Origin of the sequence: Methylobacillus glycogenes JCM 2850 (assembly GCF_000617925.1) — a bacterium.
Classification (GTDB): Bacteria; Pseudomonadota; Gammaproteobacteria; order Burkholderiales; family Methylophilaceae; genus Methylobacillus; species Methylobacillus glycogenes.
This window is the reverse complement of record NZ_BAMT01000004.1, coordinates 114,605-205,160: the sequence shown is the minus strand read 5'-3', so window position 1 is coordinate 205,160 and position 90,556 is coordinate 114,605. Positions and strand designations below refer to the sequence as shown.

At 53.2% G+C, this 90,556-nt stretch carries 95 protein-coding genes, 1 tRNA gene and 4 pseudogenes (1 of these 100 only partly in view); 58 read left to right on the top strand and 42 right to left on the bottom strand.

What is annotated here, in order from left to right; translation table 11 throughout:
* Positions 1 to 329 precede the first annotated feature (329 nt).
* Together JCM2850_RS08290 and JCM2850_RS08285 are read right to left on the bottom strand one after the other, a co-directional pair.
* A complete protein-coding gene (locus JCM2850_RS08290) occupies positions 330 to 644 on the bottom strand; it encodes a hypothetical protein (protein WP_025871097.1) in 315 nt (104 codons plus the stop codon).
* Positions 645 to 1,282: 638 nt separating this feature from the next.
* Positions 1,283 to 2,176 carry a hypothetical protein gene (locus tag JCM2850_RS08285; RefSeq protein ID WP_025871095.1) on the bottom strand — a complete coding sequence of 298 codons (894 nt, stop codon included), beginning with the start codon at positions 2,174 to 2,176 and terminating at the stop codon, positions 1,283 to 1,285.
* A gap of 283 nt (positions 2,177 to 2,459) precedes the next feature.
* On the opposite strand from JCM2850_RS08285, the gene JCM2850_RS08280 reads away from it, so the two are divergent.
* Together JCM2850_RS08280 and JCM2850_RS08275 are read left to right on the top strand one after the other, a co-directional pair.
* Positions 2,460 to 3,107 (top strand): response regulator transcription factor, encoded by a 648-nt coding sequence (locus tag JCM2850_RS08280; protein WP_025871093.1) that lies wholly within the window; start codon positions 2,460 to 2,462, stop codon positions 3,105 to 3,107.
* A 193-nt stretch (positions 3,108 to 3,300) separates the two neighbouring features.
* Positions 3,301 to 3,852 carry a GNAT family N-acetyltransferase gene (locus JCM2850_RS08275; RefSeq protein ID WP_051525324.1) on the top strand — a complete coding sequence of 184 codons (552 nt, stop codon included), beginning with the start codon at positions 3,301 to 3,303 and terminating at the stop codon, positions 3,850 to 3,852.
* 415 nt (positions 3,853 to 4,267) lie between these two features.
* Here the strand turns inward: JCM2850_RS08275 and JCM2850_RS24275 are convergent, their stop codons facing one another.
* Positions 4,268 to 4,447, bottom strand: a complete 180-nt coding sequence (locus tag JCM2850_RS24275) for a hypothetical protein (RefSeq protein ID WP_439645854.1) — start codon at positions 4,445 to 4,447, stop codon at positions 4,268 to 4,270.
* Positions 4,448 to 4,675: 228 nt separating this feature from the next.
* A pseudogene (serA, locus tag JCM2850_RS18090) lies at positions 4,676 to 5,499 on the bottom strand (phosphoglycerate dehydrogenase); the annotation flags it as partial.
* A 315-nt stretch (positions 5,500 to 5,814) separates the two neighbouring features.
* Here serA and JCM2850_RS08265 point away from each other — a divergent pair.
* The gene (locus JCM2850_RS08265; protein WP_025871089.1) at positions 5,815 to 7,224 is read left to right on the top strand and encodes a D-2-hydroxyglutarate dehydrogenase; all 1,410 of its coding nucleotides are present in this window, start codon (positions 5,815 to 5,817) and stop codon (positions 7,222 to 7,224) included.
* Between the two features lie 48 nt (positions 7,225 to 7,272).
* Here JCM2850_RS08265 and JCM2850_RS21875 read toward each other — a convergent pair whose 3' ends face one another.
* Complete coding sequence (locus JCM2850_RS21875) at positions 7,273 to 8,088, bottom strand: MFS transporter (protein ID WP_199898286.1); 816 nt, start codon at positions 8,086 to 8,088, stop codon at positions 7,273 to 7,275.
* A 43-nt stretch (positions 8,089 to 8,131) separates the two neighbouring features.
* Positions 8,132 to 8,572 carry an MFS transporter gene (locus tag JCM2850_RS21870; RefSeq protein WP_199898285.1) on the bottom strand — a complete coding sequence of 147 codons (441 nt, stop codon included), beginning with the start codon at positions 8,570 to 8,572 and terminating at the stop codon, positions 8,132 to 8,134.
* Positions 8,573 to 8,668: 96 nt separating this feature from the next.
* Here JCM2850_RS21870 and JCM2850_RS08255 point away from each other — a divergent pair, with 96 nt between their 5' ends.
* From JCM2850_RS08255 to JCM2850_RS08230, 6 genes and pseudogenes are all read left to right on the top strand, one after another.
* Positions 8,669 to 9,106 (top strand): winged helix-turn-helix transcriptional regulator, encoded by a 438-nt coding sequence (locus JCM2850_RS08255; protein WP_025871087.1) that lies wholly within the window; start codon positions 8,669 to 8,671, stop codon positions 9,104 to 9,106.
* A 269-nt stretch (positions 9,107 to 9,375) separates the two neighbouring features.
* Entirely contained in the window at positions 9,376 to 9,846 is a 471-nt protein-coding gene (locus JCM2850_RS08250) for a formate dehydrogenase subunit gamma (protein ID WP_025871085.1), read from the top strand.
* Positions 9,843 to 11,408 carry a formate dehydrogenase beta subunit gene (locus JCM2850_RS08245; protein ID WP_025871083.1) on the top strand — a complete coding sequence of 522 codons (1,566 nt, stop codon included), beginning with the start codon at positions 9,843 to 9,845 and terminating at the stop codon, positions 11,406 to 11,408. The genes JCM2850_RS08250 and JCM2850_RS08245 overlap by 4 nt, the downstream gene beginning before the upstream one ends.
* Positions 11,409 to 11,481: 73 nt before the next feature.
* A pseudogene (fdhF, locus tag JCM2850_RS18080) lies at positions 11,482 to 14,330 on the top strand (formate dehydrogenase subunit alpha).
* 70 nt (positions 14,331 to 14,400) lie between these two features.
* Positions 14,401 to 15,249 carry a formate dehydrogenase accessory sulfurtransferase FdhD gene (gene fdhD / locus JCM2850_RS08235; protein ID WP_025871081.1) on the top strand — a complete coding sequence of 283 codons (849 nt, stop codon included), beginning with the start codon at positions 14,401 to 14,403 and terminating at the stop codon, positions 15,247 to 15,249.
* 2 nt (positions 15,250 to 15,251) lie between these two features.
* On the top strand, positions 15,252 to 15,467 hold the full coding sequence (locus JCM2850_RS08230) for a formate dehydrogenase subunit delta (protein ID WP_025871079.1): 216 nt from the start codon (positions 15,252 to 15,254) through the stop codon (positions 15,465 to 15,467).
* 130 nt (positions 15,468 to 15,597) lie between these two features.
* On the opposite strand, the gene JCM2850_RS20425 is transcribed toward JCM2850_RS08230, so the two are convergent.
* Entirely contained in the window at positions 15,598 to 16,098 is a 501-nt protein-coding gene (locus tag JCM2850_RS20425; protein ID WP_159105142.1) for a Spy/CpxP family protein refolding chaperone, read from the bottom strand.
* Between the two features lie 244 nt (positions 16,099 to 16,342).
* On the opposite strand from JCM2850_RS20425, the gene JCM2850_RS18070 reads away from it, so the two are divergent.
* The 3 genes from JCM2850_RS18070 to JCM2850_RS08215 all read left to right on the top strand — a co-directional run bounded on the left by JCM2850_RS18070 (position 16,343) and on the right by JCM2850_RS08215 (position 18,443).
* Complete coding sequence (locus JCM2850_RS18070) at positions 16,343 to 16,870, top strand: response regulator (RefSeq protein ID WP_369384870.1); 528 nt, start codon at positions 16,343 to 16,345, stop codon at positions 16,868 to 16,870.
* Positions 16,807 to 17,040 carry a winged helix-turn-helix domain-containing protein gene (locus JCM2850_RS23940; RefSeq protein ID WP_369384869.1) on the top strand — a complete coding sequence of 78 codons (234 nt, stop codon included), beginning with the start codon at positions 16,807 to 16,809 and terminating at the stop codon, positions 17,038 to 17,040. The genes JCM2850_RS18070 and JCM2850_RS23940 overlap by 64 nt, the downstream gene beginning before the upstream one ends.
* A 62-nt stretch (positions 17,041 to 17,102) precedes the next feature.
* Positions 17,103 to 18,443 carry a sensor histidine kinase gene (locus JCM2850_RS08215; protein WP_025871075.1) on the top strand — a complete coding sequence of 447 codons (1,341 nt, stop codon included), beginning with the start codon at positions 17,103 to 17,105 and terminating at the stop codon, positions 18,441 to 18,443.
* 124 nt (positions 18,444 to 18,567) lie between these two features.
* Here the strand turns inward: JCM2850_RS08215 and JCM2850_RS21400 are convergent, their stop codons facing one another.
* Together JCM2850_RS21400 and JCM2850_RS21610 are read right to left on the bottom strand one after the other, a co-directional pair.
* The gene (locus tag JCM2850_RS21400) at positions 18,568 to 18,765 is read right to left on the bottom strand and encodes a hypothetical protein (protein WP_148301222.1); all 198 of its coding nucleotides are present in this window, start codon (positions 18,763 to 18,765) and stop codon (positions 18,568 to 18,570) included.
* A 26-nt stretch (positions 18,766 to 18,791) separates the two neighbouring features.
* On the bottom strand, positions 18,792 to 18,968 hold the full coding sequence (locus JCM2850_RS21610) for a hypothetical protein (protein WP_159105141.1): 177 nt from the start codon (positions 18,966 to 18,968) through the stop codon (positions 18,792 to 18,794).
* A gap of 252 nt (positions 18,969 to 19,220) precedes the next feature.
* Here JCM2850_RS21610 and JCM2850_RS08200 point away from each other — a divergent pair, with 252 nt between their 5' ends.
* Together JCM2850_RS08200 and JCM2850_RS08195 are read left to right on the top strand one after the other, a co-directional pair.
* Positions 19,221 to 19,808 (top strand): MarR family winged helix-turn-helix transcriptional regulator, encoded by a 588-nt coding sequence (locus tag JCM2850_RS08200; protein WP_051525323.1) that lies wholly within the window; start codon positions 19,221 to 19,223, stop codon positions 19,806 to 19,808.
* Positions 19,805 to 20,992 (top strand): MFS transporter, encoded by a 1,188-nt coding sequence (locus tag JCM2850_RS08195; RefSeq protein ID WP_025871071.1) that lies wholly within the window; start codon positions 19,805 to 19,807, stop codon positions 20,990 to 20,992. Before JCM2850_RS08200 ends, JCM2850_RS08195 begins: the two co-directional genes overlap by 4 nt.
* 114 nt (positions 20,993 to 21,106) lie before the next feature.
* Here JCM2850_RS08195 and JCM2850_RS08190 read toward each other — a convergent pair whose 3' ends face one another.
* A complete protein-coding gene (locus JCM2850_RS08190) occupies positions 21,107 to 21,436 on the bottom strand; it encodes a cupin domain-containing protein (protein WP_025871069.1) in 330 nt (109 codons plus the stop codon).
* A gap of 181 nt (positions 21,437 to 21,617) precedes the next feature.
* Between JCM2850_RS08190 and JCM2850_RS08185 the strand changes: the two genes are divergently transcribed.
* The 11 genes from JCM2850_RS08185 (at position 21,618) to JCM2850_RS08125 (ending at position 31,101) form a co-directional block, all read left to right on the top strand.
* Positions 21,618 to 21,932: a DUF4144 family protein gene (locus JCM2850_RS08185; protein WP_025871067.1), complete on the top strand. Its 315-nt coding sequence runs from the start codon at positions 21,618 to 21,620 to the stop codon at positions 21,930 to 21,932.
* 39 nt (positions 21,933 to 21,971) lie between these two features.
* Positions 21,972 to 22,187, top strand: a complete 216-nt coding sequence (locus tag JCM2850_RS08180; RefSeq protein WP_025871065.1) for a DUF3820 family protein — start codon at positions 21,972 to 21,974, stop codon at positions 22,185 to 22,187.
* Between the two features lie 343 nt (positions 22,188 to 22,530).
* On the top strand, positions 22,531 to 22,971 hold the full coding sequence (locus tag JCM2850_RS08170) for a LexA family protein (RefSeq protein WP_051525322.1): 441 nt from the start codon (positions 22,531 to 22,533) through the stop codon (positions 22,969 to 22,971).
* A gap of 125 nt (positions 22,972 to 23,096) precedes the next feature.
* Positions 23,097 to 23,168 carry a pyrroloquinoline quinone precursor peptide PqqA gene (pqqA, locus tag JCM2850_RS23405; protein ID WP_081774944.1) on the top strand — a complete coding sequence of 24 codons (72 nt, stop codon included), beginning with the start codon at positions 23,097 to 23,099 and terminating at the stop codon, positions 23,166 to 23,168.
* A gap of 582 nt (positions 23,169 to 23,750) precedes the next feature.
* Entirely contained in the window at positions 23,751 to 24,131 is a 381-nt protein-coding gene (locus JCM2850_RS08155) for a hypothetical protein (RefSeq protein ID WP_025871061.1), read from the top strand.
* A 126-nt stretch (positions 24,132 to 24,257) separates the two neighbouring features.
* On the top strand, positions 24,258 to 24,329 hold the full coding sequence (gene pqqA, locus JCM2850_RS23400; protein ID WP_081774944.1) for a pyrroloquinoline quinone precursor peptide PqqA: 72 nt from the start codon (positions 24,258 to 24,260) through the stop codon (positions 24,327 to 24,329).
* A 452-nt stretch (positions 24,330 to 24,781) separates the two neighbouring features.
* The gene (locus JCM2850_RS08145; RefSeq protein WP_199898284.1) at positions 24,782 to 25,843 is read left to right on the top strand and encodes a type IV toxin-antitoxin system AbiEi family antitoxin; all 1,062 of its coding nucleotides are present in this window, start codon (positions 24,782 to 24,784) and stop codon (positions 25,841 to 25,843) included.
* Positions 25,844 to 25,920: 77 nt separating this feature from the next.
* The gene (locus JCM2850_RS08140; protein ID WP_234406163.1) at positions 25,921 to 26,703 is read left to right on the top strand and encodes a nucleotidyl transferase AbiEii/AbiGii toxin family protein; all 783 of its coding nucleotides are present in this window, start codon (positions 25,921 to 25,923) and stop codon (positions 26,701 to 26,703) included.
* A gap of 175 nt (positions 26,704 to 26,878) precedes the next feature.
* On the top strand, positions 26,879 to 28,171 hold the full coding sequence (locus tag JCM2850_RS08135) for a Y-family DNA polymerase (RefSeq protein WP_025871055.1): 1,293 nt from the start codon (positions 26,879 to 26,881) through the stop codon (positions 28,169 to 28,171).
* A 307-nt stretch (positions 28,172 to 28,478) separates the two neighbouring features.
* Positions 28,479 to 29,894: a TolC family protein gene (locus tag JCM2850_RS08130; RefSeq protein WP_081775003.1), complete on the top strand. Its 1,416-nt coding sequence runs from the start codon at positions 28,479 to 28,481 to the stop codon at positions 29,892 to 29,894.
* A 13-nt stretch (positions 29,895 to 29,907) separates the two neighbouring features.
* Positions 29,908 to 31,101 (top strand): ABC transporter transmembrane domain-containing protein, encoded by a 1,194-nt coding sequence (locus tag JCM2850_RS08125; protein WP_025871051.1) that lies wholly within the window; start codon positions 29,908 to 29,910, stop codon positions 31,099 to 31,101.
* Here the strand turns inward: JCM2850_RS08125 and JCM2850_RS08120 are convergent.
* The 5 genes from JCM2850_RS08120 to JCM2850_RS23390 form a co-directional block, all read right to left on the bottom strand.
* Positions 31,043 to 31,633: an Ig-like domain-containing protein gene (locus JCM2850_RS08120; protein WP_025871049.1), complete on the bottom strand. Its 591-nt coding sequence runs from the start codon at positions 31,631 to 31,633 to the stop codon at positions 31,043 to 31,045. The genes JCM2850_RS08125 and JCM2850_RS08120 overlap by 59 nt on opposite strands.
* 50 nt (positions 31,634 to 31,683) lie before the next feature.
* On the bottom strand, positions 31,684 to 32,799 hold the full coding sequence (locus JCM2850_RS08115; protein WP_148301220.1) for a hypothetical protein: 1,116 nt from the start codon (positions 32,797 to 32,799) through the stop codon (positions 31,684 to 31,686).
* Between the two features lie 481 nt (positions 32,800 to 33,280).
* Entirely contained in the window at positions 33,281 to 34,003 is a 723-nt protein-coding gene (locus tag JCM2850_RS08110; RefSeq protein ID WP_025871046.1) for a phosphatase PAP2 family protein, read from the bottom strand.
* The gene (locus tag JCM2850_RS23395; protein WP_267879254.1) at positions 33,990 to 34,586 is read right to left on the bottom strand and encodes an LTA synthase family protein; all 597 of its coding nucleotides are present in this window, start codon (positions 34,584 to 34,586) and stop codon (positions 33,990 to 33,992) included. The genes JCM2850_RS08110 and JCM2850_RS23395 overlap by 14 nt, the downstream gene beginning before the upstream one ends.
* On the bottom strand, positions 34,561 to 36,000 hold the full coding sequence (locus JCM2850_RS23390) for an LTA synthase family protein (protein ID WP_267879253.1): 1,440 nt from the start codon (positions 35,998 to 36,000) through the stop codon (positions 34,561 to 34,563). The genes JCM2850_RS23395 and JCM2850_RS23390 overlap by 26 nt, the downstream gene beginning before the upstream one ends.
* A gap of 275 nt (positions 36,001 to 36,275) precedes the next feature.
* Between JCM2850_RS23390 and yfcF the strand changes: the two genes are divergently transcribed.
* A complete protein-coding gene (gene yfcF, locus JCM2850_RS21865; RefSeq protein WP_199898282.1) occupies positions 36,276 to 36,734 on the top strand; it encodes a glutathione transferase in 459 nt (152 codons plus the stop codon).
* A complete protein-coding gene (locus tag JCM2850_RS24270; protein ID WP_199898281.1) occupies positions 36,731 to 36,967 on the top strand; it encodes a hypothetical protein in 237 nt (78 codons plus the stop codon). The genes yfcF and JCM2850_RS24270 overlap by 4 nt, the downstream gene beginning before the upstream one ends.
* Positions 36,968 to 37,426: 459 nt before the next feature.
* Here the strand turns inward: JCM2850_RS24270 and JCM2850_RS08090 are convergent, their stop codons facing one another.
* The 4 genes from JCM2850_RS08090 to JCM2850_RS08070 form a co-directional block, all read right to left on the bottom strand.
* On the bottom strand, positions 37,427 to 37,696 hold the full coding sequence (locus tag JCM2850_RS08090) for a hypothetical protein (protein WP_025871044.1): 270 nt from the start codon (positions 37,694 to 37,696) through the stop codon (positions 37,427 to 37,429).
* 364 nt (positions 37,697 to 38,060) lie between these two features.
* Positions 38,061 to 38,813, bottom strand: coding sequence for a ProQ/FinO family protein (locus JCM2850_RS08085; protein ID WP_025871042.1), 753 nt, complete (start codon positions 38,811 to 38,813; stop codon positions 38,061 to 38,063).
* A gap of 124 nt (positions 38,814 to 38,937) precedes the next feature.
* On the bottom strand, positions 38,938 to 39,969 hold the full coding sequence (locus JCM2850_RS08080) for a sulfite exporter TauE/SafE family protein (RefSeq protein ID WP_025871041.1): 1,032 nt from the start codon (positions 39,967 to 39,969) through the stop codon (positions 38,938 to 38,940).
* A 179-nt stretch (positions 39,970 to 40,148) separates the two neighbouring features.
* Positions 40,149 to 40,772 carry a TetR family transcriptional regulator gene (locus JCM2850_RS08070; RefSeq protein ID WP_025871039.1) on the bottom strand — a complete coding sequence of 208 codons (624 nt, stop codon included), beginning with the start codon at positions 40,770 to 40,772 and terminating at the stop codon, positions 40,149 to 40,151.
* Positions 40,773 to 41,014: 242 nt separating this feature from the next.
* Here JCM2850_RS08070 and JCM2850_RS08060 point away from each other — a divergent pair, with 242 nt between their 5' ends.
* From JCM2850_RS08060 to JCM2850_RS18055, 3 genes are all read left to right on the top strand, one after another.
* Positions 41,015 to 42,223 carry a MexX/AxyX family multidrug efflux RND transporter periplasmic adaptor subunit gene (locus JCM2850_RS08060; RefSeq protein WP_025871037.1) on the top strand — a complete coding sequence of 403 codons (1,209 nt, stop codon included), beginning with the start codon at positions 41,015 to 41,017 and terminating at the stop codon, positions 42,221 to 42,223.
* 75 nt (positions 42,224 to 42,298) lie between these two features.
* Complete coding sequence (locus tag JCM2850_RS08055; RefSeq protein WP_025871035.1) at positions 42,299 to 45,412, top strand: multidrug efflux RND transporter permease subunit; 3,114 nt, start codon at positions 42,299 to 42,301, stop codon at positions 45,410 to 45,412.
* Positions 45,409 to 46,833, top strand: coding sequence for an efflux transporter outer membrane subunit (locus tag JCM2850_RS18055; protein WP_234406162.1), 1,425 nt, complete (start codon positions 45,409 to 45,411; stop codon positions 46,831 to 46,833). Before JCM2850_RS08055 ends, JCM2850_RS18055 begins: the two co-directional genes overlap by 4 nt.
* 200 nt (positions 46,834 to 47,033) lie before the next feature.
* Here JCM2850_RS18055 and JCM2850_RS08045 read toward each other — a convergent pair whose 3' ends face one another.
* Together JCM2850_RS08045 and JCM2850_RS18050 are read right to left on the bottom strand one after the other, a co-directional pair.
* Positions 47,034 to 47,612, bottom strand: a complete 579-nt coding sequence (locus JCM2850_RS08045; RefSeq protein ID WP_025871033.1) for a hypothetical protein — start codon at positions 47,610 to 47,612, stop codon at positions 47,034 to 47,036.
* Between the two features lie 208 nt (positions 47,613 to 47,820).
* Positions 47,821 to 48,207, bottom strand: a complete 387-nt coding sequence (locus JCM2850_RS18050; protein WP_148301219.1) for a hypothetical protein — start codon at positions 48,205 to 48,207, stop codon at positions 47,821 to 47,823.
* Between the two features lie 973 nt (positions 48,208 to 49,180).
* Between JCM2850_RS18050 and JCM2850_RS08030 the strand changes: the two genes are divergently transcribed.
* The 3 genes from JCM2850_RS08030 (at position 49,181) to JCM2850_RS18040 (ending at position 51,333) form a co-directional block, all read left to right on the top strand.
* Positions 49,181 to 49,360 (top strand): hypothetical protein, encoded by a 180-nt coding sequence (locus JCM2850_RS08030; RefSeq protein ID WP_025871031.1) that lies wholly within the window; start codon positions 49,181 to 49,183, stop codon positions 49,358 to 49,360.
* Positions 49,361 to 49,627: 267 nt separating this feature from the next.
* Positions 49,628 to 50,152, top strand: coding sequence for a response regulator (locus JCM2850_RS18045; RefSeq protein WP_051525320.1), 525 nt, complete (start codon positions 49,628 to 49,630; stop codon positions 50,150 to 50,152).
* Positions 50,122 to 51,333, top strand: coding sequence for an ATP-binding protein (locus JCM2850_RS18040; protein ID WP_148301218.1), 1,212 nt, complete (start codon positions 50,122 to 50,124; stop codon positions 51,331 to 51,333). Before JCM2850_RS18045 ends, JCM2850_RS18040 begins: the two co-directional genes overlap by 31 nt.
* On the opposite strand, the gene JCM2850_RS08020 is transcribed toward JCM2850_RS18040, so the two are convergent.
* Positions 51,315 to 51,770, bottom strand: a complete 456-nt coding sequence (locus tag JCM2850_RS08020; protein WP_025871029.1) for a response regulator — start codon at positions 51,768 to 51,770, stop codon at positions 51,315 to 51,317. The genes JCM2850_RS18040 and JCM2850_RS08020 overlap by 19 nt on opposite strands.
* Before the next feature lie 27 nt (positions 51,771 to 51,797).
* Entirely contained in the window at positions 51,798 to 54,086 is a 2,289-nt protein-coding gene (locus JCM2850_RS08015) for an ATP-binding protein (RefSeq protein WP_025871027.1), read from the bottom strand.
* A gap of 580 nt (positions 54,087 to 54,666) precedes the next feature.
* On the opposite strand from JCM2850_RS08015, the gene JCM2850_RS21855 reads away from it, so the two are divergent.
* The 8 genes from JCM2850_RS21855 to rpoH all read left to right on the top strand — a co-directional run bounded on the left by JCM2850_RS21855 (position 54,667) and on the right by rpoH (position 61,715).
* Positions 54,667 to 55,194 (top strand): RsbRD N-terminal domain-containing protein, encoded by a 528-nt coding sequence (locus JCM2850_RS21855; RefSeq protein WP_199898280.1) that lies wholly within the window; start codon positions 54,667 to 54,669, stop codon positions 55,192 to 55,194.
* The gene (locus tag JCM2850_RS21850; protein ID WP_199898279.1) at positions 55,155 to 55,517 is read left to right on the top strand and encodes an STAS domain-containing protein; all 363 of its coding nucleotides are present in this window, start codon (positions 55,155 to 55,157) and stop codon (positions 55,515 to 55,517) included. The genes JCM2850_RS21855 and JCM2850_RS21850 overlap by 40 nt, the downstream gene beginning before the upstream one ends.
* A gap of 37 nt (positions 55,518 to 55,554) precedes the next feature.
* Positions 55,555 to 55,914, top strand: coding sequence for an STAS domain-containing protein (locus JCM2850_RS08005; RefSeq protein ID WP_025871025.1), 360 nt, complete (start codon positions 55,555 to 55,557; stop codon positions 55,912 to 55,914).
* A gap of 27 nt (positions 55,915 to 55,941) precedes the next feature.
* Positions 55,942 to 56,358, top strand: a complete 417-nt coding sequence (locus tag JCM2850_RS08000) for an anti-sigma regulatory factor (protein ID WP_025871023.1) — start codon at positions 55,942 to 55,944, stop codon at positions 56,356 to 56,358.
* Positions 56,355 to 57,374, top strand: coding sequence for an ATP-binding SpoIIE family protein phosphatase (locus JCM2850_RS07995; RefSeq protein WP_051525328.1), 1,020 nt, complete (start codon positions 56,355 to 56,357; stop codon positions 57,372 to 57,374). The genes JCM2850_RS08000 and JCM2850_RS07995 overlap by 4 nt, the downstream gene beginning before the upstream one ends.
* Positions 57,371 to 59,101, top strand: coding sequence for an ATP-binding protein (locus JCM2850_RS07990; protein ID WP_025871019.1), 1,731 nt, complete (start codon positions 57,371 to 57,373; stop codon positions 59,099 to 59,101). The genes JCM2850_RS07995 and JCM2850_RS07990 overlap by 4 nt, the downstream gene beginning before the upstream one ends.
* 29 nt (positions 59,102 to 59,130) lie before the next feature.
* On the top strand, positions 59,131 to 60,657 hold the full coding sequence (locus JCM2850_RS07985) for an ATP-binding response regulator (protein WP_025871017.1): 1,527 nt from the start codon (positions 59,131 to 59,133) through the stop codon (positions 60,655 to 60,657).
* Positions 60,658 to 60,860: 203 nt separating this feature from the next.
* Complete coding sequence (gene rpoH, locus JCM2850_RS07980; protein WP_025871015.1) at positions 60,861 to 61,715, top strand: RNA polymerase sigma factor RpoH; 855 nt, start codon at positions 60,861 to 60,863, stop codon at positions 61,713 to 61,715.
* Between the two features lie 92 nt (positions 61,716 to 61,807).
* Here the strand turns inward: rpoH and JCM2850_RS23385 are convergent, their stop codons facing one another.
* The 3 genes and pseudogenes from JCM2850_RS23385 to JCM2850_RS18030 all read right to left on the bottom strand — a co-directional run bounded on the left by JCM2850_RS23385 (position 61,808) and on the right by JCM2850_RS18030 (position 64,137).
* A complete protein-coding gene (locus JCM2850_RS23385; protein ID WP_267879252.1) occupies positions 61,808 to 61,939 on the bottom strand; it encodes a hypothetical protein in 132 nt (43 codons plus the stop codon).
* A 38-nt stretch (positions 61,940 to 61,977) separates the two neighbouring features.
* Positions 61,978 to 62,184, bottom strand: a complete 207-nt coding sequence (gene ccoS, locus JCM2850_RS07970; protein ID WP_025871014.1) for a cbb3-type cytochrome oxidase assembly protein CcoS — start codon at positions 62,182 to 62,184, stop codon at positions 61,978 to 61,980.
* Positions 62,181 to 64,137, bottom strand: a pseudogene (locus tag JCM2850_RS18030) (dynamin family protein). The gene ccoS and the pseudogene JCM2850_RS18030 overlap by 4 nt, the downstream one beginning before the upstream one ends.
* 241 nt (positions 64,138 to 64,378) lie before the next feature.
* Between JCM2850_RS18030 and JCM2850_RS07960 the strand changes: the two are divergent.
* The 6 genes from JCM2850_RS07960 (at position 64,379) to JCM2850_RS07940 (ending at position 69,501) form a co-directional block, all read left to right on the top strand.
* Positions 64,379 to 64,753 (top strand): gamma-butyrobetaine hydroxylase family protein, encoded by a 375-nt coding sequence (locus JCM2850_RS07960; RefSeq protein WP_025871012.1) that lies wholly within the window; start codon positions 64,379 to 64,381, stop codon positions 64,751 to 64,753.
* Between the two features lie 14 nt (positions 64,754 to 64,767).
* Positions 64,768 to 65,508, top strand: a complete 741-nt coding sequence (gene ubiE / locus JCM2850_RS07955; protein ID WP_025871010.1) for a bifunctional demethylmenaquinone methyltransferase/2-methoxy-6-polyprenyl-1,4-benzoquinol methylase UbiE — start codon at positions 64,768 to 64,770, stop codon at positions 65,506 to 65,508.
* Positions 65,509 to 65,613: 105 nt separating this feature from the next.
* Positions 65,614 to 66,009, top strand: coding sequence for a ubiquinone biosynthesis accessory factor UbiJ (locus tag JCM2850_RS22640; protein WP_234406161.1), 396 nt, complete (start codon positions 65,614 to 65,616; stop codon positions 66,007 to 66,009).
* Complete coding sequence (locus JCM2850_RS22635; protein ID WP_234406160.1) at positions 66,006 to 66,236, top strand: hypothetical protein; 231 nt, start codon at positions 66,006 to 66,008, stop codon at positions 66,234 to 66,236. Before JCM2850_RS22640 ends, JCM2850_RS22635 begins: the two co-directional genes overlap by 4 nt.
* Before the next feature lie 20 nt (positions 66,237 to 66,256).
* Complete coding sequence (ubiB, locus tag JCM2850_RS07945) at positions 66,257 to 67,792, top strand: ubiquinone biosynthesis regulatory protein kinase UbiB (protein ID WP_025871008.1); 1,536 nt, start codon at positions 66,257 to 66,259, stop codon at positions 67,790 to 67,792.
* 218 nt (positions 67,793 to 68,010) lie between these two features.
* The gene (locus JCM2850_RS07940) at positions 68,011 to 69,501 is read left to right on the top strand and encodes a high affinity choline transporter 1 (protein ID WP_025871006.1); all 1,491 of its coding nucleotides are present in this window, start codon (positions 68,011 to 68,013) and stop codon (positions 69,499 to 69,501) included.
* A gap of 179 nt (positions 69,502 to 69,680) precedes the next feature.
* Here JCM2850_RS07940 and JCM2850_RS07935 read toward each other — a convergent pair whose 3' ends face one another.
* The 13 genes from JCM2850_RS07935 to JCM2850_RS07885 form a co-directional block, all read right to left on the bottom strand.
* Positions 69,681 to 70,694 carry a vWA domain-containing protein gene (locus tag JCM2850_RS07935; protein WP_439645853.1) on the bottom strand — a complete coding sequence of 338 codons (1,014 nt, stop codon included), beginning with the start codon at positions 70,692 to 70,694 and terminating at the stop codon, positions 69,681 to 69,683.
* Positions 70,691 to 71,227: a hypothetical protein gene (locus JCM2850_RS07930; RefSeq protein ID WP_025871002.1), complete on the bottom strand. Its 537-nt coding sequence runs from the start codon at positions 71,225 to 71,227 to the stop codon at positions 70,691 to 70,693. The genes JCM2850_RS07935 and JCM2850_RS07930 overlap by 4 nt, the downstream gene beginning before the upstream one ends.
* Positions 71,212 to 72,192: a vWA domain-containing protein gene (locus JCM2850_RS07925; RefSeq protein WP_025871000.1), complete on the bottom strand. Its 981-nt coding sequence runs from the start codon at positions 72,190 to 72,192 to the stop codon at positions 71,212 to 71,214. Before JCM2850_RS07925 ends, JCM2850_RS07930 begins: the two co-directional genes overlap by 16 nt.
* Positions 72,189 to 73,070: a hypothetical protein gene (locus JCM2850_RS07920; protein WP_025870998.1), complete on the bottom strand. Its 882-nt coding sequence runs from the start codon at positions 73,068 to 73,070 to the stop codon at positions 72,189 to 72,191. The genes JCM2850_RS07925 and JCM2850_RS07920 overlap by 4 nt, the downstream gene beginning before the upstream one ends.
* Positions 73,067 to 73,717 carry a DUF58 domain-containing protein gene (locus JCM2850_RS18020; RefSeq protein ID WP_369384868.1) on the bottom strand — a complete coding sequence of 217 codons (651 nt, stop codon included), beginning with the start codon at positions 73,715 to 73,717 and terminating at the stop codon, positions 73,067 to 73,069. Before JCM2850_RS18020 ends, JCM2850_RS07920 begins: the two co-directional genes overlap by 4 nt.
* Positions 73,686 to 73,928: a DUF58 domain-containing protein gene (locus JCM2850_RS23935; RefSeq protein ID WP_369384867.1), complete on the bottom strand. Its 243-nt coding sequence runs from the start codon at positions 73,926 to 73,928 to the stop codon at positions 73,686 to 73,688. Before JCM2850_RS23935 ends, JCM2850_RS18020 begins: the two co-directional genes overlap by 32 nt.
* Positions 73,929 to 73,931: 3 nt before the next feature.
* A complete protein-coding gene (locus tag JCM2850_RS07910; RefSeq protein WP_025870995.1) occupies positions 73,932 to 74,963 on the bottom strand; it encodes an AAA family ATPase in 1,032 nt (343 codons plus the stop codon).
* Between the two features lie 367 nt (positions 74,964 to 75,330).
* Entirely contained in the window at positions 75,331 to 76,149 is an 819-nt protein-coding gene (mutM, locus tag JCM2850_RS07905) for a bifunctional DNA-formamidopyrimidine glycosylase/DNA-(apurinic or apyrimidinic site) lyase (RefSeq protein ID WP_025870993.1), read from the bottom strand.
* A gap of 43 nt (positions 76,150 to 76,192) precedes the next feature.
* Complete coding sequence (locus JCM2850_RS23930) at positions 76,193 to 76,603, bottom strand: hypothetical protein (RefSeq protein ID WP_369384866.1); 411 nt, start codon at positions 76,601 to 76,603, stop codon at positions 76,193 to 76,195.
* A gap of 1 nt (position 76,604) precedes the next feature.
* Positions 76,605 to 77,078 (bottom strand): DUF4340 domain-containing protein, encoded by a 474-nt coding sequence (locus JCM2850_RS23925; protein ID WP_369384865.1) that lies wholly within the window; start codon positions 77,076 to 77,078, stop codon positions 76,605 to 76,607.
* Positions 77,075 to 78,448, bottom strand: coding sequence for a GldG family protein (locus JCM2850_RS07895; RefSeq protein WP_025870992.1), 1,374 nt, complete (start codon positions 78,446 to 78,448; stop codon positions 77,075 to 77,077). The genes JCM2850_RS23925 and JCM2850_RS07895 overlap by 4 nt, the downstream gene beginning before the upstream one ends.
* A gap of 12 nt (positions 78,449 to 78,460) precedes the next feature.
* Positions 78,461 to 79,207, bottom strand: coding sequence for an ABC transporter permease (locus tag JCM2850_RS07890; RefSeq protein WP_025870990.1), 747 nt, complete (start codon positions 79,205 to 79,207; stop codon positions 78,461 to 78,463).
* A gap of 30 nt (positions 79,208 to 79,237) precedes the next feature.
* A complete protein-coding gene (locus JCM2850_RS07885) occupies positions 79,238 to 80,173 on the bottom strand; it encodes an ABC transporter ATP-binding protein (protein ID WP_025870988.1) in 936 nt (311 codons plus the stop codon).
* 511 nt (positions 80,174 to 80,684) lie between these two features.
* Here JCM2850_RS07885 and JCM2850_RS22630 point away from each other — a divergent pair.
* The 10 genes and pseudogenes from JCM2850_RS22630 to ychF all read left to right on the top strand — a co-directional run bounded on the left by JCM2850_RS22630 (position 80,685) and on the right by ychF (position 87,587).
* Entirely contained in the window at positions 80,685 to 81,062 is a 378-nt protein-coding gene (locus tag JCM2850_RS22630) for a hypothetical protein (RefSeq protein ID WP_234406159.1), read from the top strand.
* Positions 81,063 to 81,079: 17 nt separating this feature from the next.
* Complete coding sequence (locus JCM2850_RS22625; protein WP_234406158.1) at positions 81,080 to 82,132, top strand: tetratricopeptide repeat protein; 1,053 nt, start codon at positions 81,080 to 81,082, stop codon at positions 82,130 to 82,132.
* A complete protein-coding gene (locus tag JCM2850_RS22620; protein ID WP_234406157.1) occupies positions 82,107 to 82,376 on the top strand; it encodes a heme biosynthesis protein HemY in 270 nt (89 codons plus the stop codon). Before JCM2850_RS22625 ends, JCM2850_RS22620 begins: the two co-directional genes overlap by 26 nt.
* A complete protein-coding gene (gene lolB / locus JCM2850_RS07875; protein ID WP_025870986.1) occupies positions 82,376 to 83,011 on the top strand; it encodes a lipoprotein insertase outer membrane protein LolB in 636 nt (211 codons plus the stop codon). The genes JCM2850_RS22620 and lolB overlap by 1 nt, the downstream gene beginning before the upstream one ends.
* 21 nt (positions 83,012 to 83,032) lie before the next feature.
* Entirely contained in the window at positions 83,033 to 83,902 is an 870-nt protein-coding gene (gene ispE / locus JCM2850_RS07870) for a 4-(cytidine 5'-diphospho)-2-C-methyl-D-erythritol kinase (RefSeq protein WP_025870984.1), read from the top strand.
* A 14-nt stretch (positions 83,903 to 83,916) separates the two neighbouring features.
* Positions 83,917 to 83,993: transfer RNA gene (locus JCM2850_RS07865), tRNA-Gln, on the top strand.
* Positions 83,994 to 84,126: 133 nt separating this feature from the next.
* Positions 84,127 to 85,062, top strand: a complete 936-nt coding sequence (locus JCM2850_RS07860; RefSeq protein WP_036265756.1) for a ribose-phosphate pyrophosphokinase — start codon at positions 84,127 to 84,129, stop codon at positions 85,060 to 85,062.
* Between the two features lie 122 nt (positions 85,063 to 85,184).
* Positions 85,185 to 85,802 carry a 50S ribosomal protein L25/general stress protein Ctc gene (locus JCM2850_RS07855; protein WP_025870981.1) on the top strand — a complete coding sequence of 206 codons (618 nt, stop codon included), beginning with the start codon at positions 85,185 to 85,187 and terminating at the stop codon, positions 85,800 to 85,802.
* A gap of 74 nt (positions 85,803 to 85,876) precedes the next feature.
* Entirely contained in the window at positions 85,877 to 86,455 is a 579-nt protein-coding gene (gene pth, locus JCM2850_RS07850) for an aminoacyl-tRNA hydrolase (protein WP_025870978.1), read from the top strand.
* A 47-nt stretch (positions 86,456 to 86,502) separates the two neighbouring features.
* Positions 86,503 to 87,587: pseudogene (ychF, locus tag JCM2850_RS18005) on the top strand (redox-regulated ATPase YchF).
* A gap of 75 nt (positions 87,588 to 87,662) precedes the next feature.
* Here ychF and JCM2850_RS07840 read toward each other — a convergent pair.
* A complete protein-coding gene (locus JCM2850_RS07840; RefSeq protein ID WP_025870976.1) occupies positions 87,663 to 87,989 on the bottom strand; it encodes a hypothetical protein in 327 nt (108 codons plus the stop codon).
* A 372-nt stretch (positions 87,990 to 88,361) separates the two neighbouring features.
* On the opposite strand from JCM2850_RS07840, the gene bcsZ reads away from it, so the two are divergent.
* A complete protein-coding gene (gene bcsZ / locus JCM2850_RS18000; RefSeq protein WP_159105140.1) occupies positions 88,362 to 89,483 on the top strand; it encodes a cellulose synthase complex periplasmic endoglucanase BcsZ in 1,122 nt (373 codons plus the stop codon).
* Positions 89,484 to 89,558: 75 nt separating this feature from the next.
* On the opposite strand, the gene bcsS is transcribed toward bcsZ, so the two are convergent.
* Positions 89,559 to 90,290, bottom strand: coding sequence for a cellulose biosynthesis protein BcsS (gene bcsS, locus JCM2850_RS07830; RefSeq protein ID WP_148301217.1), 732 nt, complete (start codon positions 90,288 to 90,290; stop codon positions 89,559 to 89,561).
* A 24-nt stretch (positions 90,291 to 90,314) separates the two neighbouring features.
* A protein-coding gene (locus tag JCM2850_RS07825) for a cellulose biosynthesis cyclic di-GMP-binding regulatory protein BcsB (protein WP_025870973.1) crosses the window boundary here: on the bottom strand, positions 90,315 to 90,556 show its end. It continues 2,038 nt past the right edge of the window; 242 of the gene's 2,280 nt are visible here — the last part of the coding sequence; the start codon falls outside the window, past its right edge; it ends in the stop codon at positions 90,315 to 90,317.

Below are 90,556 nucleotides of genomic sequence, written 5' to 3'. Positions count from 1 at the left end.
TTGTGTGCCTTGGCATGTCTCAGGGTTGGGGATAGATTTCAGTGCGGTTGCCTTGGCAGTATCCAGCGCTTTGCCGTCCAGCATGCGCACCTGGGTGAATACCACCCAAAGCAGAATCACGGCCGCCACAGCAGCAAACAGTTTGGATTTGGCGATTTTCATGGCTTTTCCTTTTTATTTAGGTTTTATTTAGGTTTTATTTAGGTGATGCAAAAACAAGGCAATTTGCGATATGACTGACTGCATGGGCGCGGATTAAATCATCCACGCCGAATGAGAGAACCAGGCCTGTCTACCTTGCGAGCAGACAAGCCTGGGAGGGGGGATCGTTACATCTTGATGGATGTTTGTTTAAAGCTGCCCAACTTATAGTGGCAAGCACCCTTGTCTATCAGAATTGGCTTTTGATAGCGCTCTGCGCTCTTGCGCTGCTTGGCTTCAAGCTGCTTGCCTGCTAACTTTTGTGCTCCCAGGCCCAGACGCTGACCTTGTTCAAGGCTGATGCTGACCATGCTGCCGTTGGCCGCATTCACGGGCACAGCGTGCTTTAACTCACCCTGACAGAGTTCGGCAGCTCCCGCCGAGTTGTAAGCAACCCCTGTCAGCAGCAAGGCTATGATCATCATGCGGGATTTTGTATTCATCCTCGTCTCCTTATTTACAAGGCCTGATGCAAGCAATCTTGCACAGGGCCATCCGGTTTGACACGCTAGTGCAGCAATGTCTTGAGTGAAGCAATGTCCTGGTCAGGCTGATGATTTCAATGACATCACTTGAAACTTCGTGCGCCAAGTCTTGCCTAAAGCGCATCATCAAACCCAGTGCAGTCATCATAGCCAGAGGTTCCCCGCCATCCCATAGGACAGCTGACTGACTTTGTGTCAGAAAATGCCGACACACGCCTATCGCACCCCCATGCTTAAAAACCAGATCTAGCACTGTGGAGTCACCTGATAGTCCGCTTACTCTTAAGCTTCTTGCAAACAAGCAAACAACACGCAGCCAGCCGCTCCCATGGCAGCTATGACGCAGCTATGGCTCAACGATGGACTCGTGGCCAACAGGCTTAACTTACGTTATAAAAAAACCCCAGGCTCAAGCCTGGGGTTTTTTGAGAGTTGGGCATCAGAACATGCCCGGTACTGCATCAGTAGCTTAGAAAATCAGCCAGATCAGCACCAGCAATGTGACTGGAACACCCAGTAACCACGCAATGATATAAGGCATAACGGTTCTCCTTTTCTAGAGGTCGATTCTTGAATACAAAGTGAATTATGGATACTTAGTAAGTATTCTTAACCGCAGTTCTAGCCACACTGCGAGCGGTGGCACTACCAGCTACCACAGCGGCTATCAGGCTCAGCAAGAAGCCCAGGGTAGCCCACAGTGAGAACTTGGCAGTGGCTTCTGCAGCTGCATCGGCAGCCTGCTTGGCCTTTTCCTTGCCTTGGGCATATGCGGCCTCAAGCTTGGCAACTTCAGCCTCGGCTTCTTCCTTGGAAACACCCGAAGCATCTGCTAATACCGATACCACACGATCACGGTCAACTGCCTTGCTGGCTTCGTCCGTATTGTTCAGGTAGCGGGTCAATGCATGCCAGTAAGCACCGCGTGCACCATGGCCAGGGTGGTTTTCAGTCACTTCTTTATCTACGCTGGATTTGGCATTGCGCAAAAAGTCTTCGGCTTCTGCACGCACACCATCCAGACCAAGGTCAGGGCCACCATGCTTAGCCAGCAAGGCACCGCCCGCTGCAGCACCACTGCCTGCCACGCCAACAGCACCCGCAGTAGCCTTCAAGGCACCGCCAGCCGCATTGGTGAACACGCAAGCACCCGCAATTGTCGCCAGCGCCCAAATCACAATGCCCAGCAAGGCACCGCGGCAGCGTGTAATTTCATCGGATGACAGCACGGCCACAATCGCACCAGCGCTGAGTGACAGCACCCAGGAAACCAACCACCATAGAGAAGCACCTATACCAAAAGCCTGAGCTGATGGTGTAGCGCCTTCCAAGGGTTCAACAAAACTAAAACCGATGCCCGCGCCCAAAAGGCTTAGCACCAATTGCAGGGCAATTGCCACTGCCAAACCTGCCAAAATGGCACGCCAGGAAATGGGCGCAACCAACCAGGCTCCGTCCCGCTCAACTGCGGTGTTATGTAATGTCGCCATGACTATCTCTCCTTATATGTATTTTTTAAATGGTGCAGAAGTTAGGCCTTTCGGGCTTGGGAGAAGATTAGTGCATGGTCTTTAACGCCTACATCAGCAAAGCGCTGCAATCACTGTAGGATCGTTCCTACCATCTGAGAGAGGTGACAAAAGCTAGATTAAAGGTGTAGGCGGGGGTTGATGGGCGAGAGTAATTATTTCTTACAGCGAAAAACATTGTAGTCTTACATTACTAGTTGACTTAGAGGGTTAGCATTAACCATCACCTCATCCGCCCCCCGCCATGATAAAAATTGCCTTGATCAGTGAAGATAACCTAGTGAACTACTCCCTGAAACATCTGGTGGATCAACAACCACGTTTCAAGATCAGTCACGTACTACCGACACTAGATGAAAGCAAAATCAAGCCACTGCTTGCCAAGCGCCAGATTAACCTCATGATTATCAGCGTTTCACTGCCCAAGACAGATGGCCTGGAACTGTTGGCCCAACTGCGCGGCATAGCCCCACGTGTGCCAGTTTTGATACTAAGTAATAACGAAGAAGATGAATTCCTTGCCAACTTTATACGCATCGGTTGCAAGGGCTGCCTGGATAGGCATGCCAGTGTTGATGATTTACTCAATGCCATAGAGGAAATCAGTGCCGGGCGTTATGTGATTCCGGCTAAATTACAAGCCGTGATCAAGGCCCATGAGCAACCTTTGCCGCATGAGCGCCTATCTAACCGTGAGTTTCAGGTGTTCCTCAAGTTTATCCAGCGTAAACCTATCTCTACCGTGGCACGAGAGTTAAATGTCACCACAGGTGCGGTCAGCGTGTTTCGCAGCCGCGTGCTGAAAAAGCTTAACTTCAAGAGCAATGCCGATTTCATCTTCTACGCCCTGCAGCACCATCTGCTGGTGCTGCCTGCCTCCTTACCGCATTAGCACTCCCCAGCCAGCACTAAGAGCTAGATCTACGATACCCTCCCTACTTGCTCAAGCAAGCGCATAAGCGCTTGTTTTAGTCGGCATCACTTAAGCGCAATACCAAATTCACCTGATGGCAGGATTTGGCTATAGTCATCCTGGACTCTTGCTATGATGCACTGGCATTAACATCCAGCATAAGCAGCCCCTAATGCTTGAAAACATCTCATCCACCCAAGTGAGTGACAAACTGAAAACCTTCCCCTCTCCCCGCCTTATTCAGACAGCTCGTCTGCAATTACGGCCATGGCTACCCACCGACCTCGCCCCCTTTGCTGCCCTCAATGCAGACCCTGAAGTAACACGCTACTTCCCTGCACCACTTAGCCGAGAACAAAGCGATGCCATGGCGCAACGCTGCCAGGCCTTGATCATTGAACGAGGCTGGGGATTATGGGCGGCAGAAACCCTGGAAAATCGCGAGTTTATCGGCATGATAGGGCTGCATATCCCAAGCGCAACGCTACCCTTTGCGCCTTGTGTGGAAATAGGCTGGCGCCTGGCAAGTGCTCATTGGGGCAAAGGCTACGCCACCGAAGGCGCGCAAGCAGCGCTGGAATTGGCGTTTACTGCCATAGATTTGACCAAAGTGGTGTCGTTCACCTCTATCCATAACCTGCGCTCGGAAAGGGTGATGCAACGGATAGGTATGCAGCGGGAGGCGGGTAGCGCAGGCGTGGATAAAACTTGCGGGCGATGTTGAGGCGTTTCATGTGGCGTTCTCCCAGTCGGTTGACCCTGGGTTGTCAGGGCCAATTTGAATTGCATCTTCAGTGGTGCCACATAACTAACCCGCCAGCTTGTGAGGGCGTTCTGGCGGGCTTGAGAGGGTTAATCACCGATGGCTTACTGGAAGAATTTTACTTTTTAAAAGAGATTATTGACAAATATATTTGCTTTTAATTTGCTAATAATAATGACTTGTTTTGAATGGAAATCTGCTGGATGTCCGGGGTTTGGACTTGATGTGGCAGAAGGTTTTGCCAAGAGAAACTGCCAGCCTGGAACACGGTGGCGGTGGCAGTCTAGCCATGACAAAAACTGACAATGGCACAATCCTGGCCAAAAAAAAAGCACACCTGCAGGTGTGCTTTTGCTGTGTTGAACGCGGTGTAAGTCTAGTACAGCACGCGGGTACGCAAGGTGCCCTCTACGGTTTGCAAGGCATCAATCGCGGCATCAGAAGCCGAGGCTTCCACATCCATGATCATGTAACCGATATCGCCCTTGGTGAGCATGCTTTGCGCCGCAATGTTGATGTTGTTGCGCGCAAACAGGCTGTTAACCGCGGACAGCACACCAGGCACGTTGCGGTGGATGTGCAGCAGGCGGTGGGTGCCGGGCTGTTGTGGAATCGATACTTCGGGGAAGTTGACCGCGGTAACGGTAGAACCTGCATCAGAGTAACGCACAAATTTCTCGCCTACCTCTATACCGATATTGGCTTGGGCTTCTTGAGTAGAGCCGCCAATGTGCGGGGTGAGGATGACGTTATCAAACGGACGCAACGCGGAGAGGAATTCTTCATCATTACCCTTGGGCTCAACCGGGAACACGTCTATCGCCGCACCGCTCAGGTGCTTGGATTCAATGGCTGCTGCCAGCGCATCGATATCAACACAAGTGCCACGTGCGGCATTGATGAAGATGCCGCCACGCTTCATTTTGGCAAACTCTGCAGCACGCATCATGTTCATGGTGGAAGGCAGCTCAGGCACGTGCAGCGAGACTACATCAGCCTGCGACAGCAGTTCGTCCATGCTGGCCACCTGGCGTGCATTGCCTAGCGGCAGTTTGGCGATGACGTCAAAGTAGATGACTTTCATGCCCAGCTTTCTGCCAGCACCGAGAGTTGGGAGCCTATGGAGCCATAGCCGACAATGCCCAGGGTTTTGCCACGCGCTTCAAATGAGCCTTCTGCCGATTTGGTCCAGCCGCCACGGTGTACCAGGGCGTTTTTCTCAGGGATGCCACGCAGCAGCAGTATGGTTTGTGCCAGCACCAGCTCAGCCACGGAGCGGGTGTTGGAGTATGGCGCGTTAAAGACAGGAATACCGCGCAACAATGCACTATCAAGATCCACCTGATTGGTGCCTATGCAGAAGCAGCCGATGGCGATGAGTTTGTTGGCAGCTTCCAGCACTTCATTGGTAACCTGAGTGCGGGAACGGATGCCAAGAAAATGTACATCCTTGATGGCATCAATCAGCGCTTCACCTTCTAGCGCGGTCTTACGGTAATCAATCTGGGTGTAACCAGCAGCCTTGAGTACATCAACGGCATTTTGGTGCACACCTTCAAGCAGGAGGAAGCGTATCTTGTCTTTCGGCAAGGAAAGTTGTTGGGTCATTACAGCTCCGAAGTCAGGCCAAAAAATCAGTCATCCTAGCACACCAGCAAACTTATTAAACCCCTATGAAATAAGGGATACCGGGGTGTAAAGCGCTATTTTGCCGTGCTGGCGCGCCAAGATTGATCAGGAATCAATTGCAATTAAAAACTGCTAGAATAGCTGGCTGTTCCTGCACTTTTCTTAACTTAAATGCATACAGGTTCATGGTGGTGCGTTTAAGCCGCCAAACACTCTTAAAATTGCAGAGCTATGGTTGATAGACCTACACACCCGCTCTGCTGACAACCGTTTATAAATACAGGTAACCGTTTGATGAATGCACCTAGCCGCCTTTCCCCTGCCCTGCTTGAACAGTTGAGCACCATTGTTGGTGAGCAGCGCGTCAAGACGGACGATGACAGCCTCAAGACCTGGGGTGTGGACTGGACCAAGCATTATGAGCCGCGCCCTTCGGCGATTGTGTTCCCCGCCAGCACTGAAGAAGTGCAGGCCATCGTCAAGCTGGCGAATGAGCATCAAGTTGCCGTCACACCAAGCGGCGGCCGCACTGGCCTCTCTGCAGGTGCAGTGGCTGCCAACGGCGAGATTGTCATCAGCCTGGACCGCATGAACAAGGTGTTGTCGTTTTTGCATGCTGACCGCCTGGTGCATATACAAGCGGGTGTGGTAACCGAGCAGTTGCAGCAATACGCAGAGCAGCAGGGTTTGTATTACCCGGTGGATTTTGCCGCAGCTGGCTCTAGCCAGATGGGTGGCAATATCGGCACCAACGCTGGCGGCATCAAGGTCATTCACTACGGCATGACACGTGAATGGGTGCTGGGGCTGACCGTGGTGACTGGCAAGGGTGATGTGCTGCACCTGAACAAAGGCATGATCAAGAACGCTACTGGCTATGCCTTACATCAGTTGTTCATAGGTTCTGAGGGCACACTGGGCATAGTCACCGAGGCCGAAATCAAGCTCACCCGCCAACCGCAGGATTTGAAAGTGCTGGTATTGAGCGTGCCAGACTTTGCTGCCGTCATGCCTATTTTGCATGCCTTCCAGCAACGCATAGACCTCACCGCCTTTGAGTTTTTCAATCAGATTGCCCTGGAAAAAGTGCTGGCGCATGGCCATGCCAGCCGACCTTTTGATACAGAATCGCCACTTTACGTGTTGCTGGAATTTGAAGGCCGCTTTGAAGCCGTGGTGGATGATGCCATGCAGATTTTTGAGCATTGCATGGAGCAAGGCTGGATCCTGGATGGCGTGATGAGCCAATCGCAGGCGCAGGCAGAGGCGCTGTGGCATTTGCGTGAAGGCATTTCTGAAACCATTGCGCCGTTCACACCTTATAAAAACGATATCTCGGTGCTGATTACGCATGTGCCCGCCTTTATTGCCGAGATTGACGCCATTGTCGCCGCCAATTACCCAGATTTTGAGGTGTGCTGGTTTGGGCATATCGGCGATGGCAATCTGCATCTCAATATTCTCAAGCCTGCGGATTTGAGCAAGGATGAGTTCTTTGAGAAGTGCAAGGTGGTGAACCAGTTCGTGTTTGAAACGGTGCAAAAATACAATGGCTCGATTTCTGCCGAGCACGGTGTGGGCATGACCAAGAAGGATTATTTGCACTACACGCGCGACACGGTGGAAATTCAATATATGCGCGAGTTGAAGAAGGTGTTTGACCCGAATGGCATCATGAACCCGGGCAAGGTGTTTGATCTTTAGCCTGGCAACTCCCCAACTTGTTAGCAGTGCTGGCGATCACCAGCACTGCTAATTGAGCGCACGCCGTGTTGCCAGCCAAAACACCAAAGCTAGCGCACTCAGGCTAAATCCCAGCAGGCATACACCCTGCCAGCCATCATGGGCAAATACCGCTGTCCCCGCCGCAGCGCCCAGCGCACTCCCTAAGGCATAAAACAGCATATACATGCCTATCATGCTGCCATGCTGTTGCTCAGCATTGCTGCGCAATAGCAGGCTTTGATTACTGACATGCAAGGCTTGCCCGCCCATGTCCAGCAAAATAATCCCTAACATCAAGGCAGCTAAAGACCAGCTCATGAAAGCCAAAGGCCACCAGGCAATGGCCAGCAGCAGCAAGGCGATCAAGGTGACTTGCCGATGGGCACCTTTATCCAGCCAGCGCCCAGCCTGCGTGGCACCCAGCGCCCCTATGGCGCCCACCAGCCCCAGCGCACCTATGGCAGTGTTGCTATAGGCATAAGGCGGTGCACTCAAGGCCAGGCTCAGAGCGCTCCAGAAAATATTGAACACGGCAAACATCAGCAGTGCCAGCATGCCGCGCACTTGCAGCAGCCTATGCCGCCACAACAAGGCCAGCATGCTGCCAATAAAACGTGGGTAACTGCCTGTCACCTGAGAGATATTGACCGCAGGAGAAATAGTGACTGCCGGAGAACCATTGCCCCTAGCCAAGCTGCGCCAGAGCAGACAAGCCAGCAGCAACATGCAAGCCGCCGAGCTTAAATACACCATGCGCCAGCCTGCTATATCACTCACACCGCCCGCAACCACGCGCGCCAGCAACAAGCCAAGAAACACCCCCGCCTGCACCTTGGCCAGCACCTGCCTTGCTCAGCAGGCTGGGCAACACTGGCCGCATAAGCGATCAGCCCTGGGTCATGGCGGTGGCCAGCAAGCCCACCCCCAACATCGCGGCATACGCCCAGCCCAGGCTTGGGGCAAGCCCCAGCAGCACCAGCATGACCACCAATGCCAGGGCTTGTATCAAGAGCAAACAGCGCCTGTCCATACGATCGCCCAGCGGCAGCAGAAAGACTAGCGCCAATACGCTGCCCAACTGGGCCATGCTGATAAGTTGGCCAACCTGGGCTGATGTCACTGCAAAGGCGGCACTGAATTCATGCAGCAGCGGCTGGGCAAAATAGATATTGGCCACACTCATGCCACTGCCAAGCGCCAGCAAGCTCACCTGATTGGATGATAAGGGTTTGCCCAATACGGATTTTGGGCAGTGGCTTTCAAGCGATACCGCCTGCTTTACACAAGGCTGGCTCGCATTAACGTGTTGAGTGGGTAAAACATCCATGCTTGCTCCGAGACTGGTTTTAAATTGAAACCAGTTGCAGCATAATGAATCCAGTTTTAAAATGCAACCACCTCTTATCACCCACTCCCACCTGCCATGAACTCTGTTGCCTCAACCTGCCCGGTGGCACGGGCCACCGATATCCTGGGTGACCGCTGGTGTTTGCTGATTGTGCGTGATGCGTTTGATGGCGTGCGCAGGTTTGGCGATTTTCAGCGCAGCCTGGGCATAGCGCGCAATATATTGTCTGACCGCCTGCGTAAGCTGCTGGATGCTGAGATTTTGCAACTACAAGACGCTGCCGATGGCAGCAGTTATCAGGAATACAGGCTGACACGCAAAGGTGAAGACTTGTTTGTGCTGATTGTGGCCTTGCGACAATGGGGAGAACAATATTTGTTTGAGCCACATGAAGCGCGCTCCGTTTTGCTGGAAACTGCCAGCGGCCAAGCGCTTGCTGCCCTGCAATGCAGCAATTTGCACGGCAAGGTGATTCAGGCTGCCGATACTCAGGTGATTAAACCCGCGCAGTAAAGCCCATGGTCGCGTCTGAGCCAAACCCTAGCTTGAATCTGCTGTCTTATTCACTATCAGGTATAGCATGTACTGAATAAGCAGGCTGGAAAGATAATGAAAATCATTTCATGATTTATCTTTTCCAAACCGTGGCTTACCACTTCCCATCCTCGGGCATTTTGTTCTTATTTTTGCTATACCCAACTGTACACTCCAGTATATAGTGGCTATAGAAGTCAGAATAAAAAGCAGTGTCTATATTGAGATATGGATTCGAGGAGAAGGTTATGCATGACCAGTTGGCACGCATCAAATCGCACATCGATACACATCAACATATGGCGGGTGCCTTGCTGCCATTGTTGCACGCGATTCAGGACGATTTAGGCTATATCCCAGAAGATTGCTACGGCGATATCGCCAAGGCGCTCAATCTCTCCGTGGCGGAAGTACACGGGGTAGTCAGTTTTTATCACCATTTCCGCACCCATGCACCGGGTCGGCATATTCTGCAAATCTGCCGGGCAGAATCTTGCCAGGCCATGGGCAGCACCCAGCTCGAAGCCCATGCCAAATCTAGCTTGGGCATAGACTATCACCAGACCAGCCCTGACAACGCTGTCACGCTGGAAGCAGTTTACTGTCTGGGCAATTGTGCCTGTTCCCCCGCCATCATGCTGGATGATCAGGTATATGGCCGCGTTACGCCGCAGCAACTTTCGCAGTTGCTGGCCAAGGCCAGGGAGGTAGCGGCATGATCACGATTTATGTTCCCCGCGATTCCAGCGCCTTATCACTGGGCGCCAATCAGGTTGCCGCCGCTATTCAGCAAGAGGCAGATCAACGTCAAATTTCCATTAAGCTGGTGCGCAACGGCTCCCGTGGCATGTTCTGGCTGGAGCCTATGGTAGAGGTGTTAACAGTTCAGGGCCGCGTGGCCTATGGCCCGGTCCAGCCTGAAGATGTTGCTTCATTGTTTGACGCTGGTTTTACTGAAGGTGGGCAGCATGCGCTCTCTTTAGGTCTTACCGATGAACTGCCCTGGCTCAAGCGTCAGGAGCGGCTGACTTTTGCCCGGGTGGGCATTACCGACCCGGTCTGCCTTGACGATTATCTGGCGCATGAGGGTTACCGTGGTTTGCGTAATACGCTGGTCCAAAGCCCGGAAGCGATAGTGGCGCAAGTGACTGATTCTGGCCTGCGCGGACGTGGCGGCGCGGCTTTCCCCACTGGTATTAAGTGGAAGACGGTCATGGTGGCGCAAGCCGAGCAGAAATACATAGTCTGCAATGCCGATGAAGGCGATTCCGGCACTTATTCTGACCGCATGATTATGGAGGGTGACCCCTTTGTGCTGATTGAGGGCATGACCATTGCGGGCATTGCGGTGGGTGCCACGCAAGGCTATATCTATGTGCGCTCGGAATATCCACACTCTATCGCCGCGCTCAATCTGGCCATCAAGGAAGCCTATGCCGCTGGCTACCTGGGGCGCAGCATTCTGGGTAGCACGCATGACTTTTATCTGGAAGTACGCCGCGCCGCCGGGGCTTATGTCTGCGGTGAAGAAACCGCGCTGCTGGAAAGTCTGGAAGGCAAGCGTGGCCTGGTGCGCTTCAAGCCGCCACTGCCTGCAATCTCCGGCCTGTTTGGCAAGCCCACGGTGATCAATAACGTGATCTCGCTGGCCACTGTGCCCATCATCATGGACAAAGGCAGTGAGTATTACCGCGATTACGGCATGGGCCGCTCACGTGGCACCTTGCCTATTCAATTGGCGGGCAATCTCAAACATGCGGGCCTGGTGGAAAAAGCCTTTGGGGTGACCCTGCGCGAGTTGCTTTACGACTACGGTGGTGGCTCCGCCAGTGGTAGACCGATCAAGGCAGTGCAGGTAGGCGGCCCATTGGGGGCTTATCTGCCGGAATCTCAATTTGATACGCCGCTGGACTATGAAGCCTTTAGCAAGCTGTGGGCGGTGCTGGGTCATGGCGGCATTGTCGCCTTTGATGACACAGTGGATATGGCGCACATGGCGCGTTATGCGCTGGAGTTCTGCGCGGTGGAATCCTGCGGCAAATGTACCCCATGCCGCATAGGTTCTACCCGAGGTGTAGAGGTCATGGACAAAGTTATGGCAGGCACTGATCACGTGCAAAACATTGCCCTGCTACGCGACCTTAGCGACACCATGCTCAATGGCTCATTGTGCGCCTTGGGCGGCATGACACCCTACCCGGTACTAAGCGCGCTCAATCATTTTCCGCAGGATTTTGGCCTGAGTGAAGCTGGCGTTAACAAGAAGGAACGCGCCGCATGAAGTGAGTAAAACGCCATGCACCTGACTAATAAAAAAACAGGGCTGGCTTCAGTGAGAACCAGAGGAGAAAGTGATGGACAAGCAAACAGACTACGGCACCCCAGCGAGCCGCAACACTGAGCAGCAAGTCACGCTGGATATTGACGGTCACAGCATCACCGTTGCCAAGGGCACTTCAATCATGCATGCCGCCATGCAGGCGGGCATCAGCATTCCTAAGCTCTGTGCCACTGACAGCCTGGAGCCATTTGGCTCCTGCCGTTTGTGCCTGGTGGAAATAGACGGCAGGCGCGGTTACCCGGCCTCCTGCACTACCCCAGTGGATGAAGGCCTCAAAGTGCACACGCAAACGCCAAAGCTGGCGGATATACGCCGTGGCGTCATGGAGCTATATATCTCCGATCACCCGCTGGACTGCCTGACCTGCTCTGCCAATGGCGATTGTGAACTGCAGGATATGGCAGGGGCGGTGGGCCTACGAGAAGTGCGTTACGGCTATGAAGGCAGCAACCACCTCTCTGCCGAGAAAGACAATTCCAACCCCTATTTCCAGTTTGATGCCTCCAAGTGCATCGTCTGCTCACGCTGTGTACGTGCCTGCGAAGAAACCCAGGGTACATTTGCCTTGACCATTCAAGGCCGTGGCTTTGATTCCAAGGTCGCTGCGGGTAATTTCGATAACTTCCTTGATTCCGAATGTGTGTCTTGCGGTGCTTGTGTCGCCGCCTGCCCAACAGCGACATTGATGGAAAAAACCGTGATAGAAAGCGGCCAGCCCGAGCATAGTGTGATCACCACCTGCGCTTATTGTGGGGTAGGCTGCTCCTTCCGCGCCGAGATGAAGGGTGAGCAAGTGGTGCGCATGGTGCCGGATAAGAATGGCGGAGCCAATCACGGGCACTCCTGCGTCAAGGGACGTTTTGCCTGGGGTTATGCCACCCACCGCGACCGCATTACCAAGCCCATGATACGCAAGAGCATTCACGATGCCTGGCAGGAAGTCTCGTGGGAAGAAGCCATCTCTTATGCTGCCAGTGAGCTGCAACGCATACAGTCCAAGCATGGCCGCAATGCCATAGGGGCTATTACTTCTTCACGCTGCACCAATGAAGAAACCTATCTGGTGCAGAAGCTGGTACGCGCAGCCTTTGGCAACAACAATGTAGATACTTGCGCCCGCGTCTGCCACTCCCCTACTGGCTATGGCCTCAAGCAGACCCTCGGTGAATCGGCTGGCACGCAGACCTTTGATTCGGTGATGCAGTCTGACGTCATTATGGTCATAGGGGCCAACCCTACCGATGGTCACCCGGTGTTTGGCTCACAAATGAAGCGCAGGCTGCGTCAGGGCGCCAAGCTGATTATTGCCGACCCGCGCGCGATAGACCTGGTTTCTGGCCCACACGTGCAGGCGGATTATCACCTCAAGCTCAAGCCAGGCACCAATGTGGCTTTGATTACCGCCATGGCGCATGTGGTGGTAACTGAGGGGCTGGTAGATGAAGCCTTTGTTAAAGCGCGTTGTGAGTGGGATTCCTTCCAGTATTGGAGCGAGTTTGTCGCCCAGCCGGAAAACTCCCCTGAAGCCATGGAAGCCGCAATAGGCGTGCCAGCCAGCGATCTACGCGCAGCAGCACGGCTGTTTGCCACTGGTGGCAATGCGGCGATTTACTATGGCCTGGGCGTCACCGAACATAGCCAGGGTTCTACCATGGTCATGGGCATTGCCAATCTGGCGATGGCCACAGGCAATATTGGCCGCGAAGGCGTGGGGGTTAACCCGCTGCGTGGGCAGAACAATGTGCAGGGCTCTTGCGATATGGGTTCCTTCCCGCATGAGTTCCCTGCTATCGCCACGTTTCCGACAATGCCACCCGCGCCCTGCTGGAAAATGCCTGGGGCAGACCGCTGGATAACGAGCCAGGCCTGCGCATCCCCAATATGCTGGACTTTGCGATTGATGGTAGCTTCAAGGCGCTGTATTGCGAAGGTGAAGACATTGCCCAGTCCGACCCCAACACCCAGCATGTGACCCATGCGCTGGCGTCCATGGAGTGCGTGATCGTGCAGGATCTATTCCTCAACGAAACCGCGATGTATGCGCATGTGTTCCTGCCCGGTTGCTCCTTCCTGGAAAAGAGCGGCACCTTTACCAATGCCGAGCGCCGTATTTCCCCGGTGCGCCGTGTAATGACGCCCAAGAATGGCTATGAAGACTGGCAGATCACCGCCATGCTATCCGAAGCCTTGGGCTACCCCATGCCTTATCAGCATGCCTCCGAGATCATGGATGAAATTGCCAGACTCACCCCCACCTTCCATGGTGTCAGCTACCAAAAACTGGAAGAACTGGGCAGCATACAATGGCCATGCAACGAAGCGCATCCCGAAGGCACCCCTATCATGCACATTGATGAATTTGTGCGTGGCAAGGGCAGATTCATGATTACCGAATACGTGCCCACCTCGGAAAAAGTCAACGCCAAGTACCCGCTCATACTGACCACCGGGCGTATACTCTCGCAATACAATGTGGGCGCGCAAACCAGGCGTACCGACAATGTGGCCTGGCACCCCGAAGACAAGGTGGAAATTCACCCGCAGGATGCCGAAGACAGAGGCATCAAGGATGGCGATTGGGTAGGCATCACCAGCCGCGCAGGCAATACTGTGCTGCGCGCCAATATCACCGAACGGGTACAACCCGGCGTGATCTATACCACCTTCCACCATCCTGAATCCGGTGCCAATGTGATTACCACCGACAATTCGGATTGGGCCACCAACTGCCCAGAATTCAAGGTCACCGCCGTCGAGGTCAGCCGGGTTTCCCAGCTTTCCGAATGGCAGCGTCAGTACCAGGAATTCAGCCAGGATCAGATTGCCCTGGCGCAGCAGCAGGACGAAAGCCATATCGAATAAGCCTGACTATATGCCCGGCTATGAAAACTTAATGTATGAAAACTTATGTACGTAAACCTATGAAAGCATGATGAAGCCAGCCAATTTCTTGATAGAGTCCGCGCTTACCGACAGCACCGTCACCGTATTCAAATACGAGCATGGGCGCTTGAGCGAGCGCGAGGACAACGTCGCCGAGGAAGTGCCTATCGCCATGATTTACAACGGCATCTCCCATGCCGTGATGCTGGCGACGCCGGATGACCTTGAGGATTTTGCGCTGGGTTTCTCTTTGTGCGAGGGCATATTGTCTAGCGCTTCTGATCTTTATGGCATTGATATCGTTGAGCGCGTCAATGGGATTGAACTGCAGATGGAGATTGCCACTGAGCAGTTTCAGAACCTCAAGCAGCGCCGCCGCAGCATGACGGGCCGCACTGGCTGCGGGTTGTGCGGCTCAGAAAGCCTGGATCAAGCCATACGCATGCCACAAGCGATAGACGCGCCTGACATGGTGTTTGCTGCCGAGGCTATTTATCTGGCGCAACGCAATCTGCACGCCCATCAACAACTACAAGGCCGCACAGGTGCCACCCATGCCTCGGCCTGGGTCAGCCCAGAAGGTGAAATTCTGCTGGTGCGTGAAGATGTGGGCAGGCACAACGCCCTGGATAAGCTGCTGGGGGCGATGGCCAAGCAAGGTTTATCGCGCGAGGGCTTTTTGCTGACCTCCAGCCGTGCCAGTTATGAAATGGTACAAAAAGCGGCCAGCGCCAATATTGCCATGCTGGTAGCGATATCTGCCCCCACTGGCCTGGCGATACGCATGGCCCAGGGTTGCGGCCTCACCCTGGTTGGCTTTGCACGCAAGGAACAACATGTGGTTTATAGCTGCCCGGAACGATTGCAACACCTGACTGAAAGCAAGGAACTGGCATGAGCATGGATATACAACACCTGGTAAAAATGGCAAACCAGATAGGCGATTTTTTCCGCTCCTACCCCGATGTGGAACAGGCCAAGCAGGATATCGCCAGCCACCTCACCCGCTTCTGGGCACCTCAGATGCGCGCGCAGATTATTCAGCATATCAATGAGCACCCCGATAGTGGCTTGCAGCCTTTGGTGCTGAATGCCATACGCGAACACGTGCACTAGTTACTCAAGCAAAACCTTTAGCGCTCTAACTTTAGCGCACTAACTTTAGCCCTGTAGGCGCCGGGCAATAAAAAACCGGGGCATGCATCCCCGGTTTGCTTCAAATCAAGTGCGTTATTCTGGAATTGGATCAGGCTTTTTCAGCGTGCCTGGCCCTGACCTTGGACTGAAACTCGGATAACTTCTGCTTTTGCTCTGGGGTCAGCACCTGATAAACCTCATGCCAGGTGTTGGAGCGCAGCACAATCAAATCAGCCTGAATCTTGGCCTGGGCTGCCGCCAGTTGCTGCACATTCTTTTCGTCATACTGATCGCTGCTGGAAGCGCTGGCCAGAGCCTTGTAGGAATCGTGAATAGCCTGGCGCTTGTCAGCAAACGCTGGCTTTTGCTTCTCCACAATCTGCTTCACTTGTGCCTGCTGCTCAGTGCTCAGGTTAAGCTTGCCCAGCTTGTGCTGCAAAAATTTTTCATCAGAAAAACTATGGCGGCCCTCGAAAGAACCGTGCTTTTTGTCCTGATCGCATTTTTTGTCACCATGCTTGTCGCCGGATTCGGCGTGGCTGGCGGCAATGTTCAATGCCAACAGGGAAGATGCGAAGATGGCGGAAGAAATCCAGAATTTACGTGACATGATCATCATAATGCTCCTTGCTTGAGTAACTCGAATGACAAAACGCATGATTGCGCTGCCTGACTACTATGAGCGCAATGCGTGCTAAATGTTTGTTGCCTTTGGTTTAGGCGGTGTAATTGTCAGTAAAACTTTGTAAGATGCTCATTTTGCGGCCTGTCGCTACGGCAAAATGCAGTCTGAGAAATGGTCAGAGCCTTCAGAAATTCTGAGCGCCTGAGAAATTGTGAGAGGAAGATAAACCGTGCTGCGCGTATTGCTGATTGATGACGATGTCGAACTGTGCCAGATGATGGAAGAGTATCTGGGCGCAGAGGATTTCACCCTGACCATTACCCACGATGGGGAAGAAGGCGCCAGCCTGGCATTGTCCGGCGAGTTTGATCTGGTGGTGCTGGATGTCATGATGCCGCGCTTCAATGGCTTTGACACCTTGCGTTTGATCCGCGCCAGCAGCCAAATCCCCGTCATCATGCTGACCGCCAAGGGAGACGAGATAGACCGCATCGTGGGCCTGGAGCTGGGCGCTGACGATTACCTTTCCAAGCCCTTCAACCCGCGTGAACTGGTGGCACGCCTGCGCGCCATTCAGCGCCGTGTGGTGATCCGCGATGAAGTGCAGCAAAGCCAGCACAGCAGCAATATCACCCGCGTCGGCAAGATTGCCATCTACCTTCTGAGCGCATTATTGAATGGAAGGGTGAGGCTTTGGACATCACCACCAGCGAATATGCTCTGCTGGAAGTATTGGCGCGCCATGCCGGGCGCGTAGTGAGCAAGGCTGATTTATTCACCCAGGCGCTGGGCAGACCGGAAAGCCGCTATGACCGCAGCATAGACGTACACGTCAGCAACCTGCGGCAAAAGCTGGGCCTGCTGGAAGATGGCCGATCCCCTATCCAGACCGTGCGTGGTGTGGGTTATCAGTTCATTGCTGGCTAGCCTGCGTGCAAGCCAGGCAGCCTCCTATTGATTGCAATTAAACAAGCGCACACGATCACACTATGGGTAGATTATTCTGGAAGATTTTCCTCGGCTTTTCCCTGACCCTGCTGGTGTCAGTCGCCGGGGTTGGTGGTGCCATCTATCTCAACGAGCACACCCCCACTTCTGAAGAAGGCTTTTTGCGTGACCGCCGCGCGGATTTTGTGGTGGGTATTACCGCCAATGCCTTGCAATATGGTGATGAAGAAGGCGCCAAGGCCTTGTTCGATAACTGGCCTGGACATAAATCCCCCACTGTGCTGGTCATCAACCAGCATGATCAGGATATTCTGGGCCGTGAAGTTCAGGCCGATACCCTGCGTAAGGCCATAGACGCGCTCGCCACCGACCCTGCGCCCAGCAGCGTGCGCAAAGTGCGTACCGCCAAGGGCAATGACTATATTCTGTTTATTCCCGCCGCCAGTGCCAATAGCGCTGGCCCTTTGCGTTACAGCCTGGAATTGCAAATCTTTATCGCGCTACTGGCCAGCCTGCTGTTCAGTGCAGGCTTTGCGGTATATCTCAGCCGCCCAATCAAACTGCTGCGCAAGGCCAGCCGCAAATTGGCTGAAGGCCAATTGAATACCCGTGTCAGCCCCGAGCTTTCTAACCGCAATGATGAGCTGACCGAGCTAGGCCAGGATTTCGACTATATGGCAACGCGGCTGCAAACCCTGCTGGATGCGCAACGCCTGTTGCTGCATGACGTATCGCACGAGTTGCGCTCACCTGTGGCGCGTATGCGCCTGGCGGTTGGCCTGGCGCAGCAGCAGCCAGACAAGCTAGACTTAGCCCTGGCTCGCATTGAGCGCGAAACCGAGCGCCTGGATGAATTGCTAGGTCAGATGTTGACGCTATCCAGGCTGGAATCCGGCATCAGCAGCCAGGGCAATGACAAGATCAACCTCAATGATTTGCTGGCTGGCATTGTGCAGGATGCCAATTTTGAAGCCCAGGCCGTGGGCAGCAGCATCAGCTTCCAGGCGAGCCAGGAAACCCTGCTGACCGGGCATGATGAATTGTTACGCCGCGCGTTTGAAAACATTATCCGTAACGCTCTCAAGTACAACAACGAGGGGCAGACGGTAGAAGTTTCCATACAGCGTAGTGAAGCGCAGGAAGTAGTGGTGGAAGTCAGGGACCATGGCCCAGGCTTGCCAGAAAACGAATTGGGCAAGGTGTTCCAGCCCTTCTATCGCGTGGCTGATGCCAGCAAGCCTGCCAACATGGGTTATGGCTTGGGCTTGGCCATTGCCAAGCGGGCAATTGAACATCATCAGGGCAATATTATTCTGAGCAATTGCGCCGATGGCGGCTTGTGTGTGCGCTGCGTGTTTCCAGCGAATTTGATTGCACGCTGATTTTCTCTAGCGTTGCAGCCGTGTTGTAGACTGGAGTCCGGCAGCATCTAGGGGCTACACACATCAGATGCAAGCAGTACTAGGCCATAAGATAGGGCAACTTGCCCTTAATACATGCTCGCAGTTACGCGGCAATTCTTTGCATACTGACCCCACGCTTCAGGCAGGGGTTTTCCGCTAGAAATTCCACCTTATAGCCCTCTGGCACTTCTGCCGGGTGACGCGCAGTGCGCAGGCTGGCAGGTAGAGATTTTGGCAGCAGGTATTCATAGTGCAGGGAATCGATGGTGGCTTCCAACCTGGACTTGGGTAGGCGTACCACCCGGCCTGGACATCTGGTTTTGCTATTTAAGCTATGCGCGCTGGCCTTGAAGCTTCTGGCTTGGTGGCAAAAGCAGCGTCTGAACTGCAAGGGGCGCTCATCCAATCCAATGCCAGACAGATATCATCGGCTTCTTCAAAAGCATCGCCTAGCCAGACATCCCCGCCGTCATCAAACGCCACACATACCTTGAACAGTTCCATGATTATCCTTTTTGGTTTATTGCCTGTTGCATAACGGCAGCCATAATGGGGCAAAACCCAGGGCTTAGCAGTAGGATGGGCCTGAAGCTGTTGTAGGAAATGACTGATAAGCCTGAGCTTGGCTGGAGCTTTATAACTAAGTTTGCTAGAACTAAATTTGCTGGAATTTAGGTGGCTTGAGTTATCCCGAGCTTGCCGCAGATGGAGATTTATCTTAACATCAAGTTAAATTAACTTAACGTTAAGACAATTATGCCCATAGATGCCACTCCCGCGCTTACACCCGACAATCCAGTTGCCGCCGCAGACCAAGCAGCAGAACATGTGCCAGACCATATAGACCACTTGCTTGCCAGTTGGCACACCACTCTGCCGGGTCGGGATTTTGCTGATATGGCCTTGGTCACCCGATTGCTACGCATTACCACCTTGCTGATGAAACGCATCATGCCGGTGATAGAGCGTGCAGGGCTTAATCAGGGTGAGTTTGATGTGCTGGCCACGCTTTACCGTAACGGCGGCAAACTCTCCCCCACCACCTTGTATCAACGCCTGCTGATTACCTCTGGCGCCATGAGCAACCGTCTGGATACCTTGTCACAAAAAGGCCTGATACAAAGACTGGCCAACCCGGCAGACAAGCGCAGCATGGAAGTGATCATCAGCAATGAGGGGCGCCAGCTATTTGAACCGCTGCTGGAAATGTATCTGCAACAACTGGCCCTCACCTTGCCACCCGCAGCCCAGCGTGATGCCCTGAACCAAGACCTGAGGCAATTGCTGCTGCATCTTGATGCACAGCCAGATGCTGAGCCTGCACCAAAGGAAGTAAATATATGAAGCGCATGCTCACCCTGTTACTGCTGATTCTGGTGGGGCTTAACCTGCGGCCCGTTATGGCCACCATAGGGCCGTTGACCGATGTATTGCTCAACCTTTGGCAACTCAATTACAGCTGGATATCTCTGCTCAATGGCTTGCCTATTCTCATGATGGGAGCAGGTGCGTTGTGCAGCCACTGGCTGCTGCGGCACTACAGCCCCCGAGCATTGCTGACATCGGCTTTGTTACTGATTGCCATAGGCACACTGTGGCGCTTTTACAGCCAGGCACCCCTGCTCATGATTGCCTCAGCCCTGCTGGCAGGCCTGGGCATCGCCCTGGTGCAAGCCTTTATGCCCAGCATCATCAAACAGCACTGGCCCAGCCACACAGCCTCTTATATGGGCATTTATATTTCCGCCATTATGGGCGGGGCCGCCCTGTCTGCGGCCATCGCTCCGCAGATTTTGCATCACAGCACCCTGGGCTGGGCTTTGGCGAGCTGGGGCCTGCTGGCTCTGCCGACTTTGTGGCTGTTTTTACGCCTGGTGCCGCGGCAGCCGCTTTCCGGCCCCGGCAGTATGGCCGCGCCGCAAGCAAAGCCAGCGTTAAAAGTACATAAACTGCCGCGCGCCTGGCGGCTGGCGGCGTTTTTTGGTCTGGGTACATCAGGTTTCACATGCATGCTGGCATGGCTACCACCGCATTTTCTCGATTTGGGCTATAGCCCAACCCAGGCGGGCCTGGCTTTATCGCTGTTGAGTGCTACAGAAGTGGTCTCTGGCCTGGTGTTTTCACAACTGGCCGCGCGTGCGCTGGATAGACGGCCATGTTTGATAACCGCCATCCTGCTTGCCATCATAGGCTTGCTATGCCTGGCCTTGGGAGAACACTGGCTGGCGTGGGCCGGCGTGGTGATTGCGGGTTGTGGCGTGGGTGCGCTGTTTCCACTCTCCATGATTGTATGCATGGATCATCTGGAGCAGCCACGTGCGGCAGGCATGCTGACGGCCTGGGTACAAGGCATGGGTTATCTGGTGGCGGGCACCAGCCCCATGCTTGCTGGATTGCTACGTGATTATCTGCATAGCTTCACTGCCACCTGGTGTGCACTAGCCGGGATTATGCTGATTCTGCTGCCTTTGGCGGCCGGTTTTGACCCCAGGCATTATGCCCGCGTCATGAGTAAAGTCAGCGCATGATCAGTATTGCACCCAGCCCAGCACATCCAGAGCGGTATTGAATATCTCAGGTTTTCAGCGATAAAAAACCCCATGCAAGAAATGCATGAGGTGTTGTTTAGGTCAAAACCAGTTTTATTTGGTGAAGAACAACTTGATGCGGCGGAAGATACGACCGACCAGGCTGCCATCCAGCTGGTAATGCTTGTGCAAAGGTTGCTTTACTTCCCAGGTGCAACGCAGGCCAGCAGGGAAAGTCACCAGATCACCCTTGCGGAAGGTCACTGCAGGGCTGCCATCATTAGGCTTGATCACCACTTCGCCTTCTAGAATGTAGGCAATTTCCTGCTCAGGAAACACCCAGGGGAAAGTTGAGACTTCCTTGGACCAGGTTGGCCACTTGCTCACGCCCAGGGTATCCAGGCGGGACTTGGCGGGATTGCTTTCTACAATAATCTTGCTCATCACTATGCTTTCAGATTCGCCCTCGGGCGTTTTACAATTCAGAACATCCGGCAGACAGCCTCACCGGGAAAGAGGCGTTATAGTAACGGCAGTCAGGACGCAAGGCCAGCCACTTATCCCTGCAGACGCTGCTACTCTTCACTTAACTCAGCCTAGGCTTTAGCAAAATTCATCAACGCGCATGAGCACATCCACCATTCATTGGCCTGCCATTATTCAGTACCCGGGTGCTGACGAGCTGGAGTATTTGGCTGACCAAGAGGCCTTAGCGGCATGGCAAGGTCGCAGCGCCGTCAGGTTGATTGATAGCGCAGGTGCGAGCTATGCCTTGCAGCCTGCCCACACCCTAACCCGCCAGGCAGACACTACATTGCAGGAAATTCTAAGTTTGGTACGTGCCCATGCCGCGCAACAAGGCATTTGCTGCACAACCAAAATAGCAGCGACCAACATTGCCAATGCCATCAAGCTGATGGCCAGCCTGGCAGATGATTGAATCTCAGGCTGAACACGGTGGAAGATAGTAGAGAACATCATGCAGACCGCTGATCTGGAATTGCTGGTGACACGCACCATGCCCTTTGGCAAATATCAGGGCAGGTTGATTGCTGACCTGCCCGGACATTATCTCAACTGGTTTGCCCGCAATGGCTTTCCGCCCGGTGAGATAGGCCGCTTGCTGGCGCTGATGCAGGAGCTTGACCACAATGGACTCAAACCTTTATTGAATCCCCTGCGGCATCCGCAATAAAAGCCAGCTTGATCACCAGATAAAGTGCTGGCGGTATCAGTGCTGGCTTAATACCAGCTCAAGCCATAGACCGCAGGCAAGGCAATCTGACATACGATCAGAATGGCCGCCAACATGCAGATCAGCATGAGGAAATCCAGCCATCGATTCACTCGCCGTGCCCTTTGGCATTGGCCGCTGCACAGGCAAATGGCTTACGCAGGATTCGCATTTCAATCTCCCTATTATTGTTATTAGCTCAGCGACAAACCATTTCTTGTCACTAAAAATATCTCGCGCAGAAGGATATTAACAACGTGAAATAACGTACCACAACTGAACGTTCGTACAGTAAAATTGTTTTATGAGTACATGTCGTCAATTAGGTAATATCGCCTTGAATCTCTCGTCGCTGCCCTTGCCCATCGCGCTCAAGGTTAGAGCAGGCCGCACTCACTTCCCCAGCCCAGCACAGGATTATGAGCAAGGCACCTTGGATTTAAACCACTGGTTAATCCCCAACCCACCCGCTACCTTCTTTTTTGAAACCGAGGGTGATTCCATGATAGGCGCAGGCATCTTTCCTGGCAGCCTGCTGGTGGTCAATCGCGCGCTTACGCCGGGCAATGGCGATATTGTCATTGTCGATGTTGAAGGCGAGTGGATGGTCAAGCGCTTGCAGCGTCGGGGTGCCTTACTACGCCTGCTGTCGGAAAACCCAGCCCATGCGCCCATTACCCTGCAAGAAGAAGAAAACCTAGTGGTATTCGGCGTGGTGACTTATGTCATCCACAAACCCGTATAAGGCAGCCAAGGGATGCTATCCCTCATGATTTTACTTAGCCCGCTTTGGTGATCGTGCGCATGTGCAAGCTTTAGTGAATGCGTAATATGGGAAGCGTCAACAACGTCATCAAAAAGGAAACTATCATGTGGACCAAGCCAGAAGTAACTGAAATGCGTTTTGGTTTCGAAGTAACGATGTACGTTTGCAATCGTTAATCGAACTCACTGAATAACGTAACTGAAATACCCAAAGGGAGCCCTCATCGGCTCCCTTTTCTATTTCTTCTTGTTCTATTCCTTCTTGCTGTGCACAGCTTGCACTGCTGATTGATCGCCCTCAGCTCTCCTCTCCCCAGAGCATCTTAATCGTCCTGCTTGTGGAAGATTCTCTGGCACACAATTCAGCCGATTCGGGATAGCCCTCATACCAAGACTATTAGATCATTTTCTGCAAGATCACAGCCTGTGGAAGGAGGATGTTGCAGATGGGGATTAAGCCTGGTTATGAGATATGGATATTGCTGGCCGTCATCATCCTGCAAGTTTCAGCCTGGGCCTACTTAGAATCATGTATTTACTGATCGTAGAGTGACGTGTCACTTTTCACAAACTGACGCGGTCACTTTCCCTTTTCAATCAGCCAATACCCCCCAACAACATAGGAGCATCCTATGAACCATCAAGTGATCCATTGGTTTGAGCTGCTGCAATCCAACGATGCAGATACCGTTAAACAAGCCACCCAGGAAGTTGGGCATGAACAACAGGCATTACAAATGCTTCTGTAGTGCGTTCCGCATGTTTATGACCAACCCTACAGTCGGTGCGGGCAAGGTACGCTCGGTCAAATTTTATGAAGGTAGTGAAGAAGATACCGTGACGGATGAGCTGGTGTTAAGACACTTGGCCGAGCGGGCCGCGCATCAAACACATGGGACTCGCGACATTGCGCGTTATTTTCTTGAGCTTTCCATTGATAGCCATGGGCATAGGCAAGTGACGCTAGGTAATATCACCGAGTTTCCAGAGCAAAAGCACAACATCTTTAGCGAGCACTATGCACTGGCAGAGCCGCTCATCGCGTTTGCCCTTCTGCATGCCAAATTGCCTGCAGATGTCATGCTGACCTTCCAGGCTGGTACCAGCCATGAACCTATCGTACTGTTGAGAGAAGGTTGAGTGAGCATAAGTCCTCTCCGCCCTCATGATTTTACTTAGCCTGCTTTGGTGATCGTGCGCATGTGCAGGCTTAAACGAATGCGTACTATGGGAAGCGTCAACAACGTCATCAAAAAGGAAACTATCATGTGGACCAAGCCAGAAGTGACTGAAATGCGTTTTGGTTTTGAAGTAACAATGTACGTTTGCAATCGCTAATTTATTAGCCGAAATACCCAAAAGGAGCCTGACAGGCTCCTTTTTTATTGTCTGCACGTTTTAAAAGCTGGCTTGAATTGCGCTCATCTGATCAAAAAGTCAGCAGTATGAGCACCATGATGACGATGGGTAGCACGCCCAAGGCTAGGAAAGTACCATCCACATAGGCTAGTAGGGATTGCAATATAAGCTTGAGACGCGACATCACTGGATTCCGCTGGGCTTAGGCAAACTGATAATACCACGCTGTACAAAGCCGCAAAACTATACATACGCATAGATTATTTCAGCTACTAGGCATACATATTGATAGGTCAACACTGGCTAAAAATCAATTAATTTCATTTAATATGACAGTTTCAGCATTTGCTGAAACAGTTAAATAAAGTGAAAATAATGTTGAATTTCAATAAATATGATATTTTCAACACATGCTGAAAACAGAGAGTTTTATGAAAGAAGCAGACACTCTAGCAGGTGAGGCCTTATGGCAACTGCTGGAGAAGATTCCCATCCTTGAGGTGCAAGGTATTGATGCAGTAGGCGTGTCAGGCGATTGGGAGCCGGACTTGATCGTCAGGCTACTGGTAGATGGTAGGGAGCATCAGCTTATATGTGCGTACAAGTCAAACGGGCAACCTCGATACGCGAGATCGGCGCTACTGGAGTTGCGGGATTATGTTAGGCATCACGCACCTCAGGCAACGCCCGTTTTCATCGCCCCTTACCTCTCTCCTGCGGTGAGGCAATTGTGCGATGAGAAAGGCGTCGGTTATCTCGACTTAGAAGGCAATGCTCATATTGTCTTCGGCAGTGTGTTCATAGAGCGCATCGTGGCAGAAAAGCCTGTGGCCGAACAACGTGCACTCAAATCCCTTTTCAGACCAAAATCTGCGCAAGTGCTGCGCGCTATGCTACGCGAGCCTGACCGGGCCTGGCGAGTGACTGAATTGTCGGCAATCTCTGGGGTAAGCCTGGGGCACGTCAGCAATGTGCGCACAGGCTTGATCGATAGAGAATGGGCACACAGCGCTGATAATGGCTTGATTCTCTCGGAGCCCGACGCCCTGCTAGATGCATGGCAACAAAGCTACACCGCGCCATTAGGTGAGCGGCTGCGCTTCTATACCTCATTGCATGGCAGTGCACTTGAAGACGCGGCTCACCAAGCGCTCAGCACCAACCCCAGTGCCGGGCGCGCAGCCTTCGCTTCCTTCTCAGCGGCGCAGTGGCTTGCGCCTTATGCACGCACAGGCACACACTACTTCTTCGCAGACAATGAAGGTCTGCACAAGCTCCAGGCAGCGCTGAAGCTCACTGACAGCCCTAAGGGTGAAAACGTAGTCGTTACGGTACTAAAAGATTCGGGACTGCTTGCCGACAGCGTAGAACCAGCGCCAGGCATGGTCTGTACAAGCCCGGTGCAAACCTACCTAGACCTATCAATTGCCGGGGAGCGTGGCGCCGAAGCCGCAGACCATTTGCGCAAAACGTTATTGTCATGGCCAAAATGACACAGCCACAAGAACCGCAGTCTGCAGCCGAGTACGATGACCGCACGACCGCTGCCGTAAAGTCTGTGCTCATTGAGATGGGCCAGATTCTAGGAAGTTTCAAGGGTAAGTTCGCCATCATCGGCGGCGCAGTTCCCTGGCTGCTATTGGCCAACGAAGACATGCCGCATATTGGCACTCTAGATGTGGATGTTGGCCTGGATGCGGCAGCACTTGGCGAGGGCGAATATGCCACTTTAATCGGTGCGCTGCTAGGCCATGGCTATGCCCAACGGGAAAGCCTGAGGCGCTTTCAACTCGTGCGCCAAGTTCCCGCCAGAGATGGAGGAGAAACGATTGATGTCGTAGTCGATTTTTTGATGCCGCGCGACACTAAAGTCGTCAAAAACCTCCCACCTCTGATCAGTGACTTCGCTGTACAACACGCGGATGGTGCCGATCTGGCGATACGCTTCTATCAACTCGTGGCAGTAGCAGGACAGATGCCTGAAGGCGGAACAAACCGCGTAGAAATTGCTGTGTGCTCTATCCCCGCCTTGCTAGCAATGAAGGGGCATGCGCTCGCGGGGCGCTACAAGCAAAAAGATGCCTACGATATCTACTACTGTGTGCGTCACTATCCAGGGGGTATTGAAGCGCTGGCACAGCAATGCCGCCCACTACTGGAACATAAAAGTGGAGTACTCGGCTTTCAGCATATCGCCGACAAGTTTGACGCTTTCGAAGGACATGGCCCTACCTGTGTAAGACGCTTTGTTGAAAACACAGATGCACTCGGTGATAGAACGCCAGAACAGTGGCAGCAGGATGCCTTCGGGCAAATCGACGCACTGCTGCGCGCCATGGCATTACGTAGTTAATTCTAAGCATTTGCATCAACACCCTAAGTCGCATCTTATCGACTACATGTGGCTTCACACGCCTAGCCCACCATCACAACATCGCAGAAACTGTACGAATGTACAGTATAATTTCCCCATCAAGCCTGACCTGAGTCATCGCTCTTCGTCATAAAACAGCCTCTAGCACCGCCCTATGTCCAATTTTATGCCTAGCCCCACCACCTATGCCTTATGCGATGCCAACTCCTTCTACGCCAGTTGTGAGCAGGTGTTCAGGCCAGATTTGCGCGGCAAGCCCGTGGTGGTGCTTTCAAACAATGACGGCTGCGTGATTGCGCAAAACAAGGAAGCCAAGCAAAAACTGGCTTTATGGATGTGCCGTCCATGGTTTGAGGTGGAGCGTGAGGCTCGCAAGCATGGCGTAACGGCGTTTTCAAGCAATTATGCGTTGTATGCCGATATGAGCAATCGCTTTATCGCAACCTTGCGGCAATTTTCGCCTGTGGTGGAGGTGTATTCGATTGATGAATCGTTTCTTGATCTGACTGGTATGCAGGGTGATTTATTCGCCCTGGGTACCAGCATCAAGAATACCGTACAGCAATGGACAGGCCTGGGCATAGGGGTAGGCATAGGTCATAGCAAAACACTGGCTAAACTCGCCAACCATATTGCCAAGCGCGTAGAGGGCTTTGATGGGGTCTGTGATCTCAGCAGCATGCCCATGAAACAGCAGCAGCAACTGCTGGAAAACCTGCCGGTTTCCTGCGTCTGGGGTGTGGGGTCACGGCTGGAGCGCAAGCTTAATAAGCTAGGCGTGCATAATGCCTGGCGTCTCAAGCAGGCCGACCCCAAGCGTGTGCGCGACGAATTTGGTGTGATTCTTGAGCGCACGGTCAGGGAGTTGAATGGTGAAGCCTGGCACAGCGTGGGCGAAGATTTGCCCGATGCCAAGCAGATTATTTCTTCACGCTCTTTCGCCAAGCGGCTGACCGATCTGCAAGAGCTCAGTGCCGCCGTGAGCTTTCATGCCAGTAATGCCGCCTTGCGCATGCGGGCCAAGGGTTTATATACCAGTGCCCTTTATGTTTCTATCAATAATGGTCTGCACGATCAGGCAGCGTTTTTCCACGCTGGGCAGTTTCTCGCGCTGCCCTCTCCCACCAATTGCAGCATACAACTAACCCAAGCTGCCCTCTGGGTGTTGCGGCGCATTTATAGGCCTGGAATCTATTATCTCAAGGCGGGCGTCATGCTGAGTGAATTGGTTTCAAGCGCAGGCCAGCAGCAGGATTTGTTTGGCTTTAGCGCGCCCACGCCTAAATCCCAGCGTCTGATGGCTACCCTAGACAGTATTAATCAACGCTATAAGCGCGGCACCATCAAGCTTGCGGCAGAAGCCTTAGGGGATGATTGGGGCATGCGCCGTGCATTTCTCAGCCCGAGCTACACCACTGAGTGGTCTGGGCTGCCTAAAGCCAAATAAGCGCGGTTTCAAACCAACAGCGTTTATAGCCACGCTTGCAGCATGATTCAAGCGAGCAAGCTTGCGTATGGATGGCTCCTGCCCGTCAATTTTGCTTATACAACTCAAAACAGATGCTTTTTACAAAATTAATGTAAATACGCTCACCTTTCAAAAATTGATATTAATCAATGAAATACAATAGGCACGGGCAATACAGGCGAAATATTAACTAAAAATTTATAAGTTAAATTAATGTCATGTATTGATTCATTTAAAGTAAATTGCATAATTAATTTACTTTAAATTTGCCTAAAAGGTGAGTCGCATGAAAGCCGCTTATATTTTATTGCTTATTTGCATGTTCCCGGGCTTGGCACAAGCAGATGCCGATCAAGCAGCCCGGTTTGGCAGTCTCTCACCCAACGGGCAAGCGCCAGCCAAAGCGCAAAAACTAGTGCTGGATAAATATTTCCAATCGCAAGAGGAAGCCCAGCTCATCCCGCTGGCCGCATCACAACCCATTATTGAACAGCCCATAGGCCTACTTCCGGCAGACCACAGCGGCCCTTTAAGCTTTGAACAGTTATTGCAGGCGGCTTATGCGCACCACCCCTTGATCAGGCGCAGCATGTTTGACCAGATGGTGGCTAAAACCGACATCACCGTCGCCAAGCAGGCGTATTACCCAACCCCCAATGTCAGCGTCAATATCGGCGAGCATGGACGTCAAGTGTTAAGTGCTGGTTTGACCCAGCCGCTGTATACCTTCGGCAAACTCAGCACCGGGGTCAATCAGGCGCAGGTGAGAGAATCCATTGCTACTTTGGCAATCGATGAAACCCGTCAAAGCGTGGCATTGTCTTTGGTCAACCTCTGGCGCAACTACTTAGCCGCTGCGCTGCAAATCACGGTATTTCAAAACACGCTGGATAGGTATGAAGAATATCACGCCATGATATTGCGTCGATTTGAAGGGGGACGTTCCAGCCAGGCGGACATCACCTTTGTTGAAAGCCGCATCTCCCAAACCGAGTCTGACCTCAAGGCTACCGAAGCCAGACGCAATACCACCTTATCGCAACTATCCCAGGTCACCGGGCTGATGTTGAATAGCCAATCACTGCGCATCCCTGACTTGCCAAGCCAGGACAACCAGAACCTGAGCACCACCATCGCGCAAAGTCTGTATTTTTCACCCCTGCTCAAACGTACCCAGGCTGAGGTGGAACAGGCTGAAGTGGATGCAGCGCGCGCACGCGCCAATATGCTTCCCAACGTTAACCTTAACCTGCAGATGGATAGATATGCCAATGGCGTAGATATCAATGGCTTCAATCGTCCAAACGAGCAGCGCCTGATGTTGAACATGCAATACACGCCAGGTGCAGGCCTCAGCAGTTATTACCAGTATGAAAGCGTAGCTCAGCGCATTGCCGGGCGGCAGGCGGCTGTAGATGCAGCCCGGCAGGATATCAACAATGCCGTGACTGCGCAGAAAATTGATCTGGATCAAGGCTTTGCCCAATTTGAGAGCATTGCCGCCAGTGTTAATAGCAATCGCGAGGTGCTCAACTCCTACGGCAGGCAATTTGCCGTGGGCCAGCGTACCTGGATAGACCTGCTCAATGCTGCTCGTGACCTGAGTGGCACTGAGTTAAGCCAAGCCAACCTGCAAGCCAACATTAATGCCGCCGACCGCGCTGTGAAGATTTATCGCGGCGAACTGCAACTGACCAACTAAGGAAGCCAGGATCATGAGCACAACAACACAAGCAGCCGGCCCAGCCCAGCCCAAGAAAATTCTGCAGATTTTAAGGCGCGAAACATTCAGGCAAACCCCAGCCTGGATCTTCTTTGCCCTTGCAGGCCTGCTGATCAACCTGATTGCCTTTGCTACGGCGCTTTACAGCATGCAGGTATATGACCGCGTATTGCCGCGCCAGGGCACAGAAACGCTGATTGTACTGACCGTGGGGGTGGCTATTGCCAGCGGTTTGCAACTATTCCTGCAAAAATTGCGTAGCACTATCTCGCACTACATTGTGCAACGCATAGACCGCAACCTTTCGGTCACCGTTTACGATGCGCTGATTCGCACGCGCATGGATCAAATCCCTCTGCAAGCCGCCTCGTTTGCCTCGCAATTACAAAGTTACGAAACCATACGTGGCTTTTTGGTTGCCCTGATGTCGTTTGGCGTGGTGGATGCGCCTTATGCCATCCTGTTCCTGTTTGGACTGTATGCACTGGGCGGGCCAGAAGTCACGCTAGTGCCATTGATATTACTGGGTATTTTGCTACCGTTTGGCATCATCCAGCATTTGCGTGTGCGTCAGCATGCCAGCAAACAGTTTGCCTCCAGCAACCGTAAATATGGCTTCTTGGTGGAAAGCATCAAGTCCATGGAATGGATCAAGGCCAACGACCTCATGGCCAACTGCCGCCGCCGCTGGCGCGAGCTGTCAGAAGCCGTGTTGCACTCAGACCTCAAGTCGCGTGAAATCTCGGAATCCACCTCCTATTTTGTGCAGTTTGCCCAACAACTAGCCTATGTAGGTGTGGTATCGGTAGGCGCATATATCGCGGTAACCCAGCGTGAACTCACCAGCGGTAGCATTATTGCTGCCTCCATTCTGGCAGGACGCATTCTCACCCCTATTACTTCAGTCCCTATGCTCATGGTGCAGGCAGCACAGGTCAAGATTGCCGCCAAAGCGCTGGATGGCGTACTGGCACTGCAGAAAGACAGCGCTGGTCAATCGCAGACCCTGCGTGTGGAAACCTTGCGCGGTGAATGGGAATTGCGCGACATGCAATATAGCTTCAAGGATCGCAAACAGCCGCTCAGTATCGAACGCCTGCGCATCATGCCCGGCGAGCGCATAGGCATCATAGGCCCCATAGGCGTAGGTAAATCCGCGCTATTAAAGATTCTGACCGGGCTTTAGGAGAGAAGCGCAGCATGATGTAACGCGCTTTTGCTCCCATTTCTAGTGTGCTGATATTTACCGCCTGGCTTGGTACTCCCGGATTGGTATCCACAACAATGGTAGTGCTGCTACTCGCTATATGGGTTTTGGCGACATCACTGCTGCCGCGTGCTTGTATAGCGGCCATCAGAACATGGCTGCCATCCGCCAGCGCCACCTCAGGCGTGTAGCTCCAAGTCAGGCCGTTGATGATGGCTGTGCCCAGCTTGCTGGTGACGCCATTTACGGTGTCATAAATTGCGAGTTCTTCACTGCTGAGCAAACCCGTAATCAAGCTACCACTCAAGGTGGGCGTTGCATCGTCGGTAATCGCATTGTTGACCAGCGCGGTCTGACTGCTACCAACATCGTCCATGATGGTGACTGGCAGCGCAGTGTAGATGTTGAAGTTGTACACCGAGCTGGGGCTGCCTTGTAAACCCGTCGCAAGGTTTTCTACTACCGCAGTGAGTTGATGAGCACCTTCCACGGCCTTACCCGGTTTGAACATCCAGTTCGTGCCAGTCACTGTGGCGTTACCCAGTTTACTTGTCACTCCATTTAGTCGTTTGCATGACTCAGGTTGTCTGCCCCGGTATTGGTCACCACAGGAACTGGCGCGGTGACCAAAATATCATCAAGACCAAACAGCTTGGCCACAGCCTGGTTGACAGCATTCACCTGACTCGCGCTCGGTGTCTGCCCAGCCAGCTTTTCAGCGGCCATATTGGTCAAGGAGGTCATCATGATGGAGTTGCCATGACCAGCCTTGATATTGGCAATTGCGCTCAGCTCTCCTACATCTTTGGGGCCTGAGGCCTCATTCCAATAGTCATTGGCATTGCCGTTGCCATCAACCAGCACCAGCTTGACTGTACCGTTATACTCCCCTGACATGACAATGCTGTACTCACCCTTGTCATTCACTGCACTACTACCTAACTCTTTGCCGTCAAGCGAATAAGCTTTGACACTGAGGCCAGCACCAGGCAACACCAAGCCAGCCATGACCACACCATTGATGGTGGTCTGGGTAATGATGGGTGCGGTTGCTTGCTTATCCGCATGATGTCCGCCACCACCCCCACCATGAGCAATGCCAAACCCCAGTAGCGCGAGGCCTGCTAAAGCCCAGTTTGGTTCGCCCCCGCCGTTTTTTTCTACACTAGCGCTTTGCTCTAAGCTTTCAGCACCCTCGTCCAGAGCAGCGACCTCGCTACTCGGGTCATACATCACCAGCGGGGCGCTCACTTCTGTAGCCGTCTTTTGAGTCCTCAAGGTATTGGCGGCCAGTTGAACTCTGCCAGGTTCTGTAAGCTCTGCAGTGTTGTCTTGGGCAAGGCCTGGCCCTTCCTCAGCCCCCTCGTTAGGCTTTGCGAACCTACGACTATCGTGAGTAGCGTTGAGTCTGCCAGCAGACTGCTGATCCTGTATATCGGCGGGCTCATCCTCTTGCGCTGCTGGCGTTACGCTTGTATCAGCAGCGTCTAGCAGCTTGTGTTTTTCTGCTTCATGCAGGTTTTTCTTTCTCTTGAGTTTGAGCTGAGTTTTATCTTGCTTGAGCGGGGGCGAGGCATCTTGTTTGGAGCTTGGGGCTTGCGGAGCCTGTACTGATGAGGGTTCGGTCAAGGCGTCATTTAACTGCTGAGGGTGTTGATCGTTGTCATATGATTGCATATTTATTTCTCCAGGCAGATTGCTCATTAATCACTTGATATGATTGGCCTTGATGAGGGAAAAACCTCATTTACTTTCAGTCAATTAAGTAAAAATAACCGACATCCGGAACGGCAAAAAGCAACACTTTATCATTTGCTTATAAATATGCAATACACTGAAAAACCTGTTTACTCCCTTATGAAACCTCCATGCAAATTCTCACTAGAACTTGTCATCAAATTTACAAGCAAATCCTTATGAACTTGAAACAAGATAGCGCTTAAATTCAATACAGATGCGGAATACAACGATCACTAATGCGGGGGAAGATAAATAATTTTTTGGCGGATTTTGTGGTGATACATCGCGGAATAATTGTTGGTATGCAGAATAAAACTTAAAAATTTTATAGTCAAATTTGACGTTATTTTTCTAGAAAACCGAACATTTTCCTGCAATAAAATTCATTACAACTGCTTGGAATAAATTTCAGTCCTTTCTAATTGCTGCGCAATTTGTTTTGATACCAATACATCAGCAAAAAAAAGATAAAACAGCTTAGCCACGCCGACACCAGGGTATGGCTGAGAAAATGTGCCCCGCGCATTTGCTGTATCCACCCCAAAGCCAGACCTACTCCCAAACCACCCAGCCCTGCCCAAAACGCTTTACGCGGATGTGCGGGTAAAAAAATGACCGCCAAAGCCACCAACCACAGCCCGGTGCTGGCATGGCCTGCAGGAAAACAATGCCCGGCCTGCCAGCCATCTGGCACATGCGCAAACAACTTCATATAGGGTGCGTCACCGCCATAGCGATCTACACTCCAGGGGCAATTCAAGGGTGAAAGCCGCTTAATGCCGCGGATAACACTAGGCACCAACACCGAAGCCCAGGCGATAATTTGCAAACGATAGCGCCAGAAATCGCTTAGCCATTTCTGTTTGTAGACCAAGTCCAGCAATACCAAGGTCAACACGGCCCCACCGCCATAGGTCAGCAGGTTTTTAACACTGCCATGGGCAAAGTCAGTGGCAAACCAGCGATTACGCCAGGGAAAATCGTGCAGGGTGTTATCAAAAAACCAGTCTTCCAGCCTGAGGTCAACTGAGGTGTAATGCTCCAGCGCCAGAATCAGCATGCCACTGATCAACAAGCCAGCTGATATCAGACGCCACGGTACGGCCTTATCCATCGTCAACTGCGGTCTAGCTTTGTCCATGCGCTGCTCCCTGGGCCAAAAACGCAGGTGGCTGGGGGAAACGCAACATGCCGGATTTGAACGCTGTAGACGCCGTCTGGTAATAGACGATAGCTTCCCTGGCCAGCTCAGGATTGACGGCGATGGGGCTAGCCTCAAAGGTATGCGGGTCTATGGCATAGGCGGTGACTGTGCGGCGCGGTGAAAGCACAATGAGCTGATCGTGTTTGTAATAGCCCAAATCCTGATAATTGCTGATGAAAGCCCGTGGCTCACCCTGCTGAGCCGCCAGCATGGAGGCACCAAAGAAACCAGTTTGTGGCATGCCCATCACTTGCATCAACGTGGGGGCTATATCAATCTGGCTAGCCATGCGGCTCACCACGCCAGGCTTGAGTAGATGCGGCGCATAGAAAATCAGGGGAATGCGGTATTTAGCCACTGGCAAGCTGGTTTTGCCTGCTACCGAGGCGCAATGGTCTGCCACTATCACAAACAAGGTGTCGTTAAACCAGGGCTTGCTTTGCGCCTGGCGGATGAAATCACCTATGGCGTAATCGGTGTAACTCACTGCAGCGCTACGTGAACCTTGCTTGCCTGCCACCCGCTGCCGGGAAGGTATATGGTCTGTGATTGCTGGTAGTCATGATTTGTGCCATAAAAGGCTGGCCTTGCGCATGCGCCTTATCCAGGGTCTGCAAGGTATTGGCAAACAGGCTTTCATCTGCCACGCCCCAGATGTTCTCGGCGGCAATGCTTTGTGCCGGGAAATCAGTGCGATCTATCACGCGGTAATCATTACCGCGGAAATAGTTGTTCATATTGTCAAAGTAGCCATAGCCGCCGTAGATAAAATACGGCGTAACACCCTGACTACGCATTTGCTCACCCAGCGTTGCCAGATGATCATTGCCCGGTCTATGCACGATGGCCTGACCGGGGATAGGCGGTGTGCCCAGCGACAGCGCTTCCAGGCCACGTACCGTGCGCGTGCCTGTTGCGTAGATATTGCTGAACTTGAGCCCTTGTGCTGCCAGCTTATCCAGCTGTGGCGTCAGCCCGCCCTGCTTGCCATCAAAGCTGTCAAGATATTCAGCGGACAAGCTTTCTACGGTAATCAGCACAATGTTTTTTGGCCTGCGTATAAACTCAGGCGGCAGGCTGATTTCTGGCTGATAGTTGTTTTGGACTGGTGCCTGGCTTACCTTGCGCAAGTGATTAGGGGTGTTTTTCACACGCCAGTCCACGCCCGCCTGCGCCAATAGGCGCGCTGAGACATTGGCTGGGGCAGTGGCATAAAACTTTTGATAGTCCAGTTCGTTACGGCGCATGGCGGCAGCCAGGGAGAACAAGCCATTCCCGGCCAACTCCTCTGCATAATGATCTGGGTTGCTAGCCTGATCGAGATTGGCAAAGCCTGTGGCAGCCAATGGCAATGCCAGTGCTAGCGCCACCAGCGCGGCTCTGTGCTGCCAGCGATGGGCCTGCACTCGCAGGCTGACCAAGCGCGTGATCAGCAGTGTTACCAAACTGGCACTCAGGGCAATCGCCAGCAGAATGGCCGGAATCGGGTATGACTCCCAGATATTGCCTAACACCTCATGGGTATAGATCAGGTAATCCACGGCAATAAAATTGAAGCGCGTGGTGAACTCTTGCCAGAAAATCACTTCGGCGACGATGCCAAACAACAGTATGGCCAAAGCCAGCCAAAGCAGACCCTGACGCCCCCAATCGCCAACACGCGATAAGCGCAGGCGGTTGGGTAGCACGGCACTCACCAGCAATAAGGGAGCCAGAAGATAGCTCATGGTCCAGGCATCAAACCAGGTGCCCAGTATCAGCGGATGTATAAGCCCCATGCCATCAGGCCGCTCACTCCCCAAGCTGAGCCACAAACCCAGGCGCAAGGCCAACCAGGCCAGCATGGCAGAGATGAGCAGTACCACGGCAAGCGGCAGCCGGAAACGGCGGGAAGCGATTGCAGCACCAGTTGAAGCAGATATATGTGTGGTCATGAGACACCATCAAGATTGAAGATGCCTTGACTATGGCAAGTCATATACCATCACAACATTGCCAAACTTCCGACGGCTTTACATCATTTAACACCTTGTAAAATATAGGATTTAAATTCTCAAGCTGGTATCGCCATGCATCATCTAGCCCTGCCCTCTGCAAGCCCTTGCATACTTTTATTGCGGGGTTTACTTACGATTGCAGACTACTTGCGATTGCAGGTTACTTAGGCATTGCAAAATAGTTAGGCATCACTGGCCGTGCAGCCATCTGCATGCACTTGACGTCAAAGCTGGCCTTAAGCGAGACTGCCATCTCCATTCCACCACCCGCCCAGCCCATCATGTCCTCCTCATTAAAACTCTATGTAGACGCCAATTACCTCAGCCCGTTTGCCATGTTTGCCTATGTGGCCTTGCAAGAAAAAAAACTGCCTCATGAATTACTCACCATCAACCTCAAGGCCAAGCAGCAGCACGAGCAGGATTACGCCGCGCTCTCCTTGACCCGCAAGGTGCCCACCTTGGTACATGATGGCTTTGCCTTGTCAGAGTCATCCGCCATTACCGAATATCTGGACGAAAGCTTTCCCGGTGTGGCGCTATACCCCACCGAGCCTCAAGCGCGTGCGCGCGCCAGGCAGATTCAGGCCTGGCTGCGTACCGACCTGGTGCCAGTACGGCAAGAGCGCTCAACCGAGCATGTGTTTCTCACAGCCAATCCCCAGCCTTGAGTGAGGATGCCTTAAAAGCCGCGCATAAATTGTTTGTCGTTGCGGAAACCCTGCTACCCGAGGGGGCTGAACATTTGTTTGGCACATGGTCGATTGCCGATACCGAATTAGCGCTGATGTTGAACCGACTCGTAAAAAGCGGTGATGCTGTGCCTGAACGGCTGGCGCATTACGCTAGCCAACAATGGCTACGCCCCTCAGTACAAAGCTGGGTATCGTTGCCCAGGCCCTGAGGCATTGATTGACGGTGCTTTTGGAGTGACGGTGCTATTGGATTGATAGTGCTGGCGGTTTGATATTGCTGACGCTAGAAATCAGGCGCAGAAAAGAGAAACGCCGGGCATAAAGCCCGGCGTAAGGGGTTTGAGCCGTTGTCAGGGGGGGGATGACTCGGGCTCTGTTAGCCTAGCGATAGGCTGTACTTCGCTAGTAGTAATGCAGCAACCGTGCCAACTCATACAAGTCATTGTTTTAAAGCAATTAATGACAAAACACCAATACTACGTCATTTATCATACTGTCTCTAATTTGAGACGCGCTTGCAATTGAGTCTCAAATGAGATTTTGTAAGCCACTGTTTTTAATGACAATTAAACCGTCTCAAAACCCCGACATTTTTGCATTAATGTCGCCAGACCCGGCGGAATTAATGTCTATATGTTTCTTGATCAACAACTTAGCAGCAGCCCAAATCAATTGACAGCAGCGGAAACCACGGTGCTGGAAGCCAGCAAGTGCTGCTGATCACGCAGCCGAACCTGAGCAATACGCTCACGCCACTCGTGTAACTGTTCATCTTCTATCTCCAACTGCACCGCCATGATTTGCAGCGCAGTCCAGCCATCCTTGACCAGCTGCGTCTGCAATTTGAAACTCATACGCGACATCAGGCGCTCGGATTTTTTGATGGTAAGCGCTTGGGCCTTTTCTAGGTATTCCGGTTTGATGGATTTGATTTTCACAGTAGCCTCCCTTGATAAGACGAACTCTAAACGGCAGCAAGCAGATTAGAGGGATGCTGGGAAATTATCCCAACGACATGTCACTATCATGACAATTCTGTGTCACAGCGGACTAAGCCGTAATATCCTGCCCTAGCCTAACGTCTATGTGGCTAAAAACCCGCAGCAGGCCAGCAATTTGGCTGAAGTAGCGTTTGAATCTGGTTGTAACCGGGAGCGTATCAAAAGGCGAGAGTGATGCTATGGCCTATATGTAAGCCAAGCAGAATTTAGGCAAGACAGCCCCTTAAGCTAGCGTATGGACTACAAGACCGGGGCTTAGAAATGATAGGCCTGCCAGAATAGGCAGGCCGATGTGGGTGGTTTACTCAGCGTCAGGCGCTGGTGCTGTGCTCGCATCATTGATGCCAGCCTCCACAGCGGCTGGCACTTGCTCTGTAGCTTGCTCTGTAACTTCCTGGGCAGTCACTTTCTGCTCTGCTGCCACCGCGCCAGCATCTGCAGCCTTGGGTTTGGCCTGACGCGCCTTGCGACGGTTTTCCAGTGAGCGTGCCAGCGCGGCATCTCTAGCCGATACCGACCCTGCGGGCTGACCTTCAAGGTCTATACGCGGTGCGTCTTCGACAATGGCAGCCCAGTAACGCGTACCACGGCACCAGGTTTTGACAGCCTCCGTAATCGCCGCTTCTTCCAGGCCGATATCCTTGGCCTTGGCGAGCAAGTCCTGATGTATGCCTATCTTCAGTGGCAATTTGGGCGCAGGATTTTTGGGGAAAGTGCTGGGGAAATGTTTTTGCAATCGGCCTATGCTCAATACCACCGGATCTACAGGCTCGGCTGGCTTACGTGCTGGCCTGGCGCGTGCGCCAGCACCATCAGCCGGGGAAAGGCCGCGCTCGCGTTGATGATCAGCTCTGTTACGCCCAGCATGCTCACGCCCAGGCCTGCCCTTGCCAGCCCGGTCACCAGAAGCCTGGGGCCTCTGCCCTCTACGCCCTGGCTCGCCAGCAGGTTTCTGCCTGGCTTCAGGCTGAGAGTTGGTTTCCGTAGAAGGTTGCTCTGCCCTGGCCTTGGCGGCCAATTGCTTTTTGAGTTCTGCGAGTTGTTCGAAGCCCATGCTGGTATGCGTGATGTTGAAAAAAGCAGGATTCTACTCCTGATTACAAGCTGTCGCTTTGATTCCTGAGGAAATATGCCGATTAATCGATCCTGCTTTTGGATTAATCAAACTTGATTTTGAATTAATCAAACTTGATTTTCTTGATCAGCTGCTGGCTTTCATCGTAATAATAAGCCTCATAGGATATCTTGCTCAGGGCATAGACCTTCTCAATCACGATCTTGCTTGAGCCTTGATCTTGCGCCAGCACATAGCGCTGACGTGCCTGATCCAATGCGCTGAACGGGATGATTTTCTCAAATTCAAAACCCTCTCCGTATTTGAATTCTATGGTGTAGAGCAGATCATCCCAGTTGAAGGTGGCATCGTAGCCGCGTGCCACACGGGTGACATCAAAATCCGGGTTATGCGCTTCCTGCACGCGGGTAATGGCGCTATTGAACAAAATCACCCCGGAAAACACCATGGCCACATAGCCCACCTTGCTGAAAATCCGCACCGGAATATGCGGCAGCAGATATTTCATCACATAGGTGGAAAGCACAGCCGCCAGCGCCACCAGCACACCCACGCCCAATGCCTTGAGCGTGAACAGCCCAAACCAGACATAGAGCACCAGCTTGAGCAAATGCAGCACAATTTCGTTGGCAGCCCTGGTGGCGACAATCTGTTCTTTAGTCAGCCCATAGCGCAGATAAACCCGATTGAACAGCACACCTACCGCACCAGTGAGCGCGGAAATAAACCCTGCCAGCAAGCCCATACAGCGTAAAAACCAGGCCGAATAAGCAGGTTTATCACTGGCTTTGGCTTCTTTGGCAAACAGATAGGGCAGATTGGAAACCAGAAACATGCCCATGGCCAACTCGATATAGACCGGGTCCAGATAACTTAACAACCAGGCACCAAGAAACACCCCAGGAATGGCCGCAGGCAAAAACAGGCGCACCAGGCCCCAATGAATTTGCTGGAAAAACAATATAAGTTTGGTCAGCGAACTGACCGAAGTGCCTATGGACAATGCCGCCGGAACCTGCGCCGCGGGCAAGGCATAACCCAGCAAAGGGATCAGTAACAGGCCCGCGCCACCGCCGCACACCATGCTGAGGGCAAATGCGAGAAATGCCACGAGGAAAATATTGAGAAAAATCATGATGACCTGAAAATCTTGATGTTGAAGGAATGTTTCGCCTTTAGCGCTGAGCTAGATGACGACCACCGCCATCCAGAGCAAAAATATGCCTTGAACACCCTCTGCCTTGTCATCAAGGTTGAAATACTACGCAATAAATACTATGCAATGCCTATCAGTTCTAATGCGGAATCAGCAACCTAGCTTGCCTGCCGCCTGAATTTGGGGGAATGCTGCAAGGTTTCAAAACCCACTTGGAACAATAGCTCCCCTTGTGCCCATTGCTTGCCATCGCCATGGCTATACCAATACACCATGCAGAAAATGCCATCCAACAAGGCCTGCAAATAAGTGGCGGCAAGCTCGTGATTGAGATCGTGCGGTAGCTCTCCATGTTTGACTGCTTGCAGCAGCCAGTGGTGAACCTGATCCCGGTAGGCCAGCTCCCACTCCCGGCGCAGCGCCATCAGGGAGGCTTCATCATCTATCTTGGTATAGAGAATAAACAGAACGCGTTGGATATCACTAGGCTCGACCGATAGGCGTAACTGGTGCAGCCCCAGCCTATACAAATATTGCAGGCAGGTTTCCTCAGCACGTTTATCCAGTTGTTCTACCTGCTCTACTGCGCGTTGGCACATGGCCAGGGCAACTTCTACCTTACCTTTGTAATGGCCGTAGACAGCGCCACGCGAGACATTGGCTGCATCGGCAATATCGGCCATGGTGACGTAACTCAGGCCTTTTTTGAAAATCACATCCACGGCCGCATCCAGAATGGCGTCCTTGGTGAGTTGTGCGTCTTCTTTGGTTTTTCTGGCCACTATGCCTGCCTAATCCAAGTAAAAGTTGAGATGTAAGTAGGGGGATTATAATCACATTTATTTAATCAAACTAGATTGATTAATAACATCAGCGCATGCTACATTGACAAGGCTTGGTTAATACAAGCAGGTTTTATGCATAAACATGATGGCAAAAACCTGCATGATGGCTAAAACCCACTGTTTTAACCCCCGCTCAACCTCCAGGTTTTCCGTTTCAACCTGCACCCAGGCTAGACAATATGTACCAGCAACGCATACACACCGTAAAAAACGTTTCCTCCTCGCTGACGGCACTGCTTTTGCCGCTGGCCTTTTTGCTAGGCGGCTGTAGCCAGGAAGAAGCGCAACAACAGACCGCAGCAACGCCTGAAGTCAACTTCATCACCACTGAAGTCACGCCTGTTGCCAATACTGTGGTGTTGCCTGGCAGGCTGGAGGCTTACCGCCAGGCTGAGGTGCGCGCCCGCGTGGCGGGTGTGGTAACCGAGCGTTTGTATCAGGAGGGCCAGGAAGTGAGCAAAGGTACGCCGCTATTTCTGATCAACCCCGAATTATTGAACGCCGCGCGCGACCAGGCCGCAGGTGAGCTGGCCAGTGCAGAAGCCAACCATGCCAATGCCCAGGACAAGCTGGAGCGCTATAAGGATCTGGCAACAGATCACTCCATCAGTGACCGCGACTACAAGGCCGCCGTCTCTGAGGAATTGCAGGCCAAAGCCCAGGTGCTGACCGCACGCGCCCAGCTGGAGAAGGCCAAGCTTGACCTAGGTTATTCCCGCGTGACCTCCCCTATCAACGGCCGGGCGCGTCGTGCGCTGGTGACTGAAGGTGCGCTGGTAGGCCAGGATGCGCCCACCCCCTTGACCACCGTAGAGCAGATAGACCCCATCTACGTCAATTTCTCACAACCAGCCTCTGAAGTCATGGCCTTGCAGCGCGCCATCAAGAATGGTGCGGTGCAGGGTAAGGCCAAGGACAGCATGCAGGTACGCCTAGTGTTCCCTGACGGCAGCGAATACAGCCAATCCGGCAAATTGTTCTTCTCGGATATGGCGGTGGACAGCAATACCGACACCGTGGCCATGCGCGCCCTGTTTGCCAACCCCGGCCATGAGTTGTTGCCTGGGGCTTATGTGCAGATACGTCTGGAGCAGGCGGTGAATCAACATACGGTGCTGGTGCCGCGTGATGCCTTGATCCGTACGGCTGGCGGTGCCAGCGTCATGGTGATCAATCAGGACAACAAGGTAGAAGCGGTAGAAGTGCAAGCCGATAACCTGCAAGGCAAGCAGTGGATAGTCACCGCTGGCCTCAAGGGTGGTGAGCGCGTGATTATCAGCAACCCCGGCATGTTGGCGCCAGGCACCCCGGTCAAGCCGCTCAAGCCGCAAACCGCAGGCAAAGCCGCGGCTGAAGACGCTGATGCTGGCCAAGCTGCTAGCCACTAAGCAGCGCAACGACGCTAGCAATTTAAAGCGCTAGCCCACCTTTAGATCTTTAGAACTTATTCAGGACTGCCTGACATGGCCCGTTTTTTCATACACCGCCCGGTATTTGCCTGGGTCATATCACTGCTGATCATTCTGGCAGGTATTATCGCGATTCGCGGCCTGCCAGTGGCCCAATACCCTGACATCGCTCCGCCCGTAGTCAACGTCAGCGCCAGCTACCCCGGTGCCTCTGCCCGTGTGGTGGAAGAAACCGTCACTGCGGTGATAGAACGCGAAATGAACGGTGCGCCCAGGCTGATGTATACCTCGGCCAGCAGCAGCCCTGGCATGGCCTCGCTCAGCCTGACTTTCAAGCAAGGCACCAACCCTGACCTGGCTGCCGTTGAGGTGCAAAACCGCCTGAAAACTGTAGAGGCACGTCTGCCGGAAGTGGTACGCCGCAACGGTATTGCCATTGAGAAATCGGCAGACTCTATCCAGTTGGTGGTTTCCATCACCTCGGACAATAACCGCCTCACCGAAATTGAGCTGGGCGAGATTGCCTCGGCCAATGTGCTGCAAGCGTTACGCCGAGTGGAGGGCGTGGGCAAGGTGCAATCTTTCAGCCCGGAATACGCCATGCGTATCTGGCCAGACCCGGCCAAGCTGACTTCGCTCAATCTTTCCGCGGGCGATATCACCACAGCCATCCGCAGCCACAACGCCCGGGTCACCGTGGGCCAGCTGGGTAATCTCGGTGTGCCGGAACAAGCGCCCATCAGCGCCAACATCATGGCGGATGCCTCGCTGACCACGCCCGAGGATTTTGAGCGGATTCCCCTGCGCACCAAGGCTGATGGCTCGGCCATTCTGCTCAAGGATGTTGCCCGTGTTGAATTTGGCGGCAGTGATTACAGCGTCATGTCGCGCGTCAATGGCAACAATGCCGCTGGCCTGGCAGTAAAGATGGCCCCAGGCTCCAATGCCGTGGCCACCGTCAAGCGCATTACCGCCAGAATGGATGAGCTCAGCAAGTATTTCCCGGCGGGCGTCAGTTACCAGATTCCCTATGACACCTCGGCCTTTGTGCAGATTTCCATAGAGAAAGTCGTGCATACCCTGTTTGAGGCGGTGCTGCTGGTGTTTCTGGTTATGTATCTGTTTATGCAGAATTTCCGTGCCACGCTGATTCCCACTATCGTGGTGCCCATTGCCCTGCTCGGCACTTTTGCCGTGATGTATGCCTTGGGCTTCTCCATCAATGTGCTGACCATGTTCGGCATGGTGCTGGCCATTGGTATCGTCGTTGATGATGCCATTGTGGTGGTGGAAAACGTAGAACGCATCATGATAGAAGAAGGCCTGTCGCCGCTGAAAGCCACCATCAAGGCCATGCAGCAGATCAGTGGCGCCATCATAGGCATTACCGTGGTGCTGACTTCGGTGTTCCTGCCCATGGCCTTCTTCAGTGGCGCGGTGGGCAATATCTATCGCCAGTTTGCGCTTTCGCTTGCGGTTTCCATAGGTTTCTCGGCATTCCTTGCGCTGTCGCTCACCCCGGCGCTCTGCGCCACTCTGCTCAAGCAGCCCGACCCTGACCATCATGAAAAACGCGGTTTCTTTGGCTGGTTCAACCGCAAGTTTGTGTCGCTAAGCAATCGTTATCAGGGCCGCGTGGGCAAGATACTCAAGCGTCCGCTGCGATGGTTGCTGGTTTATGGCGTGATTGTGGCTGCGGTGGCCGTGATGTTTGTGCGCCTGCCTACTGCCTTCCTGCCGGATGAAGATCAGGGTGATTTCATGGTGATGGTGATGCTGCCGCAAGGCGCCACCATGAGTGAAACCATGAAAGCCATTGATGAAGTCAGCACCTATCTGCGTGAAGAAGAGCCAGTGAAGTATGCCTACGATGTCGGCGGTTTTAGCTTCTATGGCAGCTCATCAAGCAGCGGCATGATCTTCGCCACGCTCAAGGACTGGAGTGAGCGCCGTGAGGCTGGCCAGGATGTGCAATCCATTTTGGCGCGTATCAATGGCCGCTTTGCCGGGCGCGACAATCTGACGGTATTTGCCATCAACACCCCGGCCCTGCCTGAGCTGGGTTCCTCCAACGGTTTTGATATGCGCCTGCAAGACAGAGGCAGTGTGGGGATTGAGAAACTGGCGGCAGCGCGTGAAAAACTCATGGCCGAAGGCTATCAAAGCGCCAAACTCAGCAACCTGATGTTTGCTGGCCTGCCCGAAGCCCCCATCATCAGCCTAGAGGTAGATAGGCGCAAGGCCGAGGCCCTGGGGGTAAGCATGGACGAAATCAATGCCACGCTGGCCACCATGTTTGGCTCGGAATATGTCGGTGACTTTATGCATGGCAGTCAGATTCGCCGTGTCATTATTCAGGCCGATGGCAAAGACAGGCTGGCGCTGGAAGATGTGCGCAAGCTGCGCGTACGCAGCAGCTCTGGCAACTTGGTGCCGCTGGCCTCGTTTGTGCATATGGAATGGACCATGGGTCAGCCCCAGCTCACACGCTTTAATGGCTTCCCCTCATTCACCATCAATGGCAATGCCGGGGCTGGCTTCAGTAGCGGCGAGGCCATGGCCGAGATTGAACGCATTGCCGATAGCCTGGGCGAAGGCATAGGCCATGACTGGTCTGGCCAATCCTATGAAGAGCGCATCTCCGGCTCGCAGGCGGGCATTCTGTTTGGGCTATCCATACTGGTGGTATTCCTGGCGCTGGCCGCGCTGTATGAAAGCTGGCTGATTCCGTTCTCGGTGATTCTGGTGGTGCCACTGGGGGTATTGGGGGCTTTGCTCGGCGTGTTCTTGCGTGATCTGCCCAATGATATTTACTTCAAGGTGGGTCTGATTGCCACCATAGGCTTATCCGCCAAGAATGCCATTCTGATCGTCGAGTTTGCCAAGGATTTGTATGACGAAGGCAAGGATATTCTGGAGGCCACACTGGAGGCGGCGCGCATGCGCCTGCGCCCCATCATCATGACCTCGCTGGCATTTGGTGTAGGCGTGTTGCCGCTGGCGCTGGCCAATGGCGCGGCCTCGGGTGCGCAAATCGCCATCGGCACTGGCGTGCTGGGCGGCATTATCACCGCCACCATGCTGGCCATTTTCCTGGTGCCCTTGTTCTTTGTCACCGTAGGGCGCTGGATCAAACGGCCTAGCCACCAGCAGGAGGAAGCCCTGTGAAACCTGCTAATTTTTCGGCCAAGCAAATGACTGACCTCATGACCAAGCTGCTGCAACCTCAACTTCCGCAACGCAATCTCCTTCAAGCCAAGCGCATCAGCGGCCTCTTGATCGCCGCCACGCTGGCAAGCTGCTCGCTCAACCCGGATTATCAGCGCCCTGCTGCGCCTATTCCGGCAAACTATGCCGCCACTGCGCTCAGTGATGACAGCATTAGCAAGCCCGCTCCCAGCAGCTGGGAACAGTTTTTCACCGAGCCTGAGCTGCAACAACTGATACTGATTGCGCTGGAAAACAATCGTGACTACCGCATCACCGCGCTACGCATTGAAGAAGCCAGGGCGCAGTACGGCATACAACGTGCCGACCGCCTGCCCACGGTCAACGCCACGGGCAGCTACGAGCGCAGCCGTACCATCTTTGCCCAGGGCCAGACGTTTGATGCCGATCTTTACCGCGTGGGCTTGGGCGTCAGCGATTTTGAGCTAGATTTCTTTGGTCGGGTTAAAAGCCTGTCCACCGCGGCATTACAAGAATACTTTGCTACCGAGCAGGCCAGGCAAACTGCACGTACCAGCCTCATCACCGAAGTGGCCGTGGCCTACCTAAATGTAAGAGCCCTGGCCGAGCGCCATGTGATTGCCGTGGAAACCCTGGCCTCACGTGAGATCAGCGTGGCACGTACGCAACGCCGCCTGACAGCGGGTATAGATAACGCCGTGGATCTCAAGAGCGCCGAGCTGCAACTGGAAACCACACGTGCCAGCCTGGCAGCGCTGCGCCGCGAACAAGCGCAGGCCATCAACACCCTGTTATTGCTGATAGGCCAGCAGGATTTCAAGCTCAGCGCCAACAGCACAGCACTGGATACGCTGCAGTTCACCGCACTGCCTATAGGTTTGCCTTCAGAACTGCTGGAGCGCAGACCGGATATACGCGCAGCAGAACACAGGCTACAAGCCGCCAATGCCAATATAGGCGCAGCGCGCGCTGCGTTTTTCCCGCGTATTGCGCTCACCACCAATATCGGCCTGGTCAATGAGCACTTCTTCAAGCTGTTTGGCGGCAGCAGTGACCGCGCCTGGAGCTTCAACCCGCAGCTCTCCATTCCCATCTTCAACTATGGTCGCAACAAGGCCAGCCTGGACTTGGTCAAGGTGCGTCAGGAGATCAGCGTGGCAGAGTACGAAAAAGCCATACAGACCGCCTTCAGTGAAGTGAATGACGTGCTGGTAGCCAAGCAGCAGATTGATGCCCAGATCAGCGCACAAGCCAAAGTCACCGAGGTAGAACGCGAGCGCGTGCGCCTGGCTACCCGCCGTTATGACCGTGGTGTGGCAAATTATCTTGAATTACTGGATGCACAACGTGGCTTGTTTGATGCCGAGCAAAACCTGGTACAGCTCAAGCAACTGGCTTAAGCAATCGCATCAATCTGTTCAAGGTGCTGGGTGGGGAATGGAAAACATCGTAAGGTTTAATCTGGCCTGAAATAGGCTAAAACTTTGCTAGCGAACTGACTTTTCTAGCTGCTCAACTCAGTGTTATTCAGGACTATGATGCAGAAATAAAAAAAGCCCGCACCATAAAGGTAGCGGGCTTTATTTTTACTGCATCACACCTATTTTTTACGCAATGCCTGACGGAAATCCTGATCCTCAAACAATCTGCCTATCAAGGTTTGATACAGCGCGGTGTATTGATTGATCGCTTCTGGAATGGCGATTGCGCCGACAAAAGAGGAAGGCCAGCTGGCATCCGCAGTCAGCACCTTGTCATAGATGCGAGTATCAGCTTGATCGACAATAAAACGTGCAGATAATTTGGCTGTACCCGTCCCTATCGCAGCGTCTACCTGGCTATCAATCAACTCCCCGCTGATAGTGGCATTGGATTGTGCATCATATAAACCTGCCGCTTTTAATTCGGCCTCAAGCTGGGCGCGTAATTGCTCTGCAAAGCTACCGCTATGTGGGCTGACAGATGAGCCTCGCAAACCACTGACGCTTTTATCCAGGCTAGGAGTTTTGCCTGCGGCAAGTTTGAAACTCCCGGTTTTTGCTGGGACTACATTGGCCCCTCTGATTTTCTCCAGATTGCTCATGGTGGCGGTAGGTTCTGGCATTTTCATGGAAATGCAGCCCGTGATCGCCAAGCCCAGCAACATGATCAAACCCGATTTGATACCTCTAGACAACATATCACTCCCCTAATAAATAAACTGACCCTGCGTTGATTTGAATTCTTTTACTTGAAGCCTGCGTCCTGTGTCATATCGAACAGCACATGGCTGACAATCTGGCGCGTCATCAGGGTCACAGCTTCTTCTGCATTGGCGGTTTTGGTCGCATTATCAGGCGATCCCTTCGCACCCAGCGTTGTGTGGATGGCATGCCGCGCCTGGGTGACTATAGCTGCTGCTGGTCGCCGCCAAGATAGCGTGCCGTGCAGACATAACCATCTGAAACGCTAGAGCCAGCCAGGCCAAATGTCAGTCCGGTGACAAAGCCCTTGGAAAACGCGTCATCGCTAAGCGGCACATTATTCAGCGTAATGCTGAGCACGCGGTTACCCGCCACCGGATTCAAGGACACCTCGCTGAAGATACCGCTGTTCTTAACCTGATCGACGATTTTGTCTTTCAGATACTTCGTTGCCTGTGCGTTGGCAACCCCCTTGGTCTGAAACTCAAACACCAGCATGACCGCTTGCTTTTCCTGCTGCACCTTGTATTCAGAAGCCTTGATTTCCTTAGTGGTGCCATCGACATACATGGTGGCGCAGCCCGTCAGCATGAGAAGAAAAATGCTCGCAATCGTCAGTTTGATAAATTGAAAATATTGGAATTTATTATTCATGATTTTTATATGAGATTAATTGAAAGAAATGAAGATACTGCGTCGCGCATAATATCACGCAAGCTCAGCCGTAGTGATCAGCTAAAATGATAAAATCTTCAAAACAAATCGGCTGCTTCAAGCTGCCATAAACCGCACAGATTACACACTGGATAAATTGCATATGCTGTTGCTAATGCAACAGTGGTGAAAGAGCATCAGGCCCCAATACTTCTTCATAATCTTGCTAGTGATTCAAGCTACATCAAGCAGGGCTTATCTGGGAATTTCGGATCTGATACCTTAGAGATAAACAGTGGCTATTGAGCGCTATATTGCCTAGACAATTACAAGTTATAGTGCTGGCATATCAGCACAATACTGATATAGGCAGGGGCTGGAAAATGCCATACGCACAGGCGCATACCCACGGCAGCGCTGGCGTTATCCCTTAGCTTGCCTCTCCCCCATGGCACAGCCTATAGGACAATGTCAGACAGCACCCGATAGCGCAATCTTGAAACTGCCCCTACGATGCAGGCGGAATGCTTAGCGACTAAACACCACCATAAACGTACGGGAGTCATAATGAGACCTGAACTTGAAGCCTGGGTTGCCCTGGGTTTGGCGATACTGGGGATGACAATGATGGTGGCTTTGGGTACGGTGCTGCCTAGATTTCTCTAGATGATGTTACTTTAGATCAAGCATTCACAACGTTCATCCTCCCCCCCCAGGATTTTGTGTTGGCTTAGGTGGTCTTGCATATAAGGGTATTGCATAGGCGATATGACTGGGATCTATGCCTTGAGTGATATCGCCTGACTCATGTCGGGGGGAAACGTGCGGGCTTTAATTATTGCTGTCGATGCGGCATCAATGCGGTTCATGGCCGAGGCCGAAGACGCTACGACTTTTTGTTTTACCAGCAGTGGCGCTGGACCTGAGGCGTGGTGACCAGGTCAAGGGCGAGTTTCACAGCCTGGGGGCGGCCCGCTTGGTGCAGTTTGGCAATCAGTTTATTGATGTAGAAATCACGGTGGCCAACCAGCCACTTGCTGTAAGTTTGCAATGGATGGGTTTGGTGCATCCCGAATCGGTCAGGCAGTGAAGCTGAGCTTAAGAGATAAGCTTCAGAACTATGCTTAATTACTATTTCTGAACAACCATGCCTGCTTACTTGCGAATTCGGTTACTCAGCTTGAGCGCAGGAATGGCGTTGCTTCAACAGCTTTACTCGAACAGTTTTGGTACAACAAGTTTGGTAAAGTACTGCCCCTCTGCTCTCCATTATTAATCACCACTCTGGTTAGATAGCCCACTGGGCAGAGGCCCACTTAGCGTGGCATCAAGCAGCGCACATAATAAAAAGTCCAATATGCACATAGACTCTCACCAAGACACCCTACCCAGGGTGCTGCTGATCGATGATCAGGAAATTGCCGCTGAAATGATACAGCACATGCTGGAAGATCAGCCTGACATCAGTTTTCAGCATGTCTGGGATGCACGTGCGGCCTTGAGCACGGCGCTGGCTTTTGCCCCTACCATTGTGCTGGTTGATTTGTCCATGCCCTTGATCGACGGCTATACCGTGATCAAGCAATTTCGTGATTCCAGCGAATTTCCCAAGCTGCCCATGGTGCTGCTGTCCACCGAAGACCAGCCCGAGCGCAAGGCGCGCGGCTTTGCCATGGGCTGTGATGATTACCTGATCAAGTGGCCAAGCAAGCTTGAATTGATTGCGCGCATTCGTTATCACACCCAGCTTATCTCGCGCAACAACAGCGTGATGCTGCCTTTATCTCCTTGCAAAGCAGCCAGCAGGCTTTACTCGCCAAAACTGAGCAATTACAGCAAAGCCAGGAGGCCTTGCATCAGGCCCAGAAGATGGAAGCCATAGGCCAATTAACCGGAGGGGTGGCCCACGATTTTAACAATGTGTTGCAGGTCATCAGCGGCAATCTGCATTTGATTCGCTTTGCGGCCTCTGGCGATGATGTCATGCAACAGCGTGTAGCCAAGGCCTTCAGTGGGGTGGAACGTGGCGCCAAGCTGGCTTCGCAATTGCTGGCCTTTGCCAGACGCCAGCCATTGCAACCCAAGCAATTGCATGTGGGTGAACTGGTGCATGGCATGCAGGATATGCTGCGCCGTGCGCTGGGAGGCTCCACTTCATTAGAGGTCCATGTCCGCGACCAAAGCTGTCATGTATTTGTGGACCCCAATCAACTTGAAAACATGATGCTGAATCTAGCCATCAACGCCAGAGATGCCATGGGTGACAACGGCAGGATTGTGATTGATGTGGCCTGCATCAGCGGCAAGCTGCTGAGCGATGTGCATGAATTAAGCCCCGATCATGACTATGTGCGCATCTCGGTCAGTGATAATGGCAAGGGCATGGCTGAAGATGTCATGAGTCGAGCCTTTGAGCCTTTCTTCACCACCAAGGCCACCGGGCAAGGCACTGGCCTGGGTTTATCCATGGCCTATGGCTTTGTCAAACAGAGCAATGGGCATATTGAACTTAAGAGTGAGGTGGGATCAGGCACAACGGTCACCACTTATTTGCTGCGCACTCAGGTGGAAAATAGCCAGCGTGACAGCAGCCATGCACAGCAAACCCCCATGGTACAGGGCAGCGAAACCGTGCTGGTGGTGGAAGATGAGCCTGATGTATTGAGCACCACGGTGGAGATTTTGCGCGCCCTGGGTTACAAAACCCTGCAGGCTGAACATGCGCAGGCCGCTTACAATATCTTGCAGCAAGGCGCCAAGGTAGACCTGTTGTTTTCCGATGTGGTGATGCCTGGGCCCATGCGCAGCGACGAGTTGGCTATCGCCGCGCGCAAGCTGTTGCCCAATATCGGCATTCTGTTTGCCTCGGGCTATACCGAGGGCAAGATTACGCGTGACGGCAAGCTGATGGTGGGCACCGACCTGCTCACCAAGCCTTACAGTGCGGAAACGCTGTCACTGAAAGTCAGGGAAGTGCTGGATAAGGAGATATCCCAGGAAATAACCGAAGGAATTTCCGGGGATATCTCCGGGGATATATCTGATCAGGGGCGACGTACGTAACGCGTAGAGCCTGGAGGTGGCTCATTGAGTACCGCCCAGAAGATGCCGAGGTCGGCAATGGCTTGCACAAATTCGCGGAATTCCACTGGTTTTACCACATAGGCATTGACTCCCAGCGAGTAGCTACGCAGCAAATCCTGCTCTTCTCTGGATGAGGTCAACATCACCACCGGAATGCTCTTCAATGCATCGGCACTGCGGATGTATTTGAGCACTTCCAGACCATCTATCTTGGGTAATTTCAAATCCAGCAGCACCACGGCCGGGTTGCCAGTCTGGCGGTTGGCGAATTGCCCTTCGGCATTGAGGTAATCCAGGGCCTCTGCCCCATCCCGCACCACGATAACTTCATTGGCCAACTGGCTTTTTTCCAGCGCTATCAAGGCCAGCTCAAGGTCTTTGGGGTTGTCTTCTACCAGAAGAATGGGTTTCAACATGACGATCTTGCTTTCTATGCGCTTTTATTAGTTTGCTTGTGGTATCTGTTTGGGCAGTGAAAAGGAGAAAGTGGCCCCTTGATCCGGGCTGCCCTCTGCCCAGACACTGCCACCATGGCGCTCAATAATGCGCTTGACGTTGGCCAGGCCTATGCCTGTACCCTCGAACTCTTCCATACGGTGCAAGCGCTGGAATACGCCAAACAGCTTGTGAACAAATTCCATGGGGAAGCCCACACCATTATCAGCAATATGGAATATCCAGTTGTCATCCTGTGCTTCAACACTGATGCTGATTTTGGCAGGGCTGCGTGTGCGCGTATATTTTAGCGCATTGGAAAGCAGGTTGAACAAAGCCAGTTGCAGGAAATTGCCATCGGCCTGTATCACTGGCAGTTCAGCAACATCACACTCCACTTCACGCCCTTGCTGATCTTCCAGCAGTTTGGCTAGCGATGATCTAACCAATTCATTCATATCCACATCGGCTATATGTAGCGCAGCCCGCCCCATTTGCGAAAAACTCAGCAGGCCATCCACCAGGCGACTGGAAAAACGCGCGGAATCCTTGATGTTATGGATAAAGCGCTGGCTGCGCTCATTCAACACATCCCCCTGATATTCCAGCAGCAGATCGGCAAAACCGACAATATGCCGCATGGGCGCGCGTAAATCGTGGGATACGGAATAAGAAAACGCTTCCAGCTCTTTGTTGGCGCGCCCCAGCTCCTCGGCCAGCTCTGCCATTTGCTCGGCACGTTCCAGCACCAGGCTGAGCAAGGCGGTGTGGAATTCTGCCGCTATACCCACCTCACTGCTGTTCCAAGGGCGGGATTTGCCAGAGACGGTTTCGCGCCAGAGCGAGAAGCTCATGCGCGGGCTGAGATTATCCTGCTGTGGTGCTTGCGCTTGCTTATGATAAGGGTGGCCCGCCCAGTCTATGGTCTGAATTACCTCGGGGCGGAACCAGATTAGATAATGTCTGTGCAGGCTGGAAATAGGCAGGGCAAGTATGCCGCTGGCACTGGCCTGATAAGCTGCGGCAGCCGGATAAAGACGTGGCAAGCTGTCGGTATGGAATATGCCTTGAGACTGTGTGCCCAGCCACGCCACCAAAGACTGCAATTCTTCTGGCGTAGGGGTATTGCCAAAAGCCTTCACCTCATCGCCAAACATCAAGGCCACACCACCAGCCTTGGCAAAACGCATCAGCAAAGGGGCAATGCCACTGATATTGCCGACAAAATCCATGCCCTTGCCCAAGGGCCCTAGCATTTCCACCAGCATACGGCGCAATTCCAGCCGCTCACTGGCCTCATCACTTTCTTCCTTGGAGGCAATATGTAAGGCGAGGATTTGCCCCAGTTGCTCACACGCCGCCCGGGTTTCAAAAGACACAGGCTTGGCTTCGGCATGGTGGCAAGAAATCAGCCCCCACAGCTTGCCCTTGATGACAATGGAAACCGACATGGAGCTTAAAGTGCCCATGTTTTTCATATACTGCACATGCACTGGCGAAACGCTGCGCAATACCGCATGCGTCAGGTCATTGGCTTGCCCCGTCAAAGGGTGGTGGGCAGGCACCAGGGCAACGGGTGTGTAGTTGGCATCCGCAATCAGCCGCATGCGATTGATGACATATAAATCGCGCGCCTGGCGAGGAATATCCGAAGCCGGAAAGCGCTGGTTGAGATAAGCGTGATAGCCCTCATCCACGGCTTCGGCCAGCACTTCACCATGCCCTGCCCCATCAAATCGATACAGCAAAATACGGCCATAGCTGGTGAGGCGCTTGAATTCCCTGACCGCTATCTGGCTCATTTCTTCAATGCTGGAAACACTGCTCAGGCTATTGAGAAAGTTGCCCACCAAGGGATAGAGATGGCGGAAATCCGCATGCGCCTGACGCGAGGTCTGCTCGAATTCAAATACGGTCATCCCATCCTGCGGATGGGTCAGCACATCATAAAAACCGCCGTTTTCCAGCGCCACCGTGCCCAGGTACAAGGGGTAAAACTGAAAGCTTTGCGCCGCCAGGCTATTCAGCAACTGCTGCGCATTTTCTAGGCCTATGACATTAGCCAAGGGGTGATGCAAGGCTTGGTCTACACTGATACCAGTATGCAAGGGCAGGTTATTGCTGACCTGAATCACAGGCTGCTGGGCCAGATTATCCCCATGTTCAATACCTAAGAAAAATCCGTGTGGCTGTATGCTGCCAGGAATGCGGATAGGCTCTTGCTCGCAGGACAAAATGGCTGCGGCATTGATCTCGGTTTGACTGGCGTGGTCAAGTGCTTGTGGGTGTGTATTCAATCGCTATCAACTGTTAGTGGCGAATCAATGAGTGGCTAATCTTAATGGCGAGCATATGGGCAAAATTCATCATATATTGCGATCTATAAAACGTTTTTTATAAATCGTTAAAAATCTATAGCTCACTATAGCTTACGTTTGCAATGACTGAGTGCTTCAGATATGGTTCATTTGACATATACATGACTAATCATATCTTGATCCCGCGATTGGCAATATCGGAATTTTCCTGACATTGAAGTAAATTTTTACGCCCTGTCAATATCAGACAAACCCCTACAAACCAATCTTATATACACTGCTATCATGTCGCCGCTAGGGGGCTCATGCGGAACCTTAAAGCAAGCCTCGGAATTGTCAAATCATAATTGCGCTGAAAGCGCTGTTAATTGCCTCTTTCTTAAGTTTAGAACCATCGTTTTCGTCCGCCCTGCCTTGCTCCGGTAAGGCTGAGCCCTGTTGTAGCAATGCAATGTAGTAAGGCAAATTTGTTAAGACAAAATTTGTTAAGACATAAGCTGCAGCAATTCTTGATCTCAATTGCTTGCGGGTGAATCAACCCTTTTTTGAGGAATGCGTGATGAGTACAGAGACCAAAAGCCATTTGACTACTGCAGTGGTCACCAACCAGGCAGCCTTGCTGGAAGGCTGGCTAAGCACACTGGCCAGTTTGCAAACCAGGCGAGACAAGGGCTCTGAAGCGGAAATCCGCCAGCAGGCCTCCCTGTTTCTCAATCTGTTACCCAAGGCGCTCGCCAGTGGCGATCTCGATATCAACAAGCCCGCCTGGGATGAAATCAAGCAGTTACTCTCCGAGATTTCCAAAAGCCGTGCCAGCCAGGGTATCTCGCCTATTGATACTGCGCTGTTCATCTTTTCATTGAAGGAGCCTTTGTTCTCCTATCTGCAAACCTCCATTTCGAATGACCCCTTGGCTCTGGTGCACGAAACCACTGCCGCCAGCATATTGTTTGACAAACTAGGCCTTTACACCGTTGAGGCGTATCAGAAAACCCGCGAAAGCATTATCCAGCGTCAACAGCAGGAACTGCTTGAGCTATCTACCCCGTGGTGCAACTCTGGGAAAACATTCTGGCCCTGCCACTGATAGGCACGCTGGACAGCGCCCGCACCCAGGTGGTGATGGAAAGCCTGTTGCAGAAGATTGTTGAAACCGGCGCGCTGATTGCGATTATTGATATTACTGGCGTACCTACCGTGGATACCCTGGTAGCCCAGCATCTGCTGAAGGCGATTGCGGCGGCGCGCCTGATGGGCGCTGATTGCATTATCAGCGGTATACGTCCACAGATTGCCCAGACCATTGTCCACCTCGGCGTGAACCTTGAAGATGTGATTACCAAGGCCACTTTGGCCGATGCGTTCAATATCGCCCTCAAGCGCACGGGTGCAACGCTCAGCAGCAAGTAAGCCGCACTCAAGTACAACCGCTTTCTGGAGCTAAATTATGGAACGCATCCCCATTCTGCGCATGGGCAAACTGCTGCTGGTAACCATACAGGTGGATATGCATGACCGCCTGGCGATGACCCTGCAAGACGACCTCACCTCCCGCATCGTCAAGGACAAGGCCAAGGGCGTGCTGATTGATATCTCGGCGCTTGATATTGTCGATTCCTTTATCGGCCGCATGATCAGCAATACTGCCTCCATGGCCAGGATTCTTGACGCCAAGACGGTGGTGGTAGGCATGCAGCCAGCGGTGGCCATCACGCTGGTTGAGCTGGGGCTGGCACTTGATGGTGTGATTACCGCCCTCAATGTCGAGCGTGGCATTCAGATGCTGGAACAGCATTCGGATCAATGATGACAGCCTTGATAGGAGGCTTTCGCCATGAGTTTTGAAGTGCAGGATACCAAGCATGCCCCACTTAAGACCGATGAAGATGTGGTGAAAATGCGCAAGCTGGTGCGCGAAGAAATGACGGCCATGGGCTTTGGTCTGGTTGACCAGACCAAGATCATCACCGCAGCCAGCGAACTGGCGCGTAATACCTTGCGCTATGGCGGTGGTGGCGATGGCGAAATTCTACGTATCAGCAACGGCATCAAGATAGGCGTGGAACTGCGCTTTATTGACCAGGGCCCGGGCATAGAAGACCTGGAGCTGGCGCTCACCGATGGTTATACCAGCGGGGGTGGCTTGGGGCTGGGGCTAAGTGGCTCCAAACGCCTGGCGGATGAGTTCGAGATTGATACCGCCCCAGGCCAGGGCACCACTGTCACGATACGCAAATGGAAAATGCTGTGAATAGCCTGGGTCCACAATCTATATTCAGCATAGGCGGTCTTAGCGAAATCGGCGTGGTCAGGCGCGCTGGCAATCTGATGGCGCAATCACAGGGCTTTTCTGAGCTACGCGCAGGTGAGCTGGCGCTGGTGATTACTGAGGCGGCCACCAATATCAGCAAACATGCGCAGCAAGGCACGATTTACCTGCGCATGGTCAGCCGGGGGTCACGCAAAGGCATAGAAATGCTGGCGGTGGACAAGGGGCCAGGCATGGTGGATTTGCCACACAACATGCAAGATGGCCGCTCCTCCACAGGTACTTATGGCGTAGGTTTGGGCACCATACAGCGCTTGTCCAGCGAGCTGGAAATTTATACCGCGCCGGGTAAAGGCTGTGTGTTGATGGCGCTGGTCTGGGATGATGTCACCACTCTGGAATCCACAGATTGGCAGGTCGGCGCCATGTGTATTCCGCTGCCTTCCGAGGATGTCTGCGGCGATGGCTGGGCCAATGGTCAGGATGAGCAATTGTTGAATATTCTGCTGGCCGATGGCTTGGGCCATGGGCCAGAAGCTGCCATTGCTTCCAACTTGGCCACTAATGCCCTGAATCATTATCCGCAAGCCCTGCCCGCCCGCATGATGCAGCATTGCCATGATGCGCTAAGAGGCAGCCGAGGTGCCGCCGTGGCCATTGCACAGATCAACACCGACACCGACGAGATCCGCTTTGCGGGCGTGGGCAATATTGCCGCCAGTTTTTACCACCACGATAAACGCCAGCACCTGATTTCCAGCAATGGCATTGTGGGCAGCAATCTGCCACGCGTTAGGGAATACCCTGCTGCCTGGCAGCCGGATTCCACCCTGATTCTGCACTCGGATGGCATTACCACGCATTGGGACTTGGAGCAGTACCCTGGGCTTAAGCACAGCCACCCTAGCCTGATTGCCGCCGTGCTGTTCCGCGATTTTTGCCGGGGCCGCGATGATGGCACTGTGGTGGTTGTGAAGGATCAGCGGGAGCGCGTATGAGCATGCGCATACTCAATGTCAGCGTTAAAAGTGAGCTGGATGTGGTGGTGGCACGGCAACGCACGCGTGAGATCGCCAACCTGATTGGTTTTTCCATGCAGGATCAAACCCGGGTTTCGACCGCGGTTTCTGAGCTGGCGCGTAATCTGTTCAATTATGCGGGTGGCGGCACGGTTGAATTTTCCATAGAAGGTGAGACCGCACCGCAGTTATTTGTTGTCACCATCAGCGATAACGGCCCCGGCATCCCGCACATTCAGGATGTGCTGTCGGGCAATTATCACTCGCCCTCGGGCATGGGCCTGGGCATTATTGGCGCGCGCAGACTGATGGACAGGTTTGATATCGCCACCAGCGCACAAGGCACGGTGATCACCCTGGCCAAGCTGTTGCCAGGCGATGTTGCCATTTTGACCAAGCTGGAGCTGGGCAAGCTCACCTCCGGTTTATCCATGCTGCGTGCCGATCTTTCGCTGGCCGAGCTTGAGCAACAGAACCGTGAACTGCTCACCGCACTGGCTGAACTCAAGGCGCGGCAGGATGAACTGACCCAGCTGACGCGCGAGCTGGAAGACACCAATCGCGGCGTAGTGGCCTTGTATGCCGAGCTTGAAGAGCAGGCGGATCATCTGCGCCGTGCCGATGAAATGAAATCGCGCTTTCTCTCCAATATGAGCCATGAGTTCCGCACTCCGCTCAACTCCATACGCGCCCTCTCCAAGCTATTGCTAGACAAAGTGGATGGTGAGTTGAATGACGAGCAGATGAAACAGGTGGGTTACATCCAGAGTGGTGCCAGTGCGCTGAGCGAGCTGGTGAATGACTTGCTGGATATCGCCAAGATTGAGGCTGGCAAGGTAGAGCTGCACATAGATGAGTTCAATGTCAGCGATACCTTCAGTGCCTTGCGCGGCATGCTTAAGCCCTTGTTGGTATACAACAAGCTCAGCCTGGTGTTCAATGAGCAAACCCCCAGCTTGTCTATGGTGTCGGATGAAGCCAAAGTGTCGCAAATATTGCGCAATTTCATCTCTAATGCGCTCAAGTTCACCGAACAAGGCAGCATCACCGTCTCGGCGCAACAGCAGGCAGAAAATAAGCTATTGTTCGCGGTGAGTGACTCTGGCATAGGCATAGACGCAGCACATTTCGATACCATCTTTGAAGAATTCAGCCAGGTAGAAAACCCATTGCAGCGCGGCGTCAAAGGCACAGGCCTGGGCTTACCGCTGTGCCGCAAGCTGGCTACCTTGCTGGGCGGGCGCGTTTATGTGGAAAGCACGCCTGGGCTTGGCTCCACTTTCTATCTGGAGTTGCCCATCAATCGTCATCTTGCGCAACAGCAAGCTGAAATCCCCGTGTTGCAAGCCAATAAAAAAGCTGTGCTGGTGGTAGAAGACAACCCGGCGCAAGTGGTGATTTACCAGAAATTTCTTGAGGAATCAGAATTTCACGCCGTGCAGGCGCGTAACCTGCGCGAGGCCGACCTGCTGTGGCCAGAAATTGAGCCTGTGGCGGTGATTCTGGATATCTTTCTCAAGGGGGAAACTTCCTGGCAATGGTTAAGCCATATCAAGAACGACGCCTTGCGCCAGCATGTGCCGATTATCGTGGCTACCGAGGTTGAGGATAGACGCAAAGGACTGGCCCTGGGAGCGGATGCCTATTACATCAAGCCGCTGATTCAGGATGAATTGCTGTTGACCTTGCGCACGGTCACCAGCTAACCCTTAAATGACCTTGAAGAGCCCTCACTATGTTCAATCAACAGCATGCTGACTACCTGATCCTCAATGTTGATGACAATGAGGGGGCGCGTTACGCCAAATCGCGCATCCTCGGCAAATCCGGCTTTCGAGTGATTGAGGCCTCGAATGGCACGGATGCCATTGCCATGGCCAATGCGCATAATCCTGACCTGATATTGCTGGATACCCGCCTGCCCGACATCAATGGCTTTGAAGTCAGCCGCAGGCTGAAATCGGAAGACAGCACCAGAACCATACTGATTCTGCAAACCTCCGCCTCTTTCCTTAAATCTGAGGACAAAATACAGGCGCTGGAATGGGGCGCAGACAATTATCTGTTTGAACCCATAGAGCCAGAAGAGCTAATTGCCAATGTGCGCGCCCTGCTGCGGCTAAGCCGCGCAGAGCGTGCCTTGCGTGACAGCAACCGCCGCAAGGATGAGTTTCTTGCCACCCTGGCCCATGAATTGCGCAATCCGCTAGGGCCTATACGCCACGCCAACGAACTGCTGGGCATGTTGGATACTAGCCAATCTCCGGTGCAGGAAAAAGCCAGGCAGATTATTTTGCGCCAGACTGATCACATGATCAGGCTGGTGGATGATTTACTGGACGTTTCGCGTATTTCACACGGCAAGATAGAGCTAAAAATTGAACATGTGCCTTTGCAACATTTTATTCATACCGCCATTGAGACCAGTGCAGAACTGTACAAGACGCGCCAGCATGAATTGCGGGTGAGCCTGCCCGAAGCGCCTGTGTGGATAGAAGGTGACCCGGTCAGGCTGGCACAAATCGTCACCAACCTGCTCAACAACGCCGCCAAATTCACCCAGCCTGGTGGCCTGGTGCAACTATCGGCACAGACCACGCAACACAGCGTTACCATCACCATCCAAGACAACGGCATAGGCATCGCGGCCGATAACCGTGACCGCATCTTTGAGCTGTTTACCCAGGCGCACCATAGCAATGACAAAGTGAAAGATGGCCTGGGCATAGGCTTATCCTTGGTCAAGACCTTGAGCGAAATGCATGGCGGCACAGTGGGAGTGGAAAGCGCTGGCATAGGCATGGGCAGTACTTTCACCCTGCAGTTACCGATAGAAAATGCACACCCTAACCTGGCATCAGCGCCTTTGGAAACCTCGGCTACCCAGGCTGGTACCAGCAGCAGCATTATCATCGTCGACGACAATGTAGACGCTGCCGAAACCCTGGCAGCCATCCTACAACTCAACGGCCACGCGGTGCAGATTGCGCACACTGGCAGACATGGCCTGCAACTGATCAATGACATCAGGCCACAAGTGATTTTCCTTGATATCGGCCTGCCGGATCAAAGCGGCTATGAAGTGGCAAAAGCCATCAGGCTGCTAGCCGCAGATTTCCAGCCTATCCTGATTGCCCTGACAGGCTACGGCACTAGCGAAGACAAAGCGCAGGCGCTGGCTGCTGGCTTTGACGAACATCTGGTTAAACCTCTGGACTTTGAGAAGATCAGTTCCATCAACTTACTCGGGCCTAGTCTTTAATTCTTGCTATATCGCTGCGCTCTGGCCTCCGCTATCACAGTATTGATGCCCTATCCCCGTTAGCCAGACCTTGTACACTGATAACCAGACTAGTCATTTCTGGCATTGTGTATTCCTGTTTCAGATCAATTATCACGAAACTTTTTCCCACTAGCACTCTCAAACCGGGAGTGCTAGAATCGTTTCATGAGGGAGGTTTCAACATGAGCAACACCATGACATTACCTACAGTTTCCGCTTACGACAGCCTTGATCTGTACATGCGTACCATCAAGACTTTCCCTGTGCTCAGCGCAGAGGAAGAGCATCAGCTTGCTACCCGCCTCAACCGGGACAATGATGTAGACGCTGCTCGTTCCCTGGTGGTTTCACACCTGCGCCTGGTGGCCAGCATTGCGCGTGGTTACTCTGGCTATGGTCTGCCTCAGGCTGATCTGATTCAGGAAGGCAATATCGGTCTCATGAAAGCGGTGCGCCGTTTCGACCCTGAGCGTGGTGTACGCCTGGTATCGTTTGCCATGCACTGGATCAAGGCCGAGATTCACGAATATATTGTGCGTAACTGGCGCTTGGTCAAGGTGGCCACAACCAAGGCACAGCGCAAGTTGTTCTTTAATCTGCGCAGCATGAAAAGCGGCCAGTCCGCCAGCTTGCAGTCAGATGAAGTGGCGCATATTGCCCGTGAGCTCAACGTCAAGCCGGAAGAAGTGCTGGAGATGGAATCGCGCATGTCCGGCCACGAGATCTCGCTTGAAGGTAATGCAGATGATGATAATGAAGATGTGTTCAGCCCCATCTCTTATCTGCAAGACCCGCATGGTGAGCCTTCAGATACTTTGGCAGAGCAAGAGGCCGCGCATTTGCAGACCACAGGTCTGGCAACTGCACTGGCCAACCTAGATGAGCGTAGCCGCCGTATTGTTGAAGCGCGCTGGTTGCAGGAAGACAGCAGCTCAACCTTGCATGAGTTGGCTGCCGAGTTTGGCGTTTCTGCTGAACGTATCCGCCAGATTGAGCAAAAGGCGATGAAGCAGATGAAGGGTTTCCTCAGCGCTTAATGCTTTAGGCTAGCGACATAAAACAAAAAGGCTGCAATTGCAGCCTTTTTTATTGCGGTCAGGATTAAGTACCTAGCCTGTGATTTTTTCGATTAACCGAAGATGATGACTGACAACGCACTCAACCAGGACATGGTAATCAGACCTATGGTAATGGTCAGTGGCAGATTGGAAAAAGTGAAATAAGACTTGAAGCCATCGTCAGTTTGGTTGGTAGCGCCCATTTGGTTTCCCTGCAAGTGATCAAGTTAACAACGAATATCTATTTGCCAATTTTATGCTGATTAGCCCCACGCTTCAAGTGGTTAAATGGAATCATGGGGTCATCGTCATCCATGAGGATGCGCTGCGCTGGCCCTTCCAGGTCGTCATACTGCCCGCTTTTGATGGCCCAGAGTATGCCCACGGCGGCAAAGCCGATGAAGACAAAGGTCAGGCCAAGCTGTAACAGTAAGCCGGAAAGGTTCATGCAGCCGCTTCTTCCTCTATTGCCTCAAAAGTCAGGGCATTATGCATATGCTGGCGCAACACTTTAAGTTCAGCCATTTGCGCCAATATGCCCTTCTCTATGTTTTCAAGCTCACCAATCCGGTCTTCCAGGGTATCAGTGGCCTTGTAGATACGCTTGATACTTTCCAAGCGCCTGCGTAGTTGTAACTGATGCTCACGCACCTGGGATTCCATAGGCGCAATCACTGCCTTGAGCCAATTTTCCACATCGTGGTTGGTCACTTCAAACACGTGGATAACCCGACTTGCCAAGGTCTCAAAGAACTTAGTCGTCAATGTCATCTTTTCGTTCGTAATCATGTTGAGCGCAGTGTTGAATTGCTCTCTATAGCACGCTCCAGCTTGGCCAGTTCTTTTTGGTAACGCAGGGTAGAGAAGCTGGGTGGCTCGGCCTTGCGCAGGCCATGCTCTTGCGCAAACTTGTCGTACATGGCGTCCATCATGCGCTTGATTTCTTCTATTTGCGTGTCTGACTGCAACAGACGGTCACGCAGTTCAGCAAAGAAGCCATCCATGGCAGAACGTATGCTCTTGGTGAAGTTGGCGCTGATCATGGTGTTGCGGGTGTTGGTGACGTGCACCTTGAGTGCTTCCATCCCCAGCAAGGTAAACAATTTATTGGTTTGCTGCGAGAACACGCTGCGCAGCGCCTGGAAGCGTTGCAGGCCTTTCTCGAAGATTTCCTTGTCGACCTTGACCTTGTTCATCATGTGCTCGATCACGTCCTCATTCTTGCCGCGCAGGCCGCGCAACTCTTCGAGTTGCTCGTTGAGGCTGTTGAGGCGCGCTTCAAGAATCAGGTTGGATTGCGCGACCAGGTCTTCAATCTCGCTGGAGGTGTTGTCGCGTATGATCTCGCGCTTAGCTGGAATCAACTCTTGCGACAAGGCCAATTCCAGGGCTGGCATGCCGCTACGTTGCAGCAGGTCTTCATCATGGCTTACCTTGGCCAGCAGGCCTTTCTGCGCGGAGATGGGGAATATCTGGCTTTGCTCAAGGCCCAGCAGTTCGGCGCTGGAGCGAATCTGCTTGTCGATCTCGCTTTGCACCTCGACTTCATCGCGCAACTCATCCCAGAGACCATCTATTTTGTTCAGCACCGCCAGGCGGCCCTTTTGCTTCCAGCGGGTGCCGCTGATATAGCGACGCCAGACGTCAATTTCGGACTTGGTGACGCCAGTATCGGCGGCCAAGATGAACAATACCGCATGCGCATTGGGCAGCATGTTGAGGGTAAGTTCAGGCTCAGTGCCTATGGCATTGAGGCCGGGGGTATCCAGAATCACCAGGCCTTGTTCCAGCAAAGGATGCGGGAAATTGATCACGGCATAGCGCCAGCAAGGAATATCCACTGTGCCATCGCTATTGACGCTCAAGGCATCATCCGCATTGTTGAAATCAAACAGGCCATAGCGCTCGGCTTCTTCCACCGGGACACGCTTGGTACGGCTGACTTCCTTGAAGATGGCGGACATGCGCTCGCTATCCTCAACATCAAACGGCATTACCGTCCACTCTTCAGGGTAGCGCTTGTATTCGGTAGTAGTGGCGTCGGAGGCACGCGTCTCTACGGGCAAAAGCTGCAGGGAGGTAGGCTTGGAAGCATCGTACAGCAGCTCGGTTGGGCACATGGTAGTGCGGCCAGCGCTGGAAGGGAGCAGGCGTTGACCATAGCCAGCAAAGAATATGGCGTTGATCAGCTCGGATTTGCCACGGGAGAACTCGGCGACGAAAGCCACATTGAGCTTGTCCTCGCGCAGGCGATCAAGCAATTGCAACAAGCGCAAATCCATCTGAGCGTCATTGAGCTCCTGCTCATTTAACCAGTTACGATAGTCACTGATGCTATCCACCAAGCGGTGCGCCATTGCGTGTAGAACTGGAAATGACGTTCAAGCTTGTTATCTGCCATAGCACCCCCCGATGCTTTTGTTGTGAGCGCGAAACTAGCACGATGTGTACTAGCATGCAGTGTATTACTGGCACTCTAGCATGCTTGTGTAAATACGCAAAAGAATCAGCACTATTGGGAATTATTAACACATGTCACTAATTAGATGTCTCTGTTATACCAGCCCTGCGTGACGCTATTTTGAAGCCTGTTGATACATTCTGCTATCATCGCGCTTTGAGCAAATTCCGGCATTTTGCACATGAGCGGCTTGACCCTGCACACCCCACGCCCCACCGAAATTCTATTGCACCAGGCTTCACGCAAGCTGGAACTGACTTTTGATGATGGTCAGCACGGCGAGTTGAGCTGTGAGTTTTTGCGCGTACACTCGCCTTCTGCCGAAGTGCAGGGCCATGGCAATCCGGTGCTACAGACGGGCAAGCAACAGGTCAATATCACTGCCATAGCGCCTGTGGGACATTACGCCGTCAAACTCAGTTTTGATGATGGTCACGACACCGGGCTTTACTCCTGGGATTATCTCTACCAGCTACTGGTTGAACACGATGCCCTCTGGCAAAAATACCTGGACAAGCTGGCTGAAGCTGGCGCCAGCCGCGAGCCAGGCAACTAGAAAAGGCAGCATATATGAGCGATAACGCTAAAACCCACTTTGGTTTTGACACCGTTGACGAGCAGGACAAGGCGCGCAAGGTAGGCGAGGTCTTCCACTCCGTGGCCCGCAAGTACGACCTCATGAACGATGTCATGTCCGCAGGCATGCACCGCGCCTGGAAGCGCTTTACCGTTGAAGTCAGTGGCGTGCGCCCGGGCGATAAAGTACTGGATGTGGCTGGCGGCAGCGGCGATCTCTCGCGTCTGTTTGCCAACAAGGTAGGCCCCAGTGGCCAGGTCATACTCACCGACATCAATGCTTCCATGCTGGCGGTTGGCCGTGACCGCATGATAGACGATGGCAAGGCCGTGCCTGCCCTGCAATGCGATGCGGAAAAACTGCCTTTCCCAGACCAGTATTTTGACTGTGTGATTGTGGCTTTTGGTCTGCGCAATATGACGCACAAGGACAGAGCGCTGGCTGATATGCAGCGCGTGCTTAAACCCGGCGGCCGCCTGTTGGTGCTTGAGTTCTCTCAGGTGTGGAAGCCCTTGGCACCGTTGTACGATGCTTATTCCTTCAAGCTGTTGCCACTGATGGGCAAGCTGCTGGCCAATGATGCTGATAGCTATCGCTACCTTGCAGAGTCCATACGCATGCACCCCGATCAGGAAACCCTCAAGCAAATGATGCTGGATGCAGGCCTGGGCAAGGTGGATTACTACAACCTGGCGGCTGGCGTGGTTGCCCTGCACAAAGGTTGGAAAACCTAGGCCAACAGCGCTGATGAATAACGCTGCCACACCACGAATGCATCTACACCAGCCCAGCCAAGAAACCATAGTTTTAGAAATCATAGTTTAGAAACCATAGCTTTCATGCTCAAACCCTTACTCACCCGCCTTATTCAACATTTGCTGGCACAAAACAGCTGGGCCGCAGAGCTGTTGCAACCCTATGGTGGCAAACAGGCCCGCCTGATCATGCCGCCCTTCAGTGCCACACTGGTTGTGCTGGAAGATGGCGGTTTGGCCTTGGCGGGCGAAAGCGCAGAGGTAGATGCCAGTATCAACATCCCTGTACCCGTGGCCTTACGCATACTGGCGGGCGATGAAGGTGCAGGCACTGCAGCCGTCATCACTGGTGATACCGAGTTTGCCAGCGTTCTGGCTAGTGTTTTGCAAGGTGTGTCCTGGGAATATGAGGAAGATCTCAGCCGCGTGATCGGCGATGTGCCCGCGCATGAGATCAGCAAGTTTGGCCGCAATGCTTGAGTCAGATTCGCCGCAAAGGCCTTAGCATCGCGGGCATGTTCAGCGAATACTGGCAGGAAGAGCAGCCATTGATTGCCAAGAAGCGTCATGTAGAACAGTTTGTGCGCGATGTAGACACCCTGCGCGAAGACGCCGAACGCCTGCAAAAACGTATCGCCAGACTGCGGGCGCACTCAGAACCGTCGTCATCCCAGACACCTGACACTCACACTTCCCCTACCGAATAAAAAGGCAACGAAAGTCTCTCATGCAACTGCTGCGCCTGCTCAACATCATCTTCGTGACCCTGCGCTTTGGCTTGGATGAGTTTGTGCTCGGCCACACCCGCCTGCGCCCGCTGCAAGGCCCGGTTAACTTGCTGCTGTTCTGGCGCAACAAGAATAGTCCCAGAGGTGAGCGCCTGCGCCTGGCGCTGGAATCCCTGGGACCTATCTTCGTCAAGTTTGGCCAAATGCTATCCACGCGCCGCGATCTGATACCGCTGGATCTGGCTGATGAGCTGGCCAAACTGCAGGATAGAGTTCCGGCCTTCCCCTATGCGGATGTAGAAGCCATTCTGGTTCAGGCTTACGGCAAGCCTGTACTGGAGGTCTTTGAACAATTTGATGTAGAACCCATCGCCAGCGCTTCCGTCGCTCAGGTGCATTTTGCTCACCTGCCTGGCGGCACCCCGGTGGCGGTGAAGATATTGCGCCCTGGTATCAGCAAGGTGATAGAAAAAGACCTCAAGCTGCTGGATGGTGCGGCCTGGTTGCTGCATACCCTGTCCTCGGATGGCAAACGTCTGAAGCCACGCGAAGTAGTGGCGGAATTCTCCCGCCATATCCATAGCGAGCTGGATTTGATGCTGGAAGCCGCCAACTGCAGCCTGCTGGGCCGCAACTTTGCTGATAAACGCCTGCTTATCGTGCCGGAAGTGCATTGGGACTGGTGCCATGAGCAAGTCATGGTGATGGAGCGCATGAATGGCACACCAGTGAGCCAGGTGGCGTATTTACGCTCCATAGGCGTGGATATCCCCAAGCTATCGCGCGATGGCGTGGAAATCTTCTTTACCCAGGTGTTCAGGGATGGCTTCTTCCATGCCGATATGCACCCGGGCAATGTGCAGGTGGCCGATGATGGCCGCTATATTGCGCTGGATTTCGGCATCATGGGCAGCCTTACCGATGAAGACAAGCAATACCTGGCGCGCAACTTCCTGGCGTTCTTCAGGCGTGATTATCGCGAAGTGGCGCGTGCGCATATTGAGTCTGGCTGGGCACCCAAAGACACGCCCATAGATGAATTCGAGACGGCCATACGCGCAGTATGTGAGCCTATCTTTGATAAACCATTGAAAGAAATCTCCTTCGGCAAGGTGCTGCTGCGCCTGTTCCAGACCTCGCGCCGCTTTGGCGTGGAAATCCAGCCGCAGCTTGCCATGCTGCAAAAGACATTGCTCAACGTTGAAGGCCTGGGCCGTGACCTGGACCCCAACCTGGACTTATGGAAAACCGCGAGGCCCTATCTGGAACGCTGGATGTCGGAACAAGTAGGCTGGCGTAGCGCGCTGGACAACCTCAAGCAGGAGCTGCCCTACTGGAGCAAGATACTGCCGCAGATGCCGCGCCTGATTCACCAGCAACTGGAGCAAGGCCTGAGCAATCCTAATCGTGCCGAGCTGGAACAGCTGCGACTGGAGCATCAGCGCCAGGGACGCTGGCTGCGACTCATCGCTTTTGCGCTGGTCTTGCTGGTGTCTATGCAAGCCGCGCTGATCCTGTTTCAACTCAGTGCCTGATCATTCAAGGGCTGCATTTCAAGCCCAAGCACAGCGCTATTGATATAAAGCCTTCAATTTCTTGGGCCTAAGTCTTTGCAGGGCGTGAGTTTTTGCTAAAATCGCCCTGCTCCCGCACTGTGCTGTTGCCTAGTTGCCTGCCAGTGCTCCGGAGCCACTTTCTTTCATATTTTAAGTTTCGTGTCATCGAGCTGAATCTCTAGCAAAGGGCTGGCGTAGTGCTGATCTGGTTTGTCATTCTTTATGTCCTGATTTCCATCAGCATAGGCCTGTTGGCCGCCACCCGGGTCAAAACCACCAAGGATTACGCCGTTGCAGGCCGACATTTGCCCCTACCTGTGGTCATGGCCACGGTGTTTGCCACCTGGTTTGGTGCAGAGGCGGTATTTGGCGTCTCGGCAACATTTGTCAAAGATGGCCTGACCGGGGTGGTGGCTGACCCGTTTGGCTCCAGCATGTGTCTGGTGATTGCGGGTTTCTTCTTTGCCACCCAGCTTTACAAGCTCAATATCATCACCCTGGGCGATTTCTACCGCATGCGCTATAACCGCACGGTAGAAGTGCTAACAACCATCGCCATCGTGGTGTCCTACCTGGGTTGGGTTGCGGCGCAGATCAAGGCCCTGGGCCTGATTTTCCATATCATCACCAACGGTGCAGTCAGCGAAGAGGCTGGCATGATCTTGGGCACAGCCATCGTGCTCACGTACACCACCTTTGGCGGCATGTTGTCTGTGGCCATACTCGACTTTGTGCAGATGGGCGTCATCATCAGCGGCATGCTCTATATAGGCTATTTGGTCTCAGGCATGACAGGCGGCGTGGCCCCGGTGATTGAGCATGCCCGCCTGGCTGGAAAACTGGATTTCTTCCCGCCTGCTGACCCCTGGCTGTGGCTGACCTTTATAGGCGCGTGGATGACCATGATGCTGGGCTCTATCCCACAACAGGACGTGTTCCAGCGCATCACCTCGGCCAAAAGCGCCAAGATTGCCATCTGGGGCTCGGTGCTGGGTGCCTCGGTCTACTTCTGCTTTACCTTTGTGCCCATGTTCATTGCCTATTCCGCCACGCTGATAGACCCGGCTTTCTTCAACAATCTGATAGACCAGGATTCACAGCGCGTGCTACCCACCCTGGTGCTGCAACATATGCCTTTGCTGGCACAGGTCATCTTCTTTGGCGCGGTGCTGTCTGCCATCATGAGCTGCTCATCCGCTACCTTGCTCGCGCCTTCCATTTCCTTTGCCGAGAATATCGTGCGCGGCTACCTGCCACATCTGGATGACAGAGGTTTCCTCAAAGTCATGCGCTTGTGTCTGGTGGGCTTCTCGGCTTGCGTGCTGACTTACGCCCTTAATTCCGAGATGTCCATTTTCGGCATGGTGGAGTCTGCCTACAAAGTCACACTGGCAGGTGCGTTTGTGCCCTTGTTCTTTGGCGTGTTCTGGAAGCGCGCAACCAATCAGGGGGCGATTGCCGCCTTGGTCGGCGGCATCAGCTCATGGGTACTGGTGGAAGTTCTAGTGGGTGAAGCCAGCCTGGTACCTGCGCAGTTGGTGGGCTTGGCGGTCAGCGTGTTGGGGATGGTGGTGGGGTCTTTGCTGCCACAGATGATTTCCAATGCCAGGCCAGAGCGGCCAGGTTATTTGCATAGCCATGCATCACATAGCCCTGCCCCGCACCATCATGCGCATCATCATGATTAATCAGCACCTGACTAAACGCTCAAGAAACACTGGCCAGGAAGCTGAGCCAGTCTTTCTTCACAGCACCTGAGTAGAGCAAAGCCCTTGACGCCTGCTGCCGCTAGTGGGAGGTTTGGTGGTCTTGGCCCCTGCTGCCGCTGGCGAGAGTGCTTGCTTCGCCTTGTCGGGCGGCTTAGGCCTTATGCCCCCCGCCGTGCCAGCCTGCGCTGCTGCAAATAAGGCCAATAAGCCGCCAATATCAACCCCAAGGCCAGCAACAAATACAACCAGCGTAGCGAATAAGCGGTCACAAAACTCGCCACAGGTTTCTGCTTTTGCACATACTGATAGAAACCCGGCTTATCCTCACCAAACACATATTGCGCCTTGACCTCACCCGCCAGCTCTTTCAGATAATCCTCTTCCAGCTTGGACAGATAGCGGTCATATTCCGCCGAGGCCACCACCGGGTCAGGGTCATCCTTGCTGGTGTCGTTATAGGTAATCCCCACCGCCCCCGCCGAGTTTTCCTTGGCGTCGGATGACCAATAGCCTATCCATTGATTACTGGAGTTATAACGCGGGATAGGCACATCTTCCTTGCCACCCACACCAACAAAGATAATGTTCTCGCCTATCTGTACATCATCCAGATTGAGCTTGTTGATGGCATTCACCTTGGGTGCTTCATCACCGTCGGTAAAGAACAGCAGCCGCGCCGGGGCATTGAGTGAATCAAAGGCTTTGGCAGCGCCCTTGACGCCAAAGCTGATGCGGCTGTTGCCGCGCCAGGACATACGCCACTCCAGATGGTCTATCGCATCGACGATCACATCGTAATTGGCGCAGGTTTCCAGCGGCATAAACAGCAGGCCTACATCCTCGGCGGCAAATACCCCCAGGCTAAAATAGGTGCCGCAGGGTGCGGTTTCCACCAGCCTGCGCATCAGGTGGCGCGTATAGGCCAGGCGGCTGACCTGCTTGCCGCCCAGACTGACATCCTCGGCGTTCATGCTTTGTGATACATCGGCCAGCAGCAGGTAGTTATGTACGCTTTGCTTGAGCTGCACCTGCGGCTTGAATATGGCCAGCAGCAGTAAAATCACAACGGCAAGATATAGCCAGGATTCATAGTGATCCTTGAGCCAGCGCCAGCTACGGCGCAATGTTTGCGGCCAGTTCTTGGCCAGATTTTTCACAGCACTACTTTTCATGGCAAACCTACTGGAATATTGCTCAGCTCCATGCCTTCTTGTTCTTTCTTGCCACCCTCCAGGCCTTGCGGCAGCAATTGCAGCATCAGGCTAAGATTGAACTTGGCCTGACGCGCTTCAGGCTTGAGACGCAGCGCTTGTTCATAGGCAATACGTGCCTGTGACAAATCGTACTTGGCTTCATCCTTGAGGCTGCCGTCATCGTTAAGCCTGCGCTTCATGGCAGACTGCATGAGGTTGTTGCCTATGTTGTACTGCACCCTGGCCTGCTGCTCAGGCGTGGGCAAGGTTTCCAGCAATTGGGTATAGCTTTGCAGCGCATGTTTGTGATCTCCGGCTTCACCCAGCTTGTAGGCGGCCATGAACTTGCTCTCAAACGGATATGCTTCATTGTTCACCAACTGCCCAGCCTGGATTTGGCTATTGATATTGCGTTGCTGTAGCCACTGATAGCCCTCATAAGCCGTGCCTATGGCACCAGCGATGGCGAGCAGGCCAAACAGCAGGTTGTAGCCTTTTATGCGGATTCCCATGTATTTACCCTGAAATTTTTGATAACTAGCATGCCCAGGCTCAACACCAGGGCCACGATGATAAGGTCACGCGCATAGTCGTGGCCAGGTACGGTGACGGCGTACTGAATAACGTTTTTTTCACGACTGTCGATATCCTGAATGGCGTTCTGCAAGGCGGTCGGATTATCCGCTTCATACGCCTTGTAGGTGATCTTCAGCGATTTGAAGAACTGATCCAGCTGGATGGCAGCCGGGCCACGGCCAGGCTCGAATACGCGCTTACCGAAGATGCTGACATCATCTGGCTCGCGCAACACTATCCAGTACAGTTTGATATCTTTTTTCTTCAGTTCATCGCGTATACGGTTCATGACGCGCGGGCTCAGCTTGCCTGCGCCATCCGAGAGCAAAATAATGGCGCGTGAGCCTGAGCTCTGTATGCTGTCAAACAAGGTGGCTGCCTGGGTAATCCCCGCGCCTATATTGGTCTGGTTGATGCCAGCGCTGGTGGCGGCGTTGATGGCTGCATGAATGGCATCGCGATTGGCGGTGATTTTCACCCCGTAAAGGGCAGAGTTGGTAAACGCCACCACCCCCATCATGTCGTCCGGGCGTGAATCGATAAAATGCGTGATCAAACGCCGCGCAGCACCCGACTTGATTTCACCTGCACGGCCACTGGTAGCTTCACCCGCAAAAGGGTGATCCATACTGACGCTGCGATCTATCACCATCACCGTCTGCGCACCCTTGCCTACGCGTTGCACCACTTTGTCGCTGCCTTGCGGGCCAGATAAGGCCAGGATGATGCTAAGCAGAATCAGTGAGGTGACAACCTTCAGTGCCAGCACGATATTGTCCGAGAATGGGTCAGCAGGCACCATCTCCAGCCAGGAGTAGCGCTGGCCCTGCAGGCTTCTGAGCCAGAAAGGCAATAGCGCCAAGGGCAAGAGCAACAAGGCCCAGGGGGCACTCAAACTCATGCTACTCTCCGTTCCGCATCACGCAGTTGGCGGCTCAATTGCTGCAAATCCTTGATCAGCGCAGGCAGATCACTTTGCTCCCGCGTGAATAACAGTGATTCCGAACGCGCAAAGAAAGCCTCTATTGCGGCTGCATGGCTTTGATATTGTGGATGCGCAGCCAAAAACTCGGCTAACTGCGGTCTGAACAAGGTTTGACCATAAACACGGTTAAACGCCTGATGCACAATATTAAGCGCCTGGCCTTGCGTCTTGGCCTTGCGCAACTGACGGTAAGCCTGGGCAAAATGCCCCCCCATCCAGGGTAGCCAACGCCGCTCGGCATTGATATAGAGCAGGCCTATCAGCCCCAATACCAGCACTGCCACCGCAACGCTTAGCCGCGCACTGCTGGTGGCTTCTGGCAAAAGCGCAGGCTTGATCTGTGGTTGCAAATTACTGCGCGCGGTATGGATATCCCCCACCACCAGCGGCGAATACCAGAAATGCCAGGCTGGCACGGTGATATTGGCAGCTTCACTACCGCCAGTCAGGGCCAGTGTGGTTTGCGGCAAGCGCATCACCAGTGGCTTAGCCCCGCCCTGAAATACCTGATAGGTCAGAGTAATCTCATACCTATGGCCCTTGCCGTGCTTATCACCCTTGACGGCAATATTCACCAGCTCCACCCCATCGATACGCGCGCCCTTGATAGGCAGGGCAGAACCCGGCAATTCATAGGGGGTCTCGGATTCAATCACCAGGGAGCGCTGCAAGACATCGCCTATCTCTATGCCAGTACTGGCACGGGGATTCTGCAATGAAACCAGAGTGGCGGGTGCCGCATTTGCCAGCGTACTGGCCCACAGGCATAGACTTACGATCAGGGCTTTTTTCATGCTGTCATGTATTTTTCAAAGTAATGGGTCATGGCTTCGGCATCAAAGCTGCCGCTGATAAAGTGTGGCGGACTATCAAAAGCCAGAAACAGGTCTTCCAGCGCCAGCCTGCGCTGTTCAAAGGCGGCGATGAATTTCTCACGTATAGAATCACGGAAGAAGATGGTACGGTCATGGCCAGTTTCCGGGTCCAGCATGGTGCCCAGACCAAAGCGCGGCAGACGGCGATATTCTTCTTCCTCCCACAGCACGATAGGCACTACCTGATGCTGGGAAAACATATTCATGGCCTGAATGATGGTATCGAATGGCTGGTGAAAATCCGAGATCCAGAACACCAGGCCACGGTTTTGACTCAAGTAAGGTGCCGCTTCAAGCACGCCATTGGAGCCACGGCCTAAAGTTTCTATATCGGTAAAAGCGCTAATGCGTTCCAGCGCCTCATGCACCTGATAGCTCAAGGGCAGCACAAAATCATCCAGCACATGCTGGTCATAGCCTATCAGGCCAAACACATCATTCTCGCCAGAGACGGAGTACGCCACCGAGGCAGCCACTTCCTGCACCAGTTCCATTTTGCGGCGCGCGCCGCGATATTGCATGGAGCTGGAGAGATCACACAAGGCATAGACCGGTGATGGAGTCATGATTGAACAAGCGCACCTGCACCTGCTCGTAAGGATCGCGCAGGGTCTGGCGCAAATCCATGCGCCGCAGGTCGGGGTAATCCACCAGCGAGGTGTTGCCCTTGTACTCAAAGCCCAGACCGCGTTGTATGCCCAGGTGATCCCCCGAGTGCACACTGGAGGACTTCCAGGGTATCTGGTAGGCAAACGGCTTGATGTAGTCAGGAATCATGACTTAAGCAGGCACAGCCACAGTCTGTAGAATCTTGGCGGTCAACTCGCGCGCCAGCAGCGTGCGGCGGCTTTCATACATGGAGTTGAACACCAGACGGTGGGCAATAACTTCATGGAACACCGCGTGTATATCCTCGGGATAAACAAAATCACGCTCCATCAGCCAGGCATGCACCCGCGCTGCCTTGAGCAGCATGCCCATGCCGCGTGGGCTGGCCCCGGCCATGATCAGGCGTTGCATATCCACGCCTTCCAGCGTGATGCCAAAATCTTGTGGCTTTTGCGTGGCAGACCATAGCTCGATGACGTAATCCTCAATCGCGGTCGAGGACTGCACGTGTTGCTGTATCAGGTCGGAGAAATCATTGAGCTGATCAAACGGCAGCAGGCCGGATTCCACGGTATGCGTGAGTTTTTCGGCATGCTGGAAGCGGGTGTCAAACACCAGCGATTTACGCAGGGCTTTGTCTTCAGGGATATTGATGGGGATTTCCATCATGAAGCGGTCACGCGCTGCTGAAGGAATTTCAAAAGTCTCGTTTTTCTCCACCTGATTGCGGTCAGCAAAAACAATCATATGCGGCAAGCGATATTCACGCTTGAAGGCATGCAGATTGCGCTCCGCCATCACGCGCAGCATGAGCGCATGCACTTGTGGCCTGGCACGGTTGATTTCGTTGAAGAAGAATACCGAAAGGTTTTCCCCCGCGCGCAGCAAAGGGCCTTCATCAATCTGCGGGCGGCCATCCGGGCCAAGGAAGGTGTGGTAAACCAGATCATTAGGCATCAGGTCCACCGTACCCTCGATACGCTCATAGGCACCGCCTATGCCGCGTGCCACCGATTGCAACAGCGTGGTCTTGCCCACACCTACCCCGCCCTCGAGCATGACATGGCCTCGGGCAAAAATCGCAATATTAATCAGGCGTATGGCGGCATCCTGGCCGACGATCACGCTTTTGACTTCTTGCTCGAGCTTGAGCGCCCGGCTTCTCCAATCGGCCAGTTGACCATCGTTAGCTGCACTTGCCATAGCTTTTCCTAAATTTTGTAGACGAATATTAGTGGGATAGACCGACATAAATCATATACAGGTCTGTATATGATCAGTATGCCTAGGACTATTGATTTCTGCAACCCTGAAATGGGTGTGGTTTTGTGAGGGGGCGCATGCCTGCTTGCCTAGCAACAGTTGAAATTGGAGACATGGCGTGAAATCAGCCTGGATACGAACAGGTATTTACAGCGGCTTATGCCTAAAACTGGACTATCTGGTAAATATTCCCCGGGGCTCTGCTCACCAAGATTGTCATAAAGCAGGCACAGGGGCTGCATACAGCATAAAGGCAGTATTGAAGCGCCAATAGGGAATTTTTCCCGCCCCGACCAGCTGAGAAAGTTTAGTTAGCTGGCTGGCAGAAAGGACAATAGAAAGTAGAACGCTGGCCCAGGCGCAGATTGAGGATGGCGCTGCCGCATTGCCTGCAGGCTTCACCATCACGGCCATAAACAAAATAGGTCTGTTGAAAATAACCAGGATTGCCATCAGCACCAAAGAAATCGCGCAGACTGCTGCCCCCTGCCTGCAATGCGGCTTGCAAGGTAGCCTTGATTTCCGCCACCAAACGCTGGCATTGCGCCAGGCTCAAGCTACGGGCCGGGGTTTGCGGGTGTATGGCGGCACGGAACAAGGATTCACTGGCGTAAATATTGCCAACGCCCACCACTAGGTGACTATCCATGATCACGGTTTTGATGGGGGAACTACGCGTGCGTATGGCCTGATACAGCATTTCGCCCGTGAAACTATCATCCAGTGGCTCTGGCCCCAGCACCTTGAGCAACACATGCTGCTCTGGCTGTTGCCCCGCCCAGAGCACGGCACCAAAGCGCCGCGGGTCACGTAGGCGCATCACACGGCCATCCTTGAAATGCAGGTCGAAGTGATCGTGCTTTTCCGCAGGCTGGTCACGCTCCAGCAGGCAAAGCCTGCCTGACATGCCCAGATGCAGAATCAGGCTGCCAGGCTCAAAGTCAGCAACAATGTATTTGCCACGGCGGCTTAAGCCAAGCAGGCGCTGGCCTTGCAACAGACCGGGTAATTGCGCGGGAATAGGCCAGCGCAAGGCTGGCTGGCGGATGATGACCTCTGAGACTTCGGCACCCAGCAGCGGCATAAGGCCGCGCCGGGTCACCTCTACTTCTGGTAATTCAGGCATGGAGTTTAAGCATAAGCTGGCGTCATGGCTCTGGGCCTGACGTTTACTTGCTCAACCCTATGGGCGGATTCAGCATGGTGAAGCCCACATCGGAAGGGAAGTGATACTGCATGCCCTCATCCGGGCGTCCCAGGATCATGTCTGGCGATTCTTGCAGCTTGTCAAACACCACTTGCTTGCCATCCTTGAGCTTGACCGTGAATGATGGGTAGCTGGCCTTGCGATCAGGCGTATAAGGCTCGACCGAGGCTGCGCGTATCTTGGTCCAATAGGTATCAAACCATTCATTGAACTCAGCCTGATTGGGCTTGGCATTGGCCACAGAAACCTGCCACTGCTGCTTCTCATTCTGGCTGACCTGCAAACGTACCTCTTCCCACTGTTCCAGACGCGAGAAATCAAAACCAGCAATCTGCGACTGCTCAATAGGCTTGAGCGGGTTTTTATCCAGCAATTCAACAATCTGCGTAGCCGGCAGTCTCAGAATAGGTGCCGGGCAGCAGGTAGACGCTGTCCTTATAAGCTACGTATTGCTCAGAGGTCACTGGGTTGTAAATACCAAAGGTGAATACCTCATCATTGAGCCTGAGCTTGAGCCTGGGGTTATCAATGCCAAAACGCGCATCATCGGCAGGGAATTTATCCATGGTCTTGGCAGCGACGATGGAGACGATGCGCTGCACCGTCATCTGATCCGCACGCGCCGCATAGGGCTGCACCAAATACCAGAAATCATCGCGCTTCTCAAACACTACAGGCGCCTTGGCAGGAAACTCTATGCTGAGGTGCTTGAACTCAGCCAGCTTGAGCGTGGAGATTTCATGCACAGGGCGAGAATCATCCTGCTCTGGCGGCCTGAGATAAATAAAGCTGACAATCCCTGCAACAATCAGCAGCAATAACAGGTTAACTAGCCATCTGGACTTCATGCCTTGCGACGCCTCCACCAGATCACCATACCAATCACGATCAACGCTACCGGCAACACACGGCTAAAGCCGAGGAAGACAAATTGCGCCAGCAGGCTAGCCCAACCCTGGCCTGGAATCTGGATATTGACGTCCTTGAGCGGCTTGGGCTGTATGGTGATGAGTTTGTCATCGCCTGCCAGCCAGTTAACGATATTCACGCCCAGATCGAGGTTGCCGCCATTGTTGAGGAAGGTATTGGAAAGGAAGTTGCCGTTACCGACGACCACTACGCGCTGACCCTTGTCGCCATATTTGCGATCCAGCGCAACGGCGATATTGATAGGACCAGGCAAGTCTTTCTTGTTATCAAAGCTGACATTGTCATCAACCTTGCCAGTTTCCAGCCAGCCGTTGGGTGCCACTTCTACCAGGTTGGAAACCTTCCAGCCATTGTCATAAGAGCCTTCGGCATGCACCATGCGTGCCTCGGGGAACAAGGTGCGCAACATGAAATTCTTGGTGATGGCATGCTCGCCATACTGGTTGGCAAACGCCACCTTGGCATCAGCACCGTAGCGCTTGGCGGACAAGTCCACCACCATGCCTGGTGTTAATTGTATGCCCAGATATTCGGCAATCGGCTGCAGACCATGCAGATTGGTTTCATCATCAATCAGCCACAGCAGGTTGCCACCCGCATCTAGGTAGTCACGTATCTTTTTGACTTCCACTTCGGTCACATCAACCTGTGGGCTGGCAATCACCAGCATGGCGCCATTGTTGGGCACGGCCTGTGCAATCAGCAAATCAGGATTAGCCAGCTTGAAGCCCTTGTTTTCCAGGTGCTTGCCGAAATCGCCGATATCGTGATTCTTGATGCCTATCAGGCTGCGCTCACCGTGACCATCAAGGAACATGATGGCGTTCTGGTTGGTGCGCGACAAACGCACCAAGAGATTGGTCATATCCTGCTCAATGAAAGCCTGTGGCGGAATAATGTGCTCAGAGCGCTTGTTGTACTCGACCACCAGCTCAATCTCGGCCTTGACCCCGGCTTCCTGCGTGGCCTTGGGTTCTTCGGTCGGGCTGACAAAGCTCAAGCTAATGTCAGGCTTGACGCGCTGATAACGCTCAACAAACTTGTTGATGTACTTGCGCGTGTCATTGTCCTTGACCACATAGGCGGTGATATTGATAGGCCCTTGCATTTGCTTGAGGACATTGGCACTGCCCTCGGTCAAGGTATTGCGCCCACCCTGGGTAACATCACGGCTGGCATGGTACTGATAGGACAAAAAGCCCAACAGGAACACCAGCACCAGGAACAAGACCACAAAGAAGCTGTTTTGTACGAACAGCTGGAAACGTAATTTACGATTGGTTTTCATAGCGTCTCTAACTCAGCCACGCAAGCGATCTGCATCCAGCCTACGGATGGTCAGGGTAAGGAAAGTAATGATGAACAGCAGGAAGTAAGCCAGGTCACGCGTATCCAGCAGGCCGCGTGAGAAAGGCTCCATATGCCGCATCAGGGATAACTTGGCCACGGTATTGCTGGGGTCACCCGCGAGGAAGTACTCAATCAGTTGCAAGGCCAGCAACACCACAAAGGTGATGATGGCCGCCACCACAGGCTGTTGCGTGGTGCTGGAGACATAAGTCCCCAAGGCACAGTAACTGGCCAGCAGCAGCCACAAGCCCAACAGGTTGGACAAGGCAAAGCCGATATCGATATCTGCCCAGAGATTGAGTGACAACACCATGGCACCAATAAAGGCGACCGAGATGCTGAGGAAAGCCAGCAAGCCCAAGAACTTGCCCAGCACAATCTCTGTCAGCGACAAAGGCGCACTAAACAGGAAAGGCAGGGTCTGCTGCCTACGCTCTTCACTGATCAGGCGCATGGAGAGCAATGGCACCGCAAACAGCATGATGAAGGGCGCAATGCCGAAGACATTGCCACCGACAAACTCGGTTACGCCTATGCGTTGATCAGGGCGCATAGAGCCGGACATGGTCAGAAAATACTGATCCACACCCATTACAAAGAAAGTAGCAAAGACGAATTGCAGCAGGGCCAACACAACCCAGCCCATGGGCGAGGAGAACAAGCCCTTCAATTCTTTTCTGGCGATATTAACAATCATGGGGAGTACCTAGCGCAATACTGTCGCCTATCAGGCAGCAGCAGGTTCCTGGAATGTGAGCTGGACAAAGACTTCCTCCAGCGACGTCTGGTCGGGGTTGATCTGGAACAGCCCCCAGTTCTGATTCACTGCAGCCTGCACCAAAGCCTCGGCCGGAGCAGCCCCTGGCGTATGGTGTATGCGCAGCAACTTGCCATCCACGGCTTCTATACGCTCCACGCCCGGGATAGCCAGCAATGTCTCATGTGCAGGTGCATGATGCAGGCCCAGCAGCAGGCGGTTGCCATGACGTTGCTGCTTCAGCACGTCAATATCACCATTGAACACCAGGCTGCCCTTGTGGATGATTTGTACCCTATCACAGACCATTTCCACTTCCGGCAATATATGCGTGGAGAGAATGACGCTATGCTCACCGCCCAATTCCTTGATCAGTGCGCGGATATCACGAATCTGGATCGGGTCCAGACCTACGGTAGGTTCATCGAGAATCACCACCATGGGGTTGTGAATGATGGCCTGGGCAATGCCAACGCGCTGCTGATAACCCTTGGAAAGGTTTTCTATCAGGCGTTTACCCATTTCCGTCAGGCCACAGCGCTGCTTGGCGATATCCACAGCCTTTTTGATGTGCTGGCGGCTGACGCGGTGCAGGCGCGCTGCAATGGTGAGGAATTCGTCTACTGTGAGTTCGCGATACAAAGGCGGCTGCTCAGGCAGATAACCGATCAAGGCCTTGGCATCCTTGGGGTGCTCCATCATATCGATGCCGCAAATCTTTACCGAACCGTTGCTGGGGGCCAGGTTGCCTGTCAGCATTTTCATGGTGGTGGATTTACCCGCACCGTTAGGGCCTAAAAACCCGAGCACTTCGCCCTTGTTCAAGGTAAAACTGACATCGTTGACCGCTGCTCGACCACCATACTTGCGGGTTAACTCTGATGCCTCTACGGTAATAGTCGTCATATATAGGGAGGTGTGTATCTATATCAGGGGTTAAGGTGAAGGAGTTCAGTCCAGCTATTTAATTTCCAGTGGGCAACATTGCAGGGCAAATTGAAATATCCAAATAGCCAAGCAAAGTTTTAAAGCCTGCTAAGTTAAGAAAACACCAAACGCATGTCAAGTTTGTCACCTTAGCGAGCTAGACCAAAAGGGATAAGACGCAAGAAAAAACGCGGGAGATAGTATTGATATATCGCATTTAAAACGGCTATAGTCGAACTGTAAGTTTCTCTAGGGGTTTCTCTGGGGCTTTTCAAGCAAACGGCGTCAGAATACAGGCGCCACTGGCATTTACCACGAGTCACAATACCGACTTGTATTATGGATGAACTTGCCAACAGTGTCACGGACTAAGCTTAGAGTATAAGTAGATGATGTGAAAAAGCTTGCAAAAGCCGAGCTTCAGCCATTGAAACCTTGTGTAGCAAGCCCCAGTATTTCATTAACCACCTAGCAAGAGAATGTCTTAAAAATGCCTATCCGCAAAACAATGAACATCGCCATCACCTGCGCGATAATGACGCTAGGCATGGGGTCTGCCGCATATGCCGCAGCCAAAAGTGAAAATACACCTGCGCCAGCTTCCCTCAGCGGCGAATTCGTCTACAAATACCTGATAGGTGAGATAGCGGGCCAGCGCGGCCAGTTTGATCTTGCCAGTTCCTTATTCCTAGACCTTGCCAAAACCAGCCAGGATTCACGCCTGGCTGAGCGCGCCGCCAAAACTGCGGTGATGGGCAATGATGGCCGCACTGCACTGGATGCCGCCAACCTCTGGTCGCAACTGGACCCACAGTCTGCCGAGGCGCATCAAGCCCTGACGCAGATGTTGATTACCACGGGCAGCTGAATGAAGCCAAGCCGCATTTGCGCCAACTGCTGACCAACGAGGAAGGCCGCGCCAGCGGCTTTATGTTCCTCAACAACTTATTGCAGCGCCAGCAGAACAAGGCAGCGGTACTTTCATTGGTACAAGACCTGGCCAAGGATTACCCCGAATTGCCAGAAGCGCATTTTGCGATTGCGCATGCAGCCTGGAATGCAGGCAATCCTGAACTCGCACTTGCCGAACTGGATCAAGCCACCAAATTACGCCCAGGCTGGGAAATGGCCGCACTGATGCAAGGCCAGGTATTGCTGGGTAAATCCCCAGACCAGGCCGTGAGCTTCTACCGCGACTTCCTCAAGCAACATGCTGATGCCAATGAAGTCAGGCTGGCACTGGCGCGCATACTCGCCGGACAGAAAAAGTTTGACGAAGCCAAGCAGGAATTTATCCAGCTGATCAAGGCCTCGAATGGCAATCCGGAAATTCTGGTAGTGGTCGGCCTGCTTTCCTTGCAAGCAGGTGAATTGCCGGATGCGGAGCAATACCTCAAGGACGCCCTGGCCAAGGGCTTCAAGGATAAAGACCAGATTTACATCTATCTGGGCCAGATTGCCGAAAAGAAGCAGAACGACACCGAAGCCCTGCAGTGGTATAGCCAGTTGCCAGCGGGGGAAGTGCGTTATGTTGACGCGCAGTTGGGTGCTGCCAATATCATCGCCCGCCGCGAAGGTATAGATGCCGCGATTCAGTCGCTGGAAAACCTTTCCGGGCTGACAGATGCCCAGCGTGCCACAGTCGTACATTCCCAAGCCAATGTATTGACCCAAGCCAAGCGCTATCAGGAAGCTTATGCACGCCTGGAGCAAGCGATCAACAATCTGCCCAATACACCTGAGCTGGTTTATGACTACGCCATGGCGGCAGAACGCGTCAACAAGCTGGATGTGATGGAACGCGAACTGCGCAAGCTGATCAAGATACAGCCTGATTTTTCACAAGCCTACAATGCCCTCGGTTACTCACTGGCAGACCGCAACCTCAGGCTGGAAGAAGCCAAGACCCTGATTGAAAAGGCCAACTCCCTCAGCTGACGATCACTACATTCTTGATAGTCTGGGCTGGGTTTACTACCGCCTGGGCAAGCTGGATAAGGCGGCCGAATATTTGCGTCGTGCCTACAACCAGCAGCCTGACCCGGAAATTGCCGCCCACCTAGGTGAAGTACTCTGGAAACAGGGCAAGCGTGGTGAGGCCGTGCAAACCTGGGAAACCGCATTGGCTGCTTTCCCTGACAATGAAGTGCTGATCAGCACCAACCGGAAATTCAAGCGTTAATGCAGGCTGTAGCACGCTGGCTGCTGCTGGCAGCCACTTTTGTGCAGGCTGGTTGCGCCAGCCTGCCACCAGCCAGTGCGCCCAGCACTGCGGAAATTCACCAGCAACACTTGGCCAGCCTGGCTGAGATTCAAAATTTTGAGCTGCACGGCCGCATAGGCGTGCAGAGCGATTACAAGGGGTTTTCCGGCTCTACCCATTGGCAACACGAGCAACAGCAGGACAGCATCGCCCTATTTTCACCACTGGGCAGCCAGGTAGCCTCGATCAAACGCAATGATGCCGGGGTGACGCTGCTGACCAGCGACAACAAGCAATATCAGGCCGCAGATGCGGAAACCCTGACCGAACAAAACCTGGGCTGGCGTTTACCCATGCGCGGCCTATCAGACTGGGTGCTGGGCAGGCCAGGGCCAGGTGTCAGCAGCGAAAGTAGCTGGGATCACTTAGGCCAGCTGACCCGACTTAAACAAGATGGCTGGGATATCGAATACAGCCTGTATACGCCTGTGCCTGCATCCTCCGCAGTGGCAGACAAACCGACGACTGCCGTTAAATCCCTGCCCACCCGCATTACTCTGCGCAATGCCAAGCTCACGCTTAAATTGATTGTGCAGCAATGGCAGTGGCAATAAACCCGTTCAGAAATCCCCCTCATGCCAGACTTCCAGTCCTTCCCAGCGCCAGCCAAGATCAATCTGTTTCTGCATATCACTGGCAGACGTGATGATGGCTATCATCTGCTGCAAAGCGTATTCCGCCTGCTGGATCACGGCGATACCGTGCATATCAGAGTGCGCGATGATGCCCAGATCACCCGCAGCATAGACTTGCCTGGCGTACCAGCAGAGCAGGATTTGTGCATACGCGCGGCACGCTTGCTGCAAGAACATACAGGCAGTCAGCACGGTGCCGATATCCATGTGACCAAGCGCACCCCCATGGGTGGAGGTTTGGGCGGCGGTAGTTCAGACGCTGCCACTGTTTTATTAGCCCTGAATCGGCTTTGGCAAATCAACCTGAAGCGCGAAGAATTGCTCTCACTGGGGCTAAAACTGGGGGCTGACGTACCTTTTTTTATTTTTGGCGAAAATGCCTGGGTGGAAGGCATAGGCGAGAAATTACAATCAATTCAATTAAATAATGCCTACTATGTGGTCATCACCCCCCAGGTGCACATCTCAACCGCAGAAATTTTTGCATCCAAGCAATTGACAAGGGACACGAATCCCACGACAATAGCGGCCTTTCTGAGAGACAACGTTCACAACGATCTCGAAGCCGTAGTAAGCCAGCAGTACCCGGAAGTAGCCAACTGCATTAAGTGGTTGTCACAGTTCTCCGCAGCGCGCATGAGTGGTTCTGGTTCTTCGGTTTTTGCAGCGTTTGAACATCGTGAGCAAGCAGAAGCAGTTCTTGCCAGACTGAATGCAACACGCGAGCTACAACAAGCCGCAGGTTGTGAAGTGTCAGGGTTCTGTGCACAAGGTCTGGAACTGCACCCCTTGCATCACTACTCAGACTGAACAATACGATCAAATGGGGAGTCGCCAAGCTGGTTAAGGCACCGGATTTTGATTCCGGCATGCGAAGGTTCGAATCCTTCTTCCCCAGCCAGAATAAAAGCGTGTAACTTAAAAAATTACACGCTTTTGTTTTTTGTACGCGATTGACTGGATGTACTGATCATTCGGTTAACTGACATCGTAATTAATTGATATAAGGGATCCCAACTGTGGCCAGGGGCGACATGATGGTATTTACCGGCAACGCCAACCGTGCGCTTGCCGAAGAAGTAGTAGGTCACCTGGGCATTGAACTTGGTCGTGCCACCGTCGATCGTTTCAGCGACGGCGAAGTGATGATTGAGTTGCTCGACAATGTACGTGGCAAGGATGTCTTCATCCTGCAATCCACCTGCATGCCCACCAATGACAACCTGATGGAAGTCATGGTCATGGTCGATGCATTGCGCCGCTCCTCTGCTGGCCGTATCACCGCTGCCATCCCCTATTTCGGTTATGCACGTCAGGACAGGCGTCCACGCTCTGCCCGTGTGGCGATCACCGCCAAGGTCATTGCCAATATGCTGACCAGCGTTGGCGTTAACCGCCTGCTGACCATGGATTTGCACTCCGATCAAATCCAGGGTTTCTTTGATATTCCTGTAGATAACATCTATGCCACCCCTATCCTGCTGGCTGATCTTTTGGATCAGAAGCACGAAGACATGGTGGTGGTTTCGCCAGACGTAGGCGGCGTGGTACGTGCCCGTGCCGCAGCCAAGCACCTCAACGTTGATCTGGCCATCATAGACAAGCGCAGGCCCAAGCCCAATGTGGCCAAGGTCATGAACATCATTGGTGATGTGGCAGGCCGTACCTGTGTGCTGATGGACGATATGGTGGATACCGCCAACACCTTGTGCGAAGCGGCAATTGCGCTCAAGCAACAAGGCGCGAAGAAGGTTGTGGCTTATGCCACTCACCCAGTATTGTCCGGTGAAGCCGTATCGCGCATCACCAACTCCGAGCTGGATGAACTGGTGGTTTCCAACACCATTCCGCTGCGCCCGAATGCGCAGCAATCGGCCAAGATACGCGTAGTCAGCGCAGCTGGCCTGTTTGCGGAAACCATACGCCGCATCAGCAATGAAGATTCTGTCAGTTCGCTTTTCGTAGATTAGTGAATGACAACGGCGCTGGCACTGTCAGCGCCTTTTCTGTTATCTGGTCGCGGATAACAGGCACGAAGACCGTGAGGTCTTTTTAATGCTAGGGCCGTGAGGCCTTTTTTAGGAGTAGTAAAATGGCAATTGTGATTAAAGCAACCACACGCGAAGGTCAAGGTACGGGTGCGAGCCGCCGTCTCCGTCGCGCTGGTAATGTTCCTGGTGTTGTATACGGTGGTGACAAGGGCGCGGTAAGCCTGGAGTTCAACCATAAAGAACTGTTCCTTGAGTTCCGTCACGAAGCTTTCCACGCTTCTATCCTGACACTGGATCTGGAAGGCAAGAAAGAACAAGTTCTGCTGCGTGACTACCAACTGCACCCAGTACGTAACACCATTCAACACATCGACTTCCAACGCGTTAGCGCGAGCGAGAAGATTCACGTTAAGGTGCCTCTGCACTTCATCAATGAAGATGTAGCGCCTGGCGTCAAGCTGGGTGGCGGTATCATCAGCCACATCCTGACTGAAGCTGATGTCAGCTGCCTGCCTAAGGATCTGCCAGAGTTCATCGAAGTTGACCTGGCCAAGCTGGAAGCTGGTCACTCTGTACACCTGTCCGAAATCAAGCTGCCTAAGGGTGTTGAATTCGTACAACTGGCTCATGACAATGATGCAGCGGTTGCTTCCATTGCCAAGCCACGTGGCGGTGCAGCAGATGCTGACGCTGATGAAGGTGAAGCTGCTGCCGAGTAATCTCGGTCTTTAGCGAATCAACGCGCGCCTTGGGCAACCATGGCGCGCGTAATCATTTATAGAATTGCTGATTCATGAACGGTATCCGGCTCTTTGTAGGCCTGGGCAATCCCGGCGCTCAATATGAAGACACGCGCCACAATGCAGGCTTCTGGTGGATAGACCAGATCTGCGCGCAGACCTCCAGCAAAACCAGTCTGGAAGCCAAGTTTTTTGGCCATAGTGGTCGTCTCAATGGTCAGGCCGACACCTGGCTACTCAAGCCAACAACCTTCATGAATGCCAGTGGCCGTGCTGTAGCCGCACTGGCGCGTTTTTACAAAATAGCCCCCGAGGCTGTACTCGTCATTCATGACGAGCTCGACCTGCCACCCGGCACTGCCCGCCTCAAGCAAGGTGGCGGCCATGGTGGTCATAATGGCCTCAAGGATATTGCCGCCCAGCTTGGCAGCAATAATTTCTGGCGTTTGCGTCTGGGAATTGGCCATCCTGGCGAGCGCAGCGAAGTGGTCAACTATGTGCTGCATGCGCCCATGCGCGAGGAAATGCAGCAGATAGAAAGCGCCATGGATGCCAGCACCCTGGTATTACCGCAACTGTTGCAAGGCGAGTTTTCAGCCGCCATGCTCAAGCTGCACACCAAATCGACTTAGGCATAGTCTCAAGCGCCCCCTATTAACCAAGATACAGGCACATCATCATGAAATGCGGCATCGTTGGCCTACCGAATGTAGGAAAATCCACCCTCTTCAATGCAATCACCCGCGCAGGTATTGAAGCGGCCAATTACCCCTTCTGTACCATAGAACCCAACGTCGGCATTGTTGAAGTGCCTGATCCGCGCCTCAAGCCCCTGATCAGCATCGTCAACCCGCAAAAGGTACAGCCTGCCATTGTTGAGTTTGTTGACATTGCAGGCCTGGTGGCAGGTGCGTCCAAGGGCGAAGGCCTGGGCAACAAATTCCTCGCCAACATTCGTGAAACCGATGCCATTGCTCATGTGGTGCGCTGCTTTGATGATGGCAATGTCATTCACGTGGCTGGCAAGGTTGACCCTCTGGACGACGTTGCCACCATCAATACCGAGCTGGCCCTGGCCGACATGGAAACGGTAGAAAAAACCCTGCAACGCGAGCAGAAAAAGGCCAAGTCCGGTGACAAGGAAGCCATTGCTCTGTGCAGCGTGCTGGAAAAAGTGCAGAAGCATCTTGATCAAGCAATGCCGTGCGCACCCTGGGCCTGGACGAAGATCAGCTCAAGATCATCAAGCCTTTGTGCCTGATTACCGTCAAGCCAGTGATGTACCTCGCCAACGTTGATGAAGGCGGCTTTGAAAATAATCCGCTGCTGGACAAAGTGGTAGCGCTGGGCCAGAAGGAAAACGCACCTGTAGTCTCCATCTGCGCCAAGATTGAAAGCGAAATTGCTGACCTTGATGACGAAGACAAGGCCATGTTCCTTGCCGAGCTAGGTCAGGAAGAACCGGGTCTAGATCGTGTGATCCGTGCCGCCTACGACCTGCTGGGCCTGCAAACCTACTTCACCGCAGGCGTGAAGGAAGTCCGTGCCTGGACCGTACGCAAGGGCTCTACCGCTCCTCAAGCTGCGGGTGTGATTCATACCGATTTTGAACGCGGCTTTATCCGTGCAGAAGTCATTGCCTACAATGACTACGTTCAATACAAAGGTGAAAAAGGCTCGCAGGAAGCAGGCAAAATGCGCCTGGAAGGCAAGGAATACATCGTGCAGGACGGCGATGTCATGCACTTCCGTTTCAACGTCTAATAACTGCACTGGCATTAATCTACGCCTAGCTGGCGCCATGAGAGGCACTGGCTAGGCGTATGAGTCCGCTAGGTTTTACTTGCCCGCCCCTTGCGCCTGGGATTGAAAATTGATCCAGATCAGGTCGTCATCAGATTCAAGAATGTTCCCGCTTTCACTTTCAAACTCCTTGCCTACCCACACAAAGTGCCCGGGCACTATGCCTGGTGTGGGGAAAAAATCACCATAACCGCTTCTGAAGTACAAAAACACATTTGCAGCGAGCGCCTCTGTGTAAGCAACGCCATCAAAGCTTAATCCATCAAGATGTGGAAGTGGGCCAAACACTTTGAAAATCTCGGCACCAGTCAGGCCCACCGTCGTGACATATTGGCTGGTATCTTTCTCTAACGCATTGTTCATTTTTAGGCTCCTTAAAGTGGTGTGGGGATAATTACCTCTTTAACTATACACCCATTATTTAACTATAATAATTGTCAATTATATTCAGTTTTCCACTCACTGCCCGCCATAAGCCACTGTAGTGTTGGTTTATTTCCTGCTTTTCTGTCGCAACAATCCGCGCTTTTTTTAAGCCTTGTCTTGATTGAATCCGCCTGGGCATAATGTCTGCATCCCCAGCCAGCACAGGATCATCGCATGGTTTTAACGCCCCCCCGGCTAAGCTCCATCATGTGCCGCATTTTTGCGGCATGTAGCGCCTGGATTTCGCTTCAACATTGCCAGGCCAAACATCGCGCTTTTGCCTGCCTATTTCTGCTCAGCCTCATCATCATGCCATTCACACCCAACGCGCACGCCGAAACCGCAAGCTGCAAGCCCTGGCCGCTCTGGCAGGCATACTGGTCGCACTTTGTGCAGGGAGATGGCCGCGTCATTGACCATGGGGAATATGCCGAGCCCTCCTATTCCGAGGGCCAGGCCTATACCCTGTTCTTTACTCTGGTGGCCAATGACCGCAGCCGTTTTGACCTGATACTGAACTGGATGCAGCGTGAAATGGCGCAAAATGACCTCACGCGCTTTTTGCCTGCCTGGAAGTGGGGGCAACGCCAGGGCAGTGACTGGGGAGTGCTGGACAGCAACCCCGCCAGTGACGCCGATATGTGGCTGGCCTATACCCTGCTTCAGGCAGGCAAGCTCTGGCAAGCCCCTGAATACACCAAGCTGGGCCAGGCGGTATTACAGAATATCAAGCAACATGAGCTGACTTACCTGCCCGATGCCGGGGTCATGCTCTCTCCCGGGGCCGAGGGGTTTAATGAAGCCGAGATGTGGCGCTTTAATCCCAGCTATCTGCCCATGCAGCAATTGCGTTATTTCGCCACTCAGGATAGTGCCGGCCCCTGGGCCAGCATACGTGAGCATAGTTTAAAGATGTTGAACGAGGTGACACCGCAGGGGCTGGTAGCAGACTGGGTGGCTTATCACAAGCCTGATGGTTGGGGTGTGGACAAGGTGAAAGGCCCCTTGGGCAGTTATGATGCCATCCGCGTCTACCTCTGGGCAGGCATGCTGCACGACAAAGACCCTGCCAAAGCCAAATTGCTGGGCAGGCTCAAGGGCATGGCCCAGGCCATCAAGGCGCTAGGCCACCCCCCCATGCAGGTCAACACCTTGACGGGCGCTAGCGAGGGGGCTGGCCCAGTGGGGTTTTCTGCTGCGGTATTGCCTTATTTGCAGGCGTTAAAACAGACGGCTGCGTTACAAGCACAAAATCAAAGGCTACAAGCCGGGCTGCAGGCAGGCTATTTCAAGGATTTGCTGGGTGACCCGCCGCGCTATTACGACCAGGTGCTGGGCTTGTTTGGACAAGGCTGGCTGGAGCAACGCTATGCTTCAAGGCGGATGGCAGCCTGGAAACGGTCTGGTCGCGCGGCTGCCGCTGATGCATAAGGGCATGAATTGGCTAGACCAACTCATGCCCTCACATGATACAGATCTTAAAACAGAGATCTTAAAATATAGGTCTTAAAACTGTTTGGATATGCCCAAGCCAAAATAGGCCGAGCTGGAGTTATCCCGTGACTCTGCCTTGCCGCCACTGACTTCTACCCCCCAACCGCTACTGAGGTAGTGCACCAGATAGAGGCCATTCTGCTTAACGCGGAAGTTCTCACCCTCCTGATACACGCCCTCCAGGCCAAATTTCCAGTCCCAGCGCGGTTTATATCCCAGGCGTAAACGGCCAAAACTGGTTTCGGCATTTTTCTTGGCGAAAGCATGGCTAGCAATCAGGTCAGTCTCGATATGCTCGGTAATGTCATAACGCGCTTGCAACTGCGGTGAGAACACCAGCACCTTGCCCTCTGGCTCCTCATCCGGGATGTTGGGACTGAGGCGGAAATCACGGTAGCCGACCGAGGCTGAGAGATTGATGCCATAAGATTTACCCTGCCAGGCATAACCAAAGCCAGTTTCTATGCCGGGTGCCTTGGCCTTGAGCGTGGTGGGCTGGCCGTTATAGCTGGCGTCGTATTCATAAGTCAGCCAGCTGGCGATGGTACGGTTAAACCAGCCCTCTCCCAGCTTGCCGCCCAATATAGGCGTGATCACCCCGGCAAAAGTGTAGGAGTTATGGTCAGCGCGCTGAAAACCGCCGATAAACAACGGATCGTCATCCTTGGCGCTGGCGTTGAGGGACAGGCCGAACAATACGGCCATGGTCATTAGCGATGAGGTGTGTTTCATAATGAGCGTCAAATCCGCGTCCCTAAATATTGATGTTCAATCACTTGGTCTATTCTTGATGACCCGCATGATTGCGTACTTTATAAGCCGCAAGTGCCTGCGTGTCACGAAGATAATAAAGCCTATGATCAGCAACAGCGAGAATAAGGCCAGCCATGGGTATTGCGACACCCATATGCCCAGGCCGCCGCGCAGGCCATAAGCCGAGAATGGCGTATCGTCATACGATACCGAGCTGAGTTTCTCGGTGCCTGGCTCCCAAAACGCCAGCCTGCCCT

Bases quoted from the DNA above. Each gene is read 5' to 3' on its own strand.
- JCM2850_RS08290 (WP_025871097.1), bottom strand. From the start codon at position 644: ATGAATACAAAATCCCGCATGATGATCATAGCCTTGCTGCTGACAGGG.
- JCM2850_RS08285 (WP_025871095.1), bottom strand. From the start codon at position 2,176: ATGGCGACATTACATAACACCGCAGTTGAGCGGGACGGAGCCTGGTTG.
- JCM2850_RS08280 (WP_025871093.1), top strand. From the start codon at position 2,460: ATGATAAAAATTGCCTTGATCAGTGAAGATAACCTAGTGAACTACTCC.
- JCM2850_RS08275 (WP_051525324.1), top strand. From the start codon at position 3,301: ATGCTTGAAAACATCTCATCCACCCAAGTGAGTGACAAACTGAAAACC.
- JCM2850_RS08265 (WP_025871089.1), top strand. From the start codon at position 5,815: ATGAATGCACCTAGCCGCCTTTCCCCTGCCCTGCTTGAACAGTTGAGC.
- JCM2850_RS21870 (WP_199898285.1), bottom strand. From the start codon at position 8,572: ATGGATGTTTTACCCACTCAACACGTTAATGCGAGCCAGCCTTGTGTA.
- JCM2850_RS08255 (WP_025871087.1), top strand. From the start codon at position 8,669: ATGAACTCTGTTGCCTCAACCTGCCCGGTGGCACGGGCCACCGATATC.
- JCM2850_RS08250 (WP_025871085.1), top strand. From the start codon at position 9,376: ATGCATGACCAGTTGGCACGCATCAAATCGCACATCGATACACATCAA.
- JCM2850_RS08245 (WP_025871083.1), top strand. From the start codon at position 9,843: ATGATCACGATTTATGTTCCCCGCGATTCCAGCGCCTTATCACTGGGC.
- fdhD (WP_025871081.1), top strand. From the start codon at position 14,401: ATGAAGCCAGCCAATTTCTTGATAGAGTCCGCGCTTACCGACAGCACC.
- JCM2850_RS08230 (WP_025871079.1), top strand. From the start codon at position 15,252: ATGGATATACAACACCTGGTAAAAATGGCAAACCAGATAGGCGATTTT.
- JCM2850_RS20425 (WP_159105142.1), bottom strand. From the start codon at position 16,098: ATGTCACGTAAATTCTGGATTTCTTCCGCCATCTTCGCATCTTCCCTG.
- JCM2850_RS08215 (WP_025871075.1), top strand. From the start codon at position 17,103: ATGGGTAGATTATTCTGGAAGATTTTCCTCGGCTTTTCCCTGACCCTG.
- JCM2850_RS21610 (WP_159105141.1), bottom strand. From the start codon at position 18,968: ATGGAACTGTTCAAGGTATGTGTGGCGTTTGATGACGGCGGGGATGTC.
- JCM2850_RS08200 (WP_051525323.1), top strand. From the start codon at position 19,221: ATGCCCATAGATGCCACTCCCGCGCTTACACCCGACAATCCAGTTGCC.
- JCM2850_RS08195 (WP_025871071.1), top strand. From the start codon at position 19,805: ATGAAGCGCATGCTCACCCTGTTACTGCTGATTCTGGTGGGGCTTAAC.
- JCM2850_RS08190 (WP_025871069.1), bottom strand. From the start codon at position 21,436: ATGAGCAAGATTATTGTAGAAAGCAATCCCGCCAAGTCCCGCCTGGAT.
- JCM2850_RS08185 (WP_025871067.1), top strand. From the start codon at position 21,618: ATGAGCACATCCACCATTCATTGGCCTGCCATTATTCAGTACCCGGGT.
- JCM2850_RS08180 (WP_025871065.1), top strand. From the start codon at position 21,972: ATGCAGACCGCTGATCTGGAATTGCTGGTGACACGCACCATGCCCTTT.
- JCM2850_RS08170 (WP_051525322.1), top strand. From the start codon at position 22,531: ATGAGTACATGTCGTCAATTAGGTAATATCGCCTTGAATCTCTCGTCG.
- JCM2850_RS08155 (WP_025871061.1), top strand. From the start codon at position 23,751: ATGTTTATGACCAACCCTACAGTCGGTGCGGGCAAGGTACGCTCGGTC.
- JCM2850_RS08145 (WP_199898284.1), top strand. From the start codon at position 24,782: ATGAAAGAAGCAGACACTCTAGCAGGTGAGGCCTTATGGCAACTGCTG.
- JCM2850_RS08140 (WP_234406163.1), top strand. From the start codon at position 25,921: ATGGGCCAGATTCTAGGAAGTTTCAAGGGTAAGTTCGCCATCATCGGC.
- JCM2850_RS08135 (WP_025871055.1), top strand. From the start codon at position 26,879: ATGTCCAATTTTATGCCTAGCCCCACCACCTATGCCTTATGCGATGCC.
- JCM2850_RS08130 (WP_081775003.1), top strand. From the start codon at position 28,479: ATGAAAGCCGCTTATATTTTATTGCTTATTTGCATGTTCCCGGGCTTG.
- JCM2850_RS08125 (WP_025871051.1), top strand. From the start codon at position 29,908: ATGAGCACAACAACACAAGCAGCCGGCCCAGCCCAGCCCAAGAAAATT.
- JCM2850_RS08120 (WP_025871049.1), bottom strand. From the start codon at position 31,633: ATGTTCAAACCGGGTAAGGCCGTGGAAGGTGCTCATCAACTCACTGCG.
- JCM2850_RS08115 (WP_148301220.1), bottom strand. From the start codon at position 32,799: ATGCAATCATATGACAACGATCAACACCCTCAGCAGTTAAATGACGCC.
- JCM2850_RS08110 (WP_025871046.1), bottom strand. From the start codon at position 34,003: ATGGACAAAGCTAGACCGCAGTTGACGATGGATAAGGCCGTACCGTGG.
- JCM2850_RS23390 (WP_267879253.1), bottom strand. From the start codon at position 36,000: ATGACCACACATATATCTGCTTCAACTGGTGCTGCAATCGCTTCCCGC.
- yfcF (WP_199898282.1), top strand. From the start codon at position 36,276: ATGCACTTGACGTCAAAGCTGGCCTTAAGCGAGACTGCCATCTCCATT.
- JCM2850_RS08085 (WP_025871042.1), bottom strand. From the start codon at position 38,813: ATGGGCTTCGAACAACTCGCAGAACTCAAAAAGCAATTGGCCGCCAAG.
- JCM2850_RS08080 (WP_025871041.1), bottom strand. From the start codon at position 39,969: ATGATTTTTCTCAATATTTTCCTCGTGGCATTTCTCGCATTTGCCCTC.
- JCM2850_RS08060 (WP_025871037.1), top strand. From the start codon at position 41,015: ATGTACCAGCAACGCATACACACCGTAAAAAACGTTTCCTCCTCGCTG.
- JCM2850_RS08055 (WP_025871035.1), top strand. From the start codon at position 42,299: ATGGCCCGTTTTTTCATACACCGCCCGGTATTTGCCTGGGTCATATCA.
- JCM2850_RS08045 (WP_025871033.1), bottom strand. From the start codon at position 47,612: ATGTTGTCTAGAGGTATCAAATCGGGTTTGATCATGTTGCTGGGCTTG.
- JCM2850_RS18050 (WP_148301219.1), bottom strand. From the start codon at position 48,207: ATGCTGACGGGCTGCGCCACCATGTATGTCGATGGCACCACTAAGGAA.
- JCM2850_RS18045 (WP_051525320.1), top strand. From the start codon at position 49,628: ATGCACATAGACTCTCACCAAGACACCCTACCCAGGGTGCTGCTGATC.
- JCM2850_RS08020 (WP_025871029.1), bottom strand. From the start codon at position 51,770: ATGTTGAAACCCATTCTTCTGGTAGAAGACAACCCCAAAGACCTTGAG.
- JCM2850_RS21855 (WP_199898280.1), top strand. From the start codon at position 54,667: ATGAGTACAGAGACCAAAAGCCATTTGACTACTGCAGTGGTCACCAAC.
- JCM2850_RS08005 (WP_025871025.1), top strand. From the start codon at position 55,555: ATGGAACGCATCCCCATTCTGCGCATGGGCAAACTGCTGCTGGTAACC.
- JCM2850_RS08000 (WP_025871023.1), top strand. From the start codon at position 55,942: ATGAGTTTTGAAGTGCAGGATACCAAGCATGCCCCACTTAAGACCGAT.
- JCM2850_RS07990 (WP_025871019.1), top strand. From the start codon at position 57,371: ATGAGCATGCGCATACTCAATGTCAGCGTTAAAAGTGAGCTGGATGTG.
- JCM2850_RS07985 (WP_025871017.1), top strand. From the start codon at position 59,131: ATGTTCAATCAACAGCATGCTGACTACCTGATCCTCAATGTTGATGAC.
- rpoH (WP_025871015.1), top strand. From the start codon at position 60,861: ATGAGCAACACCATGACATTACCTACAGTTTCCGCTTACGACAGCCTT.
- JCM2850_RS23385 (WP_267879252.1), bottom strand. From the start codon at position 61,939: ATGGGCGCTACCAACCAAACTGACGATGGCTTCAAGTCTTATTTCACT.
- ccoS (WP_025871014.1), bottom strand. From the start codon at position 62,184: ATGAACCTTTCCGGCTTACTGTTACAGCTTGGCCTGACCTTTGTCTTC.
- JCM2850_RS07960 (WP_025871012.1), top strand. From the start codon at position 64,379: ATGAGCGGCTTGACCCTGCACACCCCACGCCCCACCGAAATTCTATTG.
- ubiE (WP_025871010.1), top strand. From the start codon at position 64,768: ATGAGCGATAACGCTAAAACCCACTTTGGTTTTGACACCGTTGACGAG.
- JCM2850_RS22640 (WP_234406161.1), top strand. From the start codon at position 65,614: ATGCTCAAACCCTTACTCACCCGCCTTATTCAACATTTGCTGGCACAA.
- ubiB (WP_025871008.1), top strand. From the start codon at position 66,257: ATGCAACTGCTGCGCCTGCTCAACATCATCTTCGTGACCCTGCGCTTT.
- JCM2850_RS07935 (WP_439645853.1), bottom strand. From the start codon at position 70,694: ATGAAAAGTAGTGCTGTGAAAAATCTGGCCAAGAACTGGCCGCAAACA.
- JCM2850_RS07930 (WP_025871002.1), bottom strand. From the start codon at position 71,227: ATGGGAATCCGCATAAAAGGCTACAACCTGCTGTTTGGCCTGCTCGCC.
- JCM2850_RS07925 (WP_025871000.1), bottom strand. From the start codon at position 72,192: ATGAGTTTGAGTGCCCCCTGGGCCTTGTTGCTCTTGCCCTTGGCGCTA.
- JCM2850_RS07920 (WP_025870998.1), bottom strand. From the start codon at position 73,070: ATGAAAAAAGCCCTGATCGTAAGTCTATGCCTGTGGGCCAGTACGCTG.
- JCM2850_RS18020 (WP_369384868.1), bottom strand. From the start codon at position 73,717: ATGACTCCATCACCGGTCTATGCCTTGTGTGATCTCTCCAGCTCCATG.
- JCM2850_RS23935 (WP_369384867.1), bottom strand. From the start codon at position 73,928: ATGATTCCTGACTACATCAAGCCGTTTGCCTACCAGATACCCTGGAAG.
- JCM2850_RS07910 (WP_025870995.1), bottom strand. From the start codon at position 74,963: ATGGCAAGTGCAGCTAACGATGGTCAACTGGCCGATTGGAGAAGCCGG.
- mutM (WP_025870993.1), bottom strand. From the start codon at position 76,149: ATGCCTGAATTACCAGAAGTAGAGGTGACCCGGCGCGGCCTTATGCCG.
- JCM2850_RS23925 (WP_369384865.1), bottom strand. From the start codon at position 77,078: ATGAAGTCCAGATGGCTAGTTAACCTGTTATTGCTGCTGATTGTTGCA.
- JCM2850_RS07895 (WP_025870992.1), bottom strand. From the start codon at position 78,448: ATGAAAACCAATCGTAAATTACGTTTCCAGCTGTTCGTACAAAACAGC.
- JCM2850_RS07890 (WP_025870990.1), bottom strand. From the start codon at position 79,207: ATGATTGTTAATATCGCCAGAAAAGAATTGAAGGGCTTGTTCTCCTCG.
- JCM2850_RS07885 (WP_025870988.1), bottom strand. From the start codon at position 80,173: ATGACGACTATTACCGTAGAGGCATCAGAGTTAACCCGCAAGTATGGT.
- JCM2850_RS22630 (WP_234406159.1), top strand. From the start codon at position 80,685: ATGCCTATCCGCAAAACAATGAACATCGCCATCACCTGCGCGATAATG.
- lolB (WP_025870986.1), top strand. From the start codon at position 82,376: ATGCAGGCTGTAGCACGCTGGCTGCTGCTGGCAGCCACTTTTGTGCAG.
- ispE (WP_025870984.1), top strand. From the start codon at position 83,033: ATGCCAGACTTCCAGTCCTTCCCAGCGCCAGCCAAGATCAATCTGTTT.
- JCM2850_RS07860 (WP_036265756.1), top strand. From the start codon at position 84,127: ATGATGGTATTTACCGGCAACGCCAACCGTGCGCTTGCCGAAGAAGTA.
- JCM2850_RS07855 (WP_025870981.1), top strand. From the start codon at position 85,185: ATGGCAATTGTGATTAAAGCAACCACACGCGAAGGTCAAGGTACGGGT.
- pth (WP_025870978.1), top strand. From the start codon at position 85,877: ATGAACGGTATCCGGCTCTTTGTAGGCCTGGGCAATCCCGGCGCTCAA.
- JCM2850_RS07840 (WP_025870976.1), bottom strand. From the start codon at position 87,989: ATGAACAATGCGTTAGAGAAAGATACCAGCCAATATGTCACGACGGTG.
- bcsZ (WP_159105140.1), top strand. From the start codon at position 88,362: ATGCCATTCACACCCAACGCGCACGCCGAAACCGCAAGCTGCAAGCCC.